This is a genomic window from Streptantibioticus ferralitis, assembly GCF_029223525.1.
In the GTDB taxonomy this organism is placed as follows: Bacteria; Actinomycetota; Actinomycetes; order Streptomycetales; family Streptomycetaceae; genus Streptantibioticus_A; species Streptantibioticus_A ferralitis.
On the sequence record NZ_JARHTQ010000001.1, the window covers coordinates 56308 to 171650 of the forward strand.

The 115343-nt window shown below is 69.8% G+C and carries 98 protein-coding genes, 3 tRNA genes, 3 pseudogenes and 1 riboswitch (1 of these 105 running past the window's edge); of the genes and pseudogenes, 35 read left to right on the plus strand and 69 right to left on the minus strand.

Annotation, left to right across the window (positions count from 1 at the left end; genetic code table 11):
- Positions 1-600, minus strand: partial view of a lysophospholipid acyltransferase family protein gene (locus P2L57_RS00280; protein ID WP_275806318.1) — the 5' portion only. It extends 219 nt beyond the left edge of the window; 600 of the gene's 819 nt are visible here — the first part of the coding sequence; it begins with the start codon at positions 598-600; its stop codon lies beyond the left edge, outside the window.
- 198 nt (positions 601-798) lie between these two features.
- Here P2L57_RS00280 and cofC point away from each other — a divergent pair, with 198 nt between their 5' ends.
- Entirely contained in the window at positions 799-1440 is a 642-nt protein-coding gene (cofC, locus tag P2L57_RS00285; RefSeq protein WP_275806320.1) for a 2-phospho-L-lactate guanylyltransferase, read from the plus strand.
- 383 nt (positions 1441-1823) lie between these two features.
- Positions 1824-2042 (plus strand): hypothetical protein, encoded by a 219-nt coding sequence (locus P2L57_RS00290; RefSeq protein ID WP_275806322.1) that lies wholly within the window; start codon positions 1824-1826, stop codon positions 2040-2042.
- A gap of 93 nt (positions 2043-2135) precedes the next feature.
- Here the strand turns inward: P2L57_RS00290 and P2L57_RS00295 are convergent, their stop codons facing one another.
- The 4 genes from P2L57_RS00295 to leuC all read right to left on the minus strand — a co-directional run bounded on the left by P2L57_RS00295 (position 2136) and on the right by leuC (position 5299).
- Positions 2136-2744, minus strand: a complete 609-nt coding sequence (locus P2L57_RS00295) for an HU family DNA-binding protein (RefSeq protein WP_275806324.1) — start codon at positions 2742-2744, stop codon at positions 2136-2138.
- Positions 2745-2881: 137 nt separating this feature from the next.
- On the minus strand, positions 2882-3115 hold the full coding sequence (locus tag P2L57_RS00300) for an SCO5555 family protein (RefSeq protein WP_275806326.1): 234 nt from the start codon (positions 3113-3115) through the stop codon (positions 2882-2884).
- 159 nt (positions 3116-3274) lie between these two features.
- Entirely contained in the window at positions 3275-3868 is a 594-nt protein-coding gene (leuD, locus tag P2L57_RS00305) for a 3-isopropylmalate dehydratase small subunit (protein WP_275806328.1), read from the minus strand.
- A 6-nt stretch (positions 3869-3874) separates the two neighbouring features.
- Complete coding sequence (gene leuC / locus P2L57_RS00310) at positions 3875-5299, minus strand: 3-isopropylmalate dehydratase large subunit (protein WP_275806330.1); 1425 nt, start codon at positions 5297-5299, stop codon at positions 3875-3877.
- Between the two features lie 187 nt (positions 5300-5486).
- Here leuC and ndgR point away from each other — a divergent pair, with 187 nt between their 5' ends.
- Entirely contained in the window at positions 5487-6203 is a 717-nt protein-coding gene (gene ndgR / locus P2L57_RS00315; RefSeq protein WP_275806332.1) for an IclR family transcriptional regulator NdgR, read from the plus strand.
- 247 nt (positions 6204-6450) lie between these two features.
- Here the strand turns inward: ndgR and P2L57_RS00320 are convergent.
- The 6 genes from P2L57_RS00320 to P2L57_RS00345 all read right to left on the minus strand — a co-directional run bounded on the left by P2L57_RS00320 (position 6451) and on the right by P2L57_RS00345 (position 9921).
- Positions 6451-6523, minus strand: a tRNA-Glu gene (locus P2L57_RS00320).
- An 86-nt stretch (positions 6524-6609) separates the two neighbouring features.
- A tRNA-Glu gene (locus P2L57_RS00325) sits at positions 6610-6682 on the minus strand.
- A gap of 22 nt (positions 6683-6704) precedes the next feature.
- Positions 6705-6776: transfer RNA gene (locus tag P2L57_RS00330), tRNA-Gln, on the minus strand.
- 572 nt (positions 6777-7348) lie between these two features.
- Entirely contained in the window at positions 7349-8827 is a 1479-nt protein-coding gene (gene gltX / locus P2L57_RS00335; protein ID WP_275806334.1) for a glutamate--tRNA ligase, read from the minus strand.
- Positions 8820-9638 (minus strand): fumarylacetoacetate hydrolase family protein, encoded by an 819-nt coding sequence (locus P2L57_RS00340; protein ID WP_275806336.1) that lies wholly within the window; start codon positions 9636-9638, stop codon positions 8820-8822. Before P2L57_RS00340 ends, gltX begins: the two co-directional genes overlap by 8 nt.
- 97 nt (positions 9639-9735) lie before the next feature.
- On the minus strand, positions 9736-9921 hold the full coding sequence (locus P2L57_RS00345; RefSeq protein ID WP_275806339.1) for a hypothetical protein: 186 nt from the start codon (positions 9919-9921) through the stop codon (positions 9736-9738).
- A gap of 564 nt (positions 9922-10485) precedes the next feature.
- On the opposite strand from P2L57_RS00345, the gene P2L57_RS00350 reads away from it, so the two are divergent.
- The 8 genes from P2L57_RS00350 (at position 10486) to P2L57_RS00385 (ending at position 20700) form a co-directional block, all read left to right on the plus strand.
- Positions 10486-14034: a sensor histidine kinase gene (locus P2L57_RS00350; RefSeq protein ID WP_275806341.1), complete on the plus strand. Its 3549-nt coding sequence runs from the start codon at positions 10486-10488 to the stop codon at positions 14032-14034.
- A gap of 9 nt (positions 14035-14043) precedes the next feature.
- Entirely contained in the window at positions 14044-14457 is a 414-nt protein-coding gene (locus P2L57_RS00355) for a roadblock/LC7 domain-containing protein (protein WP_255930345.1), read from the plus strand.
- A gap of 75 nt (positions 14458-14532) precedes the next feature.
- On the plus strand, positions 14533-14943 hold the full coding sequence (locus P2L57_RS00360; protein WP_275806343.1) for a DUF742 domain-containing protein: 411 nt from the start codon (positions 14533-14535) through the stop codon (positions 14941-14943).
- A gap of 40 nt (positions 14944-14983) precedes the next feature.
- Positions 14984-15571: a GTP-binding protein gene (locus P2L57_RS00365; protein ID WP_275807559.1), complete on the plus strand. Its 588-nt coding sequence runs from the start codon at positions 14984-14986 to the stop codon at positions 15569-15571.
- Between the two features lie 421 nt (positions 15572-15992).
- A complete protein-coding gene (locus tag P2L57_RS00370) occupies positions 15993-19016 on the plus strand; it encodes a sensor histidine kinase (RefSeq protein WP_275807562.1) in 3024 nt (1007 codons plus the stop codon).
- Positions 19017-19439, plus strand: a complete 423-nt coding sequence (locus P2L57_RS00375; RefSeq protein WP_275806345.1) for a roadblock/LC7 domain-containing protein — start codon at positions 19017-19019, stop codon at positions 19437-19439. It begins immediately after the preceding gene.
- Positions 19440-19583: 144 nt separating this feature from the next.
- Positions 19584-20141 carry a DUF742 domain-containing protein gene (locus tag P2L57_RS00380; protein WP_275806347.1) on the plus strand — a complete coding sequence of 186 codons (558 nt, stop codon included), beginning with the start codon at positions 19584-19586 and terminating at the stop codon, positions 20139-20141.
- Entirely contained in the window at positions 20122-20700 is a 579-nt protein-coding gene (locus tag P2L57_RS00385) for a GTP-binding protein (protein WP_275806349.1), read from the plus strand. The genes P2L57_RS00380 and P2L57_RS00385 overlap by 20 nt, the downstream gene beginning before the upstream one ends.
- A 138-nt stretch (positions 20701-20838) precedes the next feature.
- Here the strand turns inward: P2L57_RS00385 and P2L57_RS00390 are convergent, their stop codons facing one another.
- The 4 genes from P2L57_RS00390 to P2L57_RS00405 form a co-directional block, all read right to left on the minus strand.
- A complete protein-coding gene (locus P2L57_RS00390) occupies positions 20839-21072 on the minus strand; it encodes an acyl-CoA carboxylase subunit epsilon (protein ID WP_275806351.1) in 234 nt (77 codons plus the stop codon).
- A gap of 10 nt (positions 21073-21082) precedes the next feature.
- Positions 21083-22666, minus strand: a complete 1584-nt coding sequence (locus tag P2L57_RS00395; RefSeq protein WP_275806353.1) for an acyl-CoA carboxylase subunit beta — start codon at positions 22664-22666, stop codon at positions 21083-21085.
- 193 nt (positions 22667-22859) lie between these two features.
- Positions 22860-23732: an HpcH/HpaI aldolase/citrate lyase family protein gene (locus P2L57_RS00400; protein WP_275806355.1), complete on the minus strand. Its 873-nt coding sequence runs from the start codon at positions 23730-23732 to the stop codon at positions 22860-22862.
- Between the two features lie 8 nt (positions 23733-23740).
- On the minus strand, positions 23741-24793 hold the full coding sequence (locus tag P2L57_RS00405; protein ID WP_275806358.1) for an HpcH/HpaI aldolase/citrate lyase family protein: 1053 nt from the start codon (positions 24791-24793) through the stop codon (positions 23741-23743).
- Positions 24794-25069: 276 nt separating this feature from the next.
- On the opposite strand from P2L57_RS00405, the gene P2L57_RS00410 reads away from it, so the two are divergent.
- The gene (locus tag P2L57_RS00410) at positions 25070-26854 is read left to right on the plus strand and encodes a glycoside hydrolase family 35 protein (RefSeq protein WP_275806360.1); all 1785 of its coding nucleotides are present in this window, start codon (positions 25070-25072) and stop codon (positions 26852-26854) included.
- A gap of 11 nt (positions 26855-26865) precedes the next feature.
- The gene (locus tag P2L57_RS00415) at positions 26866-27891 is read left to right on the plus strand and encodes a hydroxyacid dehydrogenase (RefSeq protein WP_275806362.1); all 1026 of its coding nucleotides are present in this window, start codon (positions 26866-26868) and stop codon (positions 27889-27891) included.
- A gap of 10 nt (positions 27892-27901) precedes the next feature.
- Here P2L57_RS00415 and cimA read toward each other — a convergent pair whose 3' ends face one another.
- The 9 genes and pseudogenes from cimA to P2L57_RS00460 form a co-directional block, all read right to left on the minus strand.
- Complete coding sequence (gene cimA, locus P2L57_RS00420; protein WP_275806364.1) at positions 27902-29518, minus strand: citramalate synthase; 1617 nt, start codon at positions 29516-29518, stop codon at positions 27902-27904.
- Positions 29519-29797: 279 nt separating this feature from the next.
- Positions 29798-30565: a GntR family transcriptional regulator gene (locus P2L57_RS00425; RefSeq protein ID WP_275806366.1), complete on the minus strand. Its 768-nt coding sequence runs from the start codon at positions 30563-30565 to the stop codon at positions 29798-29800.
- Between the two features lie 460 nt (positions 30566-31025).
- Entirely contained in the window at positions 31026-31568 is a 543-nt protein-coding gene (locus P2L57_RS00430; protein ID WP_275806368.1) for a GntR family transcriptional regulator, read from the minus strand.
- A 232-nt stretch (positions 31569-31800) separates the two neighbouring features.
- The gene (locus P2L57_RS00435) at positions 31801-32793 is read right to left on the minus strand and encodes a phospholipase D-like domain-containing protein (RefSeq protein WP_275806370.1); all 993 of its coding nucleotides are present in this window, start codon (positions 32791-32793) and stop codon (positions 31801-31803) included.
- 162 nt (positions 32794-32955) lie between these two features.
- Positions 32956-33503 (minus strand): annotated as a pseudogene (locus P2L57_RS00440) (TetR family transcriptional regulator C-terminal domain-containing protein).
- A gap of 75 nt (positions 33504-33578) precedes the next feature.
- Positions 33579-34682, minus strand: coding sequence for a branched-chain amino acid aminotransferase (locus P2L57_RS00445; protein ID WP_275806372.1), 1104 nt, complete (start codon positions 34680-34682; stop codon positions 33579-33581).
- 289 nt (positions 34683-34971) lie between these two features.
- Positions 34972-36009, minus strand: a complete 1038-nt coding sequence (locus P2L57_RS00450; protein ID WP_275806374.1) for a 3-isopropylmalate dehydrogenase — start codon at positions 36007-36009, stop codon at positions 34972-34974.
- Between the two features lie 492 nt (positions 36010-36501).
- Positions 36502-38133, minus strand: coding sequence for an L-glutamate gamma-semialdehyde dehydrogenase (gene pruA, locus P2L57_RS00455; protein ID WP_275806377.1), 1632 nt, complete (start codon positions 38131-38133; stop codon positions 36502-36504).
- 43 nt (positions 38134-38176) lie between these two features.
- Positions 38177-39106, minus strand: coding sequence for a proline dehydrogenase family protein (locus P2L57_RS00460; protein WP_275806379.1), 930 nt, complete (start codon positions 39104-39106; stop codon positions 38177-38179).
- Between the two features lie 175 nt (positions 39107-39281).
- On the opposite strand from P2L57_RS00460, the gene P2L57_RS00465 reads away from it, so the two are divergent.
- Positions 39282-40436: a PucR family transcriptional regulator gene (locus tag P2L57_RS00465; protein WP_275806381.1), complete on the plus strand. Its 1155-nt coding sequence runs from the start codon at positions 39282-39284 to the stop codon at positions 40434-40436.
- A 13-nt stretch (positions 40437-40449) separates the two neighbouring features.
- On the opposite strand, the gene P2L57_RS00470 is transcribed toward P2L57_RS00465, so the two are convergent.
- From P2L57_RS00470 to P2L57_RS00515, 10 genes are all read right to left on the minus strand, one after another.
- Positions 40450-40848, minus strand: a complete 399-nt coding sequence (locus tag P2L57_RS00470; protein ID WP_275806383.1) for a hypothetical protein — start codon at positions 40846-40848, stop codon at positions 40450-40452.
- Between the two features lie 93 nt (positions 40849-40941).
- Positions 40942-41115, minus strand: a complete 174-nt coding sequence (locus P2L57_RS00475) for a hypothetical protein (RefSeq protein WP_275806385.1) — start codon at positions 41113-41115, stop codon at positions 40942-40944.
- A complete protein-coding gene (locus tag P2L57_RS00480; protein ID WP_275806387.1) occupies positions 41112-41534 on the minus strand; it encodes an acyl-CoA thioesterase in 423 nt (140 codons plus the stop codon). The genes P2L57_RS00475 and P2L57_RS00480 overlap by 4 nt, the downstream gene beginning before the upstream one ends.
- Positions 41535-41806: 272 nt before the next feature.
- On the minus strand, positions 41807-43000 hold the full coding sequence (locus P2L57_RS00485; protein WP_275806389.1) for a hypothetical protein: 1194 nt from the start codon (positions 42998-43000) through the stop codon (positions 41807-41809).
- A gap of 159 nt (positions 43001-43159) precedes the next feature.
- On the minus strand, positions 43160-44764 hold the full coding sequence (gene serA, locus P2L57_RS00490; RefSeq protein WP_275806391.1) for a phosphoglycerate dehydrogenase: 1605 nt from the start codon (positions 44762-44764) through the stop codon (positions 43160-43162).
- A gap of 902 nt (positions 44765-45666) precedes the next feature.
- Positions 45667-46665 (minus strand): ketol-acid reductoisomerase, encoded by a 999-nt coding sequence (ilvC, locus tag P2L57_RS00495; protein WP_275806393.1) that lies wholly within the window; start codon positions 46663-46665, stop codon positions 45667-45669.
- A gap of 98 nt (positions 46666-46763) precedes the next feature.
- A complete protein-coding gene (ilvN, locus tag P2L57_RS00500) occupies positions 46764-47291 on the minus strand; it encodes an acetolactate synthase small subunit (RefSeq protein ID WP_275806395.1) in 528 nt (175 codons plus the stop codon).
- Between the two features lie 40 nt (positions 47292-47331).
- Positions 47332-49209 (minus strand): acetolactate synthase large subunit, encoded by a 1878-nt coding sequence (locus P2L57_RS00505; RefSeq protein WP_275806397.1) that lies wholly within the window; start codon positions 49207-49209, stop codon positions 47332-47334.
- 263 nt (positions 49210-49472) lie between these two features.
- On the minus strand, positions 49473-52382 hold the full coding sequence (locus P2L57_RS00510) for a putative bifunctional diguanylate cyclase/phosphodiesterase (RefSeq protein ID WP_275807565.1): 2910 nt from the start codon (positions 52380-52382) through the stop codon (positions 49473-49475).
- 315 nt (positions 52383-52697) lie between these two features.
- Positions 52698-53639 carry a 2-hydroxyacid dehydrogenase gene (locus P2L57_RS00515; RefSeq protein ID WP_372515561.1) on the minus strand — a complete coding sequence of 314 codons (942 nt, stop codon included), beginning with the start codon at positions 53637-53639 and terminating at the stop codon, positions 52698-52700.
- A 151-nt stretch (positions 53640-53790) separates the two neighbouring features.
- On the opposite strand from P2L57_RS00515, the gene P2L57_RS00520 reads away from it, so the two are divergent.
- Positions 53791-54783 carry an aldo/keto reductase gene (locus tag P2L57_RS00520; RefSeq protein WP_275806399.1) on the plus strand — a complete coding sequence of 331 codons (993 nt, stop codon included), beginning with the start codon at positions 53791-53793 and terminating at the stop codon, positions 54781-54783.
- Between the two features lie 567 nt (positions 54784-55350).
- Here the strand turns inward: P2L57_RS00520 and P2L57_RS00525 are convergent.
- The 16 genes from P2L57_RS00525 to P2L57_RS00600 all read right to left on the minus strand — a co-directional run bounded on the left by P2L57_RS00525 (position 55351) and on the right by P2L57_RS00600 (position 76479).
- On the minus strand, positions 55351-58380 hold the full coding sequence (locus P2L57_RS00525; RefSeq protein ID WP_275806401.1) for a helix-turn-helix transcriptional regulator: 3030 nt from the start codon (positions 58378-58380) through the stop codon (positions 55351-55353).
- Positions 58381-58449: 69 nt separating this feature from the next.
- A complete protein-coding gene (locus P2L57_RS00530; RefSeq protein WP_275806403.1) occupies positions 58450-58632 on the minus strand; it encodes a hypothetical protein in 183 nt (60 codons plus the stop codon).
- Positions 58633-58724: 92 nt separating this feature from the next.
- Positions 58725-60962 carry an MMPL family transporter gene (locus P2L57_RS00535; protein WP_275806405.1) on the minus strand — a complete coding sequence of 746 codons (2238 nt, stop codon included), beginning with the start codon at positions 60960-60962 and terminating at the stop codon, positions 58725-58727.
- A 237-nt stretch (positions 60963-61199) separates the two neighbouring features.
- The gene (gene gatB, locus P2L57_RS00540; RefSeq protein ID WP_275806407.1) at positions 61200-62708 is read right to left on the minus strand and encodes an Asp-tRNA(Asn)/Glu-tRNA(Gln) amidotransferase subunit GatB; all 1509 of its coding nucleotides are present in this window, start codon (positions 62706-62708) and stop codon (positions 61200-61202) included.
- Between the two features lie 24 nt (positions 62709-62732).
- Positions 62733-62972, minus strand: a complete 240-nt coding sequence (locus P2L57_RS00545) for a hypothetical protein (protein ID WP_275806409.1) — start codon at positions 62970-62972, stop codon at positions 62733-62735.
- Positions 62969-64462 carry an Asp-tRNA(Asn)/Glu-tRNA(Gln) amidotransferase subunit GatA gene (gene gatA / locus P2L57_RS00550; RefSeq protein WP_275806411.1) on the minus strand — a complete coding sequence of 498 codons (1494 nt, stop codon included), beginning with the start codon at positions 64460-64462 and terminating at the stop codon, positions 62969-62971. The genes P2L57_RS00545 and gatA overlap by 4 nt, the downstream gene beginning before the upstream one ends.
- A 98-nt stretch (positions 64463-64560) precedes the next feature.
- Positions 64561-64857, minus strand: coding sequence for an Asp-tRNA(Asn)/Glu-tRNA(Gln) amidotransferase subunit GatC (gatC, locus tag P2L57_RS00555; protein ID WP_275806413.1), 297 nt, complete (start codon positions 64855-64857; stop codon positions 64561-64563).
- A 210-nt stretch (positions 64858-65067) separates the two neighbouring features.
- Positions 65068-67200 (minus strand): putative bifunctional diguanylate cyclase/phosphodiesterase, encoded by a 2133-nt coding sequence (locus tag P2L57_RS00560; RefSeq protein WP_275806415.1) that lies wholly within the window; start codon positions 67198-67200, stop codon positions 65068-65070.
- A 195-nt stretch (positions 67201-67395) separates the two neighbouring features.
- The gene (gene ligA / locus P2L57_RS00565; RefSeq protein WP_275806417.1) at positions 67396-69555 is read right to left on the minus strand and encodes an NAD-dependent DNA ligase LigA; all 2160 of its coding nucleotides are present in this window, start codon (positions 69553-69555) and stop codon (positions 67396-67398) included.
- Between the two features lie 38 nt (positions 69556-69593).
- A complete protein-coding gene (locus tag P2L57_RS00570) occupies positions 69594-70640 on the minus strand; it encodes a methionine synthase (protein ID WP_275806419.1) in 1047 nt (348 codons plus the stop codon).
- 97 nt (positions 70641-70737) lie between these two features.
- Entirely contained in the window at positions 70738-71427 is a 690-nt protein-coding gene (locus tag P2L57_RS00575; RefSeq protein WP_275806421.1) for an SDR family oxidoreductase, read from the minus strand.
- A gap of 25 nt (positions 71428-71452) precedes the next feature.
- Positions 71453-71992, minus strand: coding sequence for an LOG family protein (locus P2L57_RS00580; protein WP_275806423.1), 540 nt, complete (start codon positions 71990-71992; stop codon positions 71453-71455).
- The gene (gene mnmA / locus P2L57_RS00585) at positions 71989-73146 is read right to left on the minus strand and encodes a tRNA 2-thiouridine(34) synthase MnmA (RefSeq protein WP_275806425.1); all 1158 of its coding nucleotides are present in this window, start codon (positions 73144-73146) and stop codon (positions 71989-71991) included. Before mnmA ends, P2L57_RS00580 begins: the two co-directional genes overlap by 4 nt.
- Positions 73147-73610: 464 nt before the next feature.
- Complete coding sequence (locus P2L57_RS00590) at positions 73611-74780, minus strand: cysteine desulfurase family protein (protein ID WP_275806427.1); 1170 nt, start codon at positions 74778-74780, stop codon at positions 73611-73613.
- 72 nt (positions 74781-74852) lie between these two features.
- Positions 74853-75722, minus strand: coding sequence for a thioesterase family protein (locus P2L57_RS00595; protein WP_275806429.1), 870 nt, complete (start codon positions 75720-75722; stop codon positions 74853-74855).
- 58 nt (positions 75723-75780) lie between these two features.
- Positions 75781-76479: a trimeric intracellular cation channel family protein gene (locus P2L57_RS00600; protein WP_275806431.1), complete on the minus strand. Its 699-nt coding sequence runs from the start codon at positions 76477-76479 to the stop codon at positions 75781-75783.
- Positions 76480-76764: 285 nt separating this feature from the next.
- Here P2L57_RS00600 and P2L57_RS00605 point away from each other — a divergent pair, with 285 nt between their 5' ends.
- Positions 76765-78789, plus strand: coding sequence for a trypsin-like serine peptidase (locus tag P2L57_RS00605; RefSeq protein ID WP_275806433.1), 2025 nt, complete (start codon positions 76765-76767; stop codon positions 78787-78789).
- Between the two features lie 26 nt (positions 78790-78815).
- Here the strand turns inward: P2L57_RS00605 and P2L57_RS00610 are convergent, their stop codons facing one another.
- The 6 genes from P2L57_RS00610 to P2L57_RS00635 form a co-directional block, all read right to left on the minus strand.
- A complete protein-coding gene (locus P2L57_RS00610) occupies positions 78816-79370 on the minus strand; it encodes a Uma2 family endonuclease (protein WP_275806435.1) in 555 nt (184 codons plus the stop codon).
- 132 nt (positions 79371-79502) lie between these two features.
- On the minus strand, positions 79503-80510 hold the full coding sequence (locus P2L57_RS00615) for an ABC transporter ATP-binding protein (protein WP_275806437.1): 1008 nt from the start codon (positions 80508-80510) through the stop codon (positions 79503-79505).
- Complete coding sequence (locus P2L57_RS00620; RefSeq protein ID WP_275806439.1) at positions 80507-81541, minus strand: ABC transporter ATP-binding protein; 1035 nt, start codon at positions 81539-81541, stop codon at positions 80507-80509. Before P2L57_RS00620 ends, P2L57_RS00615 begins: the two co-directional genes overlap by 4 nt.
- A complete protein-coding gene (locus tag P2L57_RS00625; protein ID WP_275806441.1) occupies positions 81538-82536 on the minus strand; it encodes an ABC transporter permease in 999 nt (332 codons plus the stop codon). Before P2L57_RS00625 ends, P2L57_RS00620 begins: the two co-directional genes overlap by 4 nt.
- 14 nt (positions 82537-82550) lie before the next feature.
- Positions 82551-84344, minus strand: coding sequence for an ABC transporter substrate-binding protein (locus tag P2L57_RS00630; RefSeq protein ID WP_275806443.1), 1794 nt, complete (start codon positions 84342-84344; stop codon positions 82551-82553).
- 57 nt (positions 84345-84401) lie between these two features.
- Complete coding sequence (locus tag P2L57_RS00635) at positions 84402-85400, minus strand: ABC transporter permease (protein WP_275806445.1); 999 nt, start codon at positions 85398-85400, stop codon at positions 84402-84404.
- A 261-nt stretch (positions 85401-85661) separates the two neighbouring features.
- On the opposite strand from P2L57_RS00635, the gene P2L57_RS00640 reads away from it, so the two are divergent.
- Positions 85662-87179, plus strand: a complete 1518-nt coding sequence (locus tag P2L57_RS00640; protein ID WP_275806446.1) for a DUF885 family protein — start codon at positions 85662-85664, stop codon at positions 87177-87179.
- Between the two features lie 129 nt (positions 87180-87308).
- Here the strand turns inward: P2L57_RS00640 and P2L57_RS00645 are convergent, their stop codons facing one another.
- Positions 87309-88133, minus strand: coding sequence for an enhanced serine sensitivity protein SseB C-terminal domain-containing protein (locus P2L57_RS00645; protein ID WP_275807571.1), 825 nt, complete (start codon positions 88131-88133; stop codon positions 87309-87311).
- Positions 88134-88397: 264 nt separating this feature from the next.
- Positions 88398-89195 (minus strand): enhanced serine sensitivity protein SseB, encoded by a 798-nt coding sequence (locus P2L57_RS00650; protein WP_275806447.1) that lies wholly within the window; start codon positions 89193-89195, stop codon positions 88398-88400.
- A 106-nt stretch (positions 89196-89301) separates the two neighbouring features.
- Positions 89302-89417, plus strand: a riboswitch (glycine riboswitch).
- Positions 89418-89566: 149 nt separating this feature from the next.
- On the opposite strand from P2L57_RS00650, the gene gcvT reads away from it, so the two are divergent.
- The 11 genes and pseudogenes from gcvT to P2L57_RS00705 all read left to right on the plus strand — a co-directional run.
- Positions 89567-90694, plus strand: a complete 1128-nt coding sequence (gene gcvT, locus P2L57_RS00655; RefSeq protein ID WP_275806448.1) for a glycine cleavage system aminomethyltransferase GcvT — start codon at positions 89567-89569, stop codon at positions 90692-90694.
- A gap of 123 nt (positions 90695-90817) precedes the next feature.
- A complete protein-coding gene (gcvH, locus tag P2L57_RS00660) occupies positions 90818-91198 on the plus strand; it encodes a glycine cleavage system protein GcvH (protein WP_275806450.1) in 381 nt (126 codons plus the stop codon).
- Between the two features lie 13 nt (positions 91199-91211).
- The gene (gene glyA, locus P2L57_RS00665) at positions 91212-92483 is read left to right on the plus strand and encodes a serine hydroxymethyltransferase (protein WP_275806452.1); all 1272 of its coding nucleotides are present in this window, start codon (positions 91212-91214) and stop codon (positions 92481-92483) included.
- A gap of 104 nt (positions 92484-92587) precedes the next feature.
- Entirely contained in the window at positions 92588-93970 is a 1383-nt protein-coding gene (locus P2L57_RS00670; protein ID WP_275806454.1) for an L-serine ammonia-lyase, read from the plus strand.
- Positions 93971-94237: 267 nt separating this feature from the next.
- Entirely contained in the window at positions 94238-94342 is a 105-nt protein-coding gene (locus P2L57_RS00675; RefSeq protein ID WP_275806456.1) for a class I SAM-dependent methyltransferase, read from the plus strand.
- A gap of 54 nt (positions 94343-94396) precedes the next feature.
- The gene (locus P2L57_RS00680) at positions 94397-94750 is read left to right on the plus strand and encodes a hypothetical protein (protein WP_275806459.1); all 354 of its coding nucleotides are present in this window, start codon (positions 94397-94399) and stop codon (positions 94748-94750) included.
- Between the two features lie 85 nt (positions 94751-94835).
- The gene (locus tag P2L57_RS00685; protein ID WP_275806461.1) at positions 94836-94958 is read left to right on the plus strand and encodes a hypothetical protein; all 123 of its coding nucleotides are present in this window, start codon (positions 94836-94838) and stop codon (positions 94956-94958) included.
- 156 nt (positions 94959-95114) lie between these two features.
- Positions 95115-96557: an MFS transporter gene (locus tag P2L57_RS00690; RefSeq protein ID WP_275806463.1), complete on the plus strand. Its 1443-nt coding sequence runs from the start codon at positions 95115-95117 to the stop codon at positions 96555-96557.
- 132 nt (positions 96558-96689) lie between these two features.
- Positions 96690-97559: a helix-turn-helix transcriptional regulator gene (locus tag P2L57_RS00695; protein WP_275806465.1), complete on the plus strand. Its 870-nt coding sequence runs from the start codon at positions 96690-96692 to the stop codon at positions 97557-97559.
- A 245-nt stretch (positions 97560-97804) separates the two neighbouring features.
- A complete protein-coding gene (locus tag P2L57_RS00700; protein WP_275806467.1) occupies positions 97805-98626 on the plus strand; it encodes a transposase in 822 nt (273 codons plus the stop codon).
- Positions 98627-98642: 16 nt separating this feature from the next.
- Positions 98643-99233 (plus strand): annotated as a pseudogene (locus tag P2L57_RS00705) (transposase); the annotation flags it as partial.
- A gap of 270 nt (positions 99234-99503) precedes the next feature.
- On the opposite strand, the gene P2L57_RS00710 reads toward P2L57_RS00705, so the two are convergent.
- Genes P2L57_RS00710 through P2L57_RS00755 form a run of 10 tightly spaced genes read right to left on the minus strand, consistent with a single transcriptional unit; the run spans position 99504 to position 107430 of the window.
- Positions 99504-100451: a 3-oxoacyl-ACP synthase III family protein gene (locus P2L57_RS00710; RefSeq protein WP_275806469.1), complete on the minus strand. Its 948-nt coding sequence runs from the start codon at positions 100449-100451 to the stop codon at positions 99504-99506.
- A gap of 25 nt (positions 100452-100476) precedes the next feature.
- Positions 100477-101457, minus strand: coding sequence for an aldo/keto reductase (locus tag P2L57_RS00715; RefSeq protein ID WP_275806471.1), 981 nt, complete (start codon positions 101455-101457; stop codon positions 100477-100479).
- 60 nt (positions 101458-101517) lie between these two features.
- Positions 101518-102096 carry a carboxymuconolactone decarboxylase family protein gene (locus P2L57_RS00720; RefSeq protein WP_275806473.1) on the minus strand — a complete coding sequence of 193 codons (579 nt, stop codon included), beginning with the start codon at positions 102094-102096 and terminating at the stop codon, positions 101518-101520.
- Between the two features lie 34 nt (positions 102097-102130).
- Positions 102131-103714: an FAD-dependent monooxygenase gene (locus P2L57_RS00725; RefSeq protein ID WP_275806475.1), complete on the minus strand. Its 1584-nt coding sequence runs from the start codon at positions 103712-103714 to the stop codon at positions 102131-102133.
- A gap of 3 nt (positions 103715-103717) precedes the next feature.
- Positions 103718-104011, minus strand: coding sequence for a putative quinol monooxygenase (locus P2L57_RS00730; protein ID WP_275806477.1), 294 nt, complete (start codon positions 104009-104011; stop codon positions 103718-103720).
- Positions 104008-104706: a histidine phosphatase family protein gene (locus P2L57_RS00735; protein WP_275806479.1), complete on the minus strand. Its 699-nt coding sequence runs from the start codon at positions 104704-104706 to the stop codon at positions 104008-104010. The genes P2L57_RS00730 and P2L57_RS00735 overlap by 4 nt, the downstream gene beginning before the upstream one ends.
- Positions 104707-104728: 22 nt before the next feature.
- Entirely contained in the window at positions 104729-104980 is a 252-nt protein-coding gene (locus P2L57_RS00740; protein WP_275806481.1) for an acyl carrier protein, read from the minus strand.
- A 58-nt stretch (positions 104981-105038) separates the two neighbouring features.
- Positions 105039-106040: a beta-ketoacyl-ACP synthase III gene (locus tag P2L57_RS00745; protein ID WP_275806483.1), complete on the minus strand. Its 1002-nt coding sequence runs from the start codon at positions 106038-106040 to the stop codon at positions 105039-105041.
- Positions 106037-107059 carry an AvrD family protein gene (locus tag P2L57_RS00750; RefSeq protein WP_275806485.1) on the minus strand — a complete coding sequence of 341 codons (1023 nt, stop codon included), beginning with the start codon at positions 107057-107059 and terminating at the stop codon, positions 106037-106039. The genes P2L57_RS00745 and P2L57_RS00750 overlap by 4 nt, the downstream gene beginning before the upstream one ends.
- Positions 107056-107430 (minus strand): hotdog fold thioesterase, encoded by a 375-nt coding sequence (locus P2L57_RS00755; protein ID WP_275806487.1) that lies wholly within the window; start codon positions 107428-107430, stop codon positions 107056-107058. The genes P2L57_RS00750 and P2L57_RS00755 overlap by 4 nt, the downstream gene beginning before the upstream one ends.
- 357 nt (positions 107431-107787) lie before the next feature.
- Here P2L57_RS00755 and P2L57_RS00760 point away from each other — a divergent pair, with 357 nt between their 5' ends.
- Entirely contained in the window at positions 107788-108765 is a 978-nt protein-coding gene (locus P2L57_RS00760) for an aldo/keto reductase (RefSeq protein WP_275806489.1), read from the plus strand.
- Between the two features lie 239 nt (positions 108766-109004).
- On the opposite strand, the gene P2L57_RS40090 is transcribed toward P2L57_RS00760, so the two are convergent.
- The gene (locus P2L57_RS40090; protein WP_275806491.1) at positions 109005-109691 is read right to left on the minus strand and encodes a helix-turn-helix transcriptional regulator; all 687 of its coding nucleotides are present in this window, start codon (positions 109689-109691) and stop codon (positions 109005-109007) included.
- 286 nt (positions 109692-109977) lie between these two features.
- On the opposite strand from P2L57_RS40090, the gene P2L57_RS00770 reads away from it, so the two are divergent.
- The 6 genes and pseudogenes from P2L57_RS00770 to P2L57_RS00795 form a co-directional block, all read left to right on the plus strand.
- The gene (locus P2L57_RS00770; RefSeq protein WP_275807574.1) at positions 109978-110460 is read left to right on the plus strand and encodes a hypothetical protein; all 483 of its coding nucleotides are present in this window, start codon (positions 109978-109980) and stop codon (positions 110458-110460) included.
- Complete coding sequence (locus P2L57_RS00775) at positions 110460-110981, plus strand: hypothetical protein (protein WP_275806493.1); 522 nt, start codon at positions 110460-110462, stop codon at positions 110979-110981. Before P2L57_RS00770 ends, P2L57_RS00775 begins: the two co-directional genes overlap by 1 nt.
- Positions 110981-112120 carry an MAB_1171c family putative transporter gene (locus P2L57_RS00780; protein WP_275806495.1) on the plus strand — a complete coding sequence of 380 codons (1140 nt, stop codon included), beginning with the start codon at positions 110981-110983 and terminating at the stop codon, positions 112118-112120. Before P2L57_RS00775 ends, P2L57_RS00780 begins: the two co-directional genes overlap by 1 nt.
- Positions 112117-113301, plus strand: coding sequence for a metal-dependent hydrolase family protein (locus P2L57_RS00785; protein ID WP_275806497.1), 1185 nt, complete (start codon positions 112117-112119; stop codon positions 113299-113301). Before P2L57_RS00780 ends, P2L57_RS00785 begins: the two co-directional genes overlap by 4 nt.
- 958 nt (positions 113302-114259) lie before the next feature.
- Entirely contained in the window at positions 114260-114859 is a 600-nt protein-coding gene (locus tag P2L57_RS00790; RefSeq protein WP_275806499.1) for a class I SAM-dependent DNA methyltransferase, read from the plus strand.
- Between the two features lie 156 nt (positions 114860-115015).
- Positions 115016-115172: pseudogene (locus P2L57_RS00795) on the plus strand (ISAzo13 family transposase); the annotation flags it as partial.
- Positions 115173-115343 lie beyond the last annotated feature (171 nt).

Here is a 115343-nt window from a genome sequence, read left to right on the forward strand (position 1 = left end):
CAGGTTCTCCGCGGTGGGCTCCAGCCCGTAGTACGCGGACAGGTCGACCGGCGGTCCGGCCAGCACCTTGAACGTCTTGCGCGGGAACAGCTTCAGCTTGCCGTAGGGCGGCAGCGCCTCATTGGCGCCCCACTGCGCGACCGGGATCACCGGCGCCTTGGTGAGCAGGGCGACCCGGGCCGCGCCGGTCTTGCCCGCCATCGGCCACTGATCGGGATCGCGGGTGAGTGTGCCCTCCGGGTAGAAGGCCACGCACTCGCCGGAGTTGATGGCCTCGACGGCGGCCCGGAAGGCGTTGGCCGCGTCGGTGGACTCCCGGTAGACGGGGATCTGGCCGATGCGGCGCAGCAGCGCGCCGACGAGCGGGGCCTTGAAGAGGGCGTACTTGGCCAGGAAGCGTGGGACGCGTCCGGTGTTGTACTGGAAATGCGCGTACGAGAACGGGTCCAGGTACGAGTTGTGGTTGACCGCGGTGATGAATCCGCCGTCCGTCGGAATGTTCTCCATTCCGCGCCAGTCCCGCTTGAAGAACACGATGAGCCATGGTTTCGCGATGACGGCGGCCAAGCGGTACCAGAAGCCGATTCTGCGGCGGGACACCAGGACATCCTCCTCGATTGGCGCTGCCCTCGGTTTCATCTGGGCTTTCGGACAGCCGCACAAGTTTCGCCCCAGGCCCGCGCTCTGTCGAGAAGCACCCGCCGTAAGGGGTTCGCGGCCGGTGGCGGCGGGGACGGTACCGACACCGTAACGCGGGTTGCCGAGGCCGTCGCGACCGCCCACGGGGAGAATGACCGGATGCGCAGCCAAAGGGTGTGGGATCTCGTCATACCGCTCAAACCGTTGGGCCTGGCCAAGAGCAGGCTGGCGGCCACCGCGGGCGACGATCTGCGGCCCGGACTCGCCCTGGCGTTCGCGCAGGACACCGTGGCCGCCGTGCTGGCCTGTGCGGTGGTACGGGGGGTGTGCGTGGTCACCGACGATCCGCTGGCCGCGACCGAGCTGTCGGCGCTTGGTGCGCGGATCGTGCCGGACGCCCCGGCGGCGGGCCTGAACGCGGCGCTGGCCCATGGCGCCCGCGCGGTGCGGTCCGAGCGGCCGGGCGCCGCGGTCGCGGCGCTGAACGCCGATCTTCCGGCGCTGCGCCCCGCGGAACTGGAATCGGTGCTCGGTTCGGCCGCCGAGGCCGAGCGGGCGTTCCTCGCGGACGCGGCGGGCATCGGCACCACGTTGCTCACCGCGTCCGGCGGCGTCCCCCTGGCCCCGGCCTTCGGCGGCCCCTCCCGGGCCCGGCACCGCGCTTCCGGCGCCCGGGAGATCACCCTGCCCGGCGTGGACTCGGTACGGCGCGACGTGGACACCGCGGACGACCTACGCGCGGCCATCGCACTGGGCGTGGGCCCACGCACGGCGACAGCCGTCACCGCACTTCGCGCGTAGGCCCTTCCGGCGGATCCCCCACCGGCTTGCGGCGGCTTCAAATCCGCCGGTACCCACCATCGCGGTCACTCGCCGCCGCGGCGTTTTCTTCCGGGGCAAGCCCCAAACCCCCAGAAGCCGCGAGGGGGCATTGTGGACCCGGCCCCAGACGAATGGGGGTGTTAGGGGCTTGCCCCCCAACAAGGAACCGCCGCCGCGGCGAGCAACCCCGACGATGGAGACCGGCGGTCCCGAACGCACCGCAACCAGAACGGTCAGGCCCCCGCAAAGGCCCGGCGGTGCCCAACCGCCCCACAACGCGGCCCCAACCGCACCCGCACCCGCACCCGCACCCGCACCCCGGAAAGCGATCCCCCCGCTGGCAGCCGACTAGGCTGCCAGCCATGCAGGCGACTTCGTACACCTTCGACCCCGAGACCCGCTGCGGCAGCGTGCTGCTGGACGACGGCACGCCAGTGCCGTTCGACGCGGCGGCGTTCGACGCGGGAGGGCTGCGGCTGCTGCGGGTCGGGCAGCGGGTGCGCATCAGGGTCGAGGGCGAGGGCGAGGCGCGCCGCGTGGTCTTTGTGACGCTGCAGACGTTCGACGATCCCGGGGCCTGATCCACCGGCGACACGGCGCGGGCCGGGCTCCCGTCCGGGGGCCCGGCCCGTTGCGGCCTGAGGGGACTGTTCCGCTCGCTGCGGGTGGTCCGGCTACCTGCTCGCGGTCCGCTTGGCGGTGGTCTTGCGTGTGGTGGCCTTCTTGGCCGGAGCCTTCTTGGCGGTGGCCTTCTTCGCCGCGGCCTTCTTGGCGGTGGCCTTCTTCGCCGTCGTCTTCTTGGCGGCGGCCTTCTTTGCCGTCGTCTTCTTGGCGGCGGCCTTCTTGGCGACCGTCTTCTTCACTGCGGCCTTCTTGGCGGTGACCTTCTTGGCCGCCGCCTTCTTCGCCGCGGCCTTCTTCGCTACCGCCTTCTTGACCGTAACGCCGCCGGTGAGGCTGCCCTTGGGCGCCTTCTTCACCGCGACCTCGCCGCCCCTCGGCAGCTTCTTGGTGCCGCTGACCAGGTCCTTGAAGCCCTGACCCGCCCGGAAGCGCGGCACGGAGGTCTTCTTGACCCGGACGCGCTCGCCGGTCTGCGGGTTACGGGCGTAACGCGCGGGCCGGTCCACCTTCTCGAACGAGCCGAAACCGGTGACCGAGACCCGGTCGCCGCTGACAACGGCCCGGACGATCGCATCGAGAACGGCGTCGACCGCTTCCGCCGCCTGCTGCCGCCCGCCGACCTTGTCGGCAATCGCTTCTACGAGCTGCGCCTTGTTCACGTCTTCCCCTTCGGAAACTTTGCTGGAACGAAAACCGTGTCCAAGCAGATCAAGCTTTTTCGCACGTTAGGCAGATATATACCGCAAATCAAATACGAAACGGGCGAATCACCCTTGTGCCGCAACGAACTCGGCTCTCACTGAGTTCCGGGATCGGGGAACCGCCCCTCGTCTAAGTCCCGCATGAAGCGCTCCAACCGCTGCTGTGCGCCAACCACGTCGTGCTTGGCGGCGGCGGTGATGACGAGCAGCTTGCGGGTCATCGCCACCCGTACGTCGTCGGGGACTTGCAGTGCCCGCACTCGGGCATGCGCCACCTTCAGGCGTGCCGCAACGACCCCGTAGAGCTTGAGTTGGTCATCGCGGTCCATGTGCCAATTGTGCCATCTGAGGCGAGTTGTCACCTCCGCAGGGGTCAACTCGCCGTACGCCACACGCGTCCACCGCGCCCCACACGCCGAACGCGCCCCCAGCCTCGTGGGCCAGGAGCGCGTTGCGGATAGTACGTGTTGTACTGGGAAAGCGGGAGGTCAGACTTCCACCGTACGGGGCTTGTAGGCGGGCCGACTCGACTCGTACTCGGCGATGTCGGCTTCATGGCGCAGCGTCAGGCTGATGTCGTCCAGGCCTTCGAGCAACCGCCACCGTGCGTTGTCGTCCAACTCGAAGGACTGCGTTAGGCCTTCCGCGCGTACCTCGCGGGCCACCAGGTCGACGGTGATCTCGGCGGCCGGGTCGCTCTCCGTCAGCTTCCACAGCCGTTCGATGACGTCCTGCGGCACAACAACCGTGAGCAGACCGTTCTTCAGCGAGTTGCCACGGAAGATGTCCGCGAAGCGGGAGGAGAGCACGGTTTTGAAGCCGTAGTTCTGCAAGGCCCACACGGCGTGCTCGCGGGACGAGCCGGTACCGAAGTCGGGACCTGCGACCAGGACGGTGGCACCATGCCGTTCGGGCTGGTTGAGAACGAAGTCCTGGTCCTTGCGCCAGGCCTCGAACAAGCCGTCCTCGAAACCGTTGCGGGTGACCTTCTTCAGCCAGTGCGCGGGAATGATCTGGTCGGTGTCGACATTGCTGCGGCGCAGCGGCACAGCCCGGCCGGTGTGTGTGGTGAAAGCTTCCATGACCGCTCAGGCCTCCACGGGGGTACGGACGTCGGACAGATCGGCGGGCGAGGCGAGGTGGCCCAGTACCGCCGTGGCGGCGGCGACCTGGGGAGAGACCAGATGGGTGCGGCCGCCCTTGCCCTGCCGTCCCTCGAAGTTGCGGTTCGAGGTGGACGCCGACCGCTCCCCGGGGGCGAGTTGGTCGGGATTCATACCCAGGCACATCGAGCAACCCGCGTGCCGCCATTCGGCTCCCGCGGCGGTGAACACCTTGTCCAGGCCCTCCTCCACGGCCTGCAGGGCGACCCGTACCGAACCGGGTACCACCAGCATCCGCAGCCCGTCGGCGACCTTGCGGCCCTCCAGCACGGACGCGGCCGACCGCAGGTCCTCGATACGGCCGTTGGTGCACGAGCCGACGAAGACGGTGTCCACGGCGATGTCGCGCAGCGGCTGGTCGGGCCGCAGGCCCATGTACTCCAGCGCCTTCTCGGCGGCCAGCCGCTCGCTCGGGTCGGCGAACGACGCCGGGTCCGGCACCGCGGCCGACAGCGGCGCGCCCTGGCCCGGGTTGGTGCCCCAGGTGACGAACGGCGCCAGCCGCGCGGCGTCGATGTAGACCTCGTGGTCGAAGACCGCGTCGTCATCGGTGCGCAGCGTCTTCCAGTAAGCCACCGCCGCGTCCCAGTCCTCGCCCTCGGGGGCGTGCGGACGGCCCTTGAGGTAGGCGAACGTGGTCTCGTCGGGCGCGATCATTCCGGCGCGGGCGCCCGCCTCGATCGACATGTTGCACACGGTCATCCGGGCTTCCATCGACAGCTTCTCGATGGCGGAGCCGCGGTACTCGATCACATAGCCCTGGCCGCCGCCGGTGCCGATCTTCGCGATGATCGCCAGGATCAGGTCCTTGGCGGTGACACCGTCGGGCAGTTCGCCCTCGACGGTGATCGCCATGGTCTTGAACTTCGGCATCGGCAGCGTCTGGGTGGCCAGTACGTGCTCGACCTGGCTGGTGCCGATGCCGAAGGCCAGCGCGCCGAACGCGCCGTGCGTGGAGGTGTGGCTGTCACCGCAGACCACAGTGGTGCCCGGCTGGGTCAGTCCCAGCTGCGGGCCCACGACGTGGACCACGCCCTGCTCGACGTCCCCGAGCGGATGCAGCCGCACCCCGAACTCGGCGCAGTTCTTACGCAGCGTCTCCAGCTGGGTACGCGAGACCGGGTCGGCGATCGGCTTGTCGATGTCGAGGGTCGGGGTGTTGTGATCCTCGGTCGCGATGGTCAGGTCCGTGCGGCGCACGGTGCGGCCGCTGAGGCGAAGCCCGTCGAAGGCCTGCGGGCTGGTCACCTCGTGCAGCAGGTGCAGATCGATGAAGAGGAGGTCAGGCTCGCCCTCGGCGCGCCGAACGACATGGTCGTCCCAGACCTTCTCCGCGAGTGTCCGTCCCATCGCTTTCCCTCCGGTCGGCGTCTGCACCGACCTGCTCGTCCGAGTGCCGCGGCGTCCGGCCGCTGGTACGCGGGGGGTGTGCGGCACACCGCGATGCCGAACGCCGATCCGGCGTTGCCTTCCAGCGTGACGGCTTCCTCGGAAAATTGAACTTGCGTTTCACACTGTGAGACGTAAGTATCGTTTCATGGACAACTCTAGCGGCGTCGGCGTTCTCGACAAGGCAGCTCTGGTGCTCAGCGCGCTGGAGTCCGGACCGGCCACCCTGGCCGGACTGGTCGCCTCCACCGGCCTCGCCCGCCCCACCGCACACCGGCTCGCGGTCGCGCTGGAACACCACCGCATGGTCGCCCGCGACATGCAGGGCCGCTTCATCCTGGGACCACGGCTGTCGGAACTGTCCGCCGCCGCGGGCGAGGACCGGCTGCTCGCCACCGCCGGCCCCGTACTCACCCATCTACGGGATGTGACCGGCGAGAGCGCGCAGCTCTACCGGCGCCAGGGCGACATGCGGATCTGCGTGGCCGCGGCCGAGCGGCTGTCCGGACTGCGGGACACGGTGCCGGTCGGCTCCACGCTGCCGATGAAGGCCGGATCGGCCGCCCAGGTCCTGCTGGCCTGGGAGGAGCCGGAGCGGCTGCACCGCGGTCTGCAGGGCGCCCGCTTCACCGCCACCGCGCTGTCCGGCGTACGGCGGCGCGGCTGGGCCCAGTCCATCGGTGAGCGCGAGCCGGGTGTGGCGTCCGTCTCCGCGCCGGTACGCGGGCCGTCCAACCGCGTGGTCGCCGCGGTATCGGTCTCCGGCCCGATCGAGCGCCTCACCCGCCACCCGGGCCGTATGCACGCCCAGGCGGTGGTCGACGCGGCGGCCCGCCTCAGCGAGGCCCTGCGCCGGAACGGCTGACGCCTGGTCTTCGGGGGCTTCGGGGGATTCGGCGCCGCCGGGCTCCGCCGGAAGGTTGCTCGGCGTCGCGGCGGATTGAAGATCATTGGGGGCGAGCCCCCAATCCCCCAACGATGCCCGGCCTGCTCGGCATCAGGGGCCCGCCCGGAGAAGCCCCGTACAGCGCCGGGCACTTGAGTGCCGAGCCTTCACAGCAGCCGTACCGCCACAACGCAAAAGGCCTCCTGCTGAGCAGGAGGCCTTACCGTACCCCCGACCGGATTCGAACCGGCGCTACCGCCTTGAGAGGGCGGCGTGCTAGGCCGCTACACAACGGGGGCCCTAGCGATCCTTCACACGGCGCCAACCGCGTTGTTCACAGCATCGCCTCCGGGTGCGACCCGGATGGTGACGGTGTCAGGATCTGTACCCCCGACCGGATTCGAACCGGCGCTACTGCCTTGAGAGGGCAGCGTGCTAGGCCGCTACACAACGGGGGCTTGATCGAATTACGTCGATCAGCTGGGGTACCAGGACTCGAACCTAGACTAACTGAACCAGAATCAGTCGTGCTGCCAATTACACCATACCCCACCGAACTCAACCCCCCGGTGGAGGCCTTGTTTGGCGCTTACGCCCTCCGGTCCGGCCTTTTTCGGCCCGCCCGGGCGGCGCAGAAAGAACATTACCGGATGCCTGCCGTGGCGCCAAAATCGAATAGCCGGACCACCGACCGTGTACGGTGCGTGACCGCCGCCTTACCCCCCAGTGCCCACCACCAGGCCATCCCTCACAGGCGCCTGAACACTCCGTGACCGCCCGGCGGGAGGCTGCCTCCTCCCGCCCGCCGCAGGCGCGGCCAGACGGCCCGGACGGGCCCGCCAGGACCCTCCCGCGGCACACGGTCACGACGAGGTGTCCGTGGCCTCGATGCCCGCCAGCCGCGGACCAGCGTGCGGCCGTGGTCGGACGCCGCGTCCGGTCGAGGTGCGGCGCGCCGCGAACTCCCCCTGTGGGACGGGTGACTGGCCGGCGTGCCGGAGGCCTGGCCGTCGCCGCGTACGAACTACGCAAACCCAGCAGCGCCGTTGGAAAGCATGAGAAAAACGCATGGGAAAGGGGGCGGCGGCCACCATGGCCGCCGCCCCCTCTGTTGTGCGGGCGCGTCAGTCCGTCAGCTTCGCCAGCGCGGCGTCGATGCGCGCCAGGGTCCGCTCGCGCCCGAGTACCTCAAGGGACTCGAACAGCGGCAGGCCGACCGTACGGCCGGTGATCGCCACCCGGACCGGGGCCTGGGCCTTGCCGAGCTTCAGGCCGTGCTCCTCGCCGGCGGCCAGCACGGCCTCCTTCAGCGCGTCGGCCTGCCACTCGGCGACGTCCGCGAGCTTGGCGCGTGCGGTGCGCAGCAGCGCGTCCGAGCCCTCCTTCATCGCCTTCTGCCAGGACGCCTCGTCCTCCACCGGCTCGTCGAGGAAGAGGAAGTCGACGTTGGCCGTGATGTCGGACAGCACCGTGAGCCGGGTCTGCGCGTGCGGGGCGATGGCCTCGAAGGCCGCCTGGTCGAACGCCTCCGGGCGCCAGGGCGCGTGCGGGGGCTTCAGCCACGGGCCGCAGGCCTCGATGAAGTCCTTCACATCGAGTCGGCGCAGGTGCTCCGCGTTGATGTGCTCGCACTTCTTCAGGTCGAAGCGCGCCGGGTTGGCGTTGACGTCCTTGATGTCGAAGGCGGCGACCATCTCCTCCATGGTGAAGATGTCGCGGTCCTCGGCGAGCGACCAGCCCAGCAGCGAGAGGTAGTTGAGCAGCCCCTCGGGCAGGAAGCCGCGCTCCCGGTACAGGTTGAGTGAGGACTGCGGGTCGCGCTTGGACAGCTTCTTGTTGCCCTCACCCATGACGTACGGCAGATGGCCGAACTGCGGCGTGCTGCCGTTGCCGACGCCGATGTCGGCGAGCGCCGCGTACAGCGCGATCTGGCGCGGGGTGGAGGAGAGCAGGTCCTCGCCGCGCAGCACGTGCGTGATCTCCATCAGCGCGTCGTCGACCGGGTTGACCAGGGTGTAGAGCGGGGCGCCGTTGGCCCGGAGGATGCCGTAGTCCGTCACGTTCTCCGGGCTGAAGGTCAGCTCGCCGCGCACCAGGTCGGTGAAGGTGATCGGCTGGTCGGGCATCCGGAAGCGCACGATCGGGGTGCGGCCCTCGGCCTCGTACGCCGCGATCTGCTCAGCGGACAGCTCCCGGCACTTGCCGTCGTAGCCGGACGGCTTGCCCGCGGCGCGGGCCGCCTCACGGCGGGCCTCCAGCTCCTCGGTGGTGCAGTAGCAGCGGTAGGCGTGGCCCGCCTCCTGCAGCTTGCGCGCCACGTCCGCGTAGATGTCCATCCGCTGTGACTGCCGGTACGGCGCGTGCGGGCCGCCCACCTCGGGGCCCTCATCCCAGTCGAAGCCGAGCCAGCGCATCGCGTCGAGCAGTTGGTTGTACGACTCCTCGGAGTCGCGGGCCGCGTCGGTGTCCTCGATACGGAAGACCAGGGTGCCCTTGTGGTGCCGGGCGAAGGCCCAGTTGAACAGGGCGGTGCGGACCAGGCCCACATGGGGGTTGCCGGTCGGGGAGGGACAGAAACGTACGCGTACGGGTGCGCTAGCCACGCTTGATCACCTTGTTGGTGAGAGTTCCGATGCCTTCGATGGAGACGGCGACCTCGTCGCCGACGTTGAGGGGGCCGACCCCCGCCGGGGTGCCGGTCAGGATGACGTCGCCGGGGAGCAGGGTCATCGCCTCGGTGATGTTGACGATCAGATCCTCGATCTTGTGTGTCATCTCGCTGGTGCGGCCCGCTTGTCGCAGTTCGCCGTTGACCGTGCAGGTGATCGCCAGGTCGGCCGCGGTCTCCAGATCCATGTCCGTCTCCACCCACGGCCCGAGCGGGCAGGAGGCGTCGAAGCCCTTGGCGCGGGCCCACTGCTTCTCCGTGCGCTGCACATCACGCGCGGTGAGGTCGTTGGCGCAGGTGTAGCCGAGGATCACCTCGGCCACCCGCTCCCGCGGCACCTCCCGGCACATCCGTCCGATGACCACGGCGAGTTCCGCCTCGTGGTGCAGCTCGGCGGAGAAGGTGGGGTACGGGACCGGGTCGCCGGTGCCGATGACGGAGGTCGACGGCTTGAAGAAGGCGAACGGCGCGTCCGGCACCTCATTGCCCAGCTCGGCCGCGTGCTCGGCGTAGTTGCGCCCGAACGCGACGACCTTGCTGGGCAGCACCGGGGGCAGCAACCGGACCTTGCTCAGCGGGACCTTGGTGCCGCTGAGTTCGAACTCGGCGAACGGGATGCCCTTGATGATGTTGATCGAGAGCTGGTCGTCCGGCTGGGTCCCAGGGGGTGTCCCCCCTGAGGACACCGGCCCTTCCACCGCGCCGAAGGCGACATTGCCGTCGATGGAGAATCTGGCGATGCGCACGGAAGCTGCGCCCTTCACAGGTTGGAGACTGACGCTCCAGGCTATCGCGGGGCGGCAGAGCACCCTCCGCCATTTCCTCCCGGGCGCGCGTGGCCCGTCAGGCGGTGGGCAGGGTGTCCAGGACCGTGCGGCGGGGGTTCGCGGTCTGCTGGGGGAGGTCGCGGGCCTCGGCCGCGGGCTCCTCGGCGACGGCTGCCGGGATCAGCTCGTCGGCGTCCTTCAGATGGGCGAGCGTGGTGCGACGCGGGTTGGCTATCGGACGCATCAGCATCGTCGTCTTCACTTTTCGGTCCAGACCTTTTGCAGTTGGGCCGCCGTGCGGCGGCGTTTGTCGAACTTCCACCTTGTGTAAAGGCTCAGGCTATGCGTGCGCATTCCCGCGAATCCGTGACCCGGACAACGATCATCGTGTGATTTTGCTCACGAACAGCCCGGCAATTTACGCAAATCGCCTGGCCAATTCCGCGACCAGAAACCGGCATTGAGGACCGATCACCCCTTATCTCCGCCGAACGGCGTTACCGGGTCAGCACGGCCACGTACCGGGCTCGCGGGTAAAAGTCCGTTATCGCCGACATGGTCCTCGACTCGCGGTGATCTGTTGTCTGCGGTGCGTAACCGTTGTCACAGGTCGGCTGCGCACCTTGTTGGACTTCTCCGCCTGTGCTGGAATTCCACGGACCGCCGCGACCAGACGACCGGCACGCAGGGGGCGCGCAGGCGCGTCGAGCGGCGGTGCAACGGGCACTCGCCGGTCAACCGTTCCCCAGGGGGCCGCGGGCCCCCAAGAACCGACACCGTCCCGCCGTGCGCGCGGGGGACGCCTGGTCCAGAGGTTGCGACGCTAGTGCAGGGACGTTTCAAGAGGGATGGCGGCGCCGCGGGAGACCCGGAGGCGCGCGACGGAGCCGGACGTGGTCCGGAGCCGCGAGTGACTCCCCCCATGCCATCAGCCGACTCGGGCCCCCCGGCCACCGGACAGCCCGGCGCGAAGGGCGGCTCGTCCGGCACGGACGCCGGCCCCCGTGCCACGAGCACCCCAGCCGCGCCAAGCGGCGATGTCGAGCCCCCTGCCACCACGCGCTCGCGGGGCAAGCACGCCTCCCGTCTGGCGATGCGCAACTGGAGCATCCGTACCCGACTGGTCTCGCTGCTGGCGCTGCCCGTGGTCGCCGCGACCACGCTGGGTGCGCTGCGCATCCAGCAGCAGCTGGACAACGTCAACCAGCTCGACCACATGAAGCTGCTGACCGAGATGACCGGTCACGCCACCAAGCTCGCGGACGCCCTGCAGAACGAGCGCGACAGCTCGGCGGGCCCGATCACCAGCGGCCACTCCAAAGACGACTCGGTGGTCGCCTCCCGGCAGGCCACCGACCAGCAGATCCAGGGCTTCCAGGACGCCACCGCGGGCATCAACACCAACGACAGCTCGCTGGTCGGCGTCCGCAGCACGATCATCGACATCACCCGCCAGCTGCAGAGCCTCAAGCAGATCCGCGGCGACGCGTACAACAACCCCGGGTACATCTCGCAGACGGTCAGTGGTTACGACCAGTTGATCAACTCGCTGCTCTCGCTCTCCCAGGACATGGCGCAGGCGACCAGCAACCCCGACATGATCCGCAGCACCCGGGCACTCGCCGCGTTCACCGCTGCCAAGGAGTACGAGTCGATCCAGCGGGCGGTCATCAGTGCCGCTCTCGCCAACTCCAGCGGTCCCTCGCTGTCCAACAGTGACCGGCTGTACGCACAGACCGCCTCGGACAGCGAGAACTCCGAGATCAAACGGTTCTCCGAGATCTACGGCCCCGGCTCCGCCGAGCTGATGAAGGCGCTGGACGGCGGAAACGTCGTGATCACCCAGGCCGACCAGTACCGCGACCGCGTCCTGCAGACGCAGAACGGCATCGCCCAGGAGCACAAGTCGTACCTGGACTGGTACGACCAGGCCGACACCAAGATGCAGGAGATGTCCCGCATCGAGGCCGAGCTCCTCGACCAGATGCAGCAGAAGGCGCTCTCGCTGCGCTCCGCCGCCCAGCAGGACGCACTGATCAACGGTGCGCTGATCCTGCTCGTCCTCGGTGTGTCGCTGGTCGGCGCGTTCGTGGTGGCCCGCTCCATGATCCGCTCGCTGCGCAGGCTGCAGGACGCCGCGCAGGATGCCGCCCAGCGGCGACTGCCCGAGCTGGTCAAGCAGCTGTCGGAGTCCGACCCGCAGGACGTGGACACCTCCGTCGAGGAAATCGGCATCAACACCCGCGACGAGATCGGCCGGGTGGCCCGCGCGTTCGACGACGTCCACCGCGAGGCGGTCCGCCTCGCCGCCGAGCAGGCGCTGCTGCGAGGCAACGTCAACGCGATGTTCACCAACCTCTCGCGGCGCAGCCAGGGCCTCATCCAGCGCCAGCTCTCGCTCATCTCCGAGCTGGAGAGCCGCGAGGCCGACCCGGACCAGCTGTCCAACCTCTTCAAGCTCGACCACCTCGCGACCCGTATGCGCCGCAACGGCGAAAACCTCCTCGTCCTCGCGGGCGAGGAGCCGGGCCGCCGCTGGACCCGGCCGGTGCCCCTGGTCGACGTGCTCCGTGCCGCGGCGTCCGAGGTGGAGCAGTACGAGCGCATCGAGTTGACCGCGGTGCCGCCGACCGAGGTCGCGGGCCGGGTCGTCAACGACCTCGTGCACCTGCTCGCCGAGCTGCTGGAGAACGCCACCTCGTTCTCCTCCCCGCAGACCAAGGTCAGGGTCACCGGTCACGCGCTGCCGGACGGCCGGGTGCTGGTCGAGATCCACGACACCGGCATCGGTCTGTCGCCCGAGGACCTGTCCGACATCAACGAGCGGCTGGCCAACCCGCCGACGGTGGACGTCTCCGTCTCCCGGCGCATGGGTCTGTTCGTGGTCGGCCGCCTGTCCCTGCGGCACGGTATCCGGATCCAGCTGCGTCCGTCCGACTCCGGTGGTACGACCGCGCTGGTCATGCTGCCGGTGGACCTCACGCAGGGCGGTGCCAAGCCGAACGCCGGTGCGGGCCAGGGCAAGCGCGGCGGGGTCATCCCGCCGGTGCCGGGTGCCAAGAGCGCTGCCGGGGACATCGCGGCGGCACGCGGCGCCTCCGCCGAGGGCGGCGTCCGCCGGGCGGGTCAGCTCGGCCGCGGCCCGCAGCCGGGGCCGAGGACCAGGGGCGAGGTCCCGCCGGTCGGCCCGCGTCCCGCGCTGACCGGAAACCGCGACTCCGGCCCGGCCACCCCGCCGGAGCGTCCGCAGCCGCGCACCGACTCGGGCCTGCCGACCCGCCAGGGTCCGGGCGCGCCGCAGCAGCCGCAGCAGCCCACCCCGGCGTCGGCGTCCGGCGAGCGGCCCGCGCCGAGCTGGGCCCAGCAGGGCCGGAACGGCGCGGACGTGCCGCGTGGCCATGACGACGTGGAGTCCACGGCGCAGTTCGAGCGCCCGGCGTTCCCCGACGCCCAGCACCCCCAGGGCCCGCGGGCCGCCAACCCGGGTGCCCGGCAGCCGGGTTACGGCGACGCCTCCACCACGGGTCAGTTCCCGGTGACGCAGGCCCAGGGTGGCGCCGGGTACCCCGACAACAGCACGACCGGCGAATTCCGCGCCCCGACCGGCGAGTTCCAGCTGCCGCAGCAGCAGGACGGCCGGCAGCAGGCCCCGTCCACCGACTTCTTCGGTGGCCAGCAGGCCGGTTCGGGCTCCGATGTCTTCGGCCCGCGCGGCCGCCAGGCACCGCAGCAGCGCCGTCCCGCCGCGCCCGCCCCGTACGAGACGACCGCCGAGTTCCCGGCGGTGGCGGACCAGCGCGGCCCGCAGGCCAGGGGTGGCAACGCGCCTCGCGAGCGCCGTCCGGAAGCCCAACTTCCGCCGGTCGTCGAGCCGATGGCGCTGCCACCCGCCAGTTCCCCCGGTGACGGCCGTTCGCCGATCTTCGAGTCGCTGGAGTCGGACTGGTTCCGGCAGCAGGACGAGGGCGGCCTCCCGTCCGGCAACGGCGCGGTCGCACAGCCACAGCAGCAGCCCCCGCTGACCGGCGGCCCGCAGCGGGCCCGCGTACAGAGCCCACCGCCTGGCGCGGGCTCTCAGGAATGGCAGTCCTCGCCCAACGACGAGCGGTGGCGGCGCGCCGAGCAGGTACGGGAGCCCGCCGCCGGCGGTATCACGTCTTCCGGTCTCCCCCGCCGCGTCCCGCGGGCGAACCTCGTCCCGGGCACCGCGGAGCAGACCTCGCAGACCGGTCCGCAGGTCTCGCGGGCGCCCGATGACGTACGCGGGCGGCTCACCAACCTTCGCCGCGGCATCCAGCAGGGCCGCAGCGCCGGGTCCGGCCAGACGGACGGACGCGGCTTCGGTACCGGCACATCTCACCAGCAGGAGCGTTAGTTGAGTCCGATGAGCCAGGCGGCACAGAATCTGAACTGGTTGATCACCAACTTCGTGGACAGCACGCCCGGTGTCTCCCATACGGTGGTCGTCTCCGCCGACGGGCTGCTGCTGGCGATGTCCGAGGGCTTCCCCCGGGACCGGGCCGACCAACTCGCGGCTGTTGCCTCCGGGTTGACCTCGCTGACCGCGGGCGCGTCCCGTATCTTCGAGGGCGGCAGCGTCAACCAGACGGTCGTGGAGATGGAGCGCGGCTTCATGTTCATCATGTCCATCTCCGACGGTTCCTCCCTCGCCGTACTCGCCCACCCCGAGTGCGACATCGGCCTCGTCGGCTACGAGATGGCGCTGCTCGTGGACCGGGCAGGCACCGTGCTCACTCCCGACCTACGCGCCGAGCTGCAAGGCACTCTGCTCGGCTGATCCTTGATCTTTGCTGTACTCCCCCCGCAATGACCCGGACCAGCTTGCTACTGCTTCGCTCGGAGGACGACGTACATGACCCCGCCACCCGCCTCGCCCGACCCGTACGGTGCTCCTCACCACCTGCCGTACGAGGAGGAGGAAGGCGAACAGCCGCTGGTACGGCCTTATGCCATGACCGGTGGTCGCACCAGACCTAGATACCAGCTGGCCATCGAGGCGCTGGTGAGTACCTCCGCGGACCCTTCGATGTACCAGGGTCTGCTTCCTGAGCACCAGCGCATCTGCCATCTGTGCCGTGAGATCAAGTCGGTGGCGGAGATCTCCGCGCTGCTGGCGATCCCGCTCGGTGTGGCGCGGATCCTGGTGGCGGACCTCGCGGAGGCCGGAATGGTGGCGATCCACCAGCCGAGCAGCGGCGAGGCCGGCGGACAGCCCGATGTGACTTTGCTGGAGAGGGTACTCAGTGGACTTCGCAAGCTCTAGGCCGCAGGGAGCCGACCCGTACGGGCAAGGTGCGGGCGGGCTGCCCCAGCACAGTGCGGCCTACGGGCAGCAGACGGCGCGGTCCACCACCTCCGCGAAGATCGTGGTGGCGGGCGGTTTCGGCGTGGGCAAGACCACCTTCGTCGGTGCGGTGTCGGAGATCAACCCGCTGCGCACCGAAGCGGTGATGACGGCGGCGTCGGCCGGGATCGACGACCTGAGCAAGGTCACCGACAAGACCACGACGACCGTGGCCATGGACTTCGGCCGCATCACCCTCGATGACGACCTGATCCTCTACCTGTTCGGTACTCCAGGACAAGACCGCTTCTGGTTTATGTGGGATGACCTGGTGCGTGGCGCGATCGGTGCGGTTGTCCTGGTAGACACCCGGCGGTTGTCCGACTGCTTCCCGGCCGTGGACTACTTCGAGAACTCCGGCCTGCCGTTCGTCATCGCGCTGAACGGCTTCGACGGGCACCAGCCCTACAAGCCGGAAGAGGTCCGCGAAGCGCTGCAGATCGGCCCCGAGTCGCCGATCGTCGTCACCGACGCCCGGCAGCGGGCGGACGCCAAGGGCACGTTGATCACGCTGGTGGAGCACGCCTTGCTGGCCAGACTCAAGTAGCCGTTGGATCTTGCCAGTTGTGATCAGCTAGGAGCGGGCCCGCCTGTGTCTTATGACACGGCGGGCCCGCTCCTTCATAACGTTTCGACAGAGAATCACCGGGGCGCGGACACCCCCCGCATACGATCCGTCTCACAGCGCTCACTTAACGCCCGTCATTTGCCGCCCAATAGAGCTTATGCCCGTTTTATCAGTCCTGTCTTGGCGGTTGGCGAAGTCTGTCCAGACGTTTGGAAAGGACCGCTGTGACGTGCTGGAATTCGTTGAACCAGCGAGTAGACACGGCACGTCGGTGTGTCGGCGCCGAGAGGTTGTTGGTCGAGTGAGGAATACGACGCGGACACGGCCTGACCCCGTGCAACCGGCCCGAGGCAATTTCACGCCGCCGGGCCGCGACACCGGGGTGACGGTCGACGAAGTCATGCCGTCGGAACCGACGGGGAGCCGCTTGTCGCCGGGTAACTGGCGAGTGCGGACCCGGCTGAACGCGATCCTGCTGATCCCTGTCCTGGTCGCCCTGATCGTCGGCGGCTTCAACGTCAAGGACTCGGTGGACCGCTACCAGCAGGCGGACGACGCGGTACGCACCGCCAAGCTGGTCCGAGCCGCGTCTGCCTATGGCCACGCATTGATTGACGAACGTGACCGCTCTGCGGTTCCCCTCCTCAAAGGGGACACAAAGAATTCCGAGGTAGTGGACAGCCGGGCCGCCACCGACGGGGCGGCGAACGCCTTCAACGCCGCCGTCGCGCAGATGCCCAACGTGCCCGACCTCAAGCGCCGACTGGCCTCTTTCCGCCAGGTCGAGCCGAAGCTCACCGCGCTGCGCGAGGCCGCGTACACCAGCAAGCTGCCCGGCGTGCAGACCGAAGAGGGCTACGTCCAGGTCCAGCACCCGCTGATGGAGTTCGCCAACGACCTCGGTTTCGGCACCAACAACATGACGAGCTACGGCCGCACGCTGTACGCCATCTCGCTCGCCAAGGCCGCCGAGTCGCTGACCCGCTCCATCGGCATGCAGATCATGAACGAGGGCCCGGTCCCCGAGAGCGAGCGCAGGCTCCAGCTCACCGCGCTGTCCTCCTACGCGTACCTGGAGAACATCGCGCTGCAGGAGTACGAGGGCGGCGGTACGCCGACCGACATGCAGCGGCTGCAGGACGCCACTGACGCCGCGCAGCAGCAGGGCAAGCAGCAACTCGCCGACGCCAAGTCCAAGGCGCAGGCGGCCGGCCTGCCGTTCGTCGCCCCGCCGGACCGGGTGACGATGATCAAGGCGATCGCCTCCGGCGCCTCCTCGACCGCGCTGCGGGCCCAGGGCATCACCCCGGACAGCTGGTGGGGCTCCTCCACCCTCGCCTTCAACGCCTATCGCTCGATCGAATCGACCCTCGCCAACCAGGCCGAGAGCGACGCCGCGGCCGTGGCGGCCGACGCCAAGAACAACGCGATCATCAACTCCGCCGCCGTACTGGCCGGTGTGCTGCTCGCCTTCGTCGTCGCCGCCCTGATGGCCCGCTCGATGAGCCGCAGCATGCGCAAGCTGCGCACCTCGGCCTTCGAGGTGGCCGAGCAGCGGCTCCCGGCACTGGTCGACCAGCTCTCCCGCACCGATCCCGGCCGGGTCGACACCCGCGTCACACCGATCCCGATCAACACCCGGGACGAGATCGGCGAGGTGGCCAGGGCGTTCGACCAGGTCCACCGCGAGGCGGTACGACTCGCCGCCGAGCAGGCACTGCTGCGTGGCAACGTCAACGCGATCTTCACCAACCTGTCGGTCCGCAACCAGGACCTCATCCAGCGCCAGCTCTCGCTGATCACCGAGCTGGAGAACAACGAGGCGGACCCGGACCAGCTGGAGAACCTCTTCCACCTGGACCACCTGGCCACCCGTATGCGCCGCAACGGCGAGAACCTGCTGGTCCTCGCGGGCGAGGAGCCCGGCCGCAGCTGGAACCAGCCGGTCCCGCTGGTAGACGTGCTGCGCGCCGCCTCCGCCGAGGTGGAGGACTACGAGCGCATCGAGCTGGCTGCGATACCCGAGACCGAGATCCACGGCGCGGCCGTGACCGACCTCGTCCACCTGCTCGCGGAGCTGCTGGAGAACGCCACCACGTTCTCCTCGCCGCAGACCAGGGTCAGGGTCACCGCGACCCGGCTGCCGGACGGCCGTGTCATGGTCGAGATCCATGACAAGGGCATCGGCCTGACCGCCGAGGACTTCGCCGACATCAACCACAAGCTGGCCGACCCGCCCACCGTGGACGCGTCGATCTCCCAGCGCATGGGCCTGTTCGTGGTGGGCCGCCTCGCCGACCGGCACAACATCCGGGTCCAGCTGCGCCCCTCGGGCGAGCAGGCGGGCACCACCTCGCTGGTGATGCTGCCGGAGCCGATCACCCACGGTGGTGGTGGCGAGGAACTGCCGCCGGACGACTTCACCGTCTCCCGGATCGTCCCCGAGCACCAGACGACCGAGTTCCACTCCGGCCAGTTCACCGCCGCCGAGCTGGGCTTCGACGACCGGGCCTACGAAGTCCCGAACGACGCGCGGTCCTTGGACCCGATCAGCCGCCAGCTCCGGCGCGAGGAGCGCCGGGCGGCGCTGGAGGCCGCCGCGGGCGAGCGGCAGCAAGGCGTGGATCGCCCGCTGTTCCGTGACGAGGTGGCACCCGCCACCCCCGAGCCCATCGCCGAACGGCAGCCGTACCAGCCCGAGCAGTCCTACCAGCCCGAACAGTCGTACGACTCCGAGCAGTCGTACCCCGGCTTCGAGCGGCCGGTGCCCCCGGTACCGAACCAGTACACCGGCGAGTACCAGATCCCCCAGCAGCCGTCGTACGAGACCGGTGGCCGGCCCGCGCACGGCTACCAGCCGGAGGGTGAGTTCACCTCCGCCCAGTGGCAGCCGGACTACCCGCGGGATGGCTGGTCAGCTCCGGCTTCGGATTCGCACTCCTCCCTTGGAGCCCCGGAGCGCGTAGGCTACGACGCACCGGAAGCCGAGACGACGAGCGCCTCTTCGCTGACCGATTCGGGGCTGCCGCGTCGCAACCGGCAGTGGCAGCAGCCGGAACCGGCCGCGCCGCAGCGGCAGGACGCGCTAGCGGACGGCCCCGCGCGGGAGCAGGGAGGCGATGGGCACGCCGACGACTGGCGTTCCGCGAACGACGAGCACTGGCAGCGGGCCGAACAGGCTCGTGAGCCCAAGGCCGGCGGAGTCACCAGCTCCGGCCTGCCACGGCGGGTCCCGCGGGCGAACCTCGTCCCCGGTGCCGCGCACCAGACCCCGCAGGGCGGCCCACAGGTCTCCCGCGCCCCGGAAGACGTCCGCGGCAGGTTGAGCAATCTGCGCCGCGGCGTCCAGCAGGGACGCAACGCTGGAACTGATTCCACCCCAACTGACAGCCAGGGCCTCGGCCCCAACCACCAGGAGCGTTAGTTGAGTCCGATGAGCCAGGCGGCACAGAACCTGAACTGGTTGATCACCAACTTCGTGGACAACACCCCCGGTGTTTCCCATACGGTGGTCGTCTCCGCCGATGGACTACTGCTCGCGATGTCCGAGGGCTTCCCCCGGGACCGGGCCGACCAACTCGCGGCTGTTGCCTCCGGGTTGACCTCGCTGACCGCGGGCGCGTCCCGTATCTTCGAGGGCGGCAGCGTCAACCAGACGGTCGTGGAGATGGAGCGCGGCTTCATGTTCATCATGTCCGTCTCCGACGGTTCGTCGCTGGCCGTGCTCGCCCACCCGGAGTGCGACATCGGCCTGGTGGGCTACGAGATGGCGCTGCTCGTCGACCGGGCGGGCAGCGTGCTTACCCCTGATCTACGTGCCGAGTTGCAGGGCAGCCTGCTCGGCTAGCCTGTCGGGCTCTACGGCCGTCTAGCCCCCCAACTACCGGACAGGCGTGCGCCGATGCGTCACCGGACCGTATGGTGCGTTAACGCATCGGCAACCCTGCGGCGGAGACGGTGAACGGCACCCCGCCCAGCTGGAGGAGGAACCGTGGCAACGCCCCCAGGCGGATTTGGCGATCCGCAGCAGCAGCTGAAGCGATTCAACTTCCCCTCAGCGCCAAGCCCGCAGATGCAGCCGTCGCCGGAACCTGTCCGGCACGAGCAGCAGCCGCCTGCGCCGCGGATTCAGCCGCACATGCCCCCGCAGGGGCCACCGCCGCGCTCGCGCGGCGGTGCACGGGGCCGTACGCCGCTCGGCTCCGACCAGCAGCCGCTGGTCCGTCCGTACGCCATGACCGGCGGACGGACCCGACCGCGCTACCAGCTGGCGATCGAGGCGTTGGTCTCCACGACCGCTGATCCGGAGCGGCTGCGCGGCCAACTCCCGGAACACCAGCGGATCTGCCATCTGTGCCGCGAGATCAAGTCGGTGGCAGAGGTCTCCGCACTGCTCTCCATCCCCCTCGGCGTCGCCCGAATCCTCGTCGCCGACCTGGCGGAGGCCGGACTCGTCGCCATCCACCAGCCCGGTGGCGACGAAGCCGCCGGTGGCCAGCCAGATGTGACACTGCTCGAAAGGGTGCTCAGTGGACTTCGCAAGCTCTAGCGGTGCAGCCCGCTCCACCACCTCCGCGAAGATCGTGGTGGCGGGCGGCTTCGGCGTGGGCAAGACCACGTTCGTCGGTGCCGTATCGGAGATCAACCCGCTGCGCACCGAAGCCGTGATGACCTCCGCTTCGGCGGGAATCGACGACCTGACGCATGCGCCGGACAAGACCACGACGACCGTGGCGATGGACTTCGGCCGCATCACGCTCGACGAGGACCTGATCCTCTACCTGTTCGGTACCCCGGGCCAGGACCGCTTCTGGTTCATGTGGGACGACCTGGTGCGCGGTGCGATCGGGGCGGTCGTCCTGGTCGACACCCGGCGGCTGGCCGACTGCTTCCCGGCCGTGGACTACTTCGAGAACTCCGGCCTGCCGTTCGTCATCGCACTGAACGGCTTCGACGGCCACCAGCCCTACGGTCCCGAGGAGGTCCGCGAGGCGCTGCAGATCGGCCCCGAGACCCCCATCATGACCACGGACGCGCGCGCCCGCGGCGAGGCGAAGAGCACGCTGATCACGCTGGTCGAGCACGCCCTGATGGCGCGGCTTCGGTAGCGTGATGCGAAAGGTCCCCGCACACGATGTGTGCGGGGACCTTTCGCGTTCTGGACGGCGATGTCAGGCGACGGCCTGCCAGCTGTGCGGGGCGCGACCGCACCATCCCGGGGGATAACCCCCGCACCCCCAGCCGCTTTAGGCGACCGCCTGCCAGCTGTGCGGGGCATGGAAGCCTGGGCTGCGTTCCAGGCGGCGCCAGTGGGCGATGTTGCGGGGCTCGGTGGCGGCTGCCTGGCGGGCGTTGGCGGCGGCGCGGGCGATGAGGACGGCGGTGATGGCCGCGAGTTCCTCGGGCTCGGCGTGCCCGCGCCGCACGGTAACGACGGTTTCGGCAGCGGCTTGCGTAGGAGTGCTCACAGGGTTCTCCATAACTGCAGGGTTACTGCGGAGGGTTGCCGTGCTTGCGGGACGGCAGGTCGGCGTGCTTGGTGCGGAGCATGGCGAGCGAGCGGATCAGTACCTCGCGGGTCTCGGCCGGGTCGATCACGTCGTCGACCAGGCCGCGTTCGGCCGCGTAGTACGGGTGCATCAGCTCGGACTTGTACTCCTTGACCATGGCGGCGCGCATGGCGTCCGGGTCGTCCGCATCGGCGATCTGGCGGCGGAAGATGACGTTGGCGGCGCCCTCGGCGCCCATCACCGCGATCTCGTTGGTCGGCCAGGCGTAGGTCAGGTCGGCGCCGATGGACTGCGAGTCCATCACGATGTACGCACCGCCGTACGCCTTGCGCAGGATCAGCGAGATCCGCGGCACGGTGGCGTTGCAGTACGCGTACAGCAGCTTCGCGCCGTGCCGGATGATGCCGCCGTGCTCCTGGTCCACGCCCGGCAGGAAGCCGGGCACGTCCAGCAGCGTGATCAGCGGGATGTTGAACGCATCGCACATCTGAACGAAGCGCGCGGCCTTCTCCGACGCCTCGATGTCCAGCACCCCGGCCAGCGCCTGCGGCTGGTTGGCGATGATGCCGACGACCTGGCCGTCGAGCCGGGACAGCGCGCAGATGATGTTGGTGGCCCAGCGCTCGTGGACCTCCAGGAACTCGCCGTCGTCGACGATCTCCTCGATGACCTTGCGCATGTCGTAGGCACGGTTGCCATCGGCCGGGACCAGGTCCAGCAGCGCGTCACCGCGCCGGTCCACCGGGTCGCTGGTGGTCAGGACCGGCGGGTTCTCCCGGTTGTTCTGCGGCAGCAGGGAGAGCAGGTAGCGGACCTCTTCCAGGCAGCTCTGCTCGTCGTCGTAGGCGAAGTGCGCCACACCAGAGGTCTCGGCGTGCACATCCGCGCCCCCCAGACCGTTCTGCGAGACCTTCTCCCCCGTCACCGCCTGCACCACATCCGGGCCGGTGATGAACATCTGCGAGGTCTCCCGCACCATGAACACGAAGTCCGTCAACGCCGGACTGTACGCCGCACCACCAGCACACGGACCCAGCATCACGGAGATCTGCGGGATCACACCCGACGCCCTGGTGTTGCGCTGGAAGATCCCGCCGTACCCGGCCAACGCCGAGACGCCCTCCTGGATCCGCGCCCCCGCACCATCGTTGAGCGACACCAACGGCGCACCCGCCGCGATCGCCTTGTCCATGATCTTGTGGATCTTCTGCGCATGGGCCTCACCCAACGCACCACCAAAGATCCGGAAGTCATGCGCATACACAAAGACCGTACGGCCGTGCACCGTACCCCACCCGGTGATCACACCATCGGTGTACGGCTTCTTCGCCTCCAGACCGAAACCGCTCGCCCGATGCCGGCGCAACGGCTCGACCTCACGAAACGAACCCTCGTCCAACAACAGGTCAATCCGCTCACGCGCGGTCAACTTGCCCTTGGCATGCTGCGCCTCGGTCGCCCGGTCACTCGGCCCCCGCCGCACCTGCTCACGAATCGCATGCAGCTCCGCCACACGCCCACGGGCATCGCTCGCGTCGGCCGGCACCTCGTCCACAACGGTCATGTATCGACCTTACGAGCGGTGGCCCCGTTTTCCTGGCGTTGACTTCTCACACTGTCAGAAGCGACTTCATGGAGGAACTCAACAGAAAGGAGTGGCGAAAGGGCCCCGTGCGAAGCGGACGGGACCCTCTCGTTTGTACCTTTCGCACCAGCCGGGGCGACCGGCGCGATCCGGCCGCGGAGCGCGGCCCCGGTCAGCGCCCGGCGACCGCCTCAGCGAGCGCGAGGATCCGCCGCGCGTCCTCGACGTGCAGGTTCTCGATCATACGGCCGTCCACGGTGACCACACCACGGCCCTCACGAGCCGCCTCGTCGAACGCCTCGATGATCCGGCGGGACCGCTCGATCTGCTCGGGCGAGGGCGCGAACACCCGGTTGCACGGCTCGACCTGTGCCGGGTGGATCAACGTCTTGCCGTCGAATCCGAACTGCCGGCCCTGGACGCATTCGGCCTCGAAGCCTTCGAGGTCCTTCACGTCGTTGTAGACACCGTCCAGGATCGCCTTGCCGGTCTCGCGGGCCGCCAGCAGCGCCAGTGAGAGACCGGTGAGCAGCGGGGCGCGGCCCGGCACGTGTTCCGCGTGCAGTTCCTTGGCCAGGTCGTTGGTGCCCATGACGAGTACGGTCAGCCGTTCGCTGGCCGCGGCCACGGCGCGGGCGTCCAGCATCGCGCGCGGGGTCTCGACCATGGCCCAGATCGCGGTGCGGTCCGGGGCGCCCGCCGCCTCAAGGGCTCGTTCGACCTCCAGCACCGTCTCGGCCGACTCGACCTTGGGCACGACGACGGCGTCCGGGCCCGCCTCGGCGGCGGCCCGCAGGTCGTCGGCGTGCCAGGCGGTGCCGGGGCCGTTGACCCGGATGGTCACCTCGCGGTAGCCGTACTCGCCGGAGGCCGCGGCGGCGGCGACCCGCTTGCGGGCGTCGGCCTTGGCGTCGGGGGCGACCGCGTCCTCCAGGTCGAGGATGAGGGCGTCGGCCGGGATGGACTTGGCCTTCTCCAGGGCGCGTTCGTTGGCGCCGGGCATGTAGAGCACCGAACGGCGTGGTCGCAGGCTCGCGTTGGACATGGTGCGGTTCACTCCTTCTCGGCGGCGGCATAGGCCTCCGCGAGCTCCGGGTCGCGGGCGGCGAGTTCGTCCGCGAGTCGCGCCACCACCTGGCACTGCTTGTAGGTGGCGTCGTCCTGCATCTTGCCGTCGATCATCACCGCGCCGGTACCGTCGCCCATCGCGGCGATCACCTTACGGGCCCAGGCGACGTCGGCGGGGGCGGGCGAGAACACCTTCTTGGCGATGGCGATCTGTACCGGGTGCAGGCTCCAGGCGCCCACGCACCCGAGCAGGAAGGCGTTGCGGAACTGGTCCTCGCAGGCCACGGTGTCCTTGATGTCGCCGAACGGCCCGTAGTAGGGGAGGATCCCGTGCGCCGCGCAGGCGTCGACCATGCGCGCGATGGTGTAGTGCCACAGGTCCTGCTGGTAGGTGGCGCGCGGGGCGTCGCCCTGCGGGTCCTCCCGTACCAGGTAGCCGGGGTGTCCGCCGCCGACCCGGGTGGTCTTCATCCGGCGGCTGGCGGCCAGGTCGGCCGGGCCGAGCGAGATGCCCTGCATACGGGGGCTGGCGCCGGCGATCTCCTCGACGTTGGCCACGCCGGTCGGGGTCTCCAGGATCGCGTGCACCAGGATCGGCCGCTCGGTGCCCGCCTTGGCCTCCAACTGGGCGAGCAGCCGGTCGACGTAGTGGATGTCCTCGGCGCCCTCGACCTTGGGCACCATGATCACGTCGAGTTTGTCGCCGATCTCGGTGACCAGGGTGATCAGGTCGTCCAGGACCCAGGGCGAGTCAAGGCTGTTGACGCGGGTCCACAACTGGGTGTTGCCGAAGTCGGTGGCCTTGGCGATGGCGACCAGTCCGGCGCGCGCCGCCTCCTTGCGGTCCGCCGCGACCGCGTCCTCCAGATTGCCGAGCAGTACGTCCACGGTCGGCGCGATGGCGGGGATCTTCGCCGCCATCTTCTCGTTGCCGGGATCGAAGAAGTGGATCATCCGGGACGGCCGGAACGGCACTTCCCGTACCGGGGTCGGTGCCCCGACGGCCAGTGGGCGGAAGAAGTCCTTCGGAGAGCGCATCCAGTCTCCCTGGTCGGATCGAGGGGTGCGGGTCGCCGCCCGTCCCGGCGGCGCCATCCGGCCTTCACTCTAGGGGTGGCGGCGCGGTTACGTTACTGGTCAGTACGTGTGCCGTTGGTCACCGCACACCGGCCCGCGTGCCGCCCCCGGGTACCGGCGCCGCCGCGCACCGCCACGACCGGCTTCCGGCGCCGGTACCTCCAACAGCGGCGGCGTCCGCCTTAGAGTGCGGACCAGAGCACGTAGCCACCGCACCCGACCGACGCTGGAGCGCCCGTGTCGTCCTTCCGCATCGTTCCGTCCGGCTTCGAACTCGACGGCCGCCCGCTCCGCGTGCTCTCCGGCGCGCTGCACTACTTCCGGGTGCTGCCGCAGCAGTGGCCGCACCGGCTGCGGATGGTGCGCGCCCTGGGGCTCAACTGCGTGGAGACATACGTCCCGTGGAACCTGCACGAACCGCGCCCCGGCCGCTACGACTTCACCGGTACCGCCGACCTGGACGCGTTCTTGACGGCATCGGCGGAGGCGGGGCTGTACGCGATCGTCCGGCCCAGCCCGTACATCTGCGCCGAGTGGGAGAACGGCGGGCTGCCCTGGTGGCTGCTGGCCGACCGCGAGCTACGGCTGCGGGTGTCGGACCCGGCGTATCTGGCGCACGTGGAGCGCTGGTACGACCAGCTGCTGCCGCACCTCGCCGCTCACCAGATCACCCGGGGCGGCAATGTGCTGATGCTGCAGCTGGAGAACGAGTACGGGTCCTACGGCAGCGACACGGCGTATCTCGACCGGCTGCGCACGATGATGCGCGAACGCGCCATCGACGTCCCGCTGTTCACCTCCGACGGCCCCGAGGACACCTTCCTCACCGGCGGCACGCTCCCCGGTGTCACCGCCACCGTCAACTTCGGCAGCCACCCGGAGGACGCCTTCGCGGAGCTGGCCCGCTTCCGGCCGGACAACCCGCCGATGTGCATGGAGTTCTGGTGCGGCTGGTTCGACCACTGGGGCGAGAAGCGCGCGCTGCGTGATCCGGCCGACGCCACCGACACCCTGCGCCGGATCCTGGCCTCGGGCGCCTCGGTCAACATCTACATGGCACACGGCGGCACCAGCTTCGGCACCTGGGCGGGGGCCAACCGCGGTGGCCCGTCGCACGACGGCCCGTACCAGCCGACGGTGACCTCCTACGACTACGACGCCCCGATCGACGAACGCGGCGCGCCCACGCCGAAGTTCTGGGCGTTCCGCGAGGTGCTCACCGAGTTCGCGGAACCCGGCGCGCCGCCGGAGCCCGAGCCGCTGCCGCCGCTCCTGCCGCCGTCGCGGGTGGAACTCACCGACTCTGTGCAACTGTTCGACCTGCTCGACTCCATCGCCACCCCGGCCGTGCGCTCCCCCGCACCTCCGTCGTTCGAGGACCTCGGGCTGGCCCATGGCCTGGCGCTCTACGAGGCGCATGTGCCCGGGCCACGCACCGAGTACCCGCTGGCGCTGGAGGGCCTGGCCGACCGGGCGCACGTCTACCTGGACGGCGAACCGCTGGCGGTGCTGGAGCGGGATGAGGAGGACGAGCTTCCGCAGATCGCCGTCGGCACCCCGGGCGCCCGTCTGGAGCTGCTGGTGGAGTCGATGGGCCGGGTCAACTACGGGCCCCGGCTGGGCGACCGCAAGGGGGTCGCCGCGGTACGGCACGGCCAGCAGTACGTACACGGCTGGACGGTGCGCACGGTCCCACTCGGCGGACCGCTGCCGGATCTGCCGTGGGGCGCCTCGGCGGCTTCCACGGCCGCGGCGGGCCAGCGCCCTGGGCCGGTGTTCCACCGCGCCGCCCTCGACGTGGCCGAGCCGGGCGACGGGTTCCTGGCCCTGCCCGGCGGCACCAAGGGCTATGTCTGGGTCAACGGCTTCTGTCTCGGCCGGTACTGGGACCGCGGTCCGCAGCGCACGCTCTACCTGCCGTGGCCGCTGCTGCACACGGGCCGCAACGAGATCGTGGTGCTCGAACTCGACGGTCTGCGGGACCGGTTCGTGGAGATCCGCGACGAACCCGACCTCGGCTGAGGAGCCCTGGGATGCCCCATCGCCCGCGCGCCGTCCTCGCCATGCGCCACGCGGTGCGGGACGCGCTCTTGGACCACACGGCGCTTCGCCGCCTGTGCCGCGTCGCCCGGCTCGACCCCGAGCTGCTGATCAGCGAGCCCGCCGACTTCTCCGGCTCCGGCCGGGCCGCAGAACTCGCCGAGGCCGAGGCGCTGTTCACCAGCTGGGGCTGCCCGCCGCTGACATCGGACGCGCTGAACCGCATGCCGCGGCTGCGTACCGTCGTCCACGCGGCCGGTTCCGTCAAGGGGCACATCACCGACGCCTGCTGGGAGCGCGGACTGAGCGTCTCCTGCGCGGCGGACGCCAACGCGCTGCCGGTCGCCGAGTACACCATCGCGGCGATCCTGTTCTCCGGCAAACGCGTCCTGGACTCCGCGCTGGCCTACCGCGCCCGGCGCACCGCCCTCGATCCGCTGACCCTCTTCCCGCGGCACGCGCTGGGCAACTACCGCCGCACCGTGGGCGTCGTCGGGGCGTCCCGGGTCGGCCGCCGGGTGATCGAGCTGCTGCGCCCGTTCGATCTGCGGGTGCTGGTGTACGACCCGTACCTGGCCGCGGACGCGGCGCATGAACTCGGCGCGGAACAGGTCGAGTTGGACGACCTCGCACGGCGCAGCGACATCGTCACCCTGCACGCGCCCGCACTTGCGCAGACCCGGCACCTGTTCGACCGCGCCCGGCTGGCGTTGCTGCCGGACGGCGCCACCTTGATCAACACCGCCCGCGGCTGGCTGGTGGACACCGAGGCGCTCACCGAGGAGCTGGTACGCGGCCGACTGCACGCCGTACTCGACCACACGGAACCGGAGGCGCTGCCCGACAGCTCACCGCTGTACGAGCTGCCGAACGTACTGCTCACCCCGCACATCGCGGGCTCGCTCGGCAACGAGCTGGCGCGCCTGGCGCACGCCGCCATCGACGAGCTGGCGCGCTACGCCGCCGGACTGCCCTACGCGCAGCCGGTCACCCGGCAGATACTGCGGCACTCCGCCTGACCGGCGGGGCTCAGCAGTCCTGCGATTCGGCTCCGGCGCGGATCAACCCGTAGGTGTAGGCGTCGTCCAGCGCCTGCCAGGACGCCGCGATGACGTTCTCGCCGACACCCACGGTGGACCACTCCCCCCGACCGTCGCCGGTGGAGACCAGGACGCGGGTGGTGGACTCGGTGCCGTGCCGCCCCTCCAGGATGCGGACCTTGTAGTCGACCAGCTCCATGTGCGCCAGCGGCGGGTAGATGCGCTCAAGACCGGCGCGCAGCGCGCGGTCCAGGGCGTCCACCGGGCCGTTGCCCTCGCCGGTGGCGACGATCCGCTCGCCCTTCGCCCACAGCTTCACCGTCGCCTCGTTGACCTGGACGCCGTCCGGCCGCTGCTCGACGATGGCGCGCCAGGACTCGACCCGGAAGAAGCGGGTGGCCTCGCCGCGCACCTCGTCGCGCAGCAGCAGTTCGAAGGAGGCGTCGGCCGCCTCATAGGTGTATCCGGCCAGTTCGCGCTCCTTGACCCGCTCGACGACGCGGCCCGCGAGTTCGCGGTCGCCGGTCAGGTCGTATCCGAGCTCCTTGCCCTTGAGCTCGATGGAGGCGCGCCCGGCCATGTCGGAGACGAGCATCCGCATGGTGTTGCCGACCAGCTCGGGGTCGATGTGCTGGTACAGGTCCGGGTCGACCTTGATGGCGGAGGCATGCAGTCCGGCCTTGTGCGCGAAGGCCGACACGCCCACGTACGGCTGATGGGTGGCAGGTGTGAGGTTGACGACCTCGGCGATGGCGTGCGAGATCCGGGTCATCTCGGCGAGCGTGCCCTCGGGCAGCACCCGCTTGCCGTACTTCAGCTCCAGCGCCGCCACGACCGGGAAGAGGTTGGAGTTCCCCACCCGCTCCCCGTAGCCGTTGGCGGTGCACTGGACGTGCGTGGCGCCCGCGTCGACCGCGGCGAGGGTGTTGGCGACCGCGCAGCCGGTGTCGTCCTGGGCGTGGATGCCCAGCCGGGCGCCGGTGTCGGCGAGCACCGTGCGCACCACGGCTGCGACCTGGGCGGGCAGCATGCCGCCGTTGGTGTCGCACAACACGACGACATCGGCCCCGGCCTCGTGCGCGGTCCGCACCACGGACTTGGCGTACTCCGGGTTGGCCCGGTAGCCGTCGAAGAAGTGCTCGCAGTCCACGAAGACCCGGCGCCCTTGCGAGCGCAGGTACTCGACGGTGTCCCGCACCATCGCGAGGTTCTCCTCCAGCGTGGTGCGCAGCGCCAGCTCGACGTGCCGGTCGTGCGACTTGGCCACCAGGGTGATCACCGGCGCGCCGGACTCCAGCAGCGCGGCGACCTGCGGGTCCTCGTCGGCCCGCACGCCGGCCTTACGGGTGGCGCCGAAAGCCACCAGCTGTGCGTGCCGGAAGCCGATCTCCTTGCGCGCCCGCTCGAAGAACTCGGTGTCCCGCGGATTGGCCCCCGGCCAGCCGCCCTCGATGAACCCCACCCCGAACTCGTCCAGGTGCCGGGCGATGGCCAGCTTGTCGGCGACGGACAGGTTGATGCCCTCACGCTGCGCGCCGTCGCGCAGCGTGGTGTCGAAGACATGGAAGCTGTCGTCGGGCAGCGTGGGCTCGTTTTCTGCCGTCATCTGGTGGACTCCTGTCGAGTGAGCGGGTTTACGGATCAACCAACTCCACTTGCCCCCAATGATCCCTCGCGCCTCGCTGCCTGGTGGTGGGTGGCCCAGGAAACGAAAAAACCTCTCGCGGATGCGAGAGGTCTGCGCGCGGGTCTGGGACACGGTGATCGCCATCGCGCTCAGGTCTGCACGACGACGGCCACTGCGGACCGGCGCGCCTAGCCAATAATCATGGCGAAGGACACGGGGGCAGTTTGGCACAGGCGCGCTTCCGCGCGGATGGGCGTCTCAGGATGCGGGCATTTCGGCCGACGTGGCGCCCGACCCGCTCAGCCGATACTCCAGCACGTAGGACCCGGCGTCCAACAACATCTGCGTAACCTCGACGGGCCGCCGCCCGGCGGTGAACGCCGTGCGGCAGATCTCCACTACGGGCACCCCGGTAGCGAGCCGCAGGTCTTGGCGCTCGTCGTCACTCGGCATCCTGGCGCGCAACTCCTCCACGAAGTCGACCGGCTCAGCGCCCAGTTCCGCCAGCCTGGCGTACGTGCCGCCCGGCCCGGTGTCGCGCTGCGCGACGGCGGACGACCGCACGAGATCGGCCGGGAGGAACGACGTGGCCAACTGCACCGGCCGTTCCTCGACCACGAACCGGCGACGACGGACAATCACCGGCGCTCCCGCGTCAAGCCCGAGCAGTCGCGCCACCTGTCGGGGCGCCTCGGCCTCGTACACCTCGACATCGGTCACAAGAGGGCGCTGCTCGACATCCGCGGACCAGATCGATTTGCCGCCCGACCAACGCGACTTGTCCAGGCGGTCGTTCGCGACCCGCCGGATCGGGCGAAACTCCCGCACATAGGTGCCCGAGCCAGGACGGGCCACCGCCAGTCCCTCGCCCACCAGGAGTTTCAGCGCTTGGTTCGCTGTCATCTTGGCCACGCCGTACTGCTTCACCAGCGTGGGCTCACCGGGCAACCGATCCCCGGGCGCCAGTTCACCGGAATAGATCCGCGCCCTGATGTCATCGGCGATCTGCCGGGACGTCTCGGGCATGGGCTCTCCCCTTCGTTCCTCCCTAGGGTGATCAACCTAACCACACCCTCGAACGCCTGGCGAACGGGCATGACAACACCTCGGGCGCGAGCCGCACGCGCATTGACATCCCTAGGGAGGTCCGCTGCAATAGCGAGACCACCAACCTCCCTAGGGAGGATCAATTGGACGCGAGGGGAGCAAGAGACGAGCAAGGATGACACGAAGGCCGCTTGGGGTCCCGACCCCCTGCCGTACGTAGCCGACTGCGCGGAGTGCAACCGGCTGAAGAGCGCCGAGGACACGGCCCGGTCACAGCGGAACCCAAGCCAGGAGGTCGACTGCCGTGTACTGGCACGTCGACACCTGCGCACGGCGCACGGGGTGGTGTCGGTGGTGCGGGCATGACCATCAGGTCGGCTGCGTGGATCACGCATTTCAGGGTGCGCACATTTCATGCCGCGGCTCGCGGCACACGAAGTCATCCGATCGCCAATTCGTAGCGAAGGCGTTGGCGATGAGCGGGCATGACCATCAGATCGGCCTGGATGGGCCGTTCGTCAGCGTCGAAGGTAACCCTGGCCAGCGTCAAGGCAGGCTGATGGGGCTCCAATTGCAGGACGTCACGCTCTTCGCGGTCCGGCATTCGCGCTCCGACATCCTCACGAACCCGCCTGCCGACGTAACCGAGTTCAGCGAGCAGTGCGACCGCACCGCCACGGATCTTCGCGGTGCCACACAGGGGCGTACCAGCAGCAACGTGGAGTGGATAGTACGTGTCGGTCAACTCGGTTGGCTGGTCGTCCAGATACATAATGCGTCGGCGCACGATCACCGTAGCGCCGCGCGCAACGCCCAGCAGATCGGCAACCACCGACGACGCGTCCATCTCACCAGCCTGCACAATGCGCTGGGAGCCTCGTCCACCACGCGCGGCCGCTTCTGCGCTCCACGCATCCTGTCCACCACTCGCGGACGGTCTCACATAGCTCATGGAGCTGCCGACCCACTCGCCACTGCCCATCACGCCTCCTACCCCACGGCGATCACCTGACCCTACCCGCGCAGGCGTCCGGCGCTCCGCGCGCCCCTCCCTCGTCGTGGACGGGGCCGTAGCCCACCGTGGCATCGGAGCGGGAGCGCGCACGGGCCTGCCTCATTCACCGTAGGTGCCGTGCCGTAGCGGCATGTTGACGGCCGCGCCCCACCTCGCGGGGGCGCGGCCGTGCGATCAACGCGTGGTTGCCGCCGGGCCGTTACGACCAGGCCGTGCCGCCCGCGAAGTCCTTCGCGATCACCTTCTCCACGCCGTCGCCGATCTTCGCGTCCTGCAGGATGACGCCCAGCTCCCGGTTCCTGTTGAGCGAGGTGCTGGAGAAGTTCTCCGAGCCCACGAACACCTTCTCGCCCGCCGTCCCCTGGTCCGCGACGATCGCCTTCGCGTGGATGTACAGGGGGGCGTTGGCCGCGTACGTGCTCACCTGGACGCCCGCCGCCTTCAGGGTGTTGAACTCGCTCGCGTAGGTGTTGCCGGTGTTGGACATCGCCACCTCGACCTTGACCCCGCGCTGGGCGGCCGCGGTGAGCGCGTTGACGACGACGGTGTCGCCCATCTCCTGGTTCTCCACGTACAGGTTGGTCTTCGCGCCGCTGATCAGCGCGAGGAGTTGGGACTGTGAGTCGGTGGGGGACCAGACGAGGTGGTCGCCGTCGCCGGGGGTGATCGACTTGTGTGCGTAGTCGGCGTTGAAGACCTGCTCGATCGCCGAGACGTCGGCGCCGTCGGTGTCGGTCACGCTGTAGTTGCGGTCCGCGGCGTAGTACTTCGAGGTCATGTTGCCGCTCATGATGACGGCCTGGGTGCCGTCGACGACCATCGTCTTCTCGTGCGTGAAGTAGTACGTGCTGTTCGACCAGACCACACCGACGCCGTTGTTCTTCAGGTACGTGTAGGTGCTGGAGTTGGTGGACTTGCGGCGCTGGTCGAGGATGACGCGGACCTTGACGCCCGCCTTCGCCTTGCCCACCAGGTACTTCTGCGCGGTGGTGTCGACGAGTTCGTACATCGTCAGGTCGATGCTCTTGTGCGCCGAGTTGATCAGGTTGTAGATCGGCGTGATGCCCTGGTCGGGCTGGACGATCAGGGAGTACGTGCCGGTTGCGGCGTGTGTTGTGGGGGCGATGAGGGCGAGGGCCGCGGTGGCGGCGACGCCGGCGGTTGCCAGTCGTGCTAACGGGAGACGGCGCATGCTTCCTCCTGTGTGGGGGTGAAGGCGCATCGCTTTGATGCCGCGTCACTGCGTACAGCGCGGACATGACAAACATATGGATGTCAGCCGACAAGTGAATGACGCGCGTAGAGTTTTGGCCCAGGCTTTACTGGATCGACAGGGACCCGTAACTCGAACCCCTCACGCCCCCATCGACTGGTCCACGAACTCCCGTACGCGCCCGAGCACTTGATCCCGGTCCGCCCCGGCAGGCCGACCACCAGGTGGGTGCCGAAGCCGTCCAGCAGGGCCCGCATGCGTACCGCGAAGCGCTCCGGGTCGGCGGTGCGGAACTCGCCGCGTGAGATGCCCTCGGCGACCAGGGCGACCAGGGCGCGGTGCCAGACCAGTTCGAGTTCGAGCTGTCGCCGCAACGCCTCCTCACCCGGCTGCGAGCGGTTCCACACCTCGGACCACAGGACCCAGCGCGGATCGCGCGGGCCGTCGGGCAGGTAGCGGTCCACGAAGGCGTCCAGCCGCTCGCGCACCGGGACCGGCCTGGACAGCACGGCCCGGCGCTCGACGCCGAGCTGCTCCTCGCTCCACTCCAGGGTCTGCAGCAGCAGCTCGTCCTTGCTGCCGAAGTAGTACATGACATGGCCGCTACTCATACCGACCTCGCGGCCGAGCCCGGCGATGGTCAGCTCGGCGAGGCCGCGTTCGGTGATGGCCGCCATCGCGGCGGCCATCACCGCCGAGCGACCACAACGACAAGGCCCGGCGGCGCCGAGACCGCAACCACCAGGCAACCGTCGAACTCGGCGTCAGCCGAGCCGGTGCATCCAGCCGTGGGTGTCCGCGGTGACGCCGGTCTGAATGTCCAGCAGCGCCCTGCGCAGCTTCATGGTGACCTCGCCCGGCTGGCCGTCGGCAACCGTCCAGTTGGCGCGGGTGGACTTGACCGAGCCGACCGGCGTGATCACGGCGGCGGTCCCGCAGGCGAAGACCTCGGTGAGGCCGCCGTTCTCGTTGCCGTTCTTCCAGTCGTCCACCGAGATCCGGTCCTCGGCCACCTCGTAGCCGAGGTCCTCGGCGATCTGCAGCAGCGACAGCCGGGTGATACCGGGCAGCAGCGAACCGGTCAGCTCGGGCGTGACGATCCGCTCCTTTCGGTCAGACTCAGCCCTGTACACGAAGTACAGGTTCATACCGCCCATTTCCTCGATCCAGCGGCGCTCGATCGCGTCCAGCCAGACCACCTGGTCGCAGCCGTGCTCGAAGGCCTCGGCCTGTGCGACCAGCGAAGCGGCGTAGTTGCCCGCGCACTTGGCCGCACCGGTGCCACCGGGCGCGGCCCGCACGTACTCCTCGGAGAGCCAGACGGACACCGGCTTGACGCCACCGGGGAAGTACGCACCGGCCGGGGAGGCGATCACGATGAACAGGTACTCGTTGGCCGGCTTGACGCCGAGCCCGACCTCGGTGGCGAACATGAACGGCCGCAGGTAGAGCGACTGCTCGCCTTCGCTGGGCACCCACGCCTTGTCCTGGGTGACCAGCGCGTCGCACGCGGCGATGAAGGTCTCCACCGGCAGCTCGGGCATGGCCAGTCGGCGGGCCGAGGCCTGGAAGCGCTCGGCGTTGGCCTGCGGGCGGAAGGTGGCCACACCGCCGTCCGGCTGCCGGTACGCCTTGAGCCCCTCGAAGATGGACTGCGCGTAGTGCAGCGTCATGTTGGCCGGGTCGATCGAGAGCGGCGCGTACGGCACCAGTTGGGCATCGTGCCAACCGCGGCCCTCGGTCCACCGGATGGTGACCATGTGGTCGGTGAAGTGGCGGCCGAAGCCGGGGTTGGCGAGGATCGCCTCGCGCTCCGCGTCGGAGAGCGGGTGTGCCGAGGGCTTGAGCTCGATCGTGGGCGTCGTCATGTCTGCGTGTCCTTCACCGTGAGGTAGTGGCGGACCGCGTACTCCGCCTCGGGGTTGTTGCTAGGACGTCCTAGCTTCTTCCCGCAGTGCGGCCCTCTGTCCGATTATCACCGAGAGGGCTTGGGGGGAAAACCAAGTGCACATGTGGCGCAGGTCGCGGCCCAGAGGTCGATGGTGGCATCCGGGATCGCCGTTGCACAGCACGAGGGCCTGTCCGGCGGATGAGGAATCCGCCGGACAGGCCCTCGTGGGAGATGAGGTACCGGCGGTCAGCCGGCCCCCTTTTGATTCAAGAGAGCCGGGCGGCGAGCGCGTCGCCGATGGCGCTGGTGGAGCGCTGGGCCTCGCCGCGCTCGGCGAGGTCGGCGGCGACCGCCTCCTCGATGCGCGCGGCCTCCGCGCGGTAGCCGAGGTGCTGCAGCAGCAGTGCGACCGACAGCACGGTGGCGGTCGGGTCGGCCTTGCCCTGGCCCGCGATGTCCGGCGCGGAGCCGTGCACCGGCTCGAACATCGACGGGAACTCGCCGGAGGGGTTGATGTTCCCGCTGGCGGCCAGGCCGATACCGCCGGTGACGGCGGCGGCCAGGTCGGTGAGGATGTCACCGAAGAGGTTGTCGGTGACGATCACGTCGAACCGCTCGGGCTGGGTGACGAAGAAGATCGTCGCCGCGTCCACATGCAGATAGTCGGTGGTGACCTCGGGGAACTCCTGGCCGACCTTGTCGAAGATGTTCTTCCACAGATGACCGGCGTGCACCAGGACGTTGTTCTTGTGCACCAGGGTGAGCTTCTTGCGCGGCCGGGCCTGGGCACGTGCGTACGCGTCGCGCACCACCCGCTCGATGCCGAAGGCGGTGTTGAGGCTGACCTCGGTGGCCACCTCGTGCGGGGTTCCGCCGCGCAGCACACCGCCGTTGCCCACGTACGGGCCCTCGGTGCCCTCGCGGACCACCACGAAGTCGATGTCGGGGTCGCCCGCGAGCGGGGACTTCACACCGGGGAGCAGTTTGCCGGGCCGCAGGTTGACGTGGTGGTCGAAGGCGAACCGCAGCTTGAGCAGGAAGCCGCGCTCCAGGACTCCGGACGGCACCGACGGGTCGCCGATCGCCCCGAGCAGGATGGCGTCGTGCTCCTTGAGCTGTGCCAGATCGGCGTCAGTGAGGGTCTCACCGGTCTCGTGCCAGCGCTTGGCGCCGAAGTCATAGGTCTTCGTCTCCAGCTTCACGTCCTGCGGAAGGACTGCGCTGAGCACCTTGAGTCCTTCGGCCACCACTTCCTGGCCGATGCCGTCACCGGGGATCACTGCGAGGCTGATGCTGCGAGACATGTTGGGCACTGTACGCCTCGTCCCAGTCAATGACATAGGCCATCCACAATGTGGACGCCCGATTGGCTGAGCGGCCAAGTCGCCCAGCCGGTCGGGCAGTTACGGGGCATCAGCGACGCTCGTGACCGGTGGCCCCGCCGTTGTCACGGCGGTCCAGGGCGCGCTGCAGGGCTTCGGCGGCGTTCTTGCGGGCGGTCTCATCCATGGTGCACAACTCCAACCATGACGGGGTCCCCCACGAAAGACAGGGGGCGAGGGGTGCGCCGGAGGGGGCGGGAGGCGGGCGCCGCAGGGGTGACCTGCGCGAAGGCACCGGCTCTCATCCGCCGATCGCTGGATCAAGCGAAGCGTTCGGCCTGACTACAACGCTAGGACGACTTCGCCGATCTGTCGCCGCGATTACTCGGACTTCCTACTATCTGAGACGGCAACCATGCGAACGGCCCCTCCGGCATATGCCGAAGGGGCCGTTTTCGCGGGTGCCGCGAGGGCTCAGCCCATGTGCGGGTAGCGGTAGTCCGTCGGCGGGACCAGCGTCTCCTTGATCGCCCGGGTGGACGTCCAGCGCATCAGGTTCTGCGCGGCGCCCGCCTTGTCGTTGGTGCCGGAGGCCCGGCCGCCGCCGAACGGCTGCTGGCCGACCACGGCGCCGGTCGACTTGTCGTTGATGTAGAAGTTGCCCGCGGCGTACCGCAGCGCCGCCATGGCGTGGGCGGCGGCGGCGCGGTCGCCCGCGATGATCGAGCCGGTGAGCGCGTACTTGGAGACGGACTCCATCTGCGCCAGCATCTGCTCGTAGTTCTTGTCCTCGTAGACGTGCACGGCGAGGAACGGGCCGAAGTACTCGTCCTGGAAGACCTCGTTCTCGGGGTCCGAGCAGACCACGACGGTCGGGCGGACGAAGTAGCCCACCGAGTCGTCGTAGCTGCCACCGGCGATGATCTCGCAGGTCGGGTTGGCCTTGGCACGGTCGATCGCGGCCTTGTTCTTGGCGAAGGCACGGTCGTCGATCACGGCGCCGATGAAGTTGTCCAGGTCGGTGACGTCACCCATGGTGATGCCGTCGACCTCGGCCGCGAAGGCCTCCTTGAAGCCGCCGTCCCAGATGGAGCGCGGGATGTAGGCGCGGGAGGTCGCCGAGCACTTCTGGCCCTGGTACTCGAAGGCACCGCGGGTCAGTGCGGTCTTGAGCACCGCCGGGTCGGCCGACGGGTGGGCGACCACGAAGTCCTTGCCACCGGTCTCACCGACGATCCGCGGGTAGTTCTTGTACTTCTCGATGTTGGCGCCGACCGTCTTCCACAGGTACTGGAAGGTCCTGGTGGAGCCGGTGAAGTGGATGCCCGCCAGGTCGGGGTGGTTCAGCGCCACCTCGGAGACGGCGATGCCGTCGCCGGTCACCAGGTTGATGACGCCCTTGGGCAGGCCCGCCTCCTCCAGCAGTTCCATCAGCAGCACGGCGGCGCGGGTCTGGGTCGGAGACGGCTTCCACAGCACGACGTTGCCCATCAGCGCGGGCGCGGTCGGCAGGTTTCCCGCGATCGCCGAGAAGTTGAACGGCGTGATCGCGTAGACGAAACCTTCCAGCGGACGGTGGTCGAGGCGGTTCCACACACCCGGGGAGTTCGCAGGCGGCTGCTCGGCGAGGATCTGCCGCGCGTAGGCGACGTTGAACCGCCAGAAGTCGACCAGCTCACACGGCGTGTCGATCTCGGCCTGCTGGGCGGTCTTGGACTGGCCCAGCATGGTCGCGGCGGCGATCGTCTCCCGCCACGGACCGGCCAGCAGCTCGGCGGCGCGCAGGATGATCGCGGCGCGGTCGTCGAAGGACATCTCCCGCCACGCGGGCGCCGCGGCCAGCGCCGCGTCGACGGCGTCCTGCGCGTCCTCGGTGCTGGCGTTCCGCAGCGTGCCCAGCTTGGCCGCGTGGTTGTGCGGCTGTACGACGTCGAAGGGCTCGCCGGCGCCCATCCGCTTCACGCCGCCGATGGTCATCGGCAGCTCGACCGGGTTCTCGCCGAGCTCCTTGAGCTTCGCTTCGAGACGGGAACGCTCCGGGCTCCCCGGCGCGTAGGAGTGCACCGGCTCGTTGACCGGGGTCGGGACCTGGGTCACGGCGTCCATGTGAGGGGGTCTCCTTCTACCTTGGGGTGTGCTGCGGCGCCGGTCAGGCGCCGGGGATGAACGAGCGGAGGAAGAACGCGAGGTTCGCGGGGCGCTCGGCGAGGCGGCGCATGAAGTACCCGTACCAGTCTGCGCCGTACGGCACGTAAATGCGCATGCGCTCACCCTCGCCGGCCAGGCGGCGCTGCTCGGCGGTACGGATGCCGAACAGCATCTGGAACTCGTAGTCGCCGGGCTGGCGCCCGTTGCTCCGGGCCAGGTCCTGACCGATGGCGATCATGCGCGGGTCGTGCGAGCCGATCATCGGGTACCCGGCGCCCGCCATCAGGATCTTCAGGCAGCGCACATACGCCCGGTCGACCTCCCGCTTGTCCTGGTACGCCACGGAGGCGGGCTCCTTGTAGGCGCCCTTCACCAGGCGCACCCGGGAGTCCGGGGTGGCCAGCCGACGGCAGTCGTCCTCGGTGCGGAACAGGTACGACTGGACGACCGCGCCGGTGCCGGGGTGCTCCTTGCGCAGTTCGTCGAGGATGGCCAGGGTCGAGTCGACCGTGGTGTGGTCCTCCATGTCGAGGGTGACCGTGGTGCCCGCGGCGGTGGCGGCCTCGGCGACCTTCCGGACGTTCTCCAGCGCGATGTCGTGCCCGTCCACCGGGAGCGCCTGGCCGAAGGCGGACAGCTTCACCGACACCTCGGCGCGCTTGCCGAGCCCCTCGGCGGCGATGGCGTCCAGCAGCCGCAGGTAGGCGTCGCGGGTGGCGTTGGCGGTGGCCCGGTCGGTGACGTCCTCACCCAGGTGATCGAGGGTGACCTCAAGCCCGGCGGCGGTCAGCGCCCGGACGTTGGCCATGGCGGGGCGCAGCTCGTCACCGGCGACGAAACGGTCCACGACCGGCCGGGTGACGGGGGCGGCCGCGACGATGCGGCGCATACGGTCGCTGCGCGAGGCGGCGAGCAACACGGGACCCAGCACGGGGGCTCCTCCAAGGTGCGCGTAGAGCGGGGGTGCGTGGAGCGCATCCGCGCGGCGCGAAGCACGCGAAGTGGTGTCTTCGCGCAGGTGGCTCCGCCATGAAATTTAGGTTTCCCCCTCACGGTGAGCTATCGACAGGTGTCACGCATCCGTGACCCGCCCCTCATACACGTGTATGAGCGACAATGATCCGGTGCGCGGGGACTACAGCGACTACCAGGAACTCGTCGACGAGGTGTCGGCGCTGCTGGGCGCGCCCGCGACCCTGGAGGACCGCGATTTCCGGCTGATCGCGTTCTGCGCGCATGACAGCGACGCCAGCGCGATGGACCCGATCCGTACACGTTCCATCCTGACGCGCGGCTCGACCGCCGAGGTCCGTGCCTGGTTCGAGGGCTTCGGCATCGCGCGGGCCCAGGCGCCGGTGCGTATCCCGGCCGACCCGGAGGCGGGGATACGGGCGCGGATCTGTCTGCCGGTGCGCCATCGCGGCGTGGTCTACGGCTATGTGTGGCTGCTCGACGACGGCCGGGCGCGGCCGCTGGGCGCGGCGATGGCGGTCGCCGCGCGCATCGGCACCCTGCTGGCCGCGGAGGCGCGCGCCGGAGCCGACCTGGGCCTGGAGCTGCAGGCGCTGATCACCGGACCGCGCGAGCGGCGCGAGGCGGCGGAGTACGTACTGCGAGCCGCCCTGGGGCGGTCCGCCGACGGGCCGTTCACGCTGGTCTGTGTGACCCCGTGGGACACCGCGGACACCGATGAGGACTCCGACGCCCTGCCGGACGTACGCGGCGTTCCGGGCGCGGCGGCGCTGTGCACGGTACGGGACGACGGGCTGGCGGCGCTGATCCGGCTGCGGTCGGCGGATGTGGTGACTCCGGCCAGGACCGCGGCCTCCCGGCTGCTGGAGTCGGTACGCGCCCGCGGCGCCGCCGCCGGGGTCGGTGAAGTGCGCCGGGGCCTCGCCGAGTTGGCGGACGCCTGGCGCGAGGCGTCGGGCGCGGCGCGGGCCGCGCACGCCCAGCCGAGGCTGGGGCCGGTGGCGGAGTGGTCGAACATCGGCCCGTACCGCCTGCTCACCGGTCTCCCGACCGGTACGGACCGCACGGTGGTGGCGCTGCTGCAGCCCGCGCACGCCGAACTCGCCCACACCGCGGAGGTGTTCCTGGACTGCGCGGGCCAGGCGGGCCGTGCCGCGGCGGCGCTGGCGATCCATCGCCAGACGCTCTACTACCGGCTGTCCCGGGTCGAGCGGCTGACCGGCCTGGACCTGGACGAGGGCGAGGACCGGCTGCTGCTGCACATGGCGCTGAAGGCCGCGAAGCTGTGACCGCGGTCCGCGGTCAGGAGGACGCGCACACCTTGGACAGCTCTGTCGCCGCATCGGCCAGCGGTTTCACATCCGGCGTCGCGCCCTTGTCCGCCGCGGCCTGGACACTGCGCGCCGCCTTGGCCACGTCGTCGGCCGCCTTGCGCTGGTCGACGTTGTGACTGCTCTTGTCCAACTCCCCGACGTCGCGCTGGAGTTTGCGCACCGACTCCGAGGTGCTCCTGCGCCGCTCGGAGTCCACCAGGTTCCCGACGTTGGTGACCGCCGACACCACGTCCTGCACATCACCGGCGATCTTCAGCGTGGACTTCCCGCAGTCCACCGACCTGTGCAGGTCATTGCAGGCCGTGAAGCCGGGGACCGCCAACGCGACCCCGAACACAACGCATAACGCCCGACCCCATAAGGACATACCCGTGGTCCCCTCCCCCTTGGCACCCACCCTGCCATGCTAGGCCCTGCCCGGCGGGCCTTGGCGGAATTGTGTCCGGATCACGCCGTGGGGCTACTCGGCGGCGCGACGGCGGGAGTTGCGCGCGTCGTCGATGGCCATGTCCATGAACGCGAGTACCTCCGTGCGCCGTTGGAGCGCTGAGCGGTGGAGTGACGGCCACTGTGCGTCGACCGCGGCCAGGTAGGCGTCGCCTACCTCGCGTACCAGCGGATCCAGACGGTTCACAGGCCGACGAGGGACGCGTCGGCGGCGAGCGCCCGGAAGTGCTCGCGCGGATCGGAGACGAGTCGGCGCGTCGCGAGGTCCATCAGGCCGCCGACGCTGTGGACTTCGGCGGCCAACGTGCCCTCGGCCGTGTGGATGGACTGCTCCATGCGGAACGACTTGCCCTCGCCCCACAGGAACGTGCACGACACGTCGACCTCGTCACCGGCCCGTAGTTCACGATGGAACCGCAGCGTGGTCTCGATGTTCACCGGGCCGACCCCCTTGTCCAGCAGAGCGCTCTGCCGGACCCCGGCCTGCAGCATCATCACCCACCGGGCGTGCTCGGCGTACTGCAGGTAGACGCTGGTGTTGAGGTGCCCCTGCGAGTCGGTCTCATAGCCGCGGACGGTGATCCGTACGGTGAACGGCGTGGCCACGGTGGCCCTCCCGGCGAACTGATGGACGATCGTTGGACCTTCATTGTGCGCCGTCCCCCGCGGAATCTCCCATGCCGCATACTCCCGTCGACGACAGCGCCCGGCGCAGCCCTCCGCCGCCGCGCAGGCGGTGGCGGCGACGGCTGTCCTGCCGTCAAGGATTCCGGTCAACTTCCGCCACTCCCCGGTTCGTTGATCGCCTGGTGGATGCGTCCATGGTCGGCTGGGCGCGGCCACCCGCGCCGGCGGTCAGCGGACGGGGAGTTGGCGGGTCAGTGCCCGGTCGTGGGGCGGCGCCTGCGCAGCGTCGTCGCGACACCGATCGCGGCGAGCACCAGTGCGCCTCCGACGGCACCGAGCCATCCGGTGCCGGGGCCAGCGGCCATGCTGCGGCTCGGGGCCGAAGCGGCGGTGACGACCAGGGAGTTGGTCATCCGTACCCGGCCGTGGTGGGCGACGACCGTCACCGGGTAGCTGCCCGGCCTGAGGTCGGTACGCATCGTGGCGAGGTTGAAGTACCGCGGATCGTCACCGTCCGCGCCCTTGCTCTCGTCGCGCTGGAGCTTCACCGGGTGGGTGAAGGCCGGGGAAGTGGCGACGAGCCGGGTATCCTCGCCCGCGTCCGGGTACACGTCGTGCCACAGGATCTCGACCCGGCCGCCGGCCGGGACCTTGTAGCCGTGCTCGCGGGCGTCCTCCGGCGAGCCGTGCGGCGTGAAGAACGCGGGACCGCGTGCCTTGCCCAGATAGTCGGCGTCACCGGGGCGCGCCGCCCGGACCGTGAGGCGCTGCTCGGTGATCCGGCCGCGCGGACCGTACAACTCGAAGGTGTACGTACCGTCCGTGAGGTCCGGCTTCAGCTCCGGCTGGGCGGAGAAGGCCCGGGGGTTGTAGAAGTCACCGATCTGGTCGCGGGCCAGCCGGGCCGGCTTGGGCAGCGCCGCGGAGCGCACGGTGAAGCCGCTGCCGGTCTCGCCCGGGTACAGGTCGTCGAACCGCACCGCCACCTGCTCCCCCGGCCGGGCCACCGCGGCCGAGGCCGTCACGCTCAACGACGGGCGCTGGGACCGTACGATCTGGATCTTGTCGCGGGCCACGACATGGCCGCCGACGGCGACGGCCAGCGGATACCAGCCGGGCTTGTCGGTCATGGACAGCGGCACCACGGCCTCGTAGGCGTCCTCGTCCTGGTGCCAGCGCAACCGGGTCGGGCTGTGGAACGCGGGCGACGTGGCGGTCACCCCGTACCGCGACCGGGCGCCGCTGACGCCCTCCAGCATGATGTCGACGAGTTGCCCGGGGCGGGCCTCGGTGCTGCCGTTCAGCATCAGTACCGGCTTCTCGCGGCCCGGAGCGGCGGCCGTACTCCCCGTCGCCGGAGCGGCGGCCTGCGCGTTGCCTGTCGCGACGCAGCCGCACAGCAGCAACCCGGACACCGCAGCGGCCAGCGGCCTGGACCAACTCATGGCGCTCCCCTACTCGTTGCGACCCGCCCCGACCCTTTACCGGGAACTCATCACCCCCATAGACGGAGGAAACAACCCATTGGTTGTGCGGCTCCCGTCGGGCATGAGTGTGGCCCAGCGCCTTTCGGAAGGCGCCGGGCCACGGAACTCACGAGTGGGTCAGTCGACCAGGTTGACCGCTCGGGCCGAGGTCGCGCCGATCTCCTCGGCGATCTCGGCGAGCACCGACTGCGGGATGGAGTCGTCGACGGTCAGGGCGACCAGCGCCTCGCCGCCCTCGGTGGTACGGGCGACCTGCATACCGGCGATGTTGATCCCGGCGTCCCCCAGGATCCGGCCGACGATGCCGACGATGCCGGGCCGGTCGCCGTACCGCAGGAAGGCCATGTGCTCGGTGAGGACCAGGTCCACATCGAAGTCGCCGACACCGACGATCTTCTGGACGTGCTTGGGGCCCGCGAGCGTGCCGGAGACGGACACCTCGTCGCCGCCCGCCAGCGTGCCGCGCACGGTGACCAGGTTGCGGTGCTCGGGCGATTCCGAGCTGGTCGTCAGCCGGACCTCGACGCCGCGCTCCTGCGCGAACAGCGGGGCGTTCACATAGCTGACCGTTTCTGCGACGACGTCCTCGAACACGCCCTTGAGGGTGGAGAGTTCGAGCACCTTGACATCATGCTGGGTGATCTCGCCGCGGACCTCGACATCGAGGCGGACCGCGACCTCGCCCGACAGGGCGGTGAAGATCCGGCCGAGCTTCTCGGCGAGCGGCAGTCCGGGCCGTACGTCCTCGGCGATCACGCCGCCCTGCACATTGACCGCGTCCGGCACCAACTCGCCCGCGAGCGCGAGCCGTACGGACTTGGCGACCGCGATGCCCGCCTTCTCCTGGGCCTCGCCGGTCGAGGCGCCGAGGTGCGGGGTGGCGACCACGGAGTCGAACTGGAACAGTGGGGAGTCGGTGCACGGCTCGGAGGTGAACACGTCCAGGCCCGCGCCCGCGACCCGGCCCTCCTTCAACGCGGAGGCCAGCGCCTCCTCGTCGACGATGCCGCCACGTGCGGCGTTGACGATCCGGACGCTCGGCTTCACCCGGTGCAGCGCCTCATCGCCGATCAGGCCGATGGTCTCCGGGGTCTTCGGCAGGTGCACGGTGATGAAGTCGGCCACCTCCAGCAGCTCGTCGAGCGAGAGCAGCTTGACGCCCATCTGCGCGGCGCGCGCGGGCTGTACATAGGGGTCGTACGCGACGATCTTCATCCCGAACGCGGACATCCGCTGGGCGACCAGTACACCGATGCGGCCGAGGCCGACCACGCCGAGGGTCTTCTCCGAGAGCTCGACGCCGGTGTACTTGCTGCGCTTCCACTCGCCGTTCTTCAGCGCGGTGTTGGCCTGCGGGATGTTGCGGGCGGTGGCGATGATCAGGCCGCAGGCGAGCTCGGCGGCGGTGACGATGTTGGACGTCGGGGCGTTGACGACCATCACACCGGCCTTGGTGGCGGCGGAGACGTCGACGTTGTCGAGGCCGACACCGGCGCGGGCCACCACCTTCAGCTTCCGGGCGGCGGCGATGGCCTCGGCGTCGACCTTGGTGGCGCTGCGGACCAGGATCGCGTCGGCATCGGTGATCGAGCTCAACAGCTGGGACCGGTCAGCGCCGTTGCAGTGCCGGATCTCGAAGTCCGGCCCGAGGGCGTCAACGGTGGCGGGCGACAGCTCTTCGGCGATGAGTACGACAGGCTTGGTGGATGAAGCAGTGCTCACGGGGTCCTCACTTGTCCTTCGTGGGCGGCCGGTCCCGTACGGCCGCTCCAGGGAGGGAGGGATGGCATGCCGCGTGGAAGACGCACGACGCTGTGAGCCTGACGCGCTTGTTAACGAATTGTATCGGCGGACCACCGGACTGCGTCTGCCGGTCCGGCAGGATCACCCGCACGGGTCTATACGACGTGGACAACCACTACGCGGTCGTCCACACACCACCGCAACCGTCCCCCTCTCTCCTATCGGGGGCTGCGCCCCCGAACCCCCGCCCGGGGCTACGCCCCAGACCCCCTTGGGGGCTGCGCCCCGAACCCCGCCGGGGCCGTGCGGCCCCTCAGGCCCAGGGTCACTCCCCCCGCCCCGCTCGATGGGCACAGCCCAAGCGGAGCCGCGTCACGCCCGGCCGCAGCGGTAGAAGGGGGTCGCGGGGGCGCGGGGCCCGGGGGGACCCGAGGACGCAGCACCCCGGCGGGTTCCGGGGCGAGGCCCCGCCCCTCCTCCGGACCACAGCCCCACATCGCACCCCAGGCGCAGCCATGGAAGCGGATCAAGCGGCGCAGCCGCCGAGATTCTGGCACGGGGCCCCGCCCCCTCCGGACCACGGCCCCACACCGCACCCCAGCGGGTCGAGGACGCAGCCCCCCGGCACGGCCCGCAGGAGGCAGCCCCAGGCTCGGCCGGAGAACGCATCCCCCAGCCCTACCGGGGCTGCAACCGTTGAGGGGGGCTGGGGCGCAGCCCCCCGGCACGGCCCCGCGTCGCCCCCAGGACGTAGCCCTTGAAGGAGCCGCAAGGGGGCGCAGCCCCCGGCGGGGGTTTGGCCCCCGGCCCGGGCCCTCGCCCGGGGCCCGGTGGGGATCCGGGGGCGGGGCCCCCGGATTTCGGGTACCGCGCCGGAGGCGTTACGCCTCGTCGTCCACCCAGCTCATCAGCTGGCGCAGCCTCTTGCCGGTGGTCTCCAGCAGGTGGTCGCTGTCGGCCTTCTTGTACTCGTTGTACTTGGGCAGACCGGCGTTGTACTCGTTGATCCAGTTCTTGGCGAACGTACCGTCCTGGATCTCGCCGAGCACCTTCTTCATCTCCGCCTTGGTGGCGTCGTTGATGATGCGCGGGCCGGTGACGTAGTCACCCCACTCGGCGGTCTCCGAGACCGACCAGCGCATCTTCTCCAGACCGCCCTCGTACATCAGGTCCACGATCAGCTTCAGCTCGTGGAGGCACTCGAAGTACGCGATCTCCGGCTGGTAGCCCGCCTCGACCAGGGTCTCGAAACCTGCCTTGACCAGCGCGGACGCGCCACCGCACAGCACCGCCTGCTCGCCGAAGAGGTCGGTCTCGGTCTCCTCGGTGAAGGTGGTCTTGATGACACCGGCCCGGGTGCCGCCGATGCCCTTGGCGTACGACAGCGCGAGCGCGAACGCGTTGCCGCTCGCGTCCTGCTCCACCGCGACGATGCACGGAACGCCGCGGCCCTCCTCGTACTGGCGGCGGACCAGGTGGCCCGGGCCCTTGGGGGCGACCATGCACACGTCCACGTTCGCCGGGGGCTTGATCAGGTCGAAGCGGATGTTGAAGCCGTGCCCGAAGAACAGCGCGTCGCCGTCCTTGAGGTTGTCCTTGATGGACTCCTGGTAGACCTTGGCCTGGATCGGGTCCGGCACCAGGACCATGATCACGTCGGCCTCGGCGGCGGCCTCCGCCGGGGTGACCACGCGCAGCCCCTGCTCCTCGGCCTTCACTCGCGACCTGGAGCCCTCGGGGAGGCCGACGCGCACGTCGACGCCCGAGTCGCGCAGCGACAGCGCGTGGGCGTGGCCCTGGCTTCCGTAGCCGAGAACCGCGACCTTGCGGCCCTGGATGATGGACAGGTCGGCGTCTTCGTCGTAGAACAGCTCGGCCACTTGGGACTTCTCCTTGGCTGATGTGAAGGTTGTGCTTCCCACCGTATGCCGGTGGGCGCAAATGGGTCTTCGGGTCTCGCCATGCGGTCTACGACCGCTTACGCGCTCCGGTCCAGGGCGCGCAGCGAGCGGTCGGTGATGGAGCGGGCGCCCCGGCCTATGGCGATGGTGCCGGACTGGACCAGTTCCTTGATCCCGAACGGCTCCAGCATCTTCAGCAGAGCTTCCAGCTTCTCGGCGCCGCCGGTGGCCTCGATGGTGACCGCCTCCGGTGAGACGTCCACGGTCTTGGCGCGGAACAGCGAGACGATCTCGGTGATCTGCGAACGGGTCTCGTTGTCGGCACGAACCTTCACCAGAACGAGTTCCCGGTGCACCGCCGTTGACGGCTCAAGCTCGACGATCTTGAGTACGTTGATCAACTTGTTGAGCTGCTTGGTCACTTGCTCCAGCGGAAGCTCCTCCACCACGTTGACCACGATGGTGATGCGGGAGATGTCGGGGTGCTCCGTGGTGCCGACGGCGAGCGAGTCGATGTTGAAGCCGCGGCGCGAGAACAGCGCGGTGATCCGGGCCAGAACACCTGGCTTGTTCTCCACCAGGACGGAGAGCGTGTGCTTGGACATAACGGCGGGACTTCCTTCGCTTCTTCTCTCGGTCCTGGTCTCAGTCATCCATGTCGCCGAAGTCCGGGCGGACCCCGCGTGCGGCCATGACCTCGTCGTTGGAGGTACCGGCGGCGACCATCGGCCAGACCATCGCGTCCTCGTGGCAGATGAAGTCCACCACCACGGTCCGGTCGTTGATGGAGTTGGCCCTCTCGATCACGGCGTCGAGGTCGGCCGGATCCTCACAGCGGATGCCCACGCAGCCCATCGCCTCGGCGAGCTTGACGAAGTCGGGGGTGCGGGTGCCGAGGCCGGCCGCCTTCTCCGCGCCCGCGGCGGAGCCGCTATCGGACTCTGTCGGGCCGGAGTGCAGCACGGTGTTGGAGTAGCGCTCGTTGTAGAAGAGGGTCTGCCACTGGCGGACCATGCCCAGGGCGCCGTTGTTGATGATGGCGACCTTGATCGGGATGTTGTTCAGTGCGCAGGTGACCAGTTCCTGATTGGTCATCTGGAAGCAGCCGTCGCCGTCGATCGCCCAGACCGTCGCCTCCGGCATGCCCGCCTTGGCGCCCATCGCGGCCGGGACCGCGTAGCCCATGGTGCCGGCGCCACCGGAGTTCAACCAGGTGTACGGCTTCTCGTAGTTGATGTACTGCGAGGCCCACATCTGGTGCTGGCCGACACCGGCCGCGTAGATGGTGTGCTCCGGTGCGAGCCTGCCGATGCGCTCGATGACCTGCTGCGGGGAGAGGCTGCCGTCCTCGGGCAGGTCGTAGCCGAGCGGGTACGTCTTGCGCCACGAGTCGATCTGTCCCCACCATTCCGCGTAGTCACCGCGGTGGCCCGCCTCGTGCTCCGCCTGGACGGCGACGATCAGATCGGCGATGACCTCGCGGGCGTCACCGACGATCGGCACATCCGCGGCCCTGATCTTGCCGATCTCGGCCGGGTCGACATCGGCGTGCACGATCTTGGCGAACGGGGCGAAGGTGTCCACCCGGCCGGTGACGCGGTCGTCGAACCGGGCGCCGAGCGCGACCAGCAGATCGGCCTTCTGCAGGGCGGTGACCGCGGAGACCGCGCCGTGCATACCGGGCATGCCGACGTGCTGCGGGTGGCTGTCGGGGAAGGCGCCCAGCGCCATCAGCGTGGTGGTGACCGGGGCGCCGGTCAGTTCGGCGAGGATCCGCAGTTCCTCGGTGGCGTGCGCCTTCAGCACACCGCCGCCGACGTAGAGCACCGGCCGCTTGGCCTCGGCGATGAGCCTGGCGGCCTCGCGGATCTGCTTGGCGTGCGGCTTGGTCACCGGCCGGTAGCCGGGCAGGTCGGTCTGCGGCGGCCAGGTGAAGACGGTCTGCGCCTGCAGCGCGTCCTTGGCGATGTCGACCAGCACCGGGCCCGGGCGGCCGGTGGCGGCGATGTGGAACGCCTCGGCGATGGTGTGCGGGATGTCCTCGGCTTTGGTCACCAGGAAGTTGTGCTTGGTGATCGGCATGGTGATGCCGCAGATGTCCGCCTCCTGGAAGGCGTCCGTACCGATCGACTTGGAGCTGACCTGGCCGGTGATCGCGACCAGCGGCACCGAGTCCATGTGCGCGTCGGCGATCGGGGTCACCAGGTTGGTGGCACCGGGGCCCGAGGTGGCCATGCAGACGCCGACCTTGCCGGTGGCCTGCGCGTAGCCGGTGGCGGCGTGGCCCGCGCCCTGCTCATGGCGGACGAGGATGTGGCGCACGCGCTTCGAGTCGAACATCGGGTCGTAGGCGGGAAGGATGGCCCCGCCGGGAATGCCGAATACGGTGTCGGCGCCGACTTCCTCCAGAGAGCGGATGAGGGACTGGGCACCCGTCACATGCTCGGTGACGGGCTGTGCTGCCTGTGCCGCGCTGCGGGCCCGCGGCTGCGGATGGTGGGCCCCAGTGGCCTGCTCGGTCATCTGCGTTTCTCTTCTCGAAGAGGCCGCCCCGGCTCAATGGTATGAGGGGCGGTAGGTGCCAGTGCAACAAAAAACCCCTCGTGCCGTTAGGCAAGCGAGGGGAGCGCGCCGGTGCTGTCATCGGGGCGGGTGAGTGGCCCCGGATCAGCCGACGCGCTTTCCAAGTACGAGAATTCGGGTGCGCATGGCTCCGACCCTCCTCCCCCTTGGACATCAGTGTCAAGTGGGTGGGACGGTCGTCTCATTATGTGAGCGTGGTGCTCTTATGTGAGCGCGGTATTCGGCTGGTCAGGGGACACCCCCCTGAGTCCCAGTCCGCTACCCGCCGGTACGACGTCCCGTTCAGCGCACATCGGTACCGGATAGCCGCCGCGGGCCAGCGAGCCGCGCAACCGCGGTTCGTCCAGCGGCCCGGCGAACGCCATGCCCTGCCCGTGCGTACACCCCATCTCGCGCAACGCCACCACCTGTTCCGGCCGGTCCACCCCGTCGGCGACCGACCGCAGACCCAGATCGCGGGCGATCCGCAGCAGCCCGGCAGTGATCTTGTGTACTCGGGCCGACTCCACCAGATCCGCGGTGAAGGCCCGGTCCAGCCGCAGGACGTCGACCGGAAGCCGGCGTAGCGCGAGCATGCCCGCGTATCCGGTGCCGAAGCCCTCCAGCGCGATCGTCACCCCCGCCCGGCGCAGTGCGATCAGCCGCCGCTCCAACTCGTCCAGGCAGATCCGCGGATCATGGCCGGTGAGCGCCAGCACCAGCGCGCCGGCCGGTAGCTCATGGCGGGCCAGCAGCGACTCCACGCTCTTGGGCGGCAGATCGCGGCCCATCAGCCGACGCGCGGACATCCGCACCGAAACCGGCACCCGGTGCCCCAGGCGGTGCCGGTGTGCCGCCTGTTCGACGGCCTGCTCCAGCATCCAGCGGCTGACCTCGACGCGGTCCTCGTCCGCCTCCCGCCGACTGTCGGCCAGCCGCAGGAACTCGGCCGGAGTGAACAGGATGCCCTGCGCGGAGCGCCAGCGGGCCTGCGCCTCGACGGCGTCGACGACCCCGCTCTCCAGGTCCACCACAGGCTGGTGAAGCAGCGTGAACTCGCCCCTGTCCAGGGCGGTTCGCAGCCGCTCGGCCAGTTCCGCACGGCGCGCCACCTCGGCTTGCATCTGCGGCGCGTACAGCTCAACCCGGTTCTTCCCGGCGGACTTCGCCCGGTACATCGCCAGGTCGGCGTTGCGCATCAGCTCGGCCGGGCCGATGCCCGGCCCGGCGAAGGCGACGCCGATGCTGGCCGCCACCCGCACGGTGGTCTCCCCGACCCTCGGCCCGCCGTGCTCGGGGGAGGCGTTCCGCTCTGTGCCGCCATGCCCCTCGGCGGAGGCGCCGCGCGCCGCGGAACCGGCGAGGACCGCGTACGGCTCGGAGAGGGTGAGCCGCAGCCGTTCGGCGATCTCCACTATCTGCTGCTCGCGCACGTGCCGCTCGCCCTTGCCACCACAGATGAGGGCGGCGAATTCATCGCCGCCCAACCGTGCCGCCGTGTCGCCCGCCCGGACCGACTCTTGGAGCCTGCGGGCCGCCTGGATGAGGAGTTCGTCCCCCGCCTGGTGGCCGACGGTGTCGTTGACCGCCTTGAAGCCGTCCAGGTCGATGTAGAGCACGGCGGCGTCGCCGTCGTCGGCTCGGCGGCCGCCTAGCGCCTGGCGTACCCGCTCGGAGAACAGCGCGCGGTTGGGCAGGTCGGTGAGCGGGTCGTGGGAGGCGTTGTGCTGCAACTGGGCCTGCAGCCGCACCCGTTCGGTCACATCGCGGCTGTTGAAGATCAGGCCGCCCTGGTACCGGTTGACGGAGGACTCCACGTTGAGCCAGCCGCCGTCGCCTGAGCGGATCCGGCACTCGATACGGGTGGCGGGCTCCTCGGAGGGTGGCGCGGCGAGGAAGCGCCGTACCTCGTGCAGCACTCTGCCGAGGTCCTCCGGATGGATGTGCGAGGCGAGTTCGGTACCCACCATCTGCTCGGCGTCACGGCCGTAGACCCCCTTGGCGGCGGGGCTCACATACCGCAGCACGCCGGTGTTCGCGGCGATCATGATGACATCGCTGGACCCTTGGACCAGGGAGCGGAAGTGGTTCTCCTTCTGCGCCAGTTCCTGGGTGAGGGCGATGTTGTCGAGCAGCATGATGCCCTGGCGTGCGACCAGGACGAGGGCGACCGTACAGCCGGTGAACAGGACGACCCGGTCGATCTTCCGGCCGTTGAGCACGTTGTAGAGGATGCCCAACGTACAGACGGCGGCCGCGAGGTACGGGGTGAGCGCGCCGAGTGAACCGCTGCCCCTGCGGTCCGGGGAGCCGCGCGGTGGCGCCGTGCGGCGGCTGGTCTCGCGCTTGCCGACCCACGGCGCGTACGCCAGCAGTATGCTCCCGGCGAACCAGCCCGCGTCCAGGATCTGCCCCGAGCGGTAGTGCTCACGCAGCAGCGGAGAGGTGAACAGCGCGTCGCACACAACGGTCAGGGCGAGCGCGGCGATCGCGGTGTTCACCGCCGACCGGTTGGCCGAGGAGCGCCGGAAGTGCAGCACGAGGACCAGGGACACCAGCATGATGTCGAGTACCGGATAGGCCAGCGACAGCGCGATTCTGGCCGTACTGCGGCCGTCCCACTGCGCGGTACGGGCGAGCGCCAGGCTCCAGGTCAAGGTCAGCAGCGAGCCGCCGATCAGCCAGGCGTCAAGGCCGAGGCAGATCCAACCCGCCCTGTTCACCGGGCGTTTGGCGAGCACCAGCAGACCGATGATGGCCGGTGGAGCGAACATCAGGAAGCAGAAGTCGGCGGCGGAGGCACGCGGTACGGCCTCGCGCAGTACGACCTCGTACCATCCCCAGACGCCGTTGCCCGCCGCGACCATCGCGGAGGAGATGGCGAACAGCACCCAGGCGGGCCGGTTTCGGCCAGGAACGGCACGCGAGTACCACAGGCAGGAGACGCTGGCGGTCAGCGCGGCGGCGGACAGCCCGAAGTCGCCCATGAACTGCGCGAGCGTGGGCGTGCCCCAGCCGAGGGCGGCACCGGTGGCGTATCCGCCGCAGAGCACGGCAACGAGGAGTTGGGGCACGAGTGCCGTCCGGCCGCTGGCAGCGGCGGGACCGGAGAGCACCGCCCCGGACGCGCTCACCCGACCGCCCGGCACCGCACTCGGCGGTGTGTCCGTACCGGTGTGAGTCTCCATTGGCCGCACATCGCCCGTCATCCCCCTCGCGTCCTGAAGCGTCCGGTGTCGGCTACCGATCGGACTCTTCGTACCGGTGCGCGTAGTTCGTTTCCGGTGCGCGCCTGGGCCGCAGCGTGGCCTGTTCGGCGCACCCCCGCTCGGGACAATACACCAGACTCGTCACTCAGGGACATACCTTCTCTACACAGCGTAACCAGGCGGATGATGGCGGTTTCAGAGCGTGTTCATCTGGTGCCGTTCGGTCAGATCTTCGGGTGCTCAGGGGGCGCTGATGATGTTGTGTAGCGGCTCCCCGGTGAGGTAGCGGCGCAGTTGCCCACACAGCAAGCGCCCGGCGCGCGGCGGGAACGCCGAGGAACTACCACCCACATGCGGGGTGATGAGTACGCCCGGCGCGTGCCACAGCGGATGCCCCGGAGGAAGCGGTTCCGGATCGGTGACGTCGAGCGCGGCGCACAACCGTCCGGACTCCAACTCGCCCAGCAGCGCCTTGGTGTCCACGACGCCGCCGCGCCCCACGTTGACCAGTAGCGCGCCGTCCGGCAGCCGGGCCAGGAAGCCGGCGTTGACCAGGTTGCGGGTCTCCTCGGTCAGCGGTGTCACCAGGATCACCACATCGACGCCGGGCAGCAGGTCCGGCAGCTCCGTCACGGCGTGCACCGGACCGCGTTCGGTGTCGCGCGCCGAGCGTGCGACCCGCACCACCTGGCACTCGAAGGGGGCGAGCCGGTCCTCGACGGCGGCGCCGATCGCACCGTAGCCGACGATGAGGACGGTCTTGTCGGCGAGCGCCGGATACATCCCGGCGTACCACTTCTCGCCGTCCTGACCCCGTACGAAGCGGGGGATGCCGCGCAGCGAGGCGAGGGTGAGGGTGACGGCGAGCTCGGCGGTGCTGGCGTCGTGCACCCCGCGCGCGTTGCACAGCACCGCGTCCGGCGGCACATGGTCCTGTACGTGGTCGATCCCGGCGGTGAGCGTCTGTACGACGCGCGGCCGGGCGCCGTGCCGCAGCGGCCGGGTGGCGATCTCGGCGCCGCGCATGTACGGCGGTACGTAGAAGTCGATGTCGCGCGGATCGGCGGGGAACTCGTCCTCGCCGTCCCAGTACACGTACTGCGGCCCCTCGGGGAGCCCGTCGATGGCGGCGGGGTCGATCGGCAGCCATACCGTCAGGGGGATGTTCACGCTTCGCACCATGTTCAGGAGGCTATGCGACAGCCTGTACGACCGCGCCCGCCACAAGGGCGTTACCTTGGGGTTCGCCTCCGGGTCAACCGCTACGCGAAGCGTCTTCGCTGAGTGTGGTGGTGGGGTGACGGGGAGGGGATGACGAGGAGGACGGGGCCAGGTGGAGCGCAGGACAATCGGTGCGGCAGTCCTTGAAGTGGGCGCGGTGGGGCTGGGTTGCATGCCGATGAGCTGGGCGTACACCACTTCGCAGCAGGAGGGCGAGGGCTCGCTACGGGCCGTACACGCGGCGCTCGACGCCGGGGTGTCGCTGATCGACACGGCCGACATGTACGGCCCGTTCACCAATGAGCTACTGGTGGGGCGGGTGTTGAAGGAGCGGCGGAGCGACGTCTTCGTCTCGACCAAGTGCGGGCTGCTCGTCGGCGACCAGCACATCGTGGCCAACGGCCGCCCCGGCTACATCAGGCGGGCCTGCGACGCCTCGCTACGGCGGCTGCAGACCGATGTGATCGACCTGTACCAGCTGCACCGGGTCGACCCCGAGGTGCCGATCGAGGAGACCTGGGGCGCGATGGCGGAACTGGTCGCCGTGGGGAAGGTGCGTTCGCTCGGGTTGTGCGCGGTGGGCGCACGCGGCAACCGGCGCAACGGCACGGGGCTGCACGCCGAGACGGTGCGCCAACTGGGGCGGGCACAGCAGGTGTTCCCGGTCAGCTGTGTGCAGGCCGAGCTGTCGGTGTGGGCACCGGAGGCGCTGGACGAACTGCTTCCGTGGTGCACGGCGCGCGGAATCGGCCTCATCGCCGCGATGCCGCTGGGCAACGGCTTCCTGACCGGCACGCTCACCCCGGGTCAGGGCTTCGAACCGGACGATGTCCGGGCCCGGCACCCGCGGTTCACGGCCGAGATGATGGCCGCGAACCAGCCCATCGTGGCTGGTCTGCGGCGAATAGCCGCCCGGTACGAGGCGACCCCCGGCCAGGTCGCCCTCGCCTGGGTGCTGGCCCAGGGGCGGCATGTGGTGCCGGTACCGGGTACGAAGAAGTCCCACTGGACGCGGGAGAACGCCGCCGCGGCGGCGCTGCGGCTGACCGCCGACGACCTCGCGGAAATCGCGACCTTGCCGCCCGCCAAGGGGTCTTGGGACTGAGCGTTCGCCCGGGGCGGCCGGTGGTTGCGGGTGGTGCGGTACCGCCGGGCCGCACCGTCGTGGTCACTCGCCGTCGCGACGGGCCTTTCTTGGGGGCAAGCCCCCAAACCCCCAGGGCGTGGGGAGCCTGCCCCGACTGGAGCTCCCACGGAGGGGCACCGCCGGTCCGCGCCGTGGCGCTGGTAGGAGACCTTCCGCGCCCAGGCGAGCAGTACCAGAACCCCGCCGCGACGGCCGGCAACCACAACGGCGTGAACCGGCCGCCAGCACGCCGCCCCAATGCACAACACCCCGGCGAGTTACGGCCGTTCGGCACTCCCGGTCCGCACCGTGGGACCACGCGCCGTGGCACTGGTAAGAGATCCTCCGCGCCCAGGCGAGCGGTACCAGAACCCCGCCACGACGGCCGGCAACCACAACGGCGTGAACCGGCCGCCAGCAGGCCGCCCCAACCCACAACACCCCGGCGGTGCGCGGGCGGCCTCATGGCCGAGGCCCGCCCGACAGGCACTGTCGCGGCGGGGACGCGCGCCCCACCCCCGTGGGGGCACGCGCCTCCCGCCGCCGTCAGTTGGCCGCGGTCGCCGACTCCGCGGTGAACAGCCGCAGCCGGTGTGCCAGGGCCGCCGCCTCGCCCCGGCCCGAGACGCCCAACTTGGCCAGGATGTTGGAGACATGGACGCTCGCCGTCTTCGGCGAGATGAACAGCTCCTCGGCGATACGGCGATTGCTCTGCCCCGCCGCGACAAGGCGCAGCACATCGCGTTCGCGCGGCGTGAGGCCCAACTCCTCCGCCGGTTCGGGCTCGTTGTCGGGGAGCGGCTCGCCCAGCGGCAGCCGGGCGCGCCTGGCCAGCAGCTCGATGCCCTCGCGCAGCGGACCGGCGCCGATGCGCTCGGCGGCTGCGTGTGCCAGGGCGAGCGGCCGCGCGGCGCACTGCCGGTCCGCGCCGTCCGTGCCGGGGGCGAGCAGCGCCTCCGCCCAGCGGTACTGGGCCAGCGCCAACTGGTAGGGGCGCTCGACGGGTTCGACGGCCGCGGTGACCTCCGCCCAGAGCTCGGCGGTGTCCCGGCCTTCGGCGCGCAGCAGTTCGGCGTCCACCAGGCGGGCGTGCGCGTCCCATACCGGAAGTCGGCCGGGCAGCCGCCGGGCCGCGGTCCGTATGCGGCCGAGGACCTCGGCACGGTCCGGTTCGGCGGCGGGCAGTCCGCGGGCGTCCGCCTCGGCGCTGGCCGCCGAGAGCAGCAGCGGCCAGGCGTAGCGCTGCGCACCCGGTGGGAAGCCCGCCGCGAGCGCTTCGTCCAGCGCGGCGCGGACGTCCTTGATCCGGCCGCGGGCCGCCGCGAGGCTGAGGGTGTGCCGGAGTACGGGGATGGTGTACTGCGGCTGCGGATCATGGGTGCCGTAGTGCTCGCGGGCGACCGTCAGTTCCCGCTCGGCGGCGTCCAGCTCGCCGCGGCCCAGGGCGAGTTCGGCGAGCCGACTGGCGGCGGTGGCCCGGGGCTTGGCGCCGGCGGCCAGGCGGCGCGCGGCCAGCGCCGCTTCCTCGGCCTCGGCCCAGCGCCCGAGTGAGAGCAGCGACTCCGCGAGGTTGCAGTACGACCGCGCCCTGGCGTCGGACAGCCCGAACCGGCGCACCACCTCGACGCCCTTGAGCGCCGCCTCCACCGCCTGGGTGGAGTGGCCGACGCCTTCGAGGGCGGAGGCGTAGTTGACGTAGGCGCGGCCGAGCACGCTGACGTTGCCGAGTTCGGTGACCCGCTCGCAGAGCTCCGCCATCTCGGCCAGGCCGCCCGCGACATCGCCGGAGTCGACCTTGAGCCAGCCGAGGGTGAGGCGGGCGTGCAGTTCGGTGCCCTCGGCGCCGACCAACCGGGCCAGCTCCACCGCCCGTTCCGCGGTGACGAAGGCCTCGGGCCCCGGCTCGTGCATCATGCTCCAGCCAGCGACCTGCGCCAGCACGTCGGCGTGCACGGCGGACGGCGGCAGGCCGCGCACCAGCTCCTGGGCGCGGCTGAGTTCCGCCCAGCCGTCGCCGCGGCCCAGTCCCTCTATCAGCTTGCCGCGCTGGGTCCAGAACCAGGCGGCGCGCAGGGGATCGGCGCCGCCGTCCAGCGCGCGCAGCGCCCGTTTGATGACGGCGAGCGCACGCTCCCGCTGCCCGGACAGATGGGCGGCGACCACCGTCTCGGCGAGCAGGTCGAGATGGCTCAGGGCCTGGTCGTCGCAGCCGCAGGCCGGGTACACCTCTGCGTAGTCGAAGGGCCGCTGCGCCTGGCGTATCTCCGGCGGATTGTCCTCCCACAGCTCCAACGCCCGCTCCAGCAGCCGCATTTGCTCGGCGTAGGCGTATCGACGGCGGGCCTCGACGGAGGCGGCAAGCACGGCGGGCAGCGCCTTGGCCGGGTCGTGTGCGTGGTACCAGTAGCTGGCGAGCCGGGCGGCGCGTTCATCGGCCCGTACCAGACCGGGGTCGGCCTCCAGGGCTTCGGCGTAGCGCCGGTTGAGGCGGGTGCGCTCGCCGGGCAGCAGATCGTCGACGACGGCCTCGCGGACCAGGGCGTGCCGGAACCGGTAGCCGTCGCCATCCGCGGTGGGCAGCAGGATGTTGGCGCCAACGGCGTCCCGCAGCGCCTCGATCAACTGGTCCTCACCCAGTCCCGCCACGGCCGCCAGCAGTGGGTACTCCACTTCGGAGCCGCCCTTGGCGGCGATCCGCACCACCCGCCCGGCGTCCTCCGGCAGCGCCTCGACCCGTACCAGCAGCAGGTCGCGCAGCGACTCGCTGAGCCCGGTCTCGCACCCCTGGGCGATGCTGCAGGCCAGTTCCTCGACGAAGAACGCGTTTCCCTCGGAGCGCTCGAAGACCCGGTCGACCAGCGCCTGGCCGGGTTCTGAGCCGTTGATCCCGGCCATCTGGGCCTGCACCTCGGCCCGGTTGAAGCGGGACAGCTCGATGCGGCGCACGGTGCGCATGCGGTCGAGCTCGGCGAGGAACGGCCGCAGCGGGTGGCGGCGGTGGATGTCGTCGGAGCGGTAGGTGACGACCACGACCAGATGGGCGCGGTGCAGCGAGCGGAAGAGGTAGCTGAGCAGTTCACGGGTGGAGCTGTCGGCCCAGTGCAGGTCCTCGATCGCGACCACGAGGGTGCGGTCCGCCGCGAGCCGTTCGAGCAGCCGCGCGGTCAGCTCGAACAGCCTTACCCGGCCGGTCTCGTTGTGCGCTTCGCGGGTGGCCTCGCCCAACTCCGGCAGTAGACGGGCCAGTTCGCCCTCCAGTCCGGCGGCGGCGGTGGCCAGCTCGTCGCCGAGCTGCCGGTGCAGGGCGCGCAGCACGGTGGCCACCGGGGCGAACGGCAGGCCGTCGGCGCCCATTTCGACGCAGCCGCCGATCGCGGTGACCGCGCCCGCCGCACAGGAGCGGGCGAGGAACTCCTCGATGAGCCGGGTCTTGCCGACCCCCGCCTCACCGCCGATCATCAGCGCCTGCGGCTCGCCCGCGCGGGCGCGGGCGAGCGCGGCGTCGAGCGTGGTCAGCTCGCGGATGCGGCCGACGAACACCGGGGATACGGACTGCGTCTGCACGATGCTGAGCATCGCACAGGGGTCTGACAATCCGGTGGGCCTCGATCGGCGGACCGGGACGGCGGTCACCGTACCGAAGGGTCAGGCGGCCAGGCGCGGACGGATGAGAGAGCGCAGCCGGGCCACCGCGCCTGTGCGGGCCGCCGGTGCGGTCTGCGGCTGGCCGCCCCGCCCCTGCCGCGCCTCCTGGGCCTGCCGCCACTGGTAGGCGGCCTGCCGCAGTTCGGCCGCGCGGGACCGGGCCTCGGACTCGTAGTAGTACATGACTCCCCCTGTGAACTCGGTGACTTCGGCTTGTCGAACTGCCTCAAGCCTCGTCCCCAAGGGGGCCGCGCCGCATCGGGCGACTTCCCGATCTATGCGGTGTCGGGTGCCTTAGGCCGCAGGTCGTCGTGCGGTTGGGGGTCCTTAGGCGGCGTCGGGGCCACCTCAGCCTCGGGCGCCTCGATGCTGATCCGGGGCAGTCTGCGCTCCAGCCACCCGGGCAGCCACCAGTTGGCGCCACCGAGCAGATGCATCAGCGCCGGTACCAGCAGGGTGCGCAGGACGAAGGCGTCGAGCGCCACCGCGGCCGCGAGTCCGATGCCGAACATCGCGATCACCCGGTCGCCGCTGAGCACGAACGCGAGGAACACCGAAATCATGATCACCGCGGCCGAGTTGATCACCCGGCTGGTCTCGGCCAGCCCGATCCGTACCGCCCGCCGGTTGTCGCGCGTCTCGCGCCACTCCTCGTACATCCGGCTCACCAGGAACACCTGGTAGTCCATGGAGAGCCCGAACAGCACCGACACCATGATCACCGGTAGGAACGGCTCGATGGGACCGGCTCGGCCGAGGCCCAGCAGTTCGCTGCCCCAGCCCCATTGGAAGATCGCCACGACCACCCCGAAGGACGAGGCGACGGCGGCGACGTTCATCAGCGCGGCCTTCAGCGGGATGCCGAGGCTGCGGAAGGCGAGCAGCAGCAGCACGCCGCCCAGCGTGATCACCACGCCGACGAAGACCGGCAGCTTGCTGACGATCACGGAGGCGAAGTCGTCGTAGCCCGCGGTGACACCGCCCACCTGCACCCGAAGGTCCGTGCCCGCCTCGGCGGCCGGGACCACGTCGTGCCGCAGCCGGTTGATCAGGTCGCTGGTGGCCTGGGACTGCGGGGCGGTGCTGGGCACCACGGTCAGCACCGTGACGTCGCCGGAGCGCTGGGCGGTCCCGGCGGCCACCGAGGCGACGCCGTGGGTGTCACGCAGTGTGTCGGTCAGCTTGTCCAGCGCGACCTTGTCGGCCGCGTCGTCGGTCTGTGCGACCAGCTGCAGCGGACCGTTGACGCCCGGCCCGAAGCCGTGTGCGACCAGGTCGTACGCTTTGCGGGTGGTGGAGGTCGCCGGGTCGTTGCCCTGGTCGGAGGTGCCCAGGCGCATCGACAGCACGGGCACCGCCAGCGTCAGCATGACCACTGCCGCCACACCGGCCAGCAGTTTCGGGTGGCGTTCGACGAAGCTCGACCAGCGGGCGGCCAGGCCGGTGGGCAGCTCCGGCTGCGGTCCGTGTTCGGCGAGCCGCCGCCGTTCGCGCTTGCTGAGCGCGTACTTGCCGATGATGCCAAGCAGCGCGGGCAGCAGGGTGACCGAGGCGGCGACGGTCAGCAGGACGGTCATCGCGGCCGCGATCGCGACGCCGGTGAGGAAGCTCAGCCGCAGCACGAGCATGCCCAGCACCGCCACGCACACGGTGCCGCCCGCGAACACCACCGCACGCCCCGAGGTGGCGACGGCACGCTCCGCCGCCTCCTGGACGTCCAGCCCGCGCCGTAGGCCCCTTCGGTGCCGGGTGACGATGAACAGCGCGTAGTCGATGCCGACGCCAAGGCCGATCAACGTGCCGAGCATCGGTGCGAAGTTGGCGATGCTCATGACATGGCTGAGCAGTTGGATGCCCATCGTGGCCGCGCCGACGCTGACCACAGCGGTCACGATCGGCAGACACATCGCCGCCAGTGAGCCGAACGCCACGAAGAGCACGACGGCGGCCACCGCCACCCCGACGACCTCGCTGAGCTGCCCGCTCGACGGCTGGGTGAGCGCGATGGCGTCGCCGCCCAGCTCGACCTGGAGGTTCTTGGTCGCCGCGGCCTTCGCGGTGGCCACCACCTGCCGTACCTGGCCGGCCTTGAGGTGCTCGGCGTCCTTTGCGAAGGTGACGGTGGCGTACGCGGTGTGTCCGTCCCGGCTGATCTGCGCGGCACCGCCGTCGGCCGTCCTGGCCGCCGTGCCGTACGGGTTGCTGACACCGGTGACGCCGGGCAGATGGGAGACCTGGTCGAGCGCGTGGCTGACGCGCTGCTCGACGGCGGCGGCGCGGACCGTGCCATGCGCGGAGTGCCAGACGATGGTGTCGGACGAGCCCGCCGCACCCGGGAACGCCTTGCCCAGCAGCGCTGCCGCCCGACCGGCTTCGGTGCCCGGCACGTCGTAGCTGCTGGAGTACGCGGAGCCGGTGGCGAAGGCCGCCGTGGTGAGCCCGGCGAACGCCGCGAGCCAGAGCACGATGACGGCTAGGCGGCGGTGCAGACACCACCGGGCGAGTACGGCCATTCCCCTGCTTCCTGGAACTTCTCTACCAAACAGATCTTTCAGGGGTAATGCCCTCAAAGAACCTCGGGTACAGCGGTCCACTGTGGCAGCCGAAAAAGATCCTTTGCGGCTTTCGTGGGCTTCCTCACACATGCGGGCGGGAATTCTCAGCAGCCCTTCATCGGAGCCTTATCCAGCCCATACACGGGGGCGGCGACCCGGTGAACCGGATCGCCGCCCCCGTTGCCTACGGACAGCTCAGCCCTGGACGCCCAGCCGCTCCAGGATCAGCTCACGAGCCCTGGCCGCGTCGGCCTGCCCGCGGGTGGCCTTCATGACCGCGCCGACCAGTGCGCCCGCCGCGGCGACCTTGCCGTCCCGGATCTTGTCCGCGACGCCGGGGTTGGCCGCGATGGCCTCGTCCACGGCGGCGCCCAGCGCACTGTCGTCGGAGACGATGGCCAGACCGCGCTGCTCGACGACCTGGTCGGGGTCGCCTTCACCGAGCAGGACGGCCTCGATGACCTGGCGGGCCAGCTTGTCGTTGAGCGTGCCCTCGGCGACCAGCGCGCAGACCCGGGCGACCTGCGCCGCGGTGATGGGCAGCGCGCTCAGCTCGGTGCCGGACTCGTTGGCGCGGCGCGCCAACTCGCCCATCCACCACTTGCGCGCCTGGTCGGCCGGGGCGCCCGCGTCGATCGTCGCGACGATCGGGTCGATGGCGCCCGCGTTCAGCACCGACTGCATCTCGTGGTCGGAGATGCCCCACTCCGCCTGCAGGCGCTGCCGCCGCACCCGCGGCAACTCCGGCAGCGTCGCCCGCAGTTCCTCGACCCACTCGCGCGCCGGCGCGACCGGGACCAGGTCCGGCTCGGGGAAGTACCGGTAGTCCTCGGCCTCTTCCTTGATCCGGCCCGAGGTGGTGGAGCCGTCCTCCTCGTGGAAGTGCCGGGTCTCCTGCACGATCGTGCCACCGCCGCCGAGCACGGCCGCGTGCCGCTGGATCTCGAACCGGACGGCGCGCTCCACGCTGCGCAGCGAGTTGACGTTCTTCGTCTCGGAGCGGGTGCCGAACTTCTCCCGGCCGATGGGCCGCAGCGACAGGTTGACGTCGCAGCGCATCTGGCCCATCTCCATCCGGGCCTCGGAGACGCCGAGCGCCTTGATGAGCTCACGCAGCTCGGCCACGTACGCCTTGGCGACCTCGGGGGCCTTGGCACCGGCGCCGACGATCGGCTTGGTGACGATCTCGATCAGCGGGATACCGGCCCGGTTGTAGTCCAGCAGCGAGTGCTGGGCGCCATGGATACGGCCCGTCGCACCGCCGACGTGGGTGGACTTGCCGGTGTCCTCCTCCATGTGGGCGCGCTCGATCTCGACCCGGAAGGTCTCGCCCTCGACGTCGACGTCCAGATAGCCGTTGAAGGCGATCGGCTCGTCGTACTGCGAGGTCTGGAAGTTCTTCGGCATATCCGGATAGAAGTAGTTCTTCCGGGCGAAGCGACACCATTCGGCGATCTCGCAGTTGAGCGCGAGACCGATCTTGACGGCGGACTCCACGCCGACCGCGTTGACCACCGGCAGCGAGCCGGGCAGGCCGAGGCAGGTGGGGCAGGTCTGCGAGTTGGGCGGTGCGCCCAGCTCGGTGGAACAGCCGCAGAACATCTTCGTCTTGGTGCCCAGCTCGACATGGACCTCAAGGCCCATGACGGGGTCGAAGGCCGCCAGCGCGTCCTCGTACGACACCAGGTCTTCAGTGACAGTCACGGAAACTTTCCCTTTTCTGACCCGTCAGTCGGCGAGGACATCGCCGCTGTCAAGGCGGCGCAGATCGCGTACGAGCAGGGCCACGCCGGTGACGATGGCCGTCGCACCCACGACCGCGTCAACGAGCTTGAGCCTGTCGCTCTCGCTCCGCGCGGTACGCAGCTGCTTGATCACGGAGACCGCACCGAACAGCGAGGTGCCGATCTGCAGGTAGGTGCCGGCCTTGGACTTCTTGAAGCCCTTGACCTTCTTCACGGTGCTCATAGAGTCGGTGCCTCCTCAAGCAGCGGGTGTCCCCAACGGGCGGTGAACGCGGCCTCGACCGCCGCGCCGACCCGGTAGAGCCGGTCGTCGGCCAGCGCGGGGGCGATGATCTGCAGGCCCACCGGCAGACCGTCCTCCGGCGCCAGTCCGCACGGCAGCGACATGGCCGCGTTGCCCGCGAGGTTCGCCGGGATGGTGCACAGGTCGGCGAGGTACATCGCCATCGGGTCGTCCGCCCGCTCCCCGATCGGGAACGCGGTGGTCGGGGTGGTCGGCGAGACCAGGACGTCCACCTCGCCGAAGGCCCGCTCGAAGTCGCGGGTGATGAGGGTGCGGACCTTCTGCGCCGAGCCGTAGTAGGCGTCGTAGTAGCCGGAGCTGAGCGCGTAAGTGCCCAGCATGATGCGGCGCTTGACCTCGGGGCCGAAGCCGGCCTCGCGGGTGAGCGAGGTGACCTCCTCGGCACTGCGGGTGCCGTCGTCGCCGGTGCGCAGCCCGTACCGCAGACCGTCGAACCGGGCCAGGTTCGATGAGCACTCGGACGGCGCGATCAGGTAGTACGCGGCCAGCGCGTAGGTGAACGACGGGCAGGAGACCTCGACGACCTCGGCACCGAGCTCGCGCAGCATCTCCACGGAGTCGTTGAAGCGCTCCATCACACCGGCCTGGTAGCCCTCACCGGCGAACTCCTTGACGACGCCGACCCGCAGGCCCCTGACGTCGCCGCTGCGCGCCGCCTCGACCACCGGCGGAACCGGCGCGTCGATGGAGGTCGAGTCCAGCGGGTCGTGCCCGGCGATCGCCTCGTGCAGCAGCGCCGCGTCCAGGACCGTACGGGCGCACGGCCCGCCCTGGTCGAGCGACGAGGAGAAGGCGACCATGCCGTAGCGGGACACCGCCCCGTAGGTCGGCTTGACGCCGACCGTTCCGGTCACGGCCGCGGGCTGGCGGATCGAGCCGCCGGTGTCGGTGCCGATCGCCAGCGGCGCCTGGAAGGAGGCGAGCGCGGCGGAGGATCCACCACCGGAACCGCCCGGGATACGGGTGAGGTCCCACGGGTTGCCGGTGGGGCCGTAGGCGCTGTTCTCGGTCGAGGACCCCATGGCGAACTCGTCCATGTTGGTCTTGCCGAGGATGACGATGCCCGCGTCCTTGAGCTTGCGGGTCAGCGTCGCGTCATAGGGCGGAATCCACCCTTCGAGGATCTTGGAGCCGACGGTGGTCGGCACGCCCTCGGTGGTGAAGATGTCCTTGAGCGCGAGCGGCACACCGGCAAGCGGGCCCAGCTTCTCGCCCTTGGCCCGCTTGCCGTCCACCGCGCGGGCGGCGGCCAGCGCGCCCTCGGTGTCCACGTGCAGGAAGGCGTGCACCTTCTCGTCGATCGCGGCGATGCGGTCCAGATGCGCCTTGGCGACCTCCACGGCGGAGGTCTCACCGGAGGCGATCTTCGCGGCGGTCTCAGCCGCGGTGAGCCTGGTCAGGTCGGTCATGCCGCTGCCTTACTGTTCGCTTCTCCGCCCGCGCGGCGCGAAGGCGCGGCATTCGTGGTCGGGTGCGGCCCGGCGGCCGCGCGTACGTCGCTCACGGTTTAGTCCTCCCCCAGGATCTGCGGCACCTTGAAGCGCTGCTGTTCCTGTGCCGGGGCGCAGGAGAGGGCCTGCTCGGGGGTCAGCGACGGCCGGACGGTGTCCGGGCGCATGACGTTGGTGAGCGGCAGGGGGTGCGAGGTCGGCGGTACGTCCTCGCCGGCCACCTCGGAGACGCGGGCGACCGCGCCGATGATCTCGTCGAGCTGTGCGGCGAAGTGATCGAGCTCTTCGACCTTCAGCTCAAGACGCGACAGCCGGCCGAGGTGGGCGACCTCCTCGCGCGTGATGCCAGGCATGCGGCGATCCTCAGGGGGTGAGTGTGTAGGTTTCGCGGCCAATCCTATGGCGGCGGCCCCCCGACCCGCGAAACGGTTTGTCCTTCCGCCGGGCGGCGAGGTCCCCGGCAGCGCCGCCGGTCACGCCGCCGCCCGCGGGGCGGAGGGTACGGACCGGGGCGGCGCGGGCTCCGGGGCGCCGCCCCGGCCGGGGCGGCCGGGCGGGAGAAGCTACTTCACGACCTGGCCGGAGGAGTGGGAGGCCTCGGCCTCCTGGGCCGGAGCGGCGGCGACGGAGTCGTCGTCGCCGCGGTGCCACCCGCTCTTGGCCCGGATCCGCAGCCACGCGGTGGTCTCCTCCGGCGGCATCGCGGCGGCGACCAGCCAGCCCTGGATCGCGTCGCATCCAAGATCGCGCAACCGTTCCCAGGTCTCGTCGTCCTCGACGCCCTCCGCGACGACCAGCAGTCCCAGCGAGTGCGCCAGGTCCACCGTGCACCGGACGATCTCCGCGTCCTCGGTGTCGACCACCAGCCGGGCCACGAACGACCTGTCGATCTTCAACTCGCTTACCGGCAGCCGCCGCAGATGCACGAGCGACGAGTAGCCGGTGCCGAAGTCGTCGAGCGACATCTTCACCCCATGGCCGGTCAGCCCGGCCAGCGTGTCGGCGGCGCGCTGCGGGTCCTCCAGCAGGACGTGTTCGGTGATCTCCAACTGCAGGGCGCCGGGCGGGACTCCATGCCGTGCCAGCCGGGCGGCGACCGCGCCCGCGAAGCCGGGGCTGTGTACGTCGCGCGGCGAGACGTTGACCGCGACCGGGACCTCTATCCCCATCTTGCGCCACCGCGCCACCTGGGCCAGCGCGGTCTCCAGGACGTACTCGGTCAGCTGCGGCATCAGCCCGGAGCTCTCCGCGATGGCGATGAACTCCTCCGGGCTGACCCGGCCGCGTTCCGGATGCACCCAGCGCAGCAGCGCCTCAAGCCCGGCCACCTGGCCGTCGAAGCGGACCTTTGGCTGGTAGTGGAGCTTGACGTCGCCCACGTCAAGGGCGCGCCGCAGATCACCCAACAGGCCCAATCGGTCAGGGGTGTTGCCGTCCCGAGTGGCCTCGTAGACCTCGACCCCGCTACGGTCCTGCTTGGCCTCGTACATCGCCACGTCCGCGCGCCGCAGCAGGCCTTCGGCGTCCACCGCGTGGTCGGGGAAGACCGCGACCCCCGCGCTGGCCTCCAGCACCAGCGTCAGGCCGTCCAGGTTGAGCGGCGAACTGAGCGCGCCCACCAGCGTGCGGGCCACCCGCTGGGCGCGGGTCGGCGAGTCACATGCGGGCAGCAGTACGGCGAACTCGTCACCGCCGAGGCGGGCGGCCTCCGCCCCCCGCGGCAGCGCGAGCCGCAGCCGGTCGGCTATCTGCAACAGCAGCCGGTCGCCGGCGAGATGACCCAGGGTGTCGTTGACCGAGCGGAACCGGTCGAGGTCGATCAGGACCAACGCGGCACGTTCGCCGTTGCGTTCCGCGTGGTCGAGCGCCGCCCAGGTGCGCTCCAGCAGCCACTGGCGGTTGGGCAGTCCGGTGAGCGGATCACGCAGTTGCTCCTCGGCGCGGGCCCGGGCGATCCACAGCGTGGAGTCCAGCGCGATCAGCGGCACCGCGAACAGCGGCAGCACCACCGGCATCCGATCGGCCACCACGACGATGAGCGGCGAGATCCCCAGCAGGGCGACCCCGACCAGGCCCTGGCGTATCAGCGCGGTGCGGGCCACGGTGGGCAGTCCTCCGCCGCGCGGCGCGACCGAGTACCACAACAGGGCGCGGGTCGCAGCGAGGTAGCACAGTGAGGCCACCACGACTATGGGCAGCGCGGACAGCTGCCAGGTCTCGGGGCGCCAAGGACGTTCGACGGAGGGATGGTTGCCGGAGGCGGTGAGGGCGAGGGCGGCCGCCCCGATGCCCAGGATGTCCACGGCTCCGTGCAGCACCGCCTGCCGCCAGCGGTGCCTGCGGGCCGTGCCGACCAGCACCACCACGGCCAGGCTGACCAGGACGGACGGCACCCAGCCGTACAGCAGCAGCACCGCGAGGGTGAGCGCGGCGCCCGATCCGGTGCCGCCCCACCAGCGGTCCCGGCCGAGCGCCACCAGATGGCCGACGATGATGCCGGTCAGGATGGCGAACGCCCAGCCCGGCGCACCGCCGGGGAAGAGCGCATGACCGTCCGCCAGTATCCGTGCCACGCCTGCCGTGAGCGCCAGCGCGGCGGCGGCCACCAGCCCTCCGCGCAGCACCGCCGGGGGTACCGGCGGCACGGCGGACCGCGGTCGGCGCGAAGCCGGCCCGGCGTTGTCCGTCGGTTTCATGCCCGTCCCTCTCACAGCCTGGGGTGCTGCGCCTGTTGGTAGCCACGCCCGGCGATGAGACTGATGCCCGGCAGGAGCGCTCCTCAACAGTAGGCCGGATAAGCCTGCCGCGGGCAGCGATCCACCGTGGTTGCCCGAATGGAACACGGCTTCCCTCATCCTTCTGGTATGCGCCGAACGGGTGACGTATACCTGTTATTCAGTCGGATTGACCGCCGCCTCACGAGCCGCGTCCGCACCCTGTTCGAGCAGCACGGCGAACCCCGCCTCATTGAGGATCGGCACCTTCAGTTGGACCGCTTTGTCATACTTTGAACCGGGGTTGTCGCCCACTACGACGAATCCGGTCTTCTTCGACACCGACCCTGTCACTTTCGCACCGCGGCTGGCGAGCGCCTCTTTCGCGCCATCTCGCGTGTACTCCTGAAGGGTTCCGGTTACCACCACGGTGAGCCCTTCGAGTGGCCGCGGCCCCTCGTCCGAGCCCTCCTCGGTGAAGCGGACACCGGCTGCCCGCCACTTCTCGATGATCTCCCGGTGCCAGTCTTCGGCGAACCACTGTTTGAGCGAGGCGGCGATGGTTGGGCCCACCCCCTCAACGGCGGCCAACTCCGCCTCGTCGGCCTCCGCGATTCGGTCCAGGTCACGGAACTCGCGGGCCAGCGCCTCGGCCGCGACCGGGCCGACATGACGGATGGACAGGCCGGTGATGATCCGGGCCAGCGGGCGGTCCTTGGCCGCCGCGATGTTCTCCAGCATGGCGAGGGTGTTCTTCTTCGGCTCGCCCTTCTGGTTGGCGAAGAAGGTGACGATCTTCTGCTCGCCGGTCTTCGGATCGCGCTTCGGCAGGCCGGTGTCCGGATCGAGCACATACGACCTGATGGGCAGCAACTCCTCGACGGTGAGGTCGAACAGATCTCCCTCGTCGTGCAGCGGCGGCTCGGCGGGCTCCAGCGGCTGGGTGAGCGCGGTGGCCGCCACATAGCCGAAGTTCTCGATGTCCAGGCACTTGCGGCCCGCCAGGTAGTAGATCCGCTCCCGCAACTGGGCCGGGCAGTAACGGGCGTTGGGGCAGCGCAGGTCCACGTCGCCCTCCTTCATCGGCTGCAACGCCGTGCCGCAGTCCGGGCATTCGGCCGGCATCACGAACTCGCGCTCGCCGCCGTCCCGTAGGTCCACCACCGGGCCCAGGATCTCCGGAATCACGTCTCCGGCCTTGCGCAGCACCACCGTGTCGCCGATCAGCACACCCTTGGCCTTCACCACGTCCTGGTTGTGCAGCGTGGCGAACTCGACCTCGGAGCCCGCCACCGTCACCGGCTCCACCACCGCGTACGGCGTGACCCGGCCGGTGCGGCCGACGCCGACGCGGATGTCGACCAGTTTGGTGTTGACCTCCTCCGGCGGGTACTTCCAGGCGATCGCCCAGCGCGGTGCCCGCGAGGTCGAGCCCAGACGGCCCTGCAGCGCGATCTCGTCGAGCTTGGCCACGACACCGTCGATCTCGTGCTCGACGGAGTGCCGGTTCTCGCCGTAGTACGCGATGTACTCGCGAACGGCCGCGATGGAGTCGACCACCTTGTAGTGCGCGGCGGTCGGCAGACCCCATTCGTGCAGCAGCTCGTAGGCGTGCGACTGGCGGTCGATGTCGAAGCCGGTCCGGGCGCCGATGCCGTGCACCACCATGTGCAGCGGGCGGCTGGCGGTGATCCGCGGGTCCTTCTGTCTGAGCGAGCCGGCCGCCGCGTTGCGCGGGTTGGCGAACGGCTTCTCACCGGCCTCCACCAGGCGTGCGTTGAGCGCCTCGAACTCCTCCATCGGGAAGTAGACCTCGCCGCGGACCTCGACCAGCTCCGGGATCCGGTCGCCCTTGAGGCGGTTCGGGATCTCGCCGATGGTGCGGATGTTGGGAGTGATGTCCTCGCCGGTGCGACCGTCGCCGCGGGTGGCGGCGCGGGTAAGCCGCCCTTGCTCATAGGTGAGGTTGACGGCGAGGCCGTCCACCTTCAGCTCGCACAGGAAGTGGTACGGCAACCCGTCGAGGTCCTGGGCGATGCGCTCCGCCCAGGCGTTCAACTCGGCGTCGTCGAAGGCGTTGTCCAGCGAGAGCATGCGTTCGCGGTGCTCGACCTCGGTGAACTCGGTGGCATACGAGCCGGCGACCTTCTGGGTCGGCGAGTCGGGTGTGCGCAGCTCCGGGTACTCGTCCTCCATCGCCTCCAACTCGCGCATCAGCTTGTCGAATTCGGCGTCGCTGACGACCGGCGCGTCCTTCACGTAGTAGCGGAAGCGGTGCTCCTCGACCTGCTCGGCCAACTGGGCGTGCCGCTCCCGAACCTCTGCCGGTGTCTCCATGCCGGGTCCTCCGTTGTCTTCTTGCGCGCTGCGAGCGGCTACTCAGGGTCGTCGACGAGTGTCCTGGCCGCCTTGGCGCAGTGCGCCAGTGCCGCGCGGGCGTACGCCGGCGAGGCCCCCGCGAGACCGCACGCCGGAGTGACCACCACGGACTCCGCGAGAGTCCCCGGTGCCAGCCCCAGCCTGCGCCACAGCGACCGGACACCACTGACGCTACCGGCAGGGTCTGACAATGCCCTCGAATCAGTGCCCGAATCCGCGTCCGTGCCGGGCACCACCCCCGCGAGCAGTTTGACGCCTCCCTCAACGGCTTCCCCGACGGCATCCCACTCACGCTCCGTGAGCAGCGCGAAGTCGAACGAGACACCGGTGACACCGGAGCGCCGCAGCAGCGCGAAAGGCACGTCGGGGGCGCACGAATGAGCGATCACCGGCGTGCGCACCGCCTCGATGACCTCGCGCAGCGCCCCTTCGACCACCGCGCGGTCCACCGTGCGGTAGGTCCGGTATCCGCTGGCGGTCCGCACCTGCCCGCGCAGTACCGCGGTGAGCGACGGTTCGTCCAGCTGCAGCACCACCTCGGCGCCCGGCACCCGCCGCCGGACCTCGTCCACGTGCAACCGCAGGCCCTCGGCGAGGGAGGCGGTCAGGTCGCGGCAGGCGCCGGGGTCGCCGAGCGCCGACTCGCCACCGCGCAGCTCGACGCAGGCCGCGAGCGTCCAGGGGCCCACGACCTGCACCTTCAGCGGCCCCGCGTAGCCCTGGGTGAACTCCTCCAGCGCGTCGAGGTCCTCCCCCATCCAGCTCCGCGCCCGCCGGGTGTCGCGGCCCGGCCGGTCCGCGAAGCGCCAGCCGCTGGGCTCCACCCGCGCGTACAGCTCCACCAGCATGCCTAGGGTGCGCCCGATCATGTCGGCGCCCGGTCCCCGTGCGGGGAGCTCCGGGAGGAAGGGCAGTGCCTCCACCGTGCCGACGGCGGTCCGCGCGGCCTCCCGCGCATCGCCGCCGGGCATCGATCCCACTCCGGTCGCCGCTCCGGGGGACGGCTTGAACGTGCTGGGCTGGGTCTGGTTCTCCGTACTCACGCACGAAGCGTAAGAGACGTCCGGCCCGGCCGGAGGCAGTGCCTCGGGCCGGGGCCGCTCGGACTGGCGCACAGGGGAGTCCCCGCACGCCCGCCCATCACGCTCCGGGGCGCACCGACAGATCGGTGAGCTCCGCGTCGCGCGGCAGGTCGAGCGCGGTCAGCACGGTCGTGGCGACCGACTCGGGGTCGATCCAGCGCTGCGGGTCGTACTCCCTGCCCTCCTGCTGGTGCACCTTCTCCTGCATCGGGCTGGCCGTACGGCCCGGGTAGACGCTGGTCACCCGCAGCCCGTTGTCGTGCTCCTCCGCGCGCAGCGCGTCGGCCAGCGCCTTCAGACCGTGCTTGCTGGCCGCGTACGCGCTCCAGTCGGGGTTGGCGCGCAGGCCCGCGCCGGAGTTCATGAAGACCACATGGCCGCGGGCCAACCGCAGTTGGGGCAGCAGCAGCCGGGTCAGCTCGGCGGGGGCCACGAGATTGGCGGCGAGCGTACGGTTCCAGGTCTTCGCGCTCAACTCGCCGACCCGGCCGAGGTCGACGACACCCGCGATGTGCAGCAGCGAGTCGAGCCGGTCGGGCAGTGTCTGGTGGCCGAACGCCCAGGACAGCCGCTCGGGTTCGGCCAGGTCCCCGACGAGGGTGCGGGCACCGGGGAAGGTTCCGGCCAGTTCCTTGGCGCGGCCCGCGTCACGGGCCAGCAGCCACAGTTCGTCCCCGCGGTCGAGGAGGCGGCGTGCGACGGCCGCGCCGATGCCGGAACCCGCGCCGGTGATCAGGTGCGTACTCATGCCGCCATGCTGTCATCGACCGCTGTCACTGGATGCCGACGGCCTCTTCCAGATAGGCCAGCGCGCCGACGCCGTCCTCGGCGAAGAAGACCAGGTCAGCGAGCGGCAGCGGGAGGAAGCCCTCGTCCTCCATGCGCTGGAACTGCTGCTTGAGGCCGTCGTAGAAACCGGCCGTGTTGAGCAGCACGACCGGCTTGGTGTGCAGCCCGTGCTTCTTCAACTCCAGGATCTCGGTGGCCTCGTCCAGCGTGCCGGTGCCACCGACCATGATCACTATCGCGTCGGAGCGGGCCAGCAACTGCGCCTTCCGTTCGGCGAGATCGGCGGCCATCACCATCTCGTCCGCGTTCACCCGCGCCTTGTCCCCCAGGAACTCGACGGACACCCCGACGAGGCGCCCGCCGTTGTCCTGCACACCGTCGGCCACCACCTTCATCAGCCCGACGTTCGACCCGCCCCAGACGAGGGTGTGTCCGCCCTTGCCGATGAGTTCCGCGAACTCGCGTGCGGGAGCGGTGTATCGCTCGTCGAGTTCCGCCGCGGACAGGAAGACGCAGATATTCATACGGCTACGGTAGCCGCACCCTTGCGCCGTTCCGTCGTGGCTATGGTGGCCGAACCGACCACCCTCGTACCGTCGTAGAGGACGACCGCCTGACCGGGCGCCACGCCGCGTACCGGTTCACTGAACCGCACCCGCAGTTCCCCGCCGGTCAGCTCCGCCGTGACCTCCGTCTCGCCACCGTGGGCGCGCAGTTGGGCGGTGTAGGTGCCGGGACCGGTCGGCGAGGTGCCGCACCAGCGCGGCTTGACCGCGGTCAGCGCGATCACGTCGAGGGCGTCGGCGGGGCCGACGGTGACCGTGTTGTTCACCGGCGAGATGTCCAGGACGTAGCGGGGCTTGCCGTCGGCGGCCGGGGTGCCGATGCGCAGCCCCTTGCGCTGGCCGATGGTGAAGCCGAAGGCGCCGTCGTGCGACCCGAGCTTGGTGCCGTCCTCGTCGACGATGTCACCCTCGGCGGTACCGAGGCGCTTGGCCAGGAAGCCCTGGGTGTCGCCGTCGGCGATGAAGCAGATGTCGTGGCTGTCCGGCTTCTTGGCGACGGCCAGCCCTCGGCGCTCCGCCTCCGCGCGGATCTCGTCCTTGGTGGTGAGCGTGTCGCCGAGCGGGAACATGGCGTGCGCCAGCTGGCGCTCGTCCAGCACGCCGAGGACGTAGGACTGGTCCTTGGCCTCGTCGCTGGCGCGGTGCAGCTCGCGGGTGCCGTCCTCGCGGACGACGATCGTGGCGTAGTGGCCGGTGCACACGGCGTCGAAGCCGAGCGCGAGTGCCTTGTCCAGCAGCGCCGCGAACTTGATCTTCTCGTTGCAGCGCAGGCAGGGGTTGGGGGTGCGACCGGCCGCGTACTCGGCGATGAAGTCCTCGACGACGTCCTCTCGGAACCGTTCGGCGAGGTCCCACACGTAGAAGGGGATGCCGATCACATCGGCGGCCCGCCGGGCGTCCCGCGAGTCCTCGATGGTGCAGCAGCCTCGGGCGCCGGTGCGGAACGACTGCGGGTTGGCCGACAGCGCGAGGTGGACGCCGGTCACGTCATGCCCGGCCTCGGCCGCGCGGGCCGCGGCGACGGCGGAGTCCACACCGCCGGACATCGCCGCGAGGACCCGCAGGCGGGAGCCGTTACGTGGCCCTGTCGGGGCGCCTGGGAATTCAGTCATAGCCCCTCCAGGGTACGCGGCGCCGACCGCTGCCCGCGGTCGGCGCGTTTCCGGTACGCACGGGCGTCCGCCCCGTTCCCGGTGCGGTTTCCCCGCCGGGGGCTTCTGTCCCATTCCCGGTGCGGGTGCTTTCTCCCTGCGGTGCGCTTTCCCACTCACCCCTATCCGCAGCGCAGCAGCGCACGCGAGGGGGGGTGCCGGGGTGTCCCCGCAGCGCCCCCGCGACGTACCGCAACCGTGGAACCGACCTGGAGTGAGGAGACACCCCGGCACAACCCGCCCCACAACCAGCCGCGCGCAACGGCACCGCTGCGGACCAGGGCAACGGGTGGGCGGGCATTGCTCACCACGCACCCGCTGCAGGGCAGCGCACCCGCACCCGCACCCACCGCCAACCGTGCGCAACCGCAAGCAAAGGGCCAAGGCCAACAGGGGAATATCCCAAACCGCCCGCGCGAGCGCCCCTAGGACAACCCCGCCGCGCGCGCCCGCGCAACGACCGGCGCGATGGCCGAGGCCAGCGCGTCCACGTCCTGCGCCGTGGACGTGTGCCCCAGCGAGAACCGCAGCGACCCCCGGGCCCGAGCGGAATCCGCCCCCATCGCCAGCAGGACGTGGCTCGGCTGGGCCACCCCGGCCGTACAGGCGGAGCCGGTGGAGCACTCGATCCCCTGCGCGTCGAGAAGCAGCAGCAGCGAGTCCCCCTCACACCCCGGGAAGGAGAAGTGCGCATTGGCGGGCAGCCGCCCCTCGGACGCCGGATCCCCGTTGAGGATCGCGTCCGGCACCGCCTCCCGTACGGCGGCGATCAGCCGATCGCGCAGCCCGCCGATCTCCCGGGCGAACTCCACCCGGCGCTCCGCGGCCAACGTCGCGGCGGTGGCGAACGCCACGACCGCGGGTGTGTCCAGCGTCCCGGAGCGCACATCGCGCTCCTGCCCGCCGCCATGCAGCAGCGGCACCGGCGCCCACTCACGGCGCAGCACCAGCGCTCCGACGCCGTACGGGCCGCCGATCTTGTGTGCGGTCACCGTCATCGCGTCAAGGCCGGAGGCGGCGAAGTCCACCTCGACCTGGCCGAAGGCCTGGACCGCGTCGGAGTGCAGCGGAACCTGGAACTCCCGTGCCACCGCGGCGAGTTCATGGATCGGGAAAACGGTGCCGACCTCGTTGTTGGCCCACATGACCGTGGCCAGGGCGACATCGGCGGGATCGCGCTCGATGGCCTCGCGCAGCGCGTCGGGGTGCACCCTGCCGTAGCCGTCGACCGGCAGCCAGTCGATCCTGGCGCCCTCGTGGTCGGCGAGCCAGTGCACCGCGTCGAGGACCGCGTGGTGCTCGACGGGGCTGGCCAGCACCCGGGTGCGGCGCGGATCGGCCGCGCGGCGCGCCCAGTACAGGCCCTTCACCGCGAGGTTGTCGGACTCGGTACCGCCCCCGGTGAACACCACCTCGCTGGGCCGGGCGCCCAGCGCGGCGGCGAGCGCTTCGCGGGACTCCTCGACGGCCCGCCGGGCGCGCCGTCCGGCGGCGTGCAGCGAGGAGGCGTTCCCGGTGCTGGACAACTGCGCGGTCATCGCCTGGACCGCCTCCGGAAGCATCGGAGTGGTGGCGGCGTGGTCAAGGTAGGCCATGGTGGACCCGATTCTACGAGCCCGCCCGCGGCCATCGCGCCGGGACGGGGTGCACTCCAGGCCACCCGGCCGTCAGGGCAGCAGCACCCGCGCCAACTGCCGTGACTGCGCCACCAGACGGTCCTCGCTGTCCCAGACCTCGCCGTCCTCCTCCAGGAAGCCGCCGGCCAGGTTGCGCGTGCTGACGGCGATGCGCAGCGGGCCGGGGGCCGGGCGCTGCCGTACGTGGACGGTGAGTTCGACGGTGGGCACCCAGCCGCCCAGGCCGAGGTCGAAGGCGGTCGGCGGCAGGGCGTCCACCGCGAGCAGCAGCGAGAGCGGGTCCGCGTCCCGGCCGTCGGCGAGGCCGAACCACGCCCGGATCTCGCCCCGCCCGCTGGGCGCGCCGAGTGCCCAGCGGGCGGTTTCCGGGTCCAGCCGGATGTCGAGCCGTTCGGTGATCTCGGTGCTGCCGGACGAGAACGGGCTCGCGCTGGCGACGTCCGGGCCGTCGGCCCTGCCGAGGCACCGCTCGTAGGGCGGGATCGCGAAGGGCTTGGCGCTGGTGCGCACATCGTCCGGGAGCCCGTCGAGGTCGCCGTAGGAGGCGGTGACCCGCAGCCGCTCCACCTCGTGGCCCGCGCTGTCGGTCTGGAGCAGGCGGGCCTGGCCGGTGGACATGGTGCGGCCGGTGCGGATCACGTCGGTGCGGATCACGGCCGGGCCGGGCCCGGACGGGGTCAGATAGTGCGCGGTGATGGTGAACGGGTCGGGGTGCGGGAGGACTTGGCCGAGAGCGCGGGCCGCCGTGGCGAGCAGATAGCCGCCGTTGACCGCGCGCAGGATCGTCCAGCCCTGGGAGAGGTGAGCGTCGAAGACGCCGGGTCCGCCCTGGTGGTCGGGGCGCGGCGTGACCGCGGTGTCGCGGTCGAACTCACTGTCCCCGATGGTCGCCTGTGCCATGGCGTGCACGGTACACCCAGAAGTTACTGGCGGGTAGCCCCGGATTGCCAACGCGCTCTCAGACCCTGTCCGGCGCCTCGGTCGCGGAACTGCGGCGGTGCCAGGCGCGCGGCGCCCGCCAGCCGTACCGCATCGCCAGCAGCCGCAGGACGAACGCCACCACCGCCGCGAAGCCGCTGCCGAAGGCGGTGAACGCGTGGAAGTGGATCAGCAGCGCCACGATGGCGGCCCCCACCAGCGCCGGAACGGCGTAGAGGTCGCGGTCCCAGCGCAGCAGGGACGGCACTTCCTGCGCCAGCACATCGCGGATGACACCGCCGCCCACCGCCGAGGCGACGCCGAGCGCGGCCGAGGCGGTCAGACCGAGGCCGTACGTATGCGCCTTGATGGTCCCCGTCACACAGAACAGCCCGAGGCCCGCCGCGTCCATCACCATCACCGCGCGGTTGATCCGTTCCACCTCGGGGTGCAGGAAGAAGACCAGCACGGTCGCGCCCAGCGGGGTCAGGAAGTAGCCGAGATCGGTGAAGGCGGCGGGTGGCACCGCACCGATGATCAGGTCCCTGAGCACCCCTCCGCCGAGTCCGGTGACTTCGGCGAGCACCCACATGCCGAACACGTCGAGGTTCTTGCGTACGGCGAGCAGCGCACCGGAGATCGCGAAGACGAAGATCCCGACGAGGTCGAGCAGATGCTGCACGGAGGGGCTGAAGAGAGCGGGACCGACCAGGGCGGCACCGAGCGGGTGGGGCGTCACGCAGACAGTTCTACCTGCACCATCCGCCGGGAACGGACGGCGGCACCCCCGACGGCCGCGAGCCTCAGCCGTCCGTCGGTCGTACTCGTACACCGGCTGTCGAACAGGTCACGTAAGGTCACCCCTACATGTCCGGTACCACGTGGGGGGTCTACCAGGGTGCGCACACTTTTTCCACGCCGCGCGAGACGTCGAGCACACCGCGCGAAGCGCCGTGGAATGATCGGCGCCGCCGCGGGCGCGGCGGTTGTGGCGGGGGCTTTTCTATGGCCCAACGCCTCTGCTATGACAGCCCAGTTCACTGAGGACCAGTCCATATCGGCGCAGGCGATACCCGACGAAGCGCCCCCGGCGCTTCCCGAGTCGCGCCGTTGGACCGCCAAGGACGCCAAGCAGTTCTGGACTGCCGCGCGGATGGCCGACGCCAAGCCGATGCCGCTGCCGGAGGACGCGAAGAAGCCCGTCGCCCATGCCAGGAAGCCCGGGGCGAAGGGCGTGCCGAAGCCCGCTGCCGCGGTCGGCCGAATACGCGACGCGGCGCACGACTTCAGCACGATGGACCTGCCTTCGTCATCGCCGGTCCCGACTGACAGCCCGACGAACGGGACCGGCCCGAGCAGTCCCCCACCTGCTCCGACCACCAGCCCGACGCCGTCCAGCACGCCTTCCGCCTCCGCGAGCCCGTCCAGCGGCCCGTCGCCCAGCCCCTCGCCGTCCACGAGTTCCTCCCCGGCCGCGGGTAGTACGCACTTCGGCGGCCTGCCGATGATCGGCCGTATGTACCTGCTGCGGAACGGCGGTTCGTACTTCTGCACCGCCAGCGTGATCGCCAGCCCGCACCACAACATCGTGCTCACCGCCGGACACTGCCTGGACACCGCGGCGCCCAACGACGCGATGGCCTTCGTACCGCAGTGGACGCAGGCCAACCCGCAGCCGTACGGCATCTTCCCGGTCAACCAGGACTCCGAGGGACGCGGCCGGATCTGGATCGACCCGCACTACTACGACCGCGGACGCGTACAGGGCGACCAGTGGGACGTGGCCTTCGCCGAGGTCGGCCCCGGCAGCAACGGCAAGCAGGTCCAGGACGTGGTAGGCGCCAACAACCTTGCCACCGGCCGCGGCTACGCCTTCGACAACGTGACCCTGATCGGCTACCCGGGCAACGACGCCCAGCCGCTGACCTGCACCACCAACACCACCCAGTTCACCCCCACCGACGGCACACCCGGGTCGTTCCTGCGCATCGCCTGCCAGGACTACCGGACCGGCACCAGCGGCGGACCGTTCCTCGCCAACTTCAACCCACAGACCGGCACCGGCGATGTGGTCGGCAGCATCGGCGGCTGGGACACCGGCGGTCCCACCGCCGACGTCTCCTACAGCTCGTACTACGGCACCGACATCCAGAACCTGTACGACACGGCCGTCTCCGGCGCCGCACCCGCGCGCCCCAACGTCCTGCCGAACGCGTCGACCATGACGCACGCCGCCACCATCACCTCCGGGTACTTCGCCCCCTCCCCCACGCCCGGCAAGGACTTCAGCGACATGATCGTGCGCTGGTCCGACGGCGAGCTGACGCTCTACCGCGGTGCGGGGAACGGCCGGTTCGACAAGGAGATCACCCTCGCCAAGTCCGGCTCCGTCTGGAGCAAGGCGGTCTCCATCACCGCCGGGGACTTCGCCGGTTCCAACACCTATGACCTGGTGGTCCGGTGGGCCGACGGCAGTCTGTCCCTCTTCCCCGATGTGGACGCCACCGGCCTGCACAAGCAGGTGGTGCTGGTGAAGCCGGGTTCGCTGTGGCAGCACGCCTCCACGATCACCGCGGGCCGCTTCTCGAGCACCGACAAGTGGCCGGACGACCTGATCGTGCGCTGGTCCGACGGCGAGATGACGCTCTACCCGGACGTGGACTCCGCCGGGCTGCACAACCAGGTGCAGCTGGCCAAGCCGCACTCCGTGTGGACCCACGCCACCAGCGTCGCCGCGGGTGACTTCGCGGGCACCAACACCTGGGACCTTGTGGTCCGTTGGTCCGACGGCGAGGTCGACGTCTACCCGGACGTGGACGAGCACGGCGTCAAGACCGAGGTGCGTGAGCGCAACTCCAGCGCGCTGTGGACCAACGCCACCCTCACCACCGCGGGCAACTACGGCACCGGCCCGTGGCCGGACGACTACCTGGTCCGCTGGTCCGACGGCGAACTGTCGATGTACGGCAACACCGGAAGGGCCCTGGGCCCGGAGTCGGTCCTGATCCCGGCACCGTCCGGCTCGACGCTGCCGCCGGTACGGCGTTGATCTGTCAGTGAGTTGGATACCGGCCGCTAGAAGCGGCCGGTATCCAACTCCAGGTCGAACGGCTCCGGCAGCCGAATCGGAGTACCGAAGGGGTGTGGCCCCGCCACCCGGGCGTAGCCGAGTTTCCCGGGCTCAGAGAACAGGGTGCACGCCTTTTCTTGCCGGTCCACCAGCAGGTACAGGGGGGCTCCGTACTCCGCGTAACGCCGACGTTTGACCGTTCGGTCGGTGTCCCCGTTGGACTCCGAGGCCACCTCGACGACCAGCAGGGTCTGTTCCGGGAGCAGCGCGCCGCCACCCTTGGCCAGGCCCTCGTCCACGACCGCGATATCCGGGGTGTACCAGTTGCTGGACCCCGGCAGGTCGATGTCGCCCGACCCCGCGACACAGCCCAACTCCCATATCCTCGGGGCGATCTGCCGACGAATGGCGTCGGTTGCGGCCTCGTGATCCCAATGCGACGCCGCCTGCTCGATCACCCCTTCGATGACCTCAGCGCGGCCGCCTTCGATGCGCTGAACCGCGTACTTCAGCGCGGCTTCGGGATCGACGTCGGCGTAGTCGTGCGACGGGGCGGTCATCGCTCGGACTCCTCGGTCGACGCGTTGTGCTCTCGGACGGTGACGCCGTGTTCAACACGGGCATCGTATGCTCGGACCACGTCCCCCACTCAGCCGATTCATCCACCGATACGACATTCACCCCCTTTTCAATCACCCATTCGTGTCCGGTGCGTTCTCCGGAAAGTGGCAGGCCACCCGCTGGCCCTCCCGTACCTCGCGTAGCAGGGGCTCTTCCGTCGCGCAGCGATCCGTCGCCTTCCAGCAGCGGGTGCGGAAGCGGCAGCCGGAGGGTGGGGCGATGGGGGACGGGACGTCGCCGGACAGCAGGATGCGTTCGCGTTGTTTGCGGCGCTTGGGGTCCGGGACCGGTACGGCCGACAGCAGGGCGCGGGTGTACGGGTGGGCGGGGTGGGCGTACAGGGCCGACTGGTCGGCCAGCTCCACGATCTTGCCCAGGTACATGACCGCGATGCGGTCGGAGACATGCCGGATGACGGACAGGTCGTGCGCGATGATCACGTACGTCAGGCCCAACTCGCCCTGCAGGTCGTCGAGCAGGTTCACCACCTGGGCCTGGATGGAGACGTCGAGCGCGGAGACCGGCTCGTCGGCGACGACCAGTCTCGGTTTGAGCGCCAGCGCCCGGGCGATGCCGATGCGTTGCCGCTGGCCGCCGGAGAACTCGTGCGGATAGCGGTTGTAGTGCTCGGGGTTGAGCCCGACGAGTTCCAGCAGCTCCTGGACGGCCTGCCGGCTGCCGCCGTCCGGCCGTACGCCCTGCAGCCTGAAGGGCGCGCCGACGATGGTGCCCACCGTGTGGCGCGGGTTCAGCGACGAGTACGGATCCTGGAAGATCATCTGCACATCGCGGCGCAGTGGCCGCATGGCCGCCGTGCCCAGGTGGGTGATGTCCCGGCCGGCGAACTCGACGCTGCCGCCGGTGGGTTCCAGCAGCCGGGTGATCAGCCTGCCCAGGGTGGACTTGCCGCAGCCGGACTCTCCCACCAGGCCGAGCGTCTCACCCGGATGGACGTGGAAGTCGACGCCGTCCACCGCCTGCACCGCCCCGGTCTTCCGCCGGAGCAGCCCCTTGGCCAGCGGAAAGTGTTTGACCAGGCCGGTGACCTTGAGCAACGGCTGCGCGCTGGCGGCGGTCATCTGCTGGCCTCCCAGATGCGGTTGCGGTCCGCCACCGGCAGGTGGCAGGCGGCGAAGTGCCGCTCCGCCACCTCGCGCAGTTCCGGCACGGTGCTGCGGCTGGCCCCACCGGTCAGATCGGCGTGCGGGCAGCGCGGGTGGAAGGCGCAGCCGGAGGGCACGTTGATCAAGCTGGGCGGCGCGCCCCTGACCGGGGTGAGGCGTTCGCTGCGCTCCCGGTCGAAGCGTGGCATGGAGCCCAGCAGCCCCCAGGTGTACGGGTGTTGGGGAGTGTAGAAGACCCGTTCCGCGGGTCCGCGCTCCACACACCGTCCGGCGTACATCACCAGGATGTCGTCGGCCAGTTCGGCGACCACGCCCAGATCGTGGGTGATGACGATGACCGCCGAGCCGAACTCCTGCTGCAGGTCCCGGATCAGGTCGAGGATCTGCGCCTGTACGGTGACGTCGAGGGCGGTGGTCGGCTCGTCGGCGATCAGCAGGTCGGGGTTGTTGACCAGCGCCATGGCGATCATGACGCGCTGCCGCATACCGCCGGAGAACTGGTGCGGGTAGTCGTCGAACCGCCGGTCCGGTTGCGGGATGCCGACCCGGCCGAGGAGTTCCACCGCACGAGTGCGGGCAGCGGCCTTGGTGACCGGATGGTGCACCCGGTACGCCTCGCTGATCTGGGTGCCGACCGTGTAGTACGGGTGCAGCGAGGACAGCGGGTCCTGGAAGATCATCGCCATCTCCCGGCCACGCAGCCGCCGCACGCTGTCGGGGTCGGCGCCGGTCAACTCCTGCCCGTCCAAGTGGATCTCGCCGGAGATCCGGGCCCGCCCGCGCCCGTACTGGCCCACGCCGTGCAGCCCCATCACCGCCAGTGAGGTCACCGACTTCCCCGAGCCCGACTCGCCGACGATGCCGAGGGTGCGGCCGCGCGCCAACTCGAAGGAGAGCCCGTCAACGGCCTTGACCAGCCCGTCGTCGGTCGGGAAGTGCACCTTCAAGTCACGGACGGACAGGAAGACTTCGGATTCGTCCGTCATGTCAGCCTCACTCTGGGGTCGACCACCGCGTACAGCAGGTCCACGACGAGGTTCGCGGCGATCACGAAGAACGCGGCGACCAGGGTCACCCCGAGGATCACCGGAAGATCCTGGTCGCTGATGGCGCGGACCGCCGCCTGCCCGAGCCCCTGCAGACTGAACGTGGTCTCGGTGAGGATCGCGCCGCCCACCAGCGCGCCGAGGTCCAGGCCCAGGATGGTCAGCACCGGCGTCATCGTGGCGCGCAGCGCGTGTCTGCGGATCACCACCGGTTCGGCGAGGCCCTTCGCGCGGGCGGTTCTGATGTAGTCCTCGCCGAGGATCTCCAGCATGGTGGCGCGGGTGAGCCGGGCGTACATCGCCGCGTACAGGAAGGCCAGTACGATCCACGGCAGCAGCAACCCGCGGGCCCAGGCGAAGGGGTTCTGGGTGAACGGAACGTAACTCACCGTCAGCCAGTGCAGCTTGTAGGTGAAGACGGCGAGGGCGAGCATGCCGGTGAAGTAGATCGGCAGCGAGACCCCGGCGAGCGCGGCGGTCATCGCGGTGCGGTCCCATAGGCTGCCGCGCCGCAGCGCGGAGAGCACACCGGTGCCGACCCCGACCACCAGCCACAGCACGCACGCCCCGACGGCCAGCGAGAAGGTGACCGGGAAACGGTCGGTGAGCAGCGGCCACACCGGCTGCTCGGTCTTGAAGGAGTAGCCGAAGCAGGGCGCCGCGCAGTGCGTGACATCCGCGCCGTTGGCGTAGTCGCGCCCGGCGACCAGTCCCCAGATGAACCTGGCGTACTGCACGATGACGGGTGCGTCCAGGCCCAGTTTCCTCCGGATTCCGGCGATGGCGGTGGGGTCCGCCTGCCTGCCCGCGAACAGTGCCGCGGGGTCGCCTCCGGTGAGCTTGGGGACCAGGAAGAAGATGCCGAAGGTGACCAGCGTGACCACCAGCAGCATCACCACGACGGCGACCAGCCGCCGGACGATGTAAGCCAGCACGGCGCCCTGCCCCCTTACTTCGCGCCCTCGACGCCGAGCGACACGAAGTCGTACTTGCCGCTGTAGGAGGCGGCGATGTAGGCGTTGGTCAGCCGGTTGCTACGCCACAGCAGCGCCTTGTCGTAGACGATCGGCAGGTAGTAGGCGTCCTCCATCACCTTGTGGTTGATGTCGGAGTACAGCTGCCCGGCCTTGTCCGCGTCGGTGGTGGCGATGGCCTGGTCGAACTCGTTGTTGATCGCCGGGTCGTTGATCTCCGAGTAGTTGTTGTTGCCGTTCGGCAGGATGAAACGGCCGTCGACCAGCGGCTGGAGGAAGCCCTGGCCGGTGTAGAAGTCCGGGCCCCAGCCCATGACGATCAGGCCGTACCCCTTCTTGTGGACCACGTTGGGCACACCGATGATGTTCGGCGTCTGCGCACCGTCGTACTGGTCGATCTGGGTGTTGATGCCGACGGCCTTCAGCGAGGCCTGCAGGGCGACGGCGGAGGCCACCTCGGCGGGCTTGTTGTTGCGTACCGCGATGGTGGTGGAGAAGCCGTTCGGCTTGCCGCACTGCTGGAGTTCGGACTTGGCCTTGGCGACGTCCGGCGCGCCGCTGTTGCCGGTCTGGCCGAACGGGTCGTACTTGACGTCGGCGCCCTTGACGCCGTCGGGCAGCATGTTGGTGCCGATGTCGCCGCCCGCGATCGGGCCGCCGCGCGCGGTCTGCAGCGCCTTGTGGTCGGTCGCGTAGATGACCGCCTTGCGGCAGTGGACGTTGTCCAGCGGCTTGATCGCCGGGATCAGCGAGACGTAGCGGATGTATCCGGTGGTCGGGTCGTCGGTGCTCGCCTTGAGCTGCGGGTTCTGCAGCACCTTGACCCGGGCTGCCTGCTGGAGTCCGGTCTGGTTGAGGTCGAGATCGGCGTCGCCGCCCAGCATCCTGCTGTCCAGGTCGTCCGCGTTGGAGCCGTAGGCGACCTCGATCCGGTCCGGGAGCGCCGGGCGGATCGGGTCGGAGGCCTTGTTCCACTTGTCGTTGCGGACCAGCACCAGCGTCTTGTTGGGCTGGTAGGCCTGGAACTTGTACGGGCCGTCGGAGAACGGGTGCAGCCCGTACTTGGCCCCGGTGTCCTTGGACTGCTTGACCGGTGAGCCCTCGGGCAGCGCCAGCATCTGCTCGAAGTCGCCGTTGGGCTTGGCCAGATGGAAGACGATGGTCTGGTCGTCGGGGGTGTCGACCGACTTCAGTCCGAGCTTGTCGGGCGAGGGGTCCTTGTAGGGCCCGGGGTACTTCTGGCCGTTGTCGAGGTTCTGCATCAGCCAGATCGGGCCACCGGTGATCACGTCCTGCGCCCAGGTGCGTTCGATGCCGTACTTGATGTCCTTGGAGGTGACCGGCGAGCCGTCCTCCCAGGTCGAGCCGGATCTCAGGTGGTACGTGTAGGTCTTGCCGCCGTCCGTGATCTGCGCCAGCGAGGTGGCGAGGTCCGGCACCAGCTTCAGGCTGGCATTGCCCGGCCGGGTGCCGTACGTGATGAGCTGGCGGGTGTAGTAGCGGGCGAAGTCCCACATGAAGCCGTAGTAACCGCGCTGCGGGTCAAGCGAGTCGAAGTCCTGGGCGGCGGTGAACCGCAGGGTGCCGCCCTTCGCCGTCGACGGGTGGACGACGCTGCCGGCCGCGGCGTTGAAACCGGCCGCCTTGCTGTCTCCTCCGCTTCCGCTGCCGCCGGAGCTGCCACTGCACGCGGCCGTGCCGAGCAGTGCGGCCAGGGCGACGGCGGCTCCGGCCGCCAGTTTGACCCGGGTTGACCGATTTGACGTCACGGGAGTCTCAACCTCCTGGATTCATCGGGGTGTTGGAAAAATGCGGCGCGGGGGGATTCAGCGACTGCCCTTCGGATCGAGCGCGTCACGCACACCGTCGCCGAAGAGGTTGAAGGCCAGCACGGTGACGAAGATCGCCAGGCCGGGAATGATCATGAACATGGGGTCCGCCTGGAAGACGGTGACGGCCGCGGACAGCATCTGGCCCCAGGACGGCGTCGGCGGCTTGACCCCGGCGCCGAGGAAGCTGAGCGCCGCCTCGGTGAGGATGTTGGTGGGGATCATCAGCGTCGTGTACACGGTGATCGGCGCGATCAGGTTGGGCAGCAGTTCGCGGAAGAGGATGTAGCCGCGACCCGCACCAAGACTGCGCGCCGCCTCGACGTACTCGCGCTCGCGCAGCGCCAGCGTCTGCCCGCGCACGATGCGCCCGACGTACGGCCAGCCGAAGAACCCGATCACCACGATCAGCACCGCCATCCGCACACCGGAACCGGTGAACCCCCACAGCGAGTCCGGTACGACGGAGACCAGCGCGATGATGAACAGCAACTGCGGGAAGGCCAGCAGCAGATCCATCACCCGGCTGACCAACGCGTCCACCCAGCCGCCGAAGTATCCGGCGACGATGCCGAACAAGGTGCCCAGCAGCACGGCGACCACCGCGGCCAGGAACGCCACCAGCAGCGAGACCCGCGCCCCGTAGACCACCCGGCTGAACAGATCACGGCCGTTGACCGGTTCCACACCGAACAGGAAGTGGCGGCTGATTCCGCCGAACGCATGGATCGGCGTGCCCAGGTTCGGGTCGATCTGATCCTCGTGCAGTTGGTCCGGCGGATGCCCGAGCAGACCGACGATCTGCGGCGCGAAGACCGCGACCAGGATCAGCAGCACAACGACCGTGCCACCGGCGAGCGCGACCTTGTCTCGCCTGAGCCGCAGCCAGGCGATGCGGCCCGGCGAGCGGCCCTCGATGGCCTTGGCCGGGAGGTCGGCGGCGATGTCGGCGAGCGCGGTCTCGGTGGCGCCGGGCTCATGCAGGGGTGCGGTCATCGGTCCTCGGTGGTCCCTGGCCGGACGTGACCGGCGGTGGACAGGCTCGACGTGCAGTGGTTCTGGGTCGTGCGCGAGAGGAGCACCTTGCGGCGCGAGTCTCACGTGTGACCGAGATCACTCGCCAGACCCCGGCAGTGAATGGATGCGCAACCGTGATCCGGGTGCGGGGCGATGCCGTGAAGAAACTGGCGTCAAGGGCGTCAACCGCCGCAGGTAACACGGAGGCGCACCGGGGTTACCGGCGGATAACGTCGTCCCATGGACAACCGACTACGGGCGGTCTGCGACCTGATGGTGCCTGTCGTCCGCGAGATGGCCGGGCTGCATGAGTACGACGGCGTCGTACAGGACCTGTCGCCGGAGGGCGTCCGGCGCTCCCTCGCCGCGCTGACCAGGGCGCGGCGCGATGCCGCGCCCCACTCCGACCCGCATGACGAGGCGCATCTGGCCGTCTTCGAGGAAGGGCTGCGGGTGCAGTTCGGCGAGCTCGAACTGCACCGCCGGGACCCGTACCTGCATCTGTCGAACCTCGAACTCACCGCATACGACCGGGAGTACGCGCCGCAGCAGGAGCGCACCGCGGCCCGGCGCAGGCACCTCGCCCAGTGGCCGGACGCCGTCGATGCCGCGATCGCCTCGCTCGACCAGGTCAGCGCACCGGTGGCGGGTGCGCTGCTGGCGGCGGTACGCGGCCTGGCGGCCGGGCTGGACGCCACACGGGACCCGGAGGCGGCACCGGCGCTCGCGGCCCATCAGCGGCTGGTCGCGCACATCGCCCGCGCCGCGGAGACCGGTGACCCGGATCCGCGGCTGGGCGGCCAGGCACTGGCCGCGCTGATGGGCACTCAGGAGGGCGTGCAGGTGGACCTGTCGGCGCTCGCCGCCACGGCCCAGCTCGAACGGGAGCGACTGGCCGCGCTGTTGACCGAGGCGTGCCGGGCGCTGGATCCTCGTCGGACCGTCCAGGAGCTGGTCCCCGAGTTGCTCGCCGACCATCCCGATGCCGACGGGGTGATCCCCGAGGCGGCCGAACTGGCCGCCGAGGTCATCGATTTCACCCGGGCCCGCGACCTCGTCCCGTATCTCGACGGGGAGTGCCGGGTCGGACCGGCGCCGGAATCCCGCCGCTGGTCATCGGCGATGATGACCTGGGCGGCGCCGTTCGAGGCCGACGCGCCCTCCTGGTACCACATCACTCCGCCCAGTGCGCAGTGGTCGGCGGCCGAACGGGAGGAGTGGCTGACCCTCTTCAGCCGCACCGGCCTGCCCTCGGTCACCGTGCACGAGGTCGCCCCCGGGCACTTCGCGCACGGCAGGGCACTGCGCCACGCGCCCAGCGATGTGCGGCGGGCGCTGCACTCGCTGACGTTCTGCGAGGGGTGGGCGCACTACGCGGAGGAGATGTGCCTGGAGGAGGGTTTCCGTGCGGGCGACCCACGGTTCACCATCGGGGTCGCGCTGGAGGCGCTGGTCCGGGTCACCCGGCTGACCTGCGCGATCGGTCTGCACACCGGTGCGATGGATGTCGCGGAGGCCACCGAACGGTTCATCCGGGACGCCTATCTGGCCCGCGCGGCGGCCGCCTCGGAGGCGCGGCGCGGTACGTTCGACGCCGCTTACGGGCGGTACACCTGGGGCAAGCTGGAGTTGCTGCGCCTTCGCGAGCAGGCCCGCAAGGAGTGGGGCGCCGACTTCACCGTCCAGCGCTTTCACGCTGCGCTCCTGGCTTTGGGCAGCCCACCCCTGGGGTTGATCGACGCCGCGCTGGGCGGCTGACGCCTGGTCTTCGGGGATACCTCGGGGTTGCGGTTCGGCTGACGCCTGGTCTTGGGCGACCCCGGGGGGGTTGCGGTGTCAAAGCGAGCCGCAACCCCACGAAGATCCGCCAGATCCGCCAGAAGGGCCCTAGTGAGGGCGCGGCGGCCACCCCCGCTGCGGCTGCTGGGGGGACGGCGCCCAACCCCCCGTCATCGGCGCCGCCACGGCGCCATACGCGTCGCGGTCGAAGAACGGCCGCGCATACACCCGCATCCACATCGCGACCGGGTCGAACTCATCGGCCAGGGACACCGTGGACAGCGCCAGCCCGTCCGGCGCCTCGCTCGCCGACTGCCGCATCATCATCTGCACCGCCTCGACGGCATGCGGCCCGCTGTCGTACAGCCCGACACCGATCGCCAGGAACGGCTCACCGAGCGCGGGCCGCACCCACGCGGCGCACAACGTGCGCACCACCGGCGTGTGCTGGGCGTGTAGGGACAGCGCAGCGTAGAACTGCGGCATCTGCAGGGTGGGTTCGCAGATCTGCAGCGGCCCGGCGGGCAGCCGGTCGAGCCCGGAGGCGATGCGCCGCAGATCGAGCCAGGGCACGCCGACGCCGCCGCCGGGGGCGTGCGGGTTGAGCCACAGGCCCCAGCGTTCGCGGTAGAGCTCGGCGGCGATCTCACGTCCGGTGACCACCTCGTGCGACCGGTTCCAGCCGCTGGCGGTCAGTTCCTGGGCGGAGGTGACGCACGGCGCGTAGCCGTACCCGCCGACCTCCATGTTCCCGTACTGGGCGTCGGACGTGCCGGGTTGGCCGTGCCAGAGCAGCATCCACACCTGCCCGTCGGCCAGCGCGCGCAGCAGTGCCTCGTACATGTCGTAGCGGCCGGGCGCCACCTGGCGCAGCGCGTCCTCCACGCCTGCCCGCGAGGTACCCCCCGCTCCTCCTGCCGCGCCCGCGTTCACCTTGGGGGCCCGCCCCTTCCGTAGCTCGGTCCGCTCCGTCCGCCGTCGCACCCCAGCGTAGCGGCGGCTCCTCAGTGGCTTCCGGCAGTCTCGCCGACGCGTCCCAGCTCCTCCCGGCCGGGGGTACGGGGGTTGGCCCCCGGAACAACACCGCGCGGCGGGCGCTGACAGGCTTCCGGCGGTCCCAGCGACCGGGCCCCCCGACACCCTGCGGCCAGGGGGGCGCCCCAGGAACAACACCGCGCGGGCGCCCCTGGGTGCGCGTCAGCCCCGGGCGTAGAACGGGCGGACGCGCTCGTGCATCCAGTCACCCACCAGGTCCTGGGCGACGTCCAGCAGCACCAGGTTGACCGCCCACCGCACCGGCACGGCGCCGAGGGCGCGGCCGAGGGCGTCCATCGCCGCGGCCCGGTCCTCCTCCTGCCAGCGGTCGAGTTCCACACCGACGAACAGCGTGGGCGGCTGACCCTCCACCGATCCCAGCGCACGGCGCGCCGAGAGCACCACCGGGGTGATCGCGAACTCGCCCGCGGCAGCGGCGAGGAAGTCCACCGGCTCGTCGTCGGGCCCCGGCTCCCACAGCCGTACCCGGCCGCCACCCGGCGCCCCGCCCCGGCAGAACTCCTCGACCGCGGCGGCGGGCAGCGGCAGGCCCACCGCACCACCGGGGTTGATCGCGATGCCGACCCGCGGCGGCAGCCCGCGGGCGAACTCCAGGGCGGGTGCCACCGCGAAGGCCATTCCGGGCGCGACCCGCACCAACTGCTCCTCGGAGCTGAACACCGGAATGTACGCGGCGCCTTCCAACTCCATGCCGGGCAGATCGAGATCAGGGCTGTCCGGCCCGCCGCCGTTCGGCAGCGGCACCCACAGCGAGGAGCGGCCGAGCACTTCCAGGACCCGCGGGGTGGCGTTCGGCTCGCCGAGAGCGGCGGCGAGCACCTCTTCGAGTTCGTTGGCGGGCCAGCCGCCGCCGTGCGGTAGCGCGGGCGCCGGGTTCCCGTGGGGCGGGTGGGCCTCGTGCTCCCCCTGCCCGTAGCCGTACTGCGCCGGAACGTTCATCTCCACCCACCTGCGGTCATCGTCGTGCCTGGCGGAACCCTAGCGGCCCTGGCCGGTACGCCGCGCGGCGTGTAATGATGCACGCGCCAACTCCATACCGGCCGTTCGAATCCGTGCGGGAGAGTTCCCGGTCGACACACGTGCTCATGCGTGACGTCGCCGGGGCGCCGAAGGAGCAAGTCCTCCCTTGAATCTCTCAGGCCCCGTTACCGCGCGGATTAGGCAGATCTGAAAAGCGGGCAGCCCCGGCTGCCCCACCCAAGGTGCAAGCCGCGCCCCGCCGGGGTCGTGGTGAACCTCTCAGGTTCCGATGACAGATGGGGAGGATTGTCATCGCCACGCCTGATCCGTCTGCACCTGGGAGCCCGTATATGACCACCGCCCCCGCAGCACCACGCCGTACCGCGCTGGACGCGGTACATCGCGCGCTGGGCGCGACCATGACCGACTTCGCGGGCTGGGACATGCCGCTGCGCTACGGAAGCGAGCGCGACGAGCACAACGCCGTACGCGGTACGGCCGGTCTGTTCGACCTCTCCCACATGGGCGAGATCACCGTCACCGGCCCGCAGGCGGGCGAGGCGCTGGACTTCGCGCTGGTCGGGCATCTGTCGGCGCTGGCGGTCGGCCGCGCCCGGTACACCATGATCTGCACGGCCGACGGCGGGATCCTGGACGATCTGATCGTCTACCGGCTGGGCGAGGCCGAGTTCATGATCGTCGCCAATGCCTCCAACGCCCAGGTGGTGCTGGACGCCGTCACCGACCGGGCGAAGGACTTCGACGCCGAGGTGCGCGACGACCGGGACGGGTACGCGCTGATCGCGGTGCAGGGCCCGCAGTCGCCCGCGATCCTCAAGTCGCTGACCGACGCGGACCTGGACGGCCTGAAGTACTACGCGGGCCTGCCCGGCACCGTCGCCGGGGTGCCCGCCCTGATCGCCCGCACCGGCTACACCGGCGAGGACGGCTTCGAGCTGTTCGTCTCCCCCGCCGATGCCGAAGCGTTGTGGCAGGCGCTCACCGAAGCGGGCCAGCCGTACGGGCTGGTGCCCTGCGGGCTGTCCTGCCGGGACACGCTGCGCCTGGAGGCGGGCATGCCGCTGTACGGGCATGAGCTGACGACGGCGCTGACTCCGTTCGACGCCGGGCTCGGGCGCGTGGTGAAGTTCGACAAACCGGGCGATTTCATCGGCCGTCAGGCGCTTGAGCAGGCTGCCGTACAGGCCGAGGCGACGCCCCCGCGCAAACTGGTCGGGCTGGTCGCGGAAGGCCGCCGGGTACCGCGGGCCGGGTACCCGGTGACGGTGGAGGGCGGCAGGGTGATCGGCGAGGTCACTTCCGGCGCGCCCTCCCCGACCCTGGGCAAGCCGATCGCCATCGCCTACGTCGACGCCCCGCACGCCGCCCCCGGCACGCCGGGCGTCTCGGTGGACATCCGGGGCAGCCACGAGCCGTACCAGGTCGTCGCCCTGCCGTTCTACAAGCGCCAGCGCTGACCGGCTCCGCCCGTCACGGATGACCGTCCACGCTGATCCATCAGCGCGAATGCCCGCCGGGCCGACCCGCCAGAACGCCCACCCGCCGCACGAGCACGCCCTTACATCCGGGAGAATTCCGTCATGAGCATCAACCCCCAGGAACTGCGTTACAGCAAGGAGCACGAGTGGCTGTCGTCCGCCGAGGACGGCATCTCCACCGTGGGCATCACCTCGCACGCCGCCGACGCGCTCGGCGATGTGGTGTTCGTCCAGCTGCCGGAGGTCGGCGACACCGTGAGCGCGGGTGAGAGCTGCGGCGAGCTGGAGTCCACCAAGTCGGTCAGCGACCTGTACTCGCCGGTCGACGGTGAGGTCACCGAGGTCAACGAGGACGTGGTGACCGACCCGTCGCTGGTCAACTCCGCCCCGTTCGAGGGCGGTTGGCTGTTCAGGGTGCGGGTGACCGGCGAGCCCGAGGACCTGCTGTCCGCCGACGAGTACACCGCCTTCTCCGGCAACTGACCCGGGAGACCCGATGTCGCTGATCAACAGCTCCCTGCACGAGTTCGACCCCGAGGTCGCGGCCGCCGTCGACGCCGAGCTGCACCGCCAGCAGTCCACCCTGGAGATGATCGCGTCGGAGAACTTCGCTCCGGTCGCGGTGATGGAGGCCCAGGGCTCCGTCCTGACCAACAAGTACGCCGAGGGCTACCCCGGCCGCCGCTACTACGGCGGCTGCGAGCACGTCGACGTCGCCGAGCAGATCGCCATCGACCGGGTCAAGAAGCTGTTCGGCGCGGAGCACGCGAACGTCCAGCCGCACTCGGGCGCCCAGGCCAACGCGGCCGCGATGTTCGCCCTGCTCAAGCCGGGTGACACCATCCTGGGTCTGAACCTCGCGCACGGCGGGCACCTCACCCACGGGATGAAGATCAACTTCTCCGGCAAGCTCTACAACGTGGTGCCGTACCACGTAGACGCCGAGACCAACCGCGTCGACATGGACGAGGTCGAGCGGCTGGCCAAGGAGCACCGGCCGCAGCTGATCGTGGCGGGCTGGTCGGCGTACCCGCGCCAGCTGGACTTCGCCGCGTTCCGCCGGATCGCCGACGAGGTCGGCGCGTACCTCATGGTCGACATGGCGCACTTCGCCGGGCTGGTGGCGGCGGGCCTGCACCCCTCCCCCGTACCGCACGCGCACGTGGTGACCACCACCACGCACAAGACGCTCGGCGGTCCGCGCGGCGGAGTGATCCTGTCCACCGCGGAGCTGGCCAAGAAGATCAACTCCGCGGTCTTCCCCGGCCAGCAGGGCGGTCCGCTGGAGCACGTCATCGCGGCGAAGGCGGTGGCCTTCAAGGCCGCGGCCACCGAGGAGTTCCGGGAGCGGCAGTCCCGTACCCTGGAGGGCGCGAAGATCCTCGCCGAGCGGCTGACCCAGCCGGACGCGACGGAGGCGGGCATCTCGGTGCTGTCCGGCGGCACGGACGTCCACCTCGTCCTGGTCGATCTGCGCAGCAGCGAGCTCGACGGCCAGCAGGCCGAGGACCGGCTGCACGAGATCGGCATCACGGTCAACCGCAACGCGGTGCCGAACGACCCGCGTCCGCCGATGGTCACCTCGGGCCTGCGGATCGGCACTCCCGCGCTGGCCACCCGTGGCTTCGGCGCGGCCGAGTTCCGTGAGGTGGCGGACATCATCGCCGAGGCCTTGAAGCCGTCCTACGACGCGGGGACAGCCGAGGGCCTCAAGGCCCGCGTGACGGCGCTCGCCACGAAGTACCCGCTGTACCCCGGGCTGAACTAGTCCGGGTCCGGCTGACGGGGCACCGTGCACACTGGACGTGCGCCGGTGCCCCGCGCCACGCATCACAGAGCGCATCACCCACGCGCCGACAAAGGAGTCTCCCCGTGGCCATCTCGGTCTTCGACCTGTTCTCGGTCGGCATCGGCCCGTCCAGTTCGCACACGGTCGGCCCCATGCGCGCCGCCCGCCTGTTCGCCCTCCGTCTGAAGAACGAGGGCCTGCTCGCGCACACCGTCTCGGTGCGCGCCGAGCTCTTCGGCTCGCTGGGCGCGACCGGCCATGGCCACGGCACGCCGAAGGCGGTACTGCTCGGGCTTGAGGGCGATGCGCCGCGCACGGTCGACGTGGACACCGCGGACGAGCGGGTGGAGCGGATCCGCGCCACCGGCCGTCTCCAGCTGCTCGGCGCGCAGGAGATCGACTTCGACTTCGACCGGCATCTGATCCTGCACCGGCGCCGCTCACTGCCGTACCACGCCAACGGCATGACGCTGTTCGCCTACGACGGCGAGGGCGCGCCCCTGCTGGAGAAGACCTACTACTCGGTCGGCGGCGGGTTCGTCGTCGACGAGGACGCGGTCGGCGAGGACCGGATCAAGCTCGACGACACCGTCTTGAAGTACCCGTTCCGCACCGGCGACGAGCTACTGCGGATATCGCGGGAGACCGGCCTGTCGATCCCGGCGCTGATGCTGGAGAACGAGAAGGCCTGGCGCACCGAGGAGGAGATACGCACCGGTCTGCTGGAGATCTGGCAGGTCATGCGGGACTGCGTACGGCGCGGTATGAGCCGCGAGGGCATACTCCCCGGCGGCCTGAAGGTACGGCGCAGAGCGGCCGCGGTCGCCCGTCAGCTGCGCGCCGAGGGCGATGCCGCCGCCCGTGCCATGGAGTGGGTGACGCTGTACGCGATGGCGGTCAACGAGGAGAACGCGGCGGGCGGCCGGGTGGTCACCGCCCCGACCAACGGCGCCGCGGGCATCATTCCGGCCGTCCTGCACTACTACATGAACTTCGGGGCCGGTGACGCCTCCGAAGGAGAAAAAGAGGAGGGCGTGGTCCGCTTCCTGCTGGCGGCCGGTGCGATCGGCATGCTGTTCAAGGAGAACGCCTCGATCTCCGGCGCCGAGGTCGGCTGCCAGGGCGAGGTGGGCTCGGCCTGCTCGATGGCCGCGGGCGGTCTGGCCGAGGTGCTCGGCGGCTCCCCGGAGCAGGTGGAGAACGCCGCCGAGATCGGCATGGAGCACAACCTCGGCCTGACCTGCGACCCGGTCGGCGGTCTGGTGCAGATCCCGTGCATCGAACGCAACGGCATGGCCGCCGTCAAGGCGGTCACCGCGGCCCGCATGGCCCTGCGCGGCGACGGCCGGCACCATGTCTCCCTCGACAAGGTCATCAAGACCATGAAGGAGACGGGGGCCGACATGAAGGTCAAGTACAAGGAGACCGCCCGCGGCGGGCTCGCGGTGAACGTCATCGAGTGCTGAGCGGATGGCCCTGACCTGCGACTTTGCCTCTTTCAGAGCTGTCGGGGCCTTCCCTTCTTACCTGGTGGATTGTCCCCGAAAAGTCCCCGGGACAGAGCTGAAAGTCCCCGAAAAGTCCCCAGGAAATCTCCAGCACGATGGGCGCTGACCAGCCCATTCGGGTCACTGGCCAAGCCCGTCCGCCGACGGGGAGCGCCGGAGGGCAGGTGCTCCGGCCTCGGAACTGCGGCTGCTGGACCGGCTGCCGGAGCCCGTCTGCGACAGTCGGTGCACAAGGTCACCACCGAGCCGTTCCCGGACGGCTCCTTCGACGTGATCCACGCCCGGCTGGTGCTCAGCCGTCTCCCGCAGTGCGACGACGTCATGCAGTGAGGTCATGCAGCGCTGGAGCAGCCTGATTTTCGGCACGCTCGACACCGGCAGCTGGTGGGCGCGCAACTGGCCTGGCTCGCTCCTCGGGTACGGCTACCGGGACGTCGGGGCGAACAGCTCACCCAGAACCTGCGGGGCGGCAACCGGCTCGCTGACTTCTGGCGGCTCACGGTGGACATATCGAGGGAGCAGCTGATCGCGGGCGGCTATGTGACGCCGTACGAACTGGATGAGTTCCACGCCCTGTTGCGCGACGACGACTTCCGGGACCTGGCACTCGCGCTGGGGCAGTCCTGGGGCCACAGGTCGGGGCCACGGGCGCGCAGTCCACCGGACTCGCCGCCGCCCAGACGGGCACCGCGCGTCGGTCTGCTCTCCACCGGGTCACTGGGCTGTTGCCGGATGTGATCGCTGAACTCATCACTGAGGTGGGCACGTTGCGGCACGAGCAGCTCGGGCTCGGCTGCGGCGTCGGGCTGTGAGAGCCGGGGTGATGCGCAAGCTCGTCTTCGTCGACCGACTGCTGGCCACACTGGTGAATCTGCGCCATGGAACCACTCATGACGTGCTGATCGGGTTCGACTCCCCCGGGCTCCACCCGGCAAATATCATCTGACCTGCAGAAACGGGGATGTATAGGTATTTTTGTGCCAGTTTCAACCCGCAGGTGCGCGGTCGGCCGTCGAAGGTGGCACTGCCAGTGACAGTCTCCCCAGGAGTGCTGTCAAGGGGGATCTGGCTGGTGGGAGCGGGGCCCAGGAGTCTGGGGAGCATGACAACCGCTGATACCGCCGCGACGGCAGAAGCCGCGCAGTCGACGCCAACCGCCGTACGGATGACCGGGCGCCAGGTCGCCGCCCTGGTGGTGCTGCTGGCGTCGCAGTTCATGATGGCCGCCGACTTCTCCGTGCTGAACGTGGCGCTGCCCGAAGTCGGCACGTCCCTCGGGTTCTCCACGGGGAGCCTGCAGTGGATCACCACGACCTTCGCCTTGTGTGCCGCCGGGTGCACGCTGGTCTTCGGCCGGGTCGGGGACTATGTGGGCCGCCGGCGCATCTTCACCGTCGGCATGGTCGTCCTGACCGTCTCCTCGCTCGTCGGTGGCGTCGCCCAGTCGCCGGCGATGCTGCTGGCCGCCCGTACGCTGCAGGGCTTGGCCACCGCCGCCGTCACGCCGGCCGCGCTCGCCCTGCTCACCACCGCCTTCACCGAGCCCGCGTTGCGCACCAAGGCCCTCGGCCTCAACAGCGTGATGATGAGTTCCGGCTTCAGTGTCGGGGCGATCCTGGGCGGTGTCCTCACGGACGTGTTCTCCTGGCGCTGGGCCTTCTTCATCAACATCCCCGTGGCCATCGCGGCGATCGTCGTCGTGCCGATGGTCGTCGACGAGAGCCGGGCCGAGCAGCGCAGCCGGATCGATCTGCCGGGTGCACTGCTGATCACCCTGGGGCTGTTCGCCGGGATCTACGGCGTCACCCGCGTCGGCGAGGAGGGCCTGGACTTGACGGCCAGCATCGCGCTGATCGTCGCCGCCGTGCTGCTGGGTGTCTTCTGGGCCGTGGAGAGCCGTACCGCCGACGCCCTGGTCCCGGTGAAGATCCTCAAGAGGCCCGACATCGCCTTCGGCAACCTGGCCGCGCTGTTCATCTTCGGCGGCGAGACCGCGCTGATCTTCTTCACCGGTCTGTACGTCCAGAACGTGCTCGGCCTGTCGCCCCTGGTGGCGGGCCTGGTGCTGCTCGGCATCGGCGTCGGCCAGATCATCGCCGGCACCGTCGGTCCGCGCATCCTCCAGCGGGTCTCGCCGCGCACGATGCTCGGAGTCTCCCTGGCTTTGCAGGGCGCGTTCATGCTGCCGGCGCTGTGGGCGACCTCGGAGTCCGTCTGGCTGGTCCCGCTCATCGTGACCCAGTTCGTGAACGCCTTCTTCTCCATGATGGCGGCGCTGTGCTTCATGGTCATCGCCACCTCGTCCGTCGACGCCGACGCGCAGGGCATGGCGACCGGCATGGCTACCCAGAGCCAGCAGGTCGGCATCGCAATCGGCATCCCGCTGGTGAGCGCGGTGTTCGCCGCGGGCATCGGGCAGGGCACCGTGACCACCGCCGAGGAACTCACCGGAATCCACACGGCGATCGGCGTGGCCGGCTTCTCCCAGCTCGCCGTGGGTCTTCTGCTCTGGCTGGTGCTGCGACGCAAGGCGGAACAGCAGTAGCGGCAGCCACCGCGCCGGACGGACGCGGTGGCCGGTACGGCCGGGAGTGCGGCGGGTTCCGCTCTCCCGGCCGTTGTGGCACCAGTCACCGTGGTTCCAGGCGACGTTGCCCATGCCATAAGGGAGTTCATAATGAGAAAGGTGGACCAGATCGTGAACACCGACCTCGGCAGTTATCTACGACAGATGCGCGAGCGTGTCCGGCCGGAGCAGAGGGGGCTGCGGACCAGTGGCTCGCGTCGGGTGCCGGGGCTGCGCCGGGAGGAAGTGGCCGCGCTGGCGGGGGTGAGCCAGACCTACTACACGCGTCTCGAGCAGTCCCAGACCGCGCATGCCTCGCCGCAGGTGCTGCTCTCCATCGCCCGCGCCCTGGATCTCAGCACCGACGAACGGGACTACCTGCTCAAGATCGGCACACCCGTACAGGATCCGCACCAGCCAGCGCCCCAGGCCGACCAGCTCAGCCCCAGCACCAAGATGCTGATGGCGTCGCTGGGCAATGTGGCGGCGGCAGTGCTGAACTACCGGTGCGACATCCTGGCCTGGAACTCGCTGTACCACAAACTGTTCGCGCCGCACCTCGACTTCGACGTCACCGAGGACGGCGACCGGCGGCCCAACATCATCAAGATGAACTACCTCGACGACAACGTCCGGGCGCTGTACGCGGACTGGGCGGCGGAGTCCGAGTCGAACGTGACGTATCTGCGGTTCATCTCCGGAAACCACCGGCACGATCCGCGGCTTGCCGAGTTGATCGGTGAACTGACCATCCAGAGCGAGGAGTTCGCGGCGCTCTGGTGCCGTCAGCGGGTGTCCAACTGCATCGAGGGGACGAAGCTCTTCGACCATCCGGTCATCGGCGAACTGGAGTTGATGTACCAGTCCGCGGACCTGCAGGACGGCAACATCCTGAAGTTCTACCACGCGGAGCCAGACTCCCCGCACGAGGCGGCGCTGCAGCTCCTCACGGTGGATCTGGACTCCGTGCACCACCGCTGAGCGGCCCGGAACCGACACGGACAGGAGGAGGTCCCGGTCCGAGGAACAGGATGCTGACTCTGTCGGGGACCTTGGGGATCCCCGGCGGGGCAGCATGATCAACGGGCATGCTCGGCTCTGTTCAAGGACCGATGCAGTTGTCGAGGTGCCCGTTGTCGCTCCGCGCCCGTTCTGGTGAGCAAGTCCCTTCTCTGACCGTGCAGATGGCGCGAGCGAGCAACCCGGGCGGTACAACGGCGATGTGGGTGAGAGACCACCTCGACGGGCTGTGGCGTGATCAGGACTTCGCCGACTGGTACCCGCGCGACTGCCGCCCGGGTCTCTCGCCCGCCCGGCTGGCCACCGTCTGTGTGCTGCAGTTCCTGCTCGGTCTGTCGGACCGGCAGGCGGCCGAGGCGGTTCGCTACCGCATCGATTTCAAGTACGCGCTGGCCATGGAACTGGACGATCCCGGCTTCCACCACAGCGTGCTGGCCGACTTTCGCGAGCGTCTCACCGAGGGCGGCCGAGCCGACCGTCTCCTCGACCTCGCGCTCGCGCGCCTGAAGGAGGCCGGTCTCGTCCGCGAGCGCACCACCCAGCGCACGGACTCCACCCACGTCCTGGCTGCGGTGCGCGACCTGACCCGGCTGGAACTGGTCACCGGGGCCGTCCGCGCCGCGCTGGAAGAGCTGGCCGGCACCGCTCCGCACCTGCTGGCTGGCCTGGTCGACGAGGAGTGGGGGCGCCGCTACGGCCATCCGGTCCGTCTGGGCAAGAACCCCACCCGCCCCAAGACCAGGATCCTTGCCACAGGCGGCGACGCCATCCGGCTGCTGGAGCACGTCGGGGAGCAATGGGGCGGATCGCCTCTCCGGTCCCCGGGTCCAGGCCCTGCGGCAGATCATGGTGCAGAACTACTACCGCGACGGGGCCGGTCGCCTGCGCTGGCGCACCACCGAGGACGGCGGGCTGCCGCCCTCGGCCGTCGCGGTCGTCTCGCCCTACGACCCGACGGCCCGCTACGCGCGCCGCGGACATGCCACCCGTTGGACAGGGTTCGTCGCACATCTCACCGAGACCTGTGATCCTGACGGCGTCAACGTGATCACGGATGTGGCCACCACCGACGCCACCGGCTACGACGCGAAGGCTCTGCCCGGCATCCACACCCGGCTGAAGCGCCGCGGGCTGCTGCTCGCCGAGCACCTGGTCGACGGCGGCTACACCTCCCTGGTCCATCTGGAACAGGCAGCCCGCAAGCACCAGGTCACGGTCACCGGACCGCTGCCGGTCAACTCCACCCGCCAGCACCGCAAGAACGACGGCTTCGGCCGCGACGACTTCCACATCGACTTCGATCGCCGGCAGGTCACCTGCCCGCAGGGCGATACCAGCGCGGGATGGCACGGCCCCTATCCGACCTCCTCACCCACCGCGGCACCTCTGGTCGTGGCACGGTTCGCCAAGAGCCAGTGCCGTCCCTGCCCGGTCCGCACCCGCTGCACGACCACCACCGACGGCGCCCGGACCGTGGGCTTTCCCCCGCGAGAACTCCGCGATCTGCAACTCCGAGTCCGGGCCGAGCAGCAGACACCCGAATGGCAGGCCCGGTATGCGGCCCGCTCCGGAGTGGAAGGCACCATCAACGAGCTCGCTCACGGACACGGCATGCGCCGCTGCCGCTACCGGGGACAGCAGAAAGCCCACCTACAGCACGTGTTCACAGCCATCGCCGCAAACATCGAGCGCCTCAGCCGACGGCAGCCGACCGGAGAAAGTACCCCCGTCCCGGCCGCCAACCGCCTTCCAGAACTTCCTGGACCAGCACGGAATCCCCCGGCCGAGGTCTTGGCGGTCCGCCAGAGACTGAGCAGACGACACCAAGATCCCCGACAGAGTCAGCATCCGAGGAACAGGACCGGGGGCTTTCGCGCTGCGGTATGCGAGAAGCCCTGCGCGGAGCTACGTCCGCCGGATCGCCGTGACACCCCAGGTGAAGCCCGATCCGGCGGTCGCCACGATGACCAGGTCGCCGGAGGCGATACGGCCCTCCCGCTCCAGTTGTTCCAGGGCGAGGAAGGGGTCTGCGCCGCCGAGGTGGCCGTCGAGTTCGTACTGGAAGACGCTGCGGGAGGGGTCCACACCCAGTTCGGCCAGGTATGTGCGGTGGGTGTCCTGGTTGCCGTGGGTGACGAGGAAGTACGCCACGTCGGCCACCTCCGCCCCGACCTGGGCGAGGACCTTGTGGGTCAGCGTGGTGAAGTTGTCGATGAACGCGGTGGCGAGACCGTCGAGCTTCTCGCCCCTCTCGACCTTGATCTCGCCGCCCTTGATCTCGCCATAGTACGAGTCCACCCACTGCGGATCGGTGTGGTGGGCGCCGCCGAGGACCTCGTACCTGGCGTCGGCGGAGACTAGTACGGCGGCCGCGCCGTCGGCGAAGTTGAACAGCTCGATATAGCCGGTGCCGTACTCGACGAGCTGGCTCAGCCGGTCCGCGATGATCACCAGGGCGTGCTTGTGCGTGCCCGCCCGGACCTGGTCATCCGCGAGCTTCACGGCGACCATGCCCGCGTTGCAGAAGTTGGAGACCTCGTAGCAGTGCGCCTGCTCGATCCCCAGCTCCAGGGCGATCCTCGCCGCGGGCGACCAGAAGGGCGTACCCCACTCGCTGGAGCCTGCATAGAGGACGAGGCCGATCTCGTCGAGCGCAACCGGGTTCCTGGCCAGGACGCGGGCGGCGGCGTCGCGGCCCAGGCCCCAGGAGGTCTCCCCCTCGGCCAGTACCGAGAACTTGCCCGAGGGCAGGATCTGCCCGAGCTTCTCCACGCCGTACCCGGACTCCCGGCTGACCTCGGTGACGCTCTTCTTCCCGCTCGGCATCTCCAGAGCGAAGTCGGCTATTCCCACGGTTGTTCCTCCACCTGCCTGTCGGTCAGACGTATTCCACGACGGCGTGCGGCACATAGGGCGCCTCAAGCCGGGCCACTTCGGTGTCGTCGAGCTTCAGGTCGAGAGCCGCCACCGCGTCTTCGAGGTGGCGCTTCCGCGTCGCGCCGACGACGGGCGCGGTGACGGCCGGCTGCCGCAGCAGCCAGGCGAGGGCGACCTGGGCCATGGGGACGCCGCGTTCGGCGGCGATCTCCGCGACCACCCGGGCGACCGCGCGGTCCGCCGCCTCGGTCCGGCCGTAGAAGCGCTCCTGGACCGGGTCGCCCGCGGTACGGGCGGACTCCGTGTCCCACTCCCGGGCGAGCCGACCGCGGGCCAGCGGGCTCCACGGCGTGACGCCGACGCCCTCAGCGCGGCAGTACGGCAGCATCTCGCGCTCTTCCTCGCGGTTGACGAGGTTGTAGTGGTTCTGCATGCTCACGAACCGCGTCCACCCGTGCAGGTCGGCGACGTACTGCGCCTTCACAAACTGCCAGGTGTGCATCGACGAGGCGCCGATATAGCGGACCTTGCCGGCGCGCACCACGTCGTGCAGCGCCTCCATCGTCTCCTCGACGGGGGTCTCATAGTCCCATCGGTGGACGATGTAGAGGTCGATGTAGTCGGTGTCCAACCGGCTCAGACTGGCGTCGAGTTCACGCATGACCGCCGACCGCGACAGGCCTCCGGACAGCGGGTTGTCGGTGAGCTTCTCGTACACCTTGCTGGCGATGACCACGTCGTCACGCCGGGTCAGTTTGCGCACGGCGCGGCCCAGGAATTCCTCGCTGGTGCCGAGGGAGTAGATGTTCGCGGTGTCGAAGAAGTTCACGCCGAGGTCGAGGGCCTGGGCGATAAACGGGATGCTCTCCTCCTCGGGCAGCGACCACGGATGGGTGCCGAGCCCGGGCTCGCCATAGCTCATGCAGCCCAGAGCCAGCCGGGACACCTTCAGGCCGGTAGAGCCCAGCCGGACGTACTGCAACGTTCTTCCTCTCGTCTTGCTCTTGCTTCCTCTTTTTCCTCTCGGGTCAGGCGGCCGGGGTCAGCTCTTGAACTCGTTCTGGACCTCCGTCAGTCGGCCCCAGGAGGCGATGCCCTCGTCGAGAGGGATGTCCAGGCTGGCCAGGTACATGGCAGTCATGGCGCTGTGGCCCGCCAGGTGGGTGATCTCAGCGATCTCGTTCTGCGAGTAGTGCTCGCGCAGCGCGAAGAAGGAATCCGCGCTCGCCTTGTGGTCGACCATGCACTCGGTGACGTAACGGACCAGGGCCGCGCGGCAGGCCGGGAGTTCGTCGTAGAGGCCGTCCTCGATCGCCTTGATCTCGGTGTCGTTCAGGCCGGCCTTCTTCGCCAGGGGGTAGTGCAGCAGGCGCTCGAACTCGCTGTCGCGCAGCTTGGCCACGCGCAGCACGATGACCTCGCGGTCCAGCAGGCTCAGCAGACCGACGGTGAAGGTACCGCCGAGTGCGAGGTGAGCGGCGGCGGAGTTCTTGGTCAGCAGCAGGGCGCGGGTGAGGTTGGACTCGAACTTCTCGTAGACCGCCCGCTGTTCGGGCGTCATGTCGGCGACCGCGGTGAGGGTGACGCGGGGGGTGGTGGTCGTGTCGATGGTCGTCGTCATGGTGGGACTCCTTCGTTTCCGGAACAGAGTGGGGTTACTGGGCGGACAGGCCCGCGAGTTGCGGGGCCGGTGCGAGCTCGGGCAGAACGTGCCGGGCCAGGGTCCGTTCGACCGCGCGTACGACCGTCATGGGGGTGCGGTCGTCCAGCGGGACGAGGGCATCGAGGTGGCCGTCGGGGCGGACGACCAGGGCGTGGGCCTCGCGGGGGAGCTTGCTCAGCAACGGGCCCGGCGGGCGGCCGCCCAGGTCGGTGACGGTCGCCGCGGTCACCTGCTCGCGCAGCTGTTCGGCGAGCGCGGCCCACCGCTCGTACCGGTACTGCAGACCGGGCCACAGCAGCACGGAGTAGCGGTCCACGGCGAGGACGGGGGCCGTGCTCGACTCCCGCCAACCCAGCGGCAGTCGCTCGCCCGGCACCAGGGCACGGCGCCTCGGGCGGGGGCCGTAGTGGGTGTCGAGCTGGGCCAGGCGGGGCGCGAGCACCTTCTCCAGGACCTGGGTGCCAGTGCCCAGCCGGTAGACGGCGTCCCGGGCGAGGGTCTGGTGCCGGGTCGGGTACAAGCCGATTTTCGCAAGGCGGGTGGAGAGTGCAGAGACCTGGTCGACGGCCGGCCTGCGCTCGACGTCGTAACTGTCCAGCAGCTCGGGGCGGTAGGCACCGCGCACCACGCCGGCCAGCTTCCAGCCCAGGTTGACCGCGTCCTGGATCCCGGTGTTCAAGCCCTGGGCGCCCGACGGGCTCATCGCGTGGGCCGCGTCGCCGGTGAGGAAGACCCGGCCGCTGCCGTAGGTGCTAGCCGAGCGGACGTGGGCGGTGAAGACGCCGCTGAACTTCATCTCGCCGAGCCTGCGCGCCCCGGGGACGCGTTCGGCGAGCAACGTCTCGAAGAAGGCGCGGTCGGGGGTGTCGCCGGTGTAGCCGACGGGCACACTCGCGCCGACCCGGAAGATCCCGTCACCCAGCGGCGCCAGCACCATGTTCCCGGTCCGGGTGAGGTAGTAGGCTGCCTCGCTGCTGGTGGTCTCCCCGACGATCTCGGCGTCGGTGATGGCCAGCCGGGTGCGCAGGGTCCGGCCGGCGAACCGGAAGCCGAACGCTTCGCGGATGACGCTGTTGTAGCCGTCGGCGCCGACGACGTAGTCGTATGTACGGGTCTCCGAGCCGCCGTCGGGCAGCTGGAGCCGGCACTCCACCCCGTCCGGGTGCTGGGCGCCGTCGACAAACGTGGTGTCGTAGTCGATCATGCCGCCGAGCGCCGTCAGGTGCTCCTCGAGGATCGCCTCGGTGCGCCACTGAGGGATGGTGATGGCAAAGGGATAGCCGACGCCCCGCAGCCGGTCGAACCGGATCAGGCCGATCATTTTCTTGTTCGAGTAGTAGTTCATCTGGTCGAAGTAGTGGCCGTTGTCGACCAGCTTCCTGCCCACGCCCACACGGTCCAGGAGTTCCAGGATGCGGGGCCACAGGATCGTGGCGCGCGAGTGCGGGCTCTGCCTGCGGAGCTTAGAGATGACGTCGGCCCGGACCCCGTGCGCCAGCAGCTCACTGGCCAGAACCATCCCGACGGGACCGGCGCCGACGACGAGGACGCGCGGCAGCTGTGTGTCGCGTGCCATGGCTCAGGCGTCGAGGGGACGCAGGCGGTGGACGTACGGCGCACGGAGATACGCGCCGTCGACCCTCGCGAGGAAGTCTGCGACGTACGGCTCCTTCATGTGCAGGTCGATGGCCCCCTGATCGGCCCACTCCTCGACCAGCACGACGACGTTTTCGTGCTCCGCGGACCGCCAGGCGTCGAACCGCAGGACGCCCTCTTCCTGCTGCGTCGCGGCGCACAGCTCGTTGAAGGCTTCGACGGTGTCCGTCAGCCGGTCCGGTACGACGTCGAAGAGAACGGTGATCTCGATGCTCATGTGCGGGTCACTTCCTTGGCGATGAGGTCGTCGAGGGCGACGAGGGGAAGGGGGCGGGCGGGAGTGGGCGCGTCCTCGCACTCGTGGGGGGCGACGTCCCACCGGAGCAGGGCGGCCGATCGGCGGTCGCCGGGCGACCGCCCGACGTCGAGGCAGACGGCGGCGCAGGTACCGACCAGCGCGTCCGGCGCCTCGACGTCGGTGGTCAGGGCCCGGGTCAGGAGGTTCAGTACGCCGCCGTGGGTGACGACCAGGACGGGGAGCCCTGTGGCGTACCGATCGGCCTCTTCCGCGATATCGCGCACGGCCGTGGCGAAGCGGGAGAGCGCGATGCGTCCCGTCTCGCCGTCCGGTGGGCCGTAGTCGGGGTCGGTGAGCAGCCGCCGCATGGTGCGCGGGTGCTGCCGGGCGAAATCGGCGCGGTCCTGGCCGTCGAGGGCGCCCAGGTGCCGTTCGCGCAGCCCGTCGAGGCGCAGGTGGGGGATGTCGAGCCGGCCCGCACAGTAAGCGGCGGTCTGGGCGGCACGGGCCAGCGGCGAGGAGTACACCGCGGCCCAGCCGCCGGGCCGCAGCGAGCGGGCGATCTGTTGTGCCTGTCGTACGCCCGCGTCGTTCAGGGGGATGTCGGCCTGGGCCTGGAAGCGGTCCGCGGTGTTGCGGTCCGTCTCTCCATGGCGGAGCAGCACGATACGCATGACGGCGGCCTGTTCGGTGCGCTCAGGCGGCGGACGCGGTGGCGCCGAGGGACTCAAGCACGCGGGCGGCCTCGTCGATGCTCTGCTGGGCGGTCAGCACGCCCTCCGCGATGGAGACGCCGAGCCGCTTCTCCAGGATCAGCGACATCTCCAGAAGGGCCAGGGAGTCCACCGCCAGGTTCTCGAAGACGGTGTCCTGGGACACGTCCTCCGCCGGTATCTCGAACTTACCAGTGAGGATTTCGATGATCATCGTGGTCACGGAACCGGTCATGGGTCACCTCAAGTGGTTTTAAAGAAACGGAATTTGACTGGGTGTTTGGGTACGTAGCTCAGCCGACCGGGAGATCCGGCCAGGTGAGGGTGGCCGAGCCCCAGGTGGCGCCGCCGCCGAAGGCCGTCAGCAGCACGCGGTCGCCCGCCGTCAGCAAACCGTTGGCCATCCCGTCGGCGAGGGCGAGCGGGATGGAGGCGGCGGAGGTGTTGCCGACGCGGTCGATGTTCAGCACGGCACGTTCCGGCGGTAGTCCGAGCTGGTCGGCGACGGCTTGGATGATGCGGATGTTGGCCTGGTGGCCCACCAGCCGGTCGATGTCGGCGACCTCCCAGCCCGTACTTGCCAGCACCGTGCGCGAGGACTCCGCCATGTGGCGCACCGCGGCGAAGAACACGGACTTGCCGTCCATGCGGAAGTACCGGTCCTCCGGGCGCGGCTCCGCGCCCCGGGTACGCTCCTCGACGCCGCCGCCGCGCACCGTGATCAGGTCGGCCATGGAGCCGTCGCTGCCGAGGTGCACGTCCAGCACTGCACCGGGTTCCTCGCGCTCGCCAGCCCGCAGCAGTACGGCGCCGGCTCCGTCGCCGAAGATGACGGAGGTGGTGCGGTCGGCCGGGTCCAGGATGGTGCTGAACGACTCGGCGCCGATGACCAGGACCCGCTCAGCGAATCTCGCGGTCACCGCAGCCGAGCCGGCCTGGAGGGCGTAGACGAAGCCGGAGCACACGGCCGCCACGTCGTACGCCGGTACGTCGGTCAGGCCCAAGCGGGCGGCGACGGCTGGCGCGGTGGCAGGGCAGGGGCGGTCGGGGGTGGTGGTGGCGACGATCACCAAGTCGGCGCCGTCCGCGCTGGCGTTCTTCAGCGCCCGCAGACCGGCCTCGACGGCCAGGTCGCTCGTGGTCGTGCCCGCGTCGACGACATGGCGCTGCGCGATGCCGGTCCTGGTGCGGATCCAGGTGTCGGAGGTGTCGAGGCGCTGGGCGAGTTCGTCGTTCGTCACCACGCGCGGGGGCACGTAACCGCCCACGCCGGCGACCACCGCTGCGCGGCTCATATCGCGGCCGTCCCTTCCGGGAGCCGATGGGCGACGGAGGACCGCACGTGGAGGCCGGCGAGTTCGGCGACGACGTCCAAGGTGCGCCAGACGCCGCCGCCCATGCGCAGCAGTCCGGGCTCGTCCAGACGGGTCGTCACCCGGATGCCCTCGGTGGGCCGATCGGGCCGGGACGCGGTCAGCGTGGTCTGGCGCATCCACAGGGTGTTGCTGTCCTGGCGGCGCATGCCATCGAGGTCGTACAGCATGATCTGGGCCAGCTGAAGGGCCGTCACGAAGGCGTCGATCACCGACACCGACGGCTGGTGGGTGCCCTCGAGTCCGGCCGTGGGCACGAGGGCCCCGTTCTCGTGGGTGACGGCCAGAGTAGCGTCGGCGCGCAGGGCGCGGTGGTCCACGTCCACGTCGCGGACGAGTTGGCGGCGGGTGGTGAAGCCGGTGCCGAAGTAGCGGTTCGCCGTGGGGCCGAGGATCGCTTCGAGGCCGGAGTACGTCCGTTCCTCGTCCGAGTTCCCGGGGCGGGCCGGTGCGTAAGCATGCTCGACCTCGCAGCGGATGCGCATGGTGCCGACCGCGCAGTCCACCACGGACACCGCGCGCGTGGGGTCCCCGGCGACCGGGTCGGTGTGGCGCAGGGTCGCCTCGGCGGGCAGGTGGTCGAGGTCCTCCTGGGGGCTGGCGCCGGCGGTCATCCGCACCTTGCGCAGCCAGGCGTCGCGCAGATCGGCACCGGGGGTGCTCAGGCACGCCTCGGCCAGCTGGGCGGCGATGACGATGCCGTCGACGGTGCTGAAGTGCGGGCGAAGGTCGGTGCTCGCTCCCTTCTTCGACCAGTCGGCTGGGTACCGGACGCCCACCGAGGAACGCGCCAGGACGGAACCGTCCGCGGTGTGGGAGAGGTGCGTGGCGCCGATGTCGTAGCCGACCCGGCGGAAGCCGCGGCCGAAGAAGCGCTGCTCCGCGGGTCCCAGGTGGTCGTCGACGGATGCCAGCACGGTCCGCGCTGAACTCGTGGTCATCGGTGCTCCGTTCGTCGGATGTCGTCCGGCTCGGTCCGCTGGCCGGGTGCGTTGCGCAGACCGCGTCTGCGGCCACCTCCGCGCCGGATGGCGCAGGTCAGCCGTGCCGTGCAGGTCCGGTTCCCGGAGTCGTCGGTGACGACGATCTCGTACGAGGCCACGGACTGCCGTTCGTCAAGGGGCCGGCACACTCCCGTAACGGTCCCCGAGGAGACCCATCTGTGGTGTGTGCATGACAGATCGATGCCCACCGCGTTCCCGCCGGGACTGGCGTACAGGAAAGCGGCGACAGAACCCAGGGTCTCGGCGAGCACCGCGTTCGCGCCGCCGTGCAGAATACCCACCGGCTGGCGATTTCCGGAAATGGGCATGGTGCCCACCACCAGTCCCTTTTCGCAGGTGATGATTTCAATACCCAGGCGCCGAGTGAGCTGCTCGCTTTCGAATGAGCGGTCGACCTGCATCGGTCCTAGCATCATCTTCGGCATTAAGGTCTCCGTCTGTTTCCGCGGCCCGCACCGGCGGGCTGATTCGAGTAAAACACGGCGGTACGGTGACCGAAAGGCTCATGGCCTGTAGCTGCCAATGGCGCGGCACTTCCCCCTGGATGCGGAAGGCTTGTACAGCAGCGGTAACCTGCCAGAAACTCGGGAGTGTTTCGGTGCGTGTTACCCAGCTGTGCCTGGGTGTACGTGGAGTTGACAGAACAGGAAAGGAGCGCGGTCGCAGTGCAGCGCATTTCGCTCGGCGGGCTCGAGGTCTCACGCATCGGCCTGGGCGCCATGACGATGTCCGACTACTACACGGGAGCGGGCAGCGACGAGGAGGAGGCGGTCCGCACCGTCCGGCGGGCGCTCGACCTGGGCGTCGACTTCATCGACACCGCCGAGATCTACGGCCCGTTCGTCAATGAGGAACTCGTCGGCCGTGCCGTCGCCGAGCGGCGCGACGAGGTCGTGATCGCCACGAAGTTCGGCTTGGTCTCTCACGACGGCGCCGGCCTGAACGTGATCGACAGCTCACCAGCCAATGTACGCAAGGCCGTCGAGGGCTCGCTTCGGCGGCTGGGCACGGACCGTATCGACCTCTACTACCAGCACCGTGTCGACCCGAACACGCCGATCGAGGACACGGTGGGCGCGCTGGCCGAGCTGGTGAGCGAGGGCAAGGTCCGGCACATCGGGCTCTCCGAGGCCGGCGTGGACACCGTCCGCAGGGCGCACGCGGTCCACCCGGTCACCGCGGTGCAGGTGGAGTACTCGCTGTGGTCCCGGGAGCCCGCCGAGTCGCTCCTGCCGGTCTTCCGCGAGCTGGGCATCGGGCTCGTCGCCTACTCGCCGCTCGGGCGCGGGTTCCTCACGGGAGCGATCCGCTCCACCAAGGAACTCGACCCAGGTGACTTCCGGTTGACCACACCCCGGTTCGCCGAAGGCAACTTCGAGCGGAATCTGCGGATGGTCGACGAGGTGGAAGCCGTCGCCGCGGACGTCGGTGCGACGCCCGCCCAGGTGGCGCTCGCCTGGCTGCTGGCGCAGGGCGACGACATCGCCCCGATCCCCGGCACCAAGCGGGCGGCCCGTATCGAGGAGAACGCCGCGGCGGACGCCGTCGTCCTCACCCCGGGGCAATTCGCCCGCCTCGACACCCTGACCCCGCCGAGCGGCGAGCGGTACGCGGAGGGGGACTTGGCGCGGACGGGATTGTAGGCGGTCAGTCGGTGGGCCGGGTGGAGTGTTTGCCGGTGGCCGGTGTGGATTCCCACAGGTCGGCGCCAGTTGGGCTGGGGACGGATCAGTTCGGCTGGTGCCCGCGGTGGTTCTGTTGAGGTGGGGCCCGGTTCTGCTCGCCCCGCGGCGCTGCGGTCGGCGCCGGTTGCGCCGCGGTCGGGAGCCAGCCCCCCTTCCGCCCACGTTGGTTCCGCCGCGGTCAGTCGTACCCCGCCAGCTCAGATCCACTGCCGCCGGACCACCTCCGCTCCCGCCTGGAAGCGGCTCTGGGCTTCCACCTTAGCCATCACCCCCGCAATGGTGCGGCGGATCGTGCGGACCGACAGGCCGGTTCGGCGGGAGATGCCCTCGTCGGTCAGACCCTCGGCGAGGAGTACCAGCGCCTCCCGCTCCCGCGTGTTCAGCCCGCCCCGCTCCGCCGCGCGCGTGGCGTCGCCCGGTACGTCGGCCGACGGGGTGGAGAGCGCCCAGACCTGGTCGAAGAGAGCTTGATAGGCCCCCACCAGGATGGGCCCTCGCAGCAGCGTCGCCGACGAGTCCCCGAAGCCGGGGTCAGGGAGCACGATGGCCAGGTCCCGGTCGGCGACCGCCATCCAGACCGGCAGATGCGGCAGCATTCGCATGCGCGCGCCGGACGCGGCGATCCGCCGGGTGTCGTCGGCGTAGGCTGGATCGCGGTCGGCGTCTCCGAGGTGTAGAACGCGCACCTGCGCCCCGCGGCCCGCGAGCTCGGCGCTCAACTGCACCGCTTGCTCGCGCACCAGCCGGTCGCAGGGGCGCCGGGGCAGCGCGAGCCGCAGCTCGCGCACCCTGCGGATGCGCATGGTGTCCAGCACGGTCGCCAGGGCGTCGGAATCGGTCAGTGGCTGCAGCGCTGGGGGCGCTGAGTCCGGTCCGAGTAACACGTGATTCTCCATCTGTAGCTATTCAGCCGGGTGCGGCCGGTTCACTCACGAGTGAGGTTGATCGATAGGGCCCGTGTGTGGTCGATCCCGTTCGCCCCGGGGAGGGGCCACCGCACCTCTCGCACCCTCCGCGCCATCCATCAATACTTTGGCGAAGCATCCAATATATTGGCGCCCAGCCGCACTTGAGGTCAACCAGGTACGCAAGTAGTCCAATAGATGACGCAACATGGCCGATTTGCGATGTTGAGAGCGCGGCGATCGAACTTATGCTGGGAGTGTGATCATGAAGGCAGGGAGCGGCCAGGGGCAACGGCGGTCACTGGCTGAGCGGTTGAACGCCTTGTTTGCGATGGCACGATTGACCAATGCCCACGGTCGGCAAAGGGAGTACTCGACCGCCGAAGTGGCCAAGGCAGTCACCGCCGACACGTCACATCCGGCAACCTTGTCCCGAAGTTACCTGGCGATGCTGCGCAACGGGTCGCACACCAACCCGACGTTGAGCGTGCTGGAGGGTCTCGCCAAGTTCTTCGACGACCACCGCCCCCCGGGAACAGCACCGATCACAGTGCAGTCACTGGTCGCCCAGGACGATCCCGAGGATGAGCTGTTGCGGCAGCGACTCGCTGATCACCAGGTGCGGGCGATCGCGATGCGGGCGGGCGCAATGACACCGGCCATGCGCAAGCAACTGTTCAAGATGATTGCGGTCTTCGATCAGGACGACACTCCCGATCCAGGCACTGGATCACAAGAAGGGACATAGTGGCTGTACGTGAACGCGAGCTGCGCCGGCAGTGCAAACAGCTGCTGCGGAAACTCGACATCCAACCTCCACTGCACGTGAATGACCTGTGTCGCAGACTCGGTGAACATCTGGGCAAACCCATCCGGCTGATTCCCTGGGCACTGCCGGTCCCGGGACCATTCGGATTATGGATGTCCCGGCCGAACGAGGAGGTCATCTTCTATCAGGAGGAAACTACCCGCGTTCACCAGGATCACATCATCTTGCACGAGGTCGGCCATATTCTCGCCGATCACCAAGACGACGGTGACCCGGGCGGGGAATTCCCCGATCTCGGCCCGGACTTCCCCCGTGACCTGATCACCCGGGGCTTCCGTCGCACCTGCTACACCGAGGACTACGAACGCGAGGCCGAACTGGTCGCGACGATCATCCAGGAGTGGGCGATAGTCATCGACTACGTCAGTGCCCGTACACCCGAGGACCCGGCCCTGGACCCGCTGCGTTCGGCGCTGAACCCCCCTTGGGGATGGGCGTGATGTTCCAAGTACCGCTGATCATCCTGCTGAGTGTCGGGGTGTTATGGAAGGGCATAGACCTAATACGTGCCCCGCACGACCGGGTGCTGCGCTTCCTTGTCGCCTCACTGGTCCTCCTGATGGCCGGGGAGATCCTCAGCTTCCCCGAGGTCAACGAGACGATCGACACGGCCACGGCCGTCGGCCTCGGCAAGGTGGCGTTCAACGGGCTATACATGTCCGGCCTCTTCACCCTCGTCCTGGTCTTCGTCTCCGCCATGCGTGGCTCGGACGCCGAATACCGTCGGCACCTGCGGATCAACACCGGCCTGCTCGCCGGTACGCTGACCGCTCTGGTCCTCGCCATGATCGCTACACCTGCGGGGATGCGCGACCACTCCCTGAGCACTCCGGACATGGCACATCCAGCCATCGCCTCGTTCTACCTCGTCGGCAACGCCTACTTCGTCTACGCCTACCTGGCGTCCGCCCTGTGGGCCCTGCGCTATGCCCGCAGGGCGTCCCGGAACCTCGGGCTTGGCCTGCTGACCATGGCCCTGGGACTCATCGGACTGACGATCACGTCGGTCAACCGAATGATCCTGGTGGCCCTGCGCATTGACGAACCCGGGTCGCACGAGGCGTTCAACACGGTGAACTGGTCGCTGTCCAACTGGGCCATGGGCATTGTCCTCATCGGAATCTGCTACTCCGGCGGCGTGCAACTGATCACCCGCCTGCGGTCGTTCGTGCACCACCGCCGCATGTATCACGAGCTTGCCGCACTGTGGACGGCGCTGACCGCCGCTTATCCGGAGCTCGTCCTGACCCGTCCCCCGGACGGGTCCAGATGGCATCGTCTCCGCCAGCACCGTGCCTACGAGCGGCGATTTTATCGTCGGCTCATCGAATGCCGTGACGGACTGGTGCGCTTGAGTCCCTACCTGACTCGTGTCGCCCCCGACGCCGATCTTGCCCATGGCCCGGCCGATCAACTCGCGCGGCACATCACCGAGGCGCTGGCGCTGAAGCCGACGACCGAGTGCCCGCACACCGAACTTCCCGCCGCTCTCGTCGCATCGCCCGCTGCCACCGACCTGGGCGCCGACGCCGACGAACTCATCTCTCTGTCACACGCCCTGCGCGAAAGGACATCATGAACAAGGTACTGATCACCGCGGACCGCGTCATCGCCGGACCCGCGGATCAGGTGACCGTCGACGGCGCCGTGTTCGTCGAGTCCGGCATGGTCACCGCCGTCGGTGCCGCCGCCGACTTGGACGCAGCGGTCGATACGCAGGTGCCTCGGTTGCGGTGTCCCGGAGCGACGGTGATGCCCGGCATGATCGACTGCCATGTCCACCTCGCCTTCGACGCAGGTCCGGATCCAATCAGTGCGGTTGCCCAGGCAGACCCGGGCGAGCTGTCCGCCTCCATCGCGGACCACGCCGAACAGATGCTGGCCGCCGGGGTGACGACCGTACGGGATCTCGGTGACCGTGACGCGCTCACCGTGGCATTGCGTGCATCCATCGACTCCGGGGACACGGTCGGGCCACGTATCATCGCCGCGACCGCGCCGTTGACCTCACGTGGGGGCCATTGCGGCTTCCTCGGCGGTGAAGTGAGCACGGACGACGACATCCGGGCACAGATCGCCCGCAACGCGGCAGCCGGAGCCGATCTGATCAAGGTGATGGCCTCGGGCGGCGCGCTCACCCCGAGCGGCCCGCGTATGTGGGAGGCACAGTTCACGCCCGGTCAGCTGCGTCTGATCGTCGAGGAAGCCGAGCGCCACGGTCTGGGAGTGGCCGCGCACGCGCACGGCTCGGAAACCATCGCCCATTGTGTGACCGCCGGTGTCCGTACGCTCGAGCACTGTTCCTGGCGCACCGCGGAGGGCATCGTCCACGATCCGGCGGTCGTACGCCGCATGGTCGAGAACGACGTGGCCGTCTGCCGCTGCGTCTCCGGGGACTGGCGGCTGTTCCTCGATCAAATGGGGCCTGAGCGAGCCAAGGCGATGATTGAGGTCATCCTGGCAATGCGGGAGGCCGGTGTCCGGTTCATCGCCGGCACCGACGCGGGCGTGCCAGGGGCACGTTTCGGCGACTACGTCGGCATGCTCGAATTCTTCGACTCGCTCGGTTTCACCCATGCCGAGATCCTCGACATGGCCACCGTCAACGCAGCCCATGCCCTCGGACTGTCAGACACAGGCGCCCTCGCTCCAGGCATGCGCGCCGACCTCATCGTCGTCGACGGCAACCCGTTGACCGAGTTGGGCGCCCTCCGCGAGATCCGACACATCTTCACGGCAGGTCGCCCGGTCACCAGGTGAGGAGCGCGGGACCTGCGCGAGCACCCGTCACGCGCGTATCGCAAATCACATGCCCGAACCCAGCATTTGTCGACGGGCCACAAGGAGCAACGCCTCTTCAGGCTCCGCTCACAGCGCCTCGGGCTCCTTCAATGCACTGCCGCTGCACGGATCGCCACCCGTTGGCCGCCCCCGACCCTACTGACCCTGATCTCAGCGTCAGCGGATTATCAAGAAATAGCAGGTCAGCGACATCCTCCGGCACCAGAAACGCATCACCGATTCCGGAGCCGTAGAACCCTTCACCTATCATCCCATGCACAGGCGACAAGACACTCTGGGCACACATTCCAAGGTTGAAAAAAGAATCCGCAGGTCAAAGGCTTGACATGCGGTTTCCCATGGAGCCGCCTTCGGGATTCGAACCCGAGACCTACGCATTACGAGACCATTGGCGGACACCCCATGATCTGCGGCTTCCAGGCCACGCACCGCTGACCCCACATAGCCGGTTCCGCCTACCGTCCGGTGTAGCTGACGGTGACAAGAAGTCCCCGTATTGTCCCCGGCGCCCGATCGAAGCAGCCGTACAGCCACAAACCCGCAGGTCAGTGCCCTGATCACTGGCTGCCGACATGAAGGTCAAGTACAAGGAGACCGCCCGCGGCGGGCTCGCGGTGAACGTCATCGAGTGCTAGGCGGATAGGCCCTGAACTGCAGTTTTGAGTCTTTCGACGCTGTCAGGGCCTTCCCTGCTTACCTGGCGGATTGTCCCTGAAAAGTCCCTGGGACAGCGCTGAAAGTCCCTGAAAAGTCCCTGGGAAATCCCTGGCGGCAGGGTGCCTGACCAGGGCATGAAGGCGCTCCCGACGACGGCCGGTCCCGTGAACGTTCCTCGCCGCCTGCCTGGCCCGCTGACGTGTCGGCGGGTGCGCTCCGCAAGGGCTGGAAGCTGACAGTCGAGCCATAGGGTTGCTGCGTGAGCGACTACGTTGGCACCACACGCGCCACTTATGACGCCATCGCGGCGCAGTACGCGCACCGGTGGAGCGCACCTTCTGCGTGGGTCAACGCCGAACTCAATCGCCTAGTCGCGGCGCTGCCATCCGATGCTCGCGTCGCGGACATCGGCTGCGGCCCAGGACACCACACCCTGCTCCTGCGGAACTGTGGGTTCCGGGTCGTCGGCTTCGATCTGTCCCGACAGATGCTTACCTGTGGTGGTGTGCCTGGCCTCGTACAAACCGACATGCGCGCGCTCCCGCTGCCAGCCCAAGTAATGGATGCGGTGTGGTGCGTAGCCGCGATGCTGCACATACCCAGACCCGAGGTCCCGGATGTGCTGGCCGAGTTCAGTCGTGTCCTGCGGCCTGGCGGCCTGCTATCGCTCAGCGTGGTTGAGGGAGACGGTGAAGGCTGGGAGCCCGTTTCCTACGCGCAGACCTACCGGCGCTGGTACGTCTTCCATCGAATCGAACCACTGATCCAGCAATTGACCCTGGCGGGATTCGACGTGCTGAGCTACTCGCGACGGTCCACTCACCGGAACTGGCTCCACCTCAGCGCACAGCGCGGTTGATCAACTACAGACCAAAGCGGCCTCCGCCTGATTCGCGGTCTGCTCGGTTCGCTGGGGCATGGCGGGGATCAGGCTTGTCGCCCGTGCGAGTGGGTCCGGGAACGCGCCGTGACACACACGGTGACTGAACTGGCCTCCTCCCAGGCTTCGTTGAGGCGGGTGTGCCGGGCAGGCGGAGGCCGGAAAAGCGACCTAGCTGGACCCGGGCCTGCGCGTTGGTCGACCGAATGAGCGGGGCAATCCGATGTCGCCGCTGCGCTGGACGACGAAGCCGACCCGGAACCTCGCAACGGAGCTGACCTGGCGGGGCTACCGGCTTCCGCCGACATGGTCGACAACCTGCCGCTGATCGTGACGGCCACTCAACCGACTCCAGTGAAAGCGGTCGGCACGGCCTGCACTCGTCACGTTAGCGCCGCAGCCATCAGGCCATCGCCCGCACATGCCACCGCCGACGCAACCGTAAGTCGCCGGGCAGGCCGTT

Excerpts from the sequence above, each read along its gene's own strand:
- P2L57_RS00355 (WP_255930345.1), top strand. The coding sequence starts at position 14,044 with ATGAGCCAGGCGGCACAGAATCTGAACTGGTTGATCACCAACTTCGTG.
- P2L57_RS00590 (WP_275806427.1), bottom strand. The coding sequence starts at position 74,780 with ATGGCCTACCTTGACCACGCCGCCACCACTCCGATGCTTCCGGAGGCG.
- P2L57_RS00300 (WP_275806326.1), bottom strand. The coding sequence starts at position 3,115 with ATGGACCGCGATGACCAACTCAAGCTCTACGGGGTCGTTGCGGCACGC.
- ndgR (WP_275806332.1), top strand. The coding sequence starts at position 5,487 with ATGGACAACTCTAGCGGCGTCGGCGTTCTCGACAAGGCAGCTCTGGTG.
- P2L57_RS00695 (WP_275806465.1), top strand. The coding sequence starts at position 96,690 with ATGAGAAAGGTGGACCAGATCGTGAACACCGACCTCGGCAGTTATCTA.
- gcvH (WP_275806450.1), top strand. The coding sequence starts at position 90,818 with ATGAGCATCAACCCCCAGGAACTGCGTTACAGCAAGGAGCACGAGTGG.
- P2L57_RS00605 (WP_275806433.1), top strand. The coding sequence starts at position 76,765 with ATGACAGCCCAGTTCACTGAGGACCAGTCCATATCGGCGCAGGCGATA.
- P2L57_RS00620 (WP_275806439.1), bottom strand. The coding sequence starts at position 81,541 with ATGACGGACGAATCCGAAGTCTTCCTGTCCGTCCGTGACTTGAAGGTG.
- ligA (WP_275806417.1), bottom strand. The coding sequence starts at position 69,555 with ATGGAGACACCGGCAGAGGTTCGGGAGCGGCACGCCCAGTTGGCCGAG.
- P2L57_RS00400 (WP_275806355.1), bottom strand. The coding sequence starts at position 23,732 with ATGTCCAACGCGAGCCTGCGACCACGCCGTTCGGTGCTCTACATGCCC.
- P2L57_RS00425 (WP_275806366.1), bottom strand. The coding sequence starts at position 30,565 with ATGCCCGAGACGTCCCGGCAGATCGCCGATGACATCAGGGCGCGGATC.
- P2L57_RS00580 (WP_275806423.1), bottom strand. The coding sequence starts at position 71,992 with ATGAATATCTGCGTCTTCCTGTCCGCGGCGGAACTCGACGAGCGATAC.
- glyA (WP_275806452.1), top strand. The coding sequence starts at position 91,212 with ATGTCGCTGATCAACAGCTCCCTGCACGAGTTCGACCCCGAGGTCGCG.
- gatA (WP_275806411.1), bottom strand. The coding sequence starts at position 64,462 with ATGACCGACCTGACCAGGCTCACCGCGGCTGAGACCGCCGCGAAGATC.
- P2L57_RS00505 (WP_275806397.1), bottom strand. The coding sequence starts at position 49,209 with ATGACCGAGCAGGCCACTGGGGCCCACCATCCGCAGCCGCGGGCCCGC.
- P2L57_RS00560 (WP_275806415.1), bottom strand. The coding sequence starts at position 67,200 with ATGAAACCGACGGACAACGCCGGGCCGGCTTCGCGCCGACCGCGGTCC.
- P2L57_RS00445 (WP_275806372.1), bottom strand. The coding sequence starts at position 34,682 with ATGACGACGCCCACGATCGAGCTCAAGCCCTCGGCACACCCGCTCTCC.
- P2L57_RS00635 (WP_275806445.1), bottom strand. The coding sequence starts at position 85,400 with ATGACCGCACCCCTGCATGAGCCCGGCGCCACCGAGACCGCGCTCGCC.
- P2L57_RS00395 (WP_275806353.1), bottom strand. The coding sequence starts at position 22,666 with ATGACCGTTGTGGACGAGGTGCCGGCCGACGCGAGCGATGCCCGTGGG.
- P2L57_RS00525 (WP_275806401.1), bottom strand. The coding sequence starts at position 58,380 with ATGCTCAGCATCGTGCAGACGCAGTCCGTATCCCCGGTGTTCGTCGGC.
- P2L57_RS00595 (WP_275806429.1), bottom strand. The coding sequence starts at position 75,722 with ATGGCACAGGCGACCATCGGGGACAGTGAGTTCGACCGCGACACCGCG.
- pruA (WP_275806377.1), bottom strand. The coding sequence starts at position 38,133 with ATGGACGCCGTGACCCAGGTCCCGACCCCGGTCAACGAGCCGGTGCAC.
- gcvT (WP_275806448.1), top strand. The coding sequence starts at position 89,567 with ATGACCACCGCCCCCGCAGCACCACGCCGTACCGCGCTGGACGCGGTA.
- P2L57_RS00290 (WP_275806322.1), top strand. The coding sequence starts at position 1,824 with ATGCAGGCGACTTCGTACACCTTCGACCCCGAGACCCGCTGCGGCAGC.
- P2L57_RS00740 (WP_275806481.1), bottom strand. The coding sequence starts at position 104,980 with ATGACCGGTTCCGTGACCACGATGATCATCGAAATCCTCACTGGTAAG.
- P2L57_RS00535 (WP_275806405.1), bottom strand. The coding sequence starts at position 60,962 with ATGGCCGTACTCGCCCGGTGGTGTCTGCACCGCCGCCTAGCCGTCATC.
- P2L57_RS00615 (WP_275806437.1), bottom strand. The coding sequence starts at position 80,510 with ATGACCGCCGCCAGCGCGCAGCCGTTGCTCAAGGTCACCGGCCTGGTC.
- P2L57_RS00450 (WP_275806374.1), bottom strand. The coding sequence starts at position 36,009 with ATGTCTCGCAGCATCAGCCTCGCAGTGATCCCCGGTGACGGCATCGGC.
- P2L57_RS00610 (WP_275806435.1), bottom strand. The coding sequence starts at position 79,370 with ATGACCGCCCCGTCGCACGACTACGCCGACGTCGATCCCGAAGCCGCG.
- P2L57_RS00485 (WP_275806389.1), bottom strand. The coding sequence starts at position 43,000 with ATGAGTTGGTCCAGGCCGCTGGCCGCTGCGGTGTCCGGGTTGCTGCTG.
- P2L57_RS00470 (WP_275806383.1), bottom strand. The coding sequence starts at position 40,848 with ATGTCCTTATGGGGTCGGGCGTTATGCGTTGTGTTCGGGGTCGCGTTG.
- P2L57_RS00415 (WP_275806362.1), top strand. The coding sequence starts at position 26,866 with ATGCCCCATCGCCCGCGCGCCGTCCTCGCCATGCGCCACGCGGTGCGG.
- P2L57_RS00730 (WP_275806477.1), bottom strand. The coding sequence starts at position 104,011 with ATGAGCATCGAGATCACCGTTCTCTTCGACGTCGTACCGGACCGGCTG.
- P2L57_RS00465 (WP_275806381.1), top strand. The coding sequence starts at position 39,282 with ATGAGCGACAATGATCCGGTGCGCGGGGACTACAGCGACTACCAGGAA.
- P2L57_RS00430 (WP_275806368.1), bottom strand. The coding sequence starts at position 31,568 with ATGGGCAGTGGCGAGTGGGTCGGCAGCTCCATGAGCTATGTGAGACCG.
- P2L57_RS00650 (WP_275806447.1), bottom strand. The coding sequence starts at position 89,195 with ATGAACGTTCCGGCGCAGTACGGCTACGGGCAGGGGGAGCACGAGGCC.
- gatC (WP_275806413.1), bottom strand. The coding sequence starts at position 64,857 with ATGCCTGGCATCACGCGCGAGGAGGTCGCCCACCTCGGCCGGCTGTCG.
- P2L57_RS00435 (WP_275806370.1), bottom strand. The coding sequence starts at position 32,793 with ATGCGCCGTCTCCCGTTAGCACGACTGGCAACCGCCGGCGTCGCCGCC.
- P2L57_RS00725 (WP_275806475.1), bottom strand. The coding sequence starts at position 103,714 with ATGGCACGCGACACACAGCTGCCGCGCGTCCTCGTCGTCGGCGCCGGT.
- P2L57_RS00390 (WP_275806351.1), bottom strand. The coding sequence starts at position 21,072 with ATGGAGAACCCTGTGAGCACTCCTACGCAAGCCGCTGCCGAAACCGTC.
- P2L57_RS00575 (WP_275806421.1), bottom strand. The coding sequence starts at position 71,427 with ATGAGTACGCACCTGATCACCGGCGCGGGTTCCGGCATCGGCGCGGCC.
- P2L57_RS00745 (WP_275806483.1), bottom strand. The coding sequence starts at position 106,040 with ATGAGCCGCGCAGCGGTGGTCGCCGGCGTGGGCGGTTACGTGCCCCCG.
- P2L57_RS00720 (WP_275806473.1), bottom strand. The coding sequence starts at position 102,096 with ATGACGACGACCATCGACACGACCACCACCCCCCGCGTCACCCTCACC.
- P2L57_RS00530 (WP_275806403.1), bottom strand. The coding sequence starts at position 58,632 with ATGTACTACTACGAGTCCGAGGCCCGGTCCCGCGCGGCCGAACTGCGG.
- P2L57_RS00770 (WP_275807574.1), top strand. The coding sequence starts at position 109,978 with ATGAAGGCAGGGAGCGGCCAGGGGCAACGGCGGTCACTGGCTGAGCGG.
- P2L57_RS00360 (WP_275806343.1), top strand. The coding sequence starts at position 14,533 with ATGACCCCGCCACCCGCCTCGCCCGACCCGTACGGTGCTCCTCACCAC.
- P2L57_RS00545 (WP_275806409.1), bottom strand. The coding sequence starts at position 62,972 with ATGAGCACCGTGAAGAAGGTCAAGGGCTTCAAGAAGTCCAAGGCCGGC.
- P2L57_RS00370 (WP_275807562.1), top strand. The coding sequence starts at position 15,993 with ATGCCGTCGGAACCGACGGGGAGCCGCTTGTCGCCGGGTAACTGGCGA.
- P2L57_RS00690 (WP_275806463.1), top strand. The coding sequence starts at position 95,115 with ATGACAACCGCTGATACCGCCGCGACGGCAGAAGCCGCGCAGTCGACG.
- P2L57_RS00750 (WP_275806485.1), bottom strand. The coding sequence starts at position 107,059 with ATGACCACGAGTTCAGCGCGGACCGTGCTGGCATCCGTCGACGACCAC.
- mnmA (WP_275806425.1), bottom strand. The coding sequence starts at position 73,146 with ATGACTGAATTCCCAGGCGCCCCGACAGGGCCACGTAACGGCTCCCGC.
- cimA (WP_275806364.1), bottom strand. The coding sequence starts at position 29,518 with ATGACGGCAGAAAACGAGCCCACGCTGCCCGACGACAGCTTCCATGTC.
- P2L57_RS00685 (WP_275806461.1), top strand. The coding sequence starts at position 94,836 with ATGCGCAAGCTCGTCTTCGTCGACCGACTGCTGGCCACACTGGTGAAT.
- ilvN (WP_275806395.1), bottom strand. The coding sequence starts at position 47,291 with ATGTCCAAGCACACGCTCTCCGTCCTGGTGGAGAACAAGCCAGGTGTT.
- P2L57_RS00640 (WP_275806446.1), top strand. The coding sequence starts at position 85,662 with ATGGACAACCGACTACGGGCGGTCTGCGACCTGATGGTGCCTGTCGTC.
- P2L57_RS00405 (WP_275806358.1), bottom strand. The coding sequence starts at position 24,793 with ATGCGCTCTCCGAAGGACTTCTTCCGCCCACTGGCCGTCGGGGCACCG.
- leuD (WP_275806328.1), bottom strand. The coding sequence starts at position 3,868 with ATGGAAGCTTTCACCACACACACCGGCCGGGCTGTGCCGCTGCGCCGC.
- P2L57_RS00735 (WP_275806479.1), bottom strand. The coding sequence starts at position 104,706 with ATGCGTATCGTGCTGCTCCGCCATGGAGAGACGGACCGCAACACCGCG.
- leuC (WP_275806330.1), bottom strand. The coding sequence starts at position 5,299 with ATGGGACGGACACTCGCGGAGAAGGTCTGGGACGACCATGTCGTTCGG.
- P2L57_RS00780 (WP_275806495.1), top strand. The coding sequence starts at position 110,981 with ATGTTCCAAGTACCGCTGATCATCCTGCTGAGTGTCGGGGTGTTATGG.
- P2L57_RS00755 (WP_275806487.1), bottom strand. The coding sequence starts at position 107,430 with ATGCCCATTTCCGGAAATCGCCAGCCGGTGGGTATTCTGCACGGCGGC.
- P2L57_RS00515 (WP_372515561.1), bottom strand. The coding sequence starts at position 53,639 with ATGGTGCGAAGCGTGAACATCCCCCTGACGGTATGGCTGCCGATCGAC.
- cofC (WP_275806320.1), top strand. The coding sequence starts at position 799 with ATGCGCAGCCAAAGGGTGTGGGATCTCGTCATACCGCTCAAACCGTTG.
- P2L57_RS00785 (WP_275806497.1), top strand. The coding sequence starts at position 112,117 with ATGAACAAGGTACTGATCACCGCGGACCGCGTCATCGCCGGACCCGCG.